The organism is Aminobacter sp. J41, assembly GCF_000526635.1.
Taxonomy (GTDB): Bacteria; Pseudomonadota; Alphaproteobacteria; order Rhizobiales; family Rhizobiaceae; genus Aerobium.
Map to the genome: position 1 here is coordinate 1 of NZ_JAGL01000005.1, position 113,612 is coordinate 113,612.

Here is a 113,612-nt window from a genome sequence, read left to right on the forward strand (position 1 = left end):
GCCGATCGCTTCGTGCCGATGGTGCTCGAACGCGCGAAGAAGCTGAAGTTCGGCGATCCGATGGACCGGGCGACCGAGCTCGGCACCGTGGTGCACGAAAGGGCCGCNGCGCTCTTCGAACAGCGCGTNTANATGGCCGCNGAAGCCGGTGCCGAGATCCTCTANCANCCCGGCCGCCAGGGTGCGCTCCTGCCGCCGATCGTCGTCGACCGCGTGCCGCATTCCTCCGAGCTCGTCATGGAGGAAACCTTCGGCCCGATCGTGCCGATCATCCGCGCGCCGGATGATGACGATGCGCTGATCGCGCTCTCCAACTCGACCGCCTTTGGCCTCTCCTCGGGTGTCTGCACCAACGACTTCCGCCGCATGCAGAAGTACATCGCCGGCCTCAAGGTCGGTACGGTCAACATCTGGGAAGTCCCAGGCTACCGCATCGAGATGAGCCCGTTCGGCGGCATCAAGGATAGCGGCAACGGCTACAAGGAGGGCGTCATCGAGGCGATGAAGTCCTACACCAACGTCAAGACATTCTCCCTGCCGTGGTGACAGCGTGACATACGACCTCGCGATCGTTGGTGCGGGCATCGTGGGCCTCGCCCACGCGCTCGCGGGACTTAAGCGGGGTCTGCGCGTCGTCGTTATCGATCGCGACGCGCAGCCCAATGGTGCCTCGATCCGCAATTTCGGCCTCGTCACGGTGACGGGGCAGGACAGCAGTTCCATCCGCAGCCGTGCGCTGGTAAGCCGCGAGATCTGGATGGATGTTGCCGGGAAAGCCAGCATCGACGTGATGCATCGCGGCGCGATCGTCGCCGCGCAGCGGCCGGAGGCGATGGCGGTGCTGGAAAGCTATGCCGCGACGGCGGACGGTGCTGAGTGCACGCTGCTGACGCCGCAGGCGGTGGCCGAGCGACAACCGCAGCTCGATGCGGCTCGTCTCGCCGGCGGCCTTTACAGCCCGTACGAACTGAGGGTCGAATCGCGCGATGCGGTGCCGCGCATCGTCAGCTATCTGGCCAGCCAGGGCGTAGAATTCTGTTTCTCGACAGCCGTTTCAGCGGTCGAACCGGGCGTCGTGCGGACGATTGATGGCGAAATCGCCGCGAAAAAGATTGTCGTCTGCTCAGGCGACGACCTGACCGGGCTGTTCGCGGACCGGATCGCTAAGCGGCGCGTGCAGCGCTGCAAGTTGCAGATGGTGCGGCTGGCCGATCCCGGCTTCCGGCTGTCGGCTGCAATCCTCTCCGACCTCAGCCTGATCCGCTATGACGGCTATGCCGCCCGTCCGGAGGCCGCGGCGCTGAAAGCGCGGCTTCAGGCCGAGCAGGCAGAGGAGCTTGCCAACGGCATCCATCTGATCGTGGCGCAAGGCCCGGACGGCTCGCTGGTCATCGGCGACTCGCACCACTACGGTCCCACGCCGGATCCATTCGGGGCGGAGGCCGTCGACCGGTTGATCATCGGCGAGTTCGAGCGGCTGTTCGGCGGGCTGCAGCTGCCGGTCGTCGCCCGCTGGGTTGGCACCTATGCGTCGGGTCTACAGGCGTTCTTTGTCGACGCGCCGCACCCGGACGTGCGTCTTGCGATGGTGACGAGCGGAGTAGGGGCCAGCATCGGCTTTGCCATCGGCGAGGAGACGGTTTCAGAACTTTTCGGGTGAGCCGCCTGGCTCGCCCACCAGCAATGACAATAAAGGGGAATGGCATGAAGGTTCACACTGAGGGGGAGTCGAACCGCTCCGACGCACGCGCGCGCTGGAACGCAGCGCAGCAGCATCCGGCAACGAAACGGCTGATCGAGCGCGACGCCGACGCCTTCCTGCACCAGAGCCTTTCATCCCCATGCATGTCGACGATCGCAAGGGCCGAGGGCATCTGGATCGAGGACATCGCCGGCAAGCGCTATATGGATTTCCATGGCAACAGTGTTCACCACATCGGCTATGCGCATCCGAAGGTGGTCGGGGCAATCAAGGCGCAGCTCGACGAGCTGAGCTTCGCGCCGCGCCGCTTCACCTGCGAGCCGGCGGTCGCGCTCGCGGAAAAGCTGGGTGAGATCGCCCCGGGCAACCTCGGCAAGGTGCTGTTCACGACCGGCGGCTCGGACGCCGTTGAAGTGGCACTGCGTATCGCCAAGATCGCGACCGGTCGGCACAAGACGCTGTCGTTCTGGGATGCCTTCCATGGTGCCGGCTTCGGCGCATCGAGCGTCGGCGGCGAAGCGACCTTCCGTGCCTCCAAGATTGCGGGAGCGCTGCTGCCCGGCGCCGAGCATGTCGCGCCCTGGGATGCGTTCCGCTGCCCCTATGGCCACAAGACGCTGGAGGCGTCGGCGGAAGCCTGCGCCAATATGATCGACTACGTTCTTGGCCGTGAAGGCGACATTGCCGCCTTCATTGCGGAGCCTATGCGCGCGACGTCGGCGCTGCCGCCCGCGCCCGGCTTCTGGAAGAAGGTGCGCGAGGCCTGCGACCGCCACGGCACGCTTCTCATCTTCGATGAGATCCCGACGGGCCTTGGCAAGACCGGCAAGTTCTTCGCCCACGAGGACGACGGCGTCGTTCCGGACATCCTGGTGCTCGGCAAGGCGCTTGGCGGTGCGATCCTGCCGATCGCGGCGGTGGTGGCGCGGCGCGACCTTGATCTTGCCGGTGATTACGCCATCGGCCACTACACACACGAGAAGAATCCGGTTACCTCACGCGCGGCGTTGACGACCATCAACGTCATCCGCGAGGAAGGACTTGCCGAGCGTGCGGCCGAGTTCGGCGCTTATGCGATCGAGCGGCTCAGCAATTTGATGGACAAGACCCCCTACATCGCCAATGTCCGCGGCCGCGGGGCGATGTTCGGCGTCGAGCTGACCGAGGACCGGGATGCGCGGCTGCCAGCGGTCGAGCGCGCCGAGCGCGTGTTCTATCGCTGCCTCGAGGAAGGCCTGTCGTTCAAGGTGTCGTCGGGCAGCGTACTGACGCTGTCGCCGCCGATGACGATCGAGCGCGAGGATCTCGACCGGGCGCTCGACATCGTCGAGCGCGCCATCATGGCCGGATAGCTTCGGCCTCCGTCATTGCGCGAGCGATCTCGAGGAAGGCGCTGACGAGCTTGCCGCCGGCGCGCTCGCGCAGGCAGATCAGCGCCTCGTCCATCAGCATTTCCGGTCCTTCGATCGGAATGCGCACCAGCCGTCCCTCCTGACCGAACTCGGCCGAGGAGACGAAGCCGATGCCGCCGCCGGACGCGACGATCTCGCGGACGGCCTCGCGGCCCTCCGCCTCGATAGCCGGCTTGAGTTCGATTCCGAGTTCGGCCGCGCGCTCCTCCAGCTTCTGCCGCGTCTTCGAGCCGCGTTCGCGCATGACGAGCGGCTCTTTTGCAAGATCCTCGAAGGTCAGCGAGGTGCGGTCGGCGAGGTGGTGGCTGGTTGCCACGAAGGCGACGATCGGCGTTGAGTTCAGGCGCACGACCTCGAAGTCGCGGCCGGATGGCAGGCCGCCCAGCACGCCGATGTCTGCTTCGTAGCTGTAGAGGCTGGAGATGACGGTCTCCGTATTGCCGGACTGCAACGAGATCGAGATGCCGGGATAAACCTCGCGAAAGCGGGCCAGGATATGCAGCATGTGGTGCGCGGCATCAGCCACGATGCGCAGCGTGCCTGAGCGCAGCGCCCTCGATTCCGACAAAAGCTCCAGCGCCTGCTGCTCGATGTCGAACATTCGCCGGGTGATCTCCAGCAGCCGCTGGCCGGTCTCGGTCAGCGTCACCTGCTTTTTGTGCCGGTTGAACAGGAGGACGTCGTATTCCTCCTCCAGCTTGCGCACCTGGTCGGACACCGCCGGCTGGGTGAGGAACATCGCCTCTGCCGCCCGGGAGAACCCTCCGCAGATGGCGACATAATGGAATGCGCGAAGCTGAACGTAACGCATGACATGGCCCCTTCCCGAACGTCAGCCTATGCATAAGTTCAGCAAATGCAACCGGTAGGGACGCCGAGAAAAGATGATAGTACGCGTTTGATCCGCGTGTCATCTAATTGTCGCGGTCAGTGGACAAAACGGCGCTGCCGATTCACCCTGATGTGCGAATCTCAAGGAAGATGGGCGCACGGAGCCTGCCGATGTTCACGACCTACCGCGCCATCTTTTCCCTGCTGAGCGGCACAGCCTTCCTGCTGGCCGCTTCCGGCCTGCATGGCCTTGTCCTGCCGCTGCGCGGCCAGGCCGAAGGCTTTTCGACCGCCTCCCTCGGCCTGCTCGGCACGGCCTGGGCCGGTGGTTTCGTTGCCGGCTGCTACTTCATTCCGCGTCTGGTGCGAAAAGTCGGGCATATCCGCTCCTTCAGCGCGCTGGCGGCGTCGGCGGCGATGATCGCGCTGATGACCGGCATCTGGATCAACGAAACGGCTTGGATCGTGCTGCGCGCGGGAACCGGCTTTGCCATGGCCGGCGCCTTCATGGTGATCGAGAGCTGGCTCAACGAGAAGGCGACCAACGAAAACCGCGGACGGGTGTTCGGCCTCTACATGATGGTCACCTACGCCTCGATCATGGGTGGCCAGATGCTGGTAGCTGTTTTTGACGTGGCAACCGCGGACCTCTTCCTCATCGTCGGCATCTTTTTCTGTGCCTCGGTGATCCCGACCGCCGTGTCCTCGGCCGCGAGCCCGCAGCCGCTCGCCGACGTCAAGCTCGACGTTCCGGGCCTCTATAAGAATTCGCCGGTCGCGGCGGTCGGCTGCCTACTGGTGGGCGTCGCCAACGGCGCGTGGGGCACGCTTGGCGCGGTTTACGGTGCGCGTGCAGGCCTTGCCTCCGGAAATGTGGCGCTGATGATGAGCCTCGTGGTTCTGTTCGGCGCGTTGGCGCAGGTTCCGGTCGGGCGCGCCTCCGACCGCACCGACCGCCGCTACGTGCTGGCCGCGGCCTCGTTTGGCGCGGCGCTGTGCGGCCTCGTGATGTTCCTCTTCATGCCGAGGGAGCTTGCTCCGATCCTGATCATCACGGGGCTTTATGGCGGCCTTGCCTACACGCTCTATTCGATCGCGGTTGCGCACGCGAACGACCACGCGAAGCCCGAGGATTTCGTGAAGGTGTCGGGCGGCCTGCTGTTCCTCTATGGCTTCGGGACGATGATCGGCCCGCTGCTCGGCGCTGCGCTGATGGGGGAGATGCGCCCCGAAGGCCTGTTCCTGGCAACCGCCGCCCCGCACCTTGCGCTTGGCGCCTACTCGCTGCTGCGTGTACGCCTGCGCGCACCGGTTCCGATCGAGGATCGCGAGGCGTTCCTCACGCTGCCCTCCGACCGGATCGGCACGCCGCAGTCCACGCTGCTCGATCCGCGCGCCGATGCGGATGCTGCAACGCCCGCGGAGGAGCAACCCAGGCCTGAGGCGGTACCTGAAGCCGAGCCGGAGGAGACGCGGCCGGCCGACGCGGAGACTTGAGTTTCCGCAAGGGAAGTCTAGGATTTCCGGCCATGGGCCAGCCCGACGCGTTCACGGCGATTGCTGACACGAACAGGCGTTACCTGCTTGAGGAGCTCAGGCGGGGACCGAAGACCGTCAACCAGCTCGCGAACGGGCTTCCCGTTTCTCGGCCGGCCGTGTCGCAGCACCTGAAGATCCTGCTCGACAGCGGGCTCGTTTCCGTGCGCTCGCAAGGCACCAGACGCGTCTACGAGATCAGTGAACCCGGCTTCGTGAAGCTCAATCTTTGGCTGGACCAGTTCTGGCAGGAGTAAAAAACGAAACCGACGGCGCGGGCGCCGTCGGCAGAGCACAAATCGATTTTCGGAATTCTGCCCAGCGCCTCAGTGCTGCGTCGGAGCCTGGAGTTTCCTGATCTCGTCCTTGAGTGCCAGCTTGCGGCGCTTGAGCTTGGTGAGCTCGATGGTATCGAACGAGGGCTGATTCAGCGCCTCATCGATTTGACGTTCGAGGTCGCCGTGCTTTCGTTCCAGCTCAGCAAGGTGGGATGCAAGAGACATATTAGGCTCTCCCTTCTGGTTCCTCGTACGTGCCATCAGGGCCATCAGTGGCCGTTGTGTTTCATGACGGCACAAAGACAGTCTGCCACCTAAAATGTGTCCTGTCGAATGCCTCTTGGTGTCATTTCGCCGCGTCCTGACTTGTGCTATGCTTAGCCATGGTCGATGCAAGGATGCGTCGAATCTTCCTCCCTTTATGGGCGTCGCAGTCTAAGCAGCACTCGGATTGGTATGTCGGATCAGGAACAGGCCTCTCTTCGTCTCGAGTTCGCCAAGCTCAAACAGGAACACTCCGACTTCGACGCTGCGATCAACGCGATGATGGCCGTTGGCTGTGATGCGCTGCAGATCCAGCGTATGAAGAAGAAGAAGCTGGCCCTGAAGGACCGGCTGCAGGAACTCGAAGATCGTATCATCCCGGACATCATAGCCTGACGCGCCCGCAGCTTGCGGCAGGGGCCCGATTGCGTTAATCGGCGGCGGTCCCGAATGGAGTACCGACCATGGCCAGCAGCCCCGCAGACGTCGCAATCATCATGGGGAGCCAGTCCGACTGGGCGACGATGCGCCACGCGTCGGAAATGCTCACCGCCCTCGGGATCTCGCATGAAAGCCGCATAGTTTCGGCGCACCGCACGCCGCAGCGGCTGTATGATTTCGCCACCACCGCCAAGGCAAAGGGCTTCAAAGTCATCATCGCCGGCGCCGGCGGTGCTGCCCATCTGCCCGGCATGACCGCTGCCATGACGCCGCTGCCGGTATTCGGCGTGCCGGTCGAATCCAAGGCGCTTTCGGGCCAGGACTCGCTGCTCTCGATCGTGCAGATGCCGGGCGGTATCCCAGTCGGCACGCTGGCGATCGGCAAGGCCGGCGCCATCAACGCGGCGCTGCTCGCGGCTGCCGTTCTTGCCCTTCATGACGAGGCGCTGGCCGAACGGCTAGATGCCTGGCGTGCTGCCCAGACCGACAAGGTCGCAGAATTTCCGACGGACGAAGCATGACCTCTCCTCTTCCCCTCGGCTCGACGATCGGCATCGTCGGCGGCGGCCAGCTTGGCCGGATGCTCTCGATCGCCGCGGCGCGCCTCGGCTATCGCACGATCGTTCTCGAGCCGCAGGAAGACTGCCCGGCCGCGCAGACCGCGAACGAGCAGCTCGTCGCTCCTTACGATGACGCTGACGCGCTCGAAGCTCTTGCCAAGGACTGCGCCGTCGTTACCTACGAATTTGAGAACGTCCCGGTCGAAGCCGCGATCGCTCTGAACGCGAAGGTGCCGGTGTTCCCGCCGCCCGCCGCGCTTGAGGCCGCGCAGGACCGCGTTACCGAAAAGACCACGCTCAATGCGATGGGCATCGCGACGGCAAAGTTCGTCAAGGTCGACAGCGACGAGGATCTCATCGCCGGACTTGAAGCTTTTGGCGGCAACGGCATCCTCAAGACCCGCCGCCTCGGTTATGACGGCAAGGGTCAGCGCCTATTCCGCAACGCGACCGCCGAGGACGCGAAGGACGCCTATGTGGCGATGGGATCGGTGCCACTGATCCTCGAATCGCTGGTGCCGTTCGAGCGCGAGATTTCGGTCATCGCCGCCCGGAGCAAGGATGGACACGTCGAGGCCTACGATCCGGCCGAGAACGTCCATCGCAACGGCATCCTGCACACCTCGACCGTTCCCGCGTCGATCAGCGATGCAACCGCCGAGGCTGCGCGCGAGGTGGCGAGGAAGATCCTCGCAGGGCTCGACTATGTCGGCGTCATCGGCGTCGAACTGTTCGTGCTGCCTGACGGCTCGGTGCTCGCCAACGAAATCGCGCCGCGCGTGCACAATTCCGGCCACTGGACGGAGGCGGCCTGCGCGATCTCGCAGTTCGAGCAGCATATCCGTGCCGTCGCGGGCTTGCCGCTCGGCGATCCGCGTCGCCACAGCGACTGCGTGATGGAGAACCTGATCGGCGACGATATCCTGCGCACGCCGCAGCTGCTCGCCGAGCCCGAACTGGTGCTGCACCTCTACGGCAAGGCCGAGGCGCGACCGGGCCGCAAGATGGGCCACTTCACCCGCATCAACCGGGGCTGACAGGCGCGGTCCTTGCACGGCCCCACCATTCGTGGCTTGCTGCAGCTCCTGTTTCTCCCAGGAGGTGCAGATGTCGTTTGAAACCTGGGCTGCATTTGCGGTGGCGTCGGCGATCATGCTGGCCATACCGGGCCCGACCATCCTTCTCGTTGTCTCCTATGCGCTGAGCCATGGCCGGCGCGTGGCTTCCGCGACCGTTGCCGGCGTCGCACTCGGTGATTTCACCGCCATGACCGCCTCGATGCTCGGCGTCGGCGCGCTGCTTGCCACATCGGCGACGCTGTTCACGGTGCTGAAGTGGATCGGCGCCGCCTATCTCGTCTATCTCGGCATCAAGCTCTGGCGCGCGCCGGTGGGCGACGGAGCAATCCCGCAGGCCGAGAAGGAGACCAACGCGCGGCGCATCTTCCTGCACGCTTATGTCGTCACCGCGCTCAACCCGAAGAGCATCATCTTCTTTGTCGCTTTCCTGCCCCAGTTTCTCGATCCGGCCGCACCTGCGCTGACCCAGATGGTCGTGTTCGAGACCACATTCGTGATCCTTGCGACCCTCAACGCGGCGGCCTACGCACTGCTTGGCTCGATGGCGCGCGGGGCGTTTCGTAAGACCAGCGTGCAGCGTATCGTCAACCGGACCGGCGGCTCGTTGCTGATTGGCGCGGGCATGCTGGCGGTGGGTTTCAGAAAGGCTTCCGCGTAGGGCCGTAACGCGCGGAACTGGTTGACAGGCAAGCACCTGCCAGCTATGAGCAACCCGATTTCGCGGCGTGCCTTGCGGCACGCTTTCAATTTGGCCCGTATGGGCACATCAGAACACGGGCTAGACCGATGAAGATCAAGAACTCGCTCAAGGCGCTCAAGGGCCGTCACCGCGACAATCGTTTGGTTCGCCGCAAGGGCCGCGTCTACATCATCAACAAGACCGACCCGCGCTACAAGGCTCGTCAGGGCTAATCCCCTAACGCACCTCACGCGATATTCGATTGACGTTCCGCACGCTGCAGGTAGATTCCTGCGCATGCGGAACGTTTTTATTTTGGCCCTTGGCCTGGTGCTGGGCGCGCTGCCGGCTGGCGGTGCGCTGGCCCAGCAGTCTGGCCGGCATGCGGCAAGCCTGACGGCTGAGCAGCCGAAGGCACGGCTCGATGCGCTGTTCGCCGAGCTGAAGCGCGCCCGTGACGAGGGCACCGCCCGCAGGGTCTCCACCCGCATTCTCCAGCAGTGGTCGCAGTCGGGCAGCGCCAGCATCGATCTCCTGATGCTCTGGGCGCAGGAAGCGATGGACAGCGAGCAGAACGACGTCGCGCTCGACCTGCTCGACCAGGTGATATTGCTGGCGCCCAACTATGCTGAGGGCTGGAACCGGCGCGCGACCGTCCACTTCATGAATGGCGACTACCCGAAGGCGATGGCCGACATCGGCCGCGTGCTCGAGCTTGAGCCGCGCCATTTCGGGGCGCTTTCCGGCATGGCAACGATTCTTCGCGAGGACGACCGCAAGGAGGCAGCTATGCGCGCCTACCAGCGGCTGCTTGAGATCTATCCGATGATGCGCGAGGCGCAAACCGAACTCGGCAAGCTCGCGGACGAGCTTGCCGGGCAGGGGATCTGACTTTCAGACCGTTTGCAGGAAGAGTTGCGCCGGTGTCAGTTGACGAGTGTCAGTTGACGATGGCGATGCGCAGCATGTTGGTGGCGCCCGGCGTGCGGAGCGGCACGCCTGCCATGATGATGATGCGGTCGCCGGCCTTGGCGAAGCCTTCTTCCTTGGCGATGCGGCACGCGCGGTCGACCATGTCGTCGAGGTTGTACGCATCTTCCGTCACCACGCAGTGGATGCCCCACACCAGCGACAGCCGGCGGGTGGTCTCGGTGACGGGCGAAAGGGCGATGATCGGCAGCTGCGGGCGCTCACGCGCGGCGCGCAGGCCCGTCGCGCCCGAGGCGGTATAGGAGACGATGGCCGAGAGCTTCAGCGTCTCGCCGATCTCGCGGGCGGCAAGCGAAATCGCATCGGCGCCCGTCGGCTCCGGCTCGGAACGCTGCGCGTTGATGATGCCGGGATAGAGCGGATCGCGCTCCACCTGCTCGGCAATGGCGTTCATCGTCGCCACGGCTTCGACCGGATAATCGCCAGCAGCAGATTCGGCCGACAGCATGATGGCGTCGGCGCCCTCGAACACGGCGATCGAGACGTCCGACACCTCGGCGCGGGTCGGCACCGGTGCGGAGATCATCGATTCCAGCATCTGGGTGGCGACCACAACCGGCTTGCCGGCCTTGCGGGCCGCGCGGGTGATCTGCTTCTGGATGCCGGGGACAGCCTCGAGCGGCATTTCCACGCCGAGATCGCCACGGGCGACCATCAGCGCGTCGGAAAGCTCGATGATTTCAGCCAAGCGGGTAACAGCCTGCGGCTTCTCGATCTTCGAGAGCAGCAGCGCGCGACCGCGGGCGATCTTGCGGGCCTCGGCGAGGTCCTCGGGGCGCTGGATGAAGGACAGCGCGATCCAGTCGACGCCGGCATCGAGCGCCGCATCGAGGTCCTTGCGGTCCTTTGCCGTCAGTGCGCCGACCGGAAGGTCGGTATCCGGCAGGCTGACGCCCTTGCGGTCCGATATCTTGGTGCCGGAAACGACGGTGCAGACGATCTTCTTGCCATCGGCCTCCACCGCGCGCAGGCGCAGGCGCCCGTCATCGATCAGCAGATGATGGCCCGGCTGCACGGCCTTCAGGATTTCCGGATGGGGCAGGTAGACGCGGGTGGAATCGCCCGGCTTCGGGTCGTCATCCAGCGTGAAAGTCTGGCCCACGGTGAGCGTTTCCGCGCCATTGGCAAACTTGCCGACACGCAGCTTCGGGCCCTGCAGGTCCGCAAGGATGCCGATCGGCCGGCCAACCTCCCGCTCCACGTTGCGGATGCGTCCGACCAGCGTGCGCATCAGGTCGTGGTCGGCATGGCTCATGTTGATCCGGAACACGTCGGCGCCGGCTTCAAAGAGCCGCTTGATCATGTGTTCTTCAGAGGAAGCCGGGCCGAGTGTGGCGAGTATCTTGACCTTACGGCTACGTCTCATTGAGTACCTGCTCCGGTGACGGCGGGCCCGTCGTTGACGGGACCATCCGTCAGCTGGACCATCCAGCTGGACTGCTCCCGGGTGTCATATTCCTGGAAACCGGCGCGTTGGAAGCCGCGGGCAAAGCAGTCACCCGCGCCGGCAATCTTGAACTCGCGTTCGGCGACGCACATGTTGACCGGGCCGTCCCAGCGACCGCCGCGATCCGCATCCTCTGCGTAGAGGTAGTAATAGCGCGACGAGAGCGGACCCTCGATCAGCGTCTTGCAGCTCGAAGCCTCGATGTGCCACCAGCCTTCCGTCACCCAGCCGGTGCTTGCGCGGTAGCCGATCGCGACGCCGACGAGACTCTGCGTCGCGTTGCAAACGCGAAAATCGGCGAAAGCGGCGTTGGGCGCGGCGAGGAGTGCTCCTGCAGCGACCGTCAAGCCAAGAGTGCAAGCCGCCAGCCGCGAGCTTGCTGCGGTTGCCAAAGCCGTCCTCATCTTGTCCGCCAAAGGAATCGCCATGCTGAGCCTCTTTTCGAAGAACTGCCGCGACATGTCAACGCGTGGGCGCGGCTAATCGAAACGATTAGACTTACCGGATCTGACGCATTTGTGGCCTGATACTGCCTGACCTCAACAGACCTCCTCCGTGCGCCATTGCATGCTGGCCTGCTTCGTGGAACACAGTTGCGCCATTCGCCTATGGAACGACTGATTTCTCATGACGCGCGACTCACTTTTCGCCCCCTTTGAGCTGATCGACGGGGACAGGACCAGGGGGCTGGTTCTCGTGGCCGACCACGCCGGGCGAGAGCTTCCCGAACAGTACGGTGATCTCGGCCTGCCGGCCAGCGAGTTCGACCGGCACATCGCCTATGACATCGGCGTCGAGGGCGTTACACGCGCGCTGGCGAAGCTTTTGGGCGTTCCCGCGGTGATGGCGCGTTTCTCTCGCCTGCTGATCGATCCGAACCGTGGGGAGGACGACCCGACGCTGATCCGCCAGCTCTATGACGGCACCATCATCCCGGCGAACTACCCGCTGAACGAGGAAGAGCGCCAGCGGCGGATCGAAAACTACTACCGGCCCTATCAACAGGCGGTGGGCTCAGTGATCGCCTCGGTGGCCGAGGCAACGGGAGCTGCGCCCTTCGTCTTCTCCGTCCACTCCTTCACGCCGTTCATGCAGGGCCGGGCGCGGCCGTGGCACGCGGGCGTGCTTTGGGATTCCGATCCGCGCGCGGTGCAGCCGCTGATCGAGCTGCTATCGGCTTGGCCGGGGCTCATTGTCGGTGACAATGAGCCCTATGACGGGGCGCTGCGCGGCGACACCATGTACCGCCACTGCATCGTCAACGGCTATGCGCACGCGCTGCTGGAGATCCGCCAGGACCTGATTGCCGACGAGAACGGCCAGCTCGAATGGGCAGAGCGGCTTGCCCCTATGCTTGAATCGATCAACGCCATGGCCGATATCCATGAGGTACGCCAGTACGGCTCGCGCACCGGGCCGCTGACGAGGGAGATGAACCGATGACCGAGCTGACTGAAGAGCAGAAGCGGGATCTTGAGGCGGCAGCATTCCGCCGGCTGGTGGCGCATCTTCGCGAGCGCACCGACGTGCAGAACATCGACCTGATGAACCTTGCGGGCTTCTGCCGCAACTGCCTCTCCAACTGGTACCGCGAGGCAGCCGAGGCCTCCGGCATCGCGCTCGACAAGGAGACGTCGCGGGAAATCATCTACGGCATGCCCTACGACGAGTGGCGCGCGCGCTACCAGACCGAGGCTTCGCCGGACAAGCAGGCGGCGTTCGAGAAGAGCCGGCCAAAAGACCATTGATTCTTCGCGCCGCGTGGGGCAACGAAACCGCATCCCTCTAAGCGGCGCGACTCTGTTGCGCCCATGTCCCCCCTGAACGAACATCACTGCTGGAGTTACGATGTCAGACGAAATCACCGGAAGCAGCCAGACCGTTGCCGCAGGCCAGCTGCGTGCCTTCATCGAGCGCATCGAACGCCTCGAGGAAGAGAAGAAGACGATCTCCGACGACATCAAGGACGTCTATGCCGAGGCTAAAGGCACGGGCTTCGACACCAAGGCGATGCGCACCATCATCCGACTGCGCAAGAAGGACCAAGCCGAGCGTGAGGAAGAAGAGGCAATGCTCGATCTCTACCTCTCGGCACTGGGCATGATCTAATCTTATCCGATATTACCACTGCAAAAGGAGCGCGCGGGAAACCGGCGCTCCTTTTTCGTTGGTTGCGGATTTGTGGACTGCGCGATGGCCTTCTCCTGACTTCTGTTGCCTGTCTTGGACTTCCAGCTAGGATCAGCCGCGAGCCAGGACTATCGGGAGGAGTTATATGGCACGGCTACGGATCGCCATCGCAGGATTTGGGCTGATGGGGCGCGAGCATGCGCGGCTCATTCGCCGGCATCCGGATACGGAACTCGTGGGCGTTGCGGATCCCGCTCCCGATGCGGCCGCGGCAGTCGCGGCATTCGATGTGCCGCACTTTGCCGATTACCGCGAGATGATGGACGCGACGAAGCCCGACGGCGTCGTCGTCGCCCTGCCGAACCATCTCCACCTCGAGGCCGGGCTCGAGGTAGTGAAGCGGAAGATCCCGCTCTTCATGGAAAAGCCGGTCACTGCCACGATCGCCGAGGGGCTGAAGCTGGTCGAGGCGGCGGAGGCAACCGGCGTTCCCATGATGGTGGGGCATCATCGGCGCCACGCTTCCGACATCCGCCAGGCGCGGCAGATCATCGAGAGCGGCCGGCTGGGTCGCATCCTTGCCGTCAACGGTCTGTGGCTCACCAAGAAGCCGCTCGATTATTTCGATACTGCGTGGCGCCGCGAGCCCGGCGGCGGGCCGTTGCTGATCAACCTCATCCACGACATCGACGTGCTGCGTTATCTCTGCGGTGATATCGAAAGCGTGCAGGCGGTCTCCAACAATTCCGCGCGCGGCTTTGCCGTCGAGGACACGGCCGCCGTGATCCTCAAGTTCGAGAGCGGAGCGCTCGGCAGCTTTCTGCTCAGCGACGCGGTGCCGTCCCCTTACGTCTGGGACATGGCGGCCAAACAGGCGCTCTACCTCGCGCACCAGCCGGGCGACTGCTACGTGATTGGCGGCGAGCGTGGCACGCTCGCGGTGCCGACCCTGCATGTGTGGACTCACGAGAACGATGGGGACTGGCGCCACCCGCTACAGCGGACCCATCTCGGCGGCCTGCAGCACGATTGCTACCTCGCGCAAGTCGATGATCTGGTCTCTGTCATCCGCAGCGGTACCAAGCCTGTCGTCGATGGCATGGACGGACTGCGCACACTAGCAACCGTTGCCGCGGTGGCAAAGGCGGCAGAGGGAGGGGCAGCGGTCACGGTGGCGGAGATGCTGACGCCGGAGGCTGACAGCTGAGGCAAGCAAATGAGCGAGAAGAGCGATCAGGAACGGGACGTTCGCGTTCGCGCTAGGCGAGTATGGATCGGGAGGAGCGTCGGGTGACCGGCGCTCCTCCTGCTTTGACCCCGCGTGCGATCAGGCTGCTGCGACGGTACCTGCTTCGCGGACGAAGGCGCCCTGCTTGCGCAAGGTGGCCTGGAGTTCCGTGATGTCGACGTTGCGGGGCTGAACGCCGCGATTGGCCGCAATGCCTGCCGCGACGCCCGCCGCATGTCCCGTCAGCCAGCACTGCGGAATCTCGCGCATGAAGCCATGGCTGTTGGCGTCGCAGGAAACGTGCCGGCCGGCAGCAAGCAGGCCGTCGAGGCGGGCGGGTACGAGTGCGCCATAGGGCACCGAGATCACCGGGAACTTTGGCGAGACGGACGGGCTGACGCCGACCTCGTCGGGAAGCGCGACGCCCGAACTCCACTGGCCACGCTCGATGCGGCCGGCACCGGCAAGCCGGCGGGTGTGGCGCACGCCGAGCTGCGGCGCGCTGAGCAGCATGTAGGCGTTCTGGAAGCCAGGCGCGTTCTTGCGGAAGAACTCGCAGTGCGACTGCATGAAGCGGTGCGAGCGGATCTCGACCTCGGTGATGTCGTCGACGTTGAGCGCCGACAGCCCCGACTGGCGCGGCCCGAGGAACAGGGCGATGTCGTTGCGCCAGGAGACGTACGGCGTCTGGAAGAAGCCGAGCGCCTCGCGACCCATGCGGTTGAACTCGGCGAATGCCTCCTCCTGCTCGCCGCGGAATTTCAGCCAGGTCTCCATGTCGACGCCGCCCAGCATGAAGCCGGTGTTCATCGAGTGGTGCACGTCGCCTTCTTCGATGTCGGTGTCGAAGCCGGCGCCGGCGCGGGCGAAGATGTCGCCGTCGCCGGTGCAGTCGACCACAACCTTCGCCATAAGCGCCTGCCGGCCTTCCTTGCTCTCGAAGATGACGCCCTTGACCGCGCCTTCCTCGACGATCGGCACTGCCGCCCAAGAGTGGAAGACAATGCGGCAGCCGGCCTCGATCAACAGTTCCTGCGAGGTGAGCTTCAGCCGCTCGGGGTCGATGGTCGGCGCCCAGGTGACGATGCCATGGAAGGCGGAGGTGCGCAGGCGCCAGTATTTTGCCAGAGCTTCATCCTTCACGCCCCACAGCGAACGGTCGGGGCCGGCCTTGCCCTCAGGCGGCAGGCGGTCGAGCACCTCCTCGGCAAAGCCGCGGATGACGAGGTTGCCTTGCCAGTCGGTCATCCGGTCGATCCAGATGACGACGCCGCCGGTCGAAAGGCCGCCGAGGTGATTGTAGCGTTCCATGACGACGACGTCGGCACCGGTTCGGGCAGCCGCCAGAGCTGCCGCCGTGCCGGCCGGACCGCCGCCGACGACGAGCACGTCGCACTTGTGGTAGACCGGCACTTCCCGGGCGGGCTCGGCGACCGTGCCTTCACCATTGCGGCGCGGGAAGATGTAGCGGTGCGACTCAAAGATGTCCGAGGAAAGGAAACGGTCCTCGTTCTGGCGGATCTCCCGCACGACTGGCGTATCGTTCATGAATGTCTCCCTCCCGTCTGGCCCGCCTGGGCCGTCCTCGAGGGGGAACTTATTCAGGAACACTCCCCTGCGGAACGGGGAATTTCAGGCGCAGAGTTTTCGCGGAACGCGAAAGGCGGAGCAATGGGAGTAGGTGGGTAGGGGGCCAAGGGGACGGGGGCTTAGGGGGTTAGGGGATTAAGAGAAGGCGGAAGTGGTTCCGGCGAGTTGTCATCAACACAGCCACGCTAACCGGAACGCTCCACTTGGGTTCAAAGGTATTGGGCTTCCTGTTGTAGGCTGAGTTCCGTCACGCCCCCTCCACCATGCTTCGCATGGTCCCCCTCCCCCACTTCGTAGGGGAGGATCCTGCGGCGTGCCGGTGGATGCGCTGAGAACAATCGAAATGGTCGATGAAGAAGCGCAGCATCTCTGAGTGGGCTTGCGTTCGTGATTGGGCTCAACGTTTCTGAGGGCTGCGGCCTCGGATCCTCCCCCATTTATGGGGGAGGGGAACCGCCGAAGGCGGTGGAGGGGGCTGCTGGGTGCGGGCGTTTCCGGATGCTGGGCGACGGAAACCAGCGGGGGGGGGGGGGGGGCTTTCCTCACGCGAGTGGCCATGCCCGGAAAAGCAAATGGGGCGCCGAGGCGCCCCGCGTATCCGTGAGAAGATGGTCTGTTTAGGAGTTGCTGACGGCGCCGGTCGGGCTATGTTTCCCCGCCGATTGGCGTTCAGTCCTTGAGGGTCAGGCGCACGATGCGGTCGCTGGCCTCGTCCTCGCCGCGCCCCTTGTTGACCACGAACACGTTGCCCTTGCCGTCCTCGTGCAGGTGGTTTGGCATCGGGCCGTTCTCGAGGTTGGCGACAATGTTGCCGTCGGTGTCGAGCACGGTGACGGTGCCGGCACCGCGGTTGGCGACGTAGGCGAGGCGCTTCACCGGCTCGAAGGCGACGTTGAGCGAACCAGCGCCGACGAGAACGTTCTTGATTGTTTCGCCCGAAGCGGCGTCAACGATCGCGACGCTGTCGCTGCCCTGGCCGGCAACGAAGATGCGGTTGGTCTCCGCGTCATAGGCAATGCCGATCGTGCCCTTCGCGCCCGCGACCGGGATGACCTTCTCGACCTTGCCTGCAGCAACGTCGATGATCGCAATTTCAGCGGTAGAAAGGCTGACGGCGAAAAGCTTGTTGTTCTTCGCGTCATATTCGAGGCTTGCGGGCGAGAACTCCTCGCCGCGCTTGCCGGACCTGATCTTGATCGGGTCGGCTGGTTCAAGGGTCTTGGCGTCGAAGACGATGACAACCGGCGTGCCGATGGTCGAGACGAACGCCTTGCCGCCGGCGACGACGATGTCACGCGAATGGGGCGTTGCGCCCGGCTCGAACTGCTTTACGAGCGAAAGATCGTCCTGCTTGTAGACGGCGACGGTGTCCTGGCGGGTGTTGCCGACCCAGACATTGCCGTTCTCGTCATCGACGGCCACGCCGTAGACTGCATAGACGCCACCCCCTCGCTCGCCTTGGGTCGGGGCCTCTCCCGGCGTCGCCCTGGCGACGATCTCAAGCGTGTTCGGGTCGACCTTCAGGAGCGCCGATTCCTTGACCGGCGGACGGCCGACGGCGGAAGTGACGAACAGGACGTCGTTCCTGGCGCTGTAGGCGGTCTGGTACAGGCCCGGGACCAGCTTAGCGCTCTGGCTGTCGAACTTTTCGGTGCCCGAAATCGCGATGTCCGGCGAGACCTTCAGTTCAACGATCGCGGCGTTGTAAGGAGCCTGGCTCGACAGGACCAGCGGGTGAGTGCCGACGGCGGCGTCGGCCGGCAGATCAAACGTCGCCTCGAACTTGCCCTCGCCGTCAGCCTTGAGCGGATCGACCAGCGGGACGATGCCGCGCGACAGGGTGATTTCCTGGCCCGGCTTGAACTTGTCGCCAACGATCTTCACCTTGCTCCCCGGCAGGATCGGCGCACCAGGACGAGCCGCCTGAGCGCGCACCTGCCCAGCATAGGCGGTGTCCGGGGCATCGAAGGCAACCTGCGCCAGCGCCGCGCTCATGCCGGCGGCGATGGTGCCAGCGAGGATGGCCGCGCGGGCCGCGATCCGGAAGCCGTTCAGCGAGCGATGCGTTGCGAAGTGTTTCATGGGCAAGTTCCCGAGCTGTTGAATCGGTGCGCGCTCAGGGGCGTTCCAAAGCGCGACGTCACGAATTGCTACGAAATATGAGCTAAAAGCTCAAATTAAATTTCCGCCGTCAGGCGCGCATGGTTGCGCCGCCGTCGACATAGATGTCGGCCATGGTGATGTGGCTGGCCCGGTCCGACAAAAGGAACAGGACCGCGTCGGCGATGTCGTCGGGCGTTGCCAGCTTGCCGAGCGGAATGCCCGCCTTGAAGGTCTCCAGCGAGCCGGCGATCACCTTCGCCGCGCCGTTTTCGTCAGCCCACATGCCGGTCTGCATCGGCGTCAGCGTCGAGCCCGGCGCGACGATGTTGCAGCGGATGCCGTGCGGCGCGAGTTCGATGCCGAGGCAGCGGGTGAACATCGTCGCGGCTGCCTTTGAGGCCGCATAGGCGGCCATGGCATGGCGCGGGATGCCCGCAGCATTGGACGAGACGGTGACCATCGCGCCCCTCTTGCGCGGCTGCATGACGCGGGCGAGTGCGCGGCAGACGTGGAAGACGCCGTCGGTGTTGACGGCAAAAACGTTGCGCCAGGTGGCGTCGTCGGTCTCGGTGACAAGGGTGGTGGACAGAATGCCGGCGACGTTTACGCCGTAGTCGACCGGCCCGAGCGTGCTCTCGACCTCGGCAATCACGGTATCGACCGCGGCACTGTCGCGCACGTCGAGCGCGCGGGTCTCGCAGCCGAGATCGGCGATGGCAGAGATGTCGAGGTCTGTCGCGACGACGCGGGCGCCTTCCTCAAGCAGCTGCCGGACCACAGCGCGCCCGATGCCGCCGGAAGCGCCGGTGACGAAGGCGAGCTTTCCCGCAATTCCCGATGGTTTCATCAGCGTCTCTCCGTTTCGAGCAGGTTCTTCAGCGCCGGGACGATCATCGCCGTCGCTTCTGGCGAAGTGAGTTGCGAGTGCTTGAACGGCACCTCGATCACGCGAAGCGCTGCCGCGTGTTCGTTCCACAATTCAGAGACGAGATTGGTGCCCTGATGATCGTTGCCGGCGCGGATGTGGGTGAGCACGCCGTCGAAGCGGCCGTGATAATGGCCGCGCACGAGGCGGTTGGTGTCGAGCACTGAGCGGACGACGCCGTCGAGGGCGGCTGCCGGTAGGTTGCCAATTGGGCTGTCGCCTTCGCGCAGGAAGGTAAGGATGTCCTCGCGCGTCTCGAGTTCCGGGTAGCCTTCCGGGTCGTAACCGGCGATGGCGAGCAGGGCGCGCAGCGCAGCCTTCTCGTCGGGCTCTGGCTCGGCGCGCCAGCACTCGGCCGGATAGGCGTCGAGGAGGGCAAGCAGGTCGACTTTGTCGCCAGCTTCGCGCAGCTTCGTCGCCATTGCATGGGCGATAATGCCACCCACCGACCAGCCGAGCAAGTTGTAAGGACCTTCAGCCTGAACCGCGCGGATCGCCTCCACATAAGAGGCTGCAAGCGCATCTAGACTTTCGGGAAGTGATTTTGCCGGGTCCAGCGCAGGCGACTGCAGGCCGTAGACCGGGCGGCCGATCGCGCGGGCAAGGCCGCGATAGCACCAGGATATGCCGCCAGCCGGATGGATGACGAACAGCGGTGTCTTGTCCGGGGTCTCGTTCGAGAGGCGGATCAGGTTGCCGAGGCCGTCGTCCGACTGCGCGTCGGCGTCGAGCAGAGCGGCGAGCGACGACAGCGTAGGATGCTCGAAGATTGCCCCGAGGCCCGGGTCGCGGCCAAAGGCTTCCTGGATGCGCAGCGTCAGGTTCACCGCAAGCAGCGAGTCGCCGCCCAGCGCGAAGAAGTCGGCATCGGCGCTGGCTGGCTCCGGCAGGCCGAGCACTTCCGCGAACAGCCTTGCCAGCAGCGTCTCGGTCGGGCCAGTGGCCTGACGCACGCCGGTGTCGGCGAAGCTCGGGGCGGGCAGGGCCGCGCGATTGAGCTTGCCGTTTGAAGTGACGGGAAGTTCGTCGAGCGTCACGAAGGCGGCCGGGATCATGTAATCCGGTACGGTCGCGGCGAGGTGGCGCTGCATCGCGTCTTCCGAGTAGGTCTCGGTGGGCACAATGTAGGCGACTATGCGCTTGTCGCCCGGGCGATCCTCGCGGGCGATGACGCCCGTCTGGCGGGCAAGGCCAGAGGACATGATCGCCGCTTCGATTTCGCCGAGCTCGATGCGCAGGCCGCGGATCTTCACCTGATGGTCGGAGCGGCCGAGGAAGACGACGGCACCGTCCTGGCGGAAGCGGGCGACGTCGCCGGTGCGGTAGATGCGCTCGCCGGGGCGGAACGGGTCGGGGAGGAAGCGGTCTTCGGTGAGATCCGGGCGGCCGAGGTAGCCGCGCGCGAGCTGCACGCCGCCGAGCCAGAGATCGCCGACCACATCGGCCGGGACCGGCTTCATGTTGGCGTCGAGCACGTAGAGGCGCGTGTTCCAGACAGGCAAGCCGATCGGCACCGGCATCGAGCGGTCGTCCTTCGAGGCCGGCCAGTAGCTGACGTCGACGGCTGCCTCGGTCGGCCCGTAGAGATTATGCAGCTCGCCGTCGATCGCCTTGTGGAAGCGGTCGCGATGGTCGGCAGTTAATTCCTCGCCGGAGCAGAACACTCGCGCCACCTTGAGCCCGGCAACGCCCGGCCAGGCGAGGAAGGCGGACAGCATTGACGGGACGAAGTGCAGCGTCGTGATCGCCTCGTCGCGGATGAGCTTTGCGATCGCCGCCGGGTCGCGGTGAGCGCCGGGCGCGGCGACGACGAGCGCTGCGCCGCACATCAGCGGCAGGAAGAACTCCCACACCGATACGTCGAAAGTTGCCGGCGTCTTCTGCAGGATGCGGTCGTGCGATCCAAAGCCGTAGTGGGTGCGCATCCACTCCAGCCGATTGACGATGGCGCGGTGTTCGATGACCACGCCCTTCGGCTCGCCGGTCGAGCCGGAAGTGTAGATGACATAGGCCATGTCGCCGGGAGCGGGCATGGCAAGGTCTGCACCGGAGGGGATCTTCGGCCAGTCGCACGTGAGCAGTACGGGGTCGCCCTCGAAGAGTTCAGACGTTTCCGCGGTGGCAAGCACACAGATCGGCTTTGCCGACTGCATGATGCGGGCGATGCGGTCGCGCGGATGCTCTGTGTCGAGCGGAAGGTAGGCCGCGCCCGCGCGCAGCGTCGCCACCAGCGCGATGACCAGCTCGAACGAGCGGGGGAGGGCCACGGCGACGATCTTGTCTGTCCCCGCACCCATTTCCTTGAGTTTTTCGGCAAGCGCTGCGGTGCGAGCATCGAGTTCGCGGTAGCTCATCGTCTCGCCCTCGAAGCGCAGGGCCGGCGCGTCGGGCGCCCACCGCATGCCCTCCACGATAAGCTGCGTCAGGGTGACGTCGCGCACCGGGTGTTCGGTGGTGTTGAGGTCGAACAGGAAGCGCTGCGCCTCTGCAGCGGAAGCGGTGGCGACTTCAGACAGTGTCGCCGCATCCAGCGCATGCAGAAGAAACTCTTCCAGCCGCTCGCCATGGGCGCGGGTCGCCTCTTCCGAATAGAGGTTCGGATTGGTGTCGGTTTCGAACAGCAACTCGTGGTTGGCGTCGCCGCGGAAGGTGAAGGTGATGTCGTCGACAGCACCGGCACCAAGAATGTGTAGGGTGACATCGAGGCCGGCCATCTTGGGCGCAACGTCGAAAGGCTGGACGTTGACCATGGCGCCGAACAGGCGGCGCGCGCCGCCGATGAGGCCGAAGTCGCGGCGCATCTGCTCGGAGCGGTAGCGGCCGTGGCGGCGGGCCTTGATGAGGTCCTTGGCAACCGCTCCTAGGAATTCCGGCATTGGCTGCCTGTCATCGATCTTCACGCGCAGCGGCAGCACGTTCATAAGCGTGCAGGGCACGCGGGCGGCCTTGCTGCCGAGGCGGCCCATGTGCGGCACGCCGACCACCACCTCGCTGGTGCCGGTAAAACGCTGGCAGTAGGCGGATACGAGCGCGGTGAGCACGTCCGGCCAGGTGACCTTGGCGGTCTGCGCCACTGCGCGCAGCTTGTCGAGGATCGGCCCGCGCAGGAAGCGGGAATGGCGGCGGAAAGAGTGACCGGAGACCGGGCGGCCTGCCGACATCGAGCCAGGCTCCGGCAGGTTGGCCAGGTAGTCGTGCCAGTAGGCACGGTCGGCCGCGCGGCGCTCGGAGGAAAGATACTCGGCGTTCTCGCTGACCGCCTGCTCAAAGGGCGGGAAGGCCGGCGCCGGATTGGTGCCGTTAATCGCGGCCGAATAGAGTTCGGCGACGCGGTTGGTGATCAGCACCCAGCCATAGCCGTCGATGGCAAGGTGATGAACGCGCTCGTACCAGAAGTAGCGCTCGTCGCTCAGCCGAAACAGGGTGAAGGCGGCAACCGGATCCCGCGTCAGGTCGAGTGGCGTGTCGGTGTCGCGGCGCATCGCGGCAATCGCAGCGGCTTCCGGAGTTGCCTCGCTGCGCAGGTCGGCGTAGCCGAGGGTCGGGCGCATGGCCGGGTCGAGATACTGGACCGGGCCGCCTGCCTCTTCAGCAAAGCGCAGCGTCAGCGCCTCGGTCTCCTCGACCATACGGTCGAAGGCCGCGCGGAAGACGTCGACGTCGAGCGGGCCGACGATCTCCAGAAACTGGCCGGTGTTGAGGATCGGATTTTCCGGCTCCATCTTCTGGAAGTACCAGAGGCCGGACTGTGCTTCTGTCAGAGGAAACCGCGTCATATCAGTGCCCTGGATGGCGGGCCGCCGGGTGCGGCCGTCCGGAGCAGCCAGTTCGCGATCGCGGAGTGCTCCGGAGATGTTCTTGCGCAAGTCGGAGTGCGGGACCGCCGGCGCGGTTCCGCGAAGGTGAGTTATTTCGAAGCCTGGCGCTTCTGCACCGCGTCCCACCAGGCGCCCAGCGTGAAGTGTTCGGCGAATTCGCCGAACTCGAGATCAACGCCCGCTTCCTGCCACATCAGGATCAGGTTCATCAGCCGCATCGAATCGAGGCCGAGATCCATCAGATTGTCGTCGATGCCGATCGCTTCGGGTTCCTCGCCGATCATCTCGGCGATATCTGCACGCATCTTTTCGAGCGTCACTGCCATGGAAGGCTCCTATCAGTCGAGCGCGGCGATCAGCTGCGCCGTTGTCATCGGGACGCCGCAACGGCCGGCAACCCAGTCGAGAGCAAGGTCATGCTTCTCGCGCGAAAAATCCGCCAGGGCGTCGGCGGCAAAGAAGGGCTCGATGTCGAGCTGGAACGCCTCTGCCGCCGTCATCATGCAGCCGATATGGGCATAGATGCCGGTGACGATCAGCTGGTCGCGCTTGCGCGCGCGCATCAGCGTCTCGAGGTTCGAGCGCTGGAAGGCGCTGTAGCGGTGCTTGACCAGCACGAAGTCGGTCGGCTCCGGCTTTAGCTCGTCAATGATCGACTGGTGCTCCGGCTTGTCCGACATGCCAGGGCCCCAGAGGTCTGCCTGCAGGCCGCGGTCGCGGCGGTCCTGGTTGCCGTTCTGGGCGGTGTAGAACACCGGAATGCCCTTCGAGCGGCAGTGCGTGGCAAGGCGGGCAATGTTCGCCGCTGCCGGCGCGATGGGGGAAGAGCCGCGCTCGAACGCGCCGACGAAGTAGTTCTGCATATCGTGGATCAGGAGCGCGGCGCGCTCCGTCTCCACCTTCCACGGCGCGCGTGCGGCCGGAATTTCATCCGCGCGCGGCAGCTCATAGCTGGCGATCTTGGGCAGTCCGGCCATGTCTCAGCCCTGCTTCTTTTCGAGGAAATCGGCGCGCAGCTTGGCGCGCAGCTCCTTGCGGCTGATCTTGCCCACGGCCGTCGTCTGAAATTCCGAGACGAATACGATCTGGTCCGGCACCTTGAAGTCGGCGACCTTGCGGGCGCGCATGAAGGCCTTCAGCTCCGACGCCTTGGGCAGTTCGCCCTGCGGGATCACGAAGGCGCAGCTCTTCTCGCCAAGGAACGGATCGGGCAGCGACACCACCGCCGCATCAAACACGTTCGGGTGGGCGAGCAGATGATCCTCGATCTCCTCCGCCGAGATCTTCTCGCCGGCGCGGTTGATGTGGTCGGTCGCGCGGCCCTGGACGATCAGGTAGCCTTCGGGCGTGCGCTTCACCACGTCGCCGGTGCGGTAGTAGCCGTCTTCGGTGAACGAGCGGGCGTTGGCGCCGGGATCGTTGTGGTAGGCGCGGATCGTATAGGGCCCGCGCGTGAGCAGGTTGCCCGGCTCGCCCTCCGGCACCGGATTGCCCTGATCGTCGACGATCAGCACTTCGTCATCCGAGCTGATCGGACGGCCCTGCGTCTCCACGATGATCTCGTATGGGTCGTCGAGGCGGGTGTAGTTGACGAGGCCCTCGGCCATGCCGAACACCTGCTGCAGCTTGCAGCCGAGCGTGTCGCGTACGCGGCGCGCCGCCTCCGGCATGAACTTCGCGCCGCCGACCTGCAGCACCTGCAGGCTGGAGAGGTCGTAGCTCGTCTTCGGCGCCGCCTGCATCCATAGGAGCGCCAGCGGCGGGACGAGGCCGGTGATCGTCACCTTCTCGCGCTCGATCAGTGCAAATGCCGTCTCCGGGCTCGGCGACGGGCACATGACGACGCGCGAGCCGGCATAGAGCGCGCCGAACACGCCGGGCGACGACATCGGGAAATTGTGCGCGACGGGCAGCGCCGCCATATAGACGCTGTTCTCGTCAAGGCCGCAGATCTCGGCGCTGGCGCGGAACGAATAGATGTAGTCGTCGTGGGTGCGCGGGATGAGCTTGGAAAGGCCCGTGCTGCCGCCGGATATCTGCAGGAACGCCACCGACGACGGCGACGGGTCGGCCGGGAGCAGCGAACGGTTTGCCTTGAAGCTGTCGAGCGGGATGAACTCCTCGGCATCGCCGACCACGACAACGTGCTTCACCGTCGGTGCGGCGGCGATCACCTCGCGGGCGAGCGAGCGGTAGTCGAAGCCGTCATAACGCTCCGCAATTACATAGGCGGCGGCTTCCGCCTTTTGCGCGAAGTGGACGATCTCGGTCAGGCGATGCGCCGGCAGGGCGTAGACTGGGATGAGGCCGGCAACGAACAGGCCGCAGACGACCGAAAGGAATTCTGGAATGTTGCCGAGCTGGACGACGACGCGGTCGCCGGGCTTGAGGCCGAGGGCAAGGAAGCCGGCGGCGTTCACTTCCGCGCGCGCGAACAGCTCCCCATAGGTCCAGCTGGTGCCGTCGCCACCGGTGACGGCGACGCGGTCCGGGAACTGCTGAGCGCGCTCGCGCAGGAACCCGGGAAAGGTTTCGCCCCGCCAGTAGCCGCGCTCGCGATAGCGCTGCGCGAATTCCTCAGGCCAAATCTGCTGCAGCGGAATCATGCTGCGATCTCCCTCAGCGGACGTCCGCTCTCGTCGATGCCCAGCGCCGTCAGCATGGCGAGGAACTTGGCGGAAGTCTCGTCAATCTCCGCTTCCGGCTCGGAGCCGGGAACGATGCCGGCACCCGAATACAGGCGCACGTTGCAGCCGTCCACCTCGGCGCAGCGCAGCGCGACGTACCATTCGCCGTCGCCCTTGCGATCGACCCAGCCGACGGCACCGGCATAGAAGCCGCGATCGTACTCCTCGAGTTCGGTGATTGCCTTCGCCGAGGCAAGGCGCGGCATGCCGCAGACGGCCGGGGTCGGGTGCAGCACGGCGGCGAGCTCGGCCGCGCTGATGTCCTCGTCCTTGAGGGTCGCAGTGATGCGGGTGCCGAGGTGCCACATCGTGGCGGTGGTGCGCAGCGTCGTGCCGTCCGGGATCGCGATGTCGGTACAGTAGGGCGAGAGCAGGTCGGTGATCGCCTCGATCACCTCACGGTGCTCGCGGCGGTTCTTGTCGGAATGTTCCAGCCACTTCGCCGACTCGCGGTCGCGTACCGGATCGGCATAGCGACGAGCGGATCCTGCGAGCGGATGCGAGACGACCTGGCGGCCCTTGCGTGAGACGAGCAGTTCCGGCGTGGCACCGACCAGCGCGGCGGAACCGCCCGGCAGCGGCGTTTGGAAGGCGTTGATCGAGCGGTCGTGCGCGAGGTGCTGCATCAGCGCGTCGAGGTCGACGGGCTGTGGGGCGCGGACGGCAAGGCTGCGCGAAAGCACGACCTTGCGCAGCGGCTCGGCCAAGGCCTTCGAGGTCTCCATCATCTCCAGCGCGCGGCTGACGGCACGGCCATAATTTTCAGCCGGAGGCTCGGCCGAGACGGCCCACTGCTGTGAGCAGACGTCGCCGGCGCGGGCCGCGCGGGGCGGAAGGGTGGCGCCATGCGCAATCGTCTCGGGCTGGTAGAGATAGTCGTGGCGGGCGCGGTCGAACGGCATGGCGCCGACGAGGCGGTCGGCGCCGTCCCGCGTCGAGGCGAAGAAGGAAGCGACGCGCGCCCCAAGCGTGGTGGCATCGCCGCGTTCAAGCTCGCTGCGGATGCCCGCGGCGGTGAAGCTGTCGGAGGGTGTGAGCAGACGGAACACATCCCGCGCCTTGCGATCAAAGTCAGAAGTCATCATGCCTCGCGTTTCCTGACGGTCCGAGCAATCCCCCGGTCCGGACCGACCACGTTACGCAGAACGTTCCCTGTCTCCTCCTCGGATAGGTACGTTCGTCCCGCCGTTCACAGCGCGCCATGCGCTACTGGCGCGAGCAATATAAACGAGACTCAAAAAGTCAACTTACAATCTCGCAATGTCGAGCATGTTGGGGTAGGTCACTGCTGAGATTAGATCGCAGGTTCGGGTCGCCCATGAAGACAGATAGCTACGACAGGGTGTCAATCTGGCTGCACTGGCTGGTGGCCCTTGCAGTCCTCATCCAGTTCACCACCGGCTGGGTATGGGGCAATTTCGAGCGCGGCAGCGACCCGCGCACGGTGCTGTTCCGGATTCACATCATCGTCGGCACGATCGTGCTGGGTCTTGCGCTAATCCGTGTCGTCTGGCGCTTCACGCACGTTGCGCCGCCGTTGCCGCGCAGCATGTCGCGGGCGACGGTGATTGCGTCGAAGGTCGTGCACGGCCTCCTCTACCTGGCGATCCTCATCCAGCCGGCGCTCGGGCTGCTCACCATCACCGCCTTCGGGAAGAGCCTTGGCCGCTGGCCGCACGGGCTGCACATGGCGCTGGTCAACGTGATCGCGGCGATCATCGTGCTGCATGTTGCGGCAGCGGTCTGGCACCAGTTCATCCGCCGCGACGGACTGATCCGGCGCATGATCCCGGCGCGCACATAAGGAATGAAAGTGATGTCCATCTTCTCCCTCAGTCGCAGCATCGGTGCCGTTGCGCTGATGATCGCGGGGCTTTTTGCGGCCCCGGCCTTCGCGGAGATTGCTGTCAACGATGTTGCTGGTCGCGAGGTGCGGCTTGAAGAGCCTGCCAAACGCATCCTGATCGATGACGGCCGCTACCTGATCGCGCTGTCGCTGATCCATCCTGATCCGGTGAGCGTCCTGTCTGCATGGCCGAAGGACATCCACCGCATCGGCCCGGACACCTACAAGCGCTATGTCGAGAAGTTCCCAGCGATCGAGAATCTGAAACAGACGTCGAGCTCGGCCGGCAATTTCTCGGTCGAGCAGGTGCTCGCCGCAGAGCCCGATCTCGCGATCTTCTCGCTGCAGTCGCAGCCTTCGGAGGTCGAGATCGACCAGATCGAGCGGGCCGGCATTCCGGTCGCGATCATCGACTTCTTCAACCACCCGCTCGAGAATTCGGAGAATAGCTTCCGGCTGCTCGGCGCCGTGACCGGCCGCGAGGAGCAGGCCGAGGCCTTCATCAAGCTGCGCAGCGACCGGATCGAAATGATCAAGGAAAGGCTGGCGGCTGACAGCGCCGCGCGCCCGAAAGTGATGCTGGAGCCGCATGCCGCTCGCACCGAAGAGTGCTGCGCCTCTCCGGGCAAGGGCAATATCGGCGACTACATCGCGCTCGCGGGCGGCGAAAATATCGGCGCCGACGTGATCCAGGGCATTACCGGCGTTCTCAACCTCGAATATGTCATTGAATCGGACCCCGACGTCTACATCGCGACGGGCGGGCCGCACATGGAAGGCACGCAGGGCCTGCTGATCGGACCCGGCTATGACGAGGCGACCGTACGCTCGACGCTGGAGCGCGTCGTGGCGCGTCCGGGCATTTCAGGCCTGAAGGCGGTGCGGGAAGGCCGGGCTTACGGCCTCGCGCACCAGCTGCTCAACTCGCCGCTCGACATCCTGACGATCGAGACGCTGGCGTCCTGGATCCGTCCCGACCTCTTTTCCGATATCAAGCCGGAAGAGACGATGAAGCTCCTCAACGAGCAGTTCCTCGCGGTGCCACTCGTGGACATCAACTGGATTGCGCTAAAGCCGTAAGGCTTAATCGTCCACGTGGTCGTGACCGCCGACGCGGTCCGGTCGCCAATAGCCTTCGGAAGAGACCTGTTCGCGGGGCATACCGCGGGCAATCAGCGCGTGGCGCTGGCGGCGCACATTGCTGGTCTCGCCGATGATGAGCGCACGGCCGTTACCTGCCGGCAGCTCGAATGCCTCGACAGCGTTGAACATCAGGTCGCTCGGGCCAGCAGCGGCACCGTTGCGGTGCAACCAGCGGATCTCGGCATTCGCCTTTGTCTCGATGGCTATCTCGCCCTCCGGACCGGATGTCTCGAGGAAGACGAAGGCGCGCGCGTCCTCGGGCATCGCCTCGAGAATGTGCGCGAAGGCCGGGATACAGGTTTCGTCGCCGGTCATCAGGTGCCAGTCGGCGGCGGGGTCAAAGGTCGTCTTGCCGCGCGGGCCCCGAGCGACGACCGTGTCGCCGGGCTGCGCGGATCGCGCCCAATCGGTTGCGGGCGACGAGCCATGCTTGAAGAAATCGACATCGAAGGTGCCGGCGGTGCGGTCGAACGAGCGGATCGTGTAGTGGCGCCGGCCCGTCTCGCCGTTCGGCAGCGTAAGGAAAAAGACGATGGCCTGCCCGGGCTGGTAGCTGAACTCCGTGATGTCGTCGCAGGTGAAGGTCACCCGGCGCATGTTGGGCTCGACGTCGCGGCCGGCGACGACGCGAAGGGTCCAGTCGCGCAGGTTGGCCATACCACCGCGGGCGGGCTCGATGCTGTTCATGGACATTCCTTTCAGGTTCAGATGCCGCGGTCGCAGACGATGCCGTCGACCATGACCTGTACGAAGCCGCGGCTGCAGTGTTCGACGCGGGCCTGGACGCCATAGACGCTGGCAAGCGTGTCCGGCGTGATCGCGATCTTGGGCTCGGCGTCGGCAGCAAGGCCGCGCGGCGACAGGACGAGGATGCGCTCGCACCAGCGGGCGGCGAGAGCAATGTCGTGCAGGACGACGATGGTGATGGTGCCGCGCTCGCGGCCAAGCTCCTGCACGGCGCTCATCACGCGGTGCTGGTGGGCAAGGTCGAGCGCGCTCGTCGGCTCATCGAGGAGCAGCACGGAGGGGCGGCGGGCGATTGCCTGCGCGAGGCTGGCAAGCTGGCGCTGGCCGCCGGACAATTCATCGAGGCCGCGCATGGCAAGATCGGCAATGCCAAGACGTTCCAGCGTCGCCAGGGCGATCTGGCGAGCATCGGCCGAGGAGGAGCTGCCGTGCGAGGTGCGCAGCGCGCTCAGCATTGCCTCGTAGACAGTCAGCGCGACGCGCTGCGGCAGTGACTGCGGCATGTAGCCGACATGCCTGGAATATTCAGGTAGCTGCAGGCGCAGGAGATCGAGGTCGCCGAGGTGGATGGCGCCGGTCGCGCGCTGCAGGCCGGCAAGGCCGCGCAGCAGCGTCGACTTGCCGGCCGCGTTCGGGCCGACAAGAGCGGTCAGCGTGCCGGGCTGGAACGGGGCGAGCGTGAGGTTGTCGATCACCTTCCGTTTGGCATAGCCAACGGAGAGGTTTGAGACCTTGAGAAGCTGCGTCGTCTGGGTCACGTGCGCTCCCTCCGGAAGAAGATGAGCGCAACGAAGAAGGGCACGCCGATCAGCGCGGTGACGATGCCGACGGGCAGAATCGCGCCCGGCACGATGGACTTGGCGACCACCGACGACAGTGACATGACGAGCGCGCCAGAGAGCATTGCCGTCGGCAGGAAGAAGCGATGGTCCTCGCCGACGAGCAGGCGGGCGATGTGCGGACCAACGAGGCCGATGAAGCCGATGGTGCCGACGAAGGCGACAGAGACGCCGGCGAAGATGGCAACGCGCAGCAGCGCCATGAAGCGCAGGCGCGGCACGTTGATGCCGAAGCTGCGGGCGCGGTCCTCGCCGAGGCGTAGCGCCGTCATCGGCCAGGAGGCGCTTAGCGAGAACGGGCCGACGAGGACGATGATCGGCGCAAGGATCGCGATCTTGTCCCATGAGGCCCGCGACAGGCTGCCCATGCTCCAGAAAACAAGCTGCTGCAGCGCTTCCTGCGAGGCGATGAACTGGATGACGGCAACCAGCGCGTTGAAGGTGAACACCATCGCGATGCCGAACAGGACCAGTGTTTCGGGGCTGGTGCCGCGCAGCCGCGACAATGCCTGCAGGAGGAGCACCGAGCCGAAGGCGAAGATGAAGGCATTGGCCGAGATCAGCCAGGTGATGTCGATGCCCGGCCAGCCGATCCCGAGAACGATGGCGAGCGCCGCACCCAGCGAGGCCGCCGAGGAAACGCCCAGCGTAAAGGGGCTGGCAAGCGGGTTGTTGAGGATGGTCTGCATCTCGGCGCCGGCAAGCGAGAGGGCCGCGCCGACAAGCAATGCCATCACCGCCTGCGGCAGGCGCACATCCCAAACGATGATCTGCCTGGGGCCGGAGAGTTCGGAAGGAAAGAGAACGCCGCGCACGGCTTCCATGGCCGTCAGGCTCGAAGGGCCAATCGCAATGTCGGCGAGAAACGCGAGCACCGCCCCGATCGCGAGCACGGCCATGATGGCAATGCGTCGGCGTACCAGCCGGTCATACTCCGCAAGATGCGGAAACTGTGCACTTCTGTCTGCCACGCGGGTTTCCCGATTGCCGGCCTTCAGCGCCGTCGCGCCCCTGGCCGCGTATGGACCGGGCGCCCGCTTATGAGATACATGAAATTCCCCGTCAAGTTTGAGCAGTCTCGATGAATACGCCTTCCGCACCCGTTTCGCCCGCCGCCAAGCTGCCGCCGGAAGAGGCAAGGCTCGCGATCTTCGAGGGGGGCGTGCCGACGCATGCACTGTCGCGGAAGCTCATCGATTGCCGCGACGGGCGACGCTACCAGCTTTTCTTGGCGGTTCCGCGCGATCAGAACGCGGCTGCACAAGCCCACGTCCTCTACATGCTGGACGGCAACGCGGCCTTCGACGCGCTGACGCCGGAACTGCTTGCGCTCGTGCCGGGCCTCGCGCTCGTCGGCATCGGCTACGACACGCCGCTGCGCTTTGACCGTTCCGCGCGTTCGCTCGATTACACGCCGCCGCGCAATGAGAACGACCCGCAGCCCGATCCGCAGCGCCCGGAGCGCATGGTCGGCGGTGCTTCGCTGTTCGTGGGGCGGCTGATCTCGGAGCTTATGCCGCAGGCGGAAGCGGAGCTGCCGTTCGCGGTTGCCTGCCGCGCGATCTGGGGACACTCCCTTGCCGGCATGTGCGTGCTGCACACGCTGTTTACCCGGCCGGGCCATTTCGATCGCTACGTTCCTGTCAGCCCCTCGCTGTGGTGGGAGGACAAGCTGCTTTTGAAGCGTGAAGCGGATATTGCCCCTGACGCGCTAGGAAAAGCGGAGATTCTTGTCATGCTTGGCGACAGCGAACGTCGCTCAAGCCCCGAAGGCCCTCACTGGGATGGGCCTGCTCCGCACACGCTCGAAATGATCCGCCGCCTTGGCGAGCGTCCTGGCATCAGCATCACGCACAAGATCTTTGCCGGCGCCGGCCATGCCGCAACGCTGCCTGCTTCGCTGAAGCCCGCGCTGGAATTCGCGGCAAAGTAGGCTTCTCGGACACGCAAGATCCTTCACCTGGCTGCGTCCCTGCCGCCGGGCTTCAGCCGCTCGCGCGACTGTCGGTGAAAGCGGCAGAAAAAAGGTTGACTCAATTACTCATGTTTTAGTACGTCGCATCTGACGGCTCTGGCAGCGTCTTCCAGACCTGCCTGGCATCCAGAATTTTACGGTCGCGCGACGCGGCCGGACGACATGAGGGAGTCTCCACGTGAGCGTGAATTTCAAGGACGAGAGAACTGACGCATCGCCCGCAGTCAGGACAACTTTGGGGCTGCTGCCAGTCATTGCGGTGTCGGCGGCGCTCACCGGTCCTTCCTTTGCACAGGAGCAGGGCGCGCAGGGTGTCACCGAGCTTGGCACGATCACGGTCGAGGGCGGAGCGGGTCCGGCGAACGCCAACGAGCAGGAAACCAATCTCGGCCGCATCCAGGGTACCGTCAAGGACACCCCGCAGGTCGTCAACGTGATCTCCAAGGAGACGCTCGAGCAGCAGCGGGTCCAGACGCTGGAGCAGGCGCTCAAGAACGTCCCAGGCATCACCATGGGTGCGGGCGAAGGCAATGGCGGCCTCAACGGCGACCAGTTCCGCATCCGCGGCTTCGAGGCCAAGGGCGACATCTACAACGACGGCCTGCGCGACTTCGGCGTCTATGTCCGTGACAGCTTCGCCTTTGAATCAGTCCAGGTGTTCAAGGGCCCCTCGTCGGAAAACTTCGGCATGGGCACCACCGGCGGCGCGATCAACACCACCACGAAGCGCGCACATCTTGGCGACGAGTACAGCATCGAGGGCCAGGCGGGTAACGGCCCGTTCGGCCGCGTCGTCGTCGACGTGAACAAGGAAATCAACGAGACGACTGCGGTCCGCGCGGTGGCGACCGGCCGCTGGCAGGATCTCGCCGGCCGCGACCACGTCTATTCGAATTCGGCGGGCTTCCTCGGGGCGGCTGCCTTCGGCATCGGCGAGGACCTGACCTGGGACCTCAGCTACATGTACCAGCGCGGCGAACGCAAGCCAGACGCAGGCGTTCCGATGGTCCCGTTCTCGGGCACGGCTTCGAAGGACAACCCGTCCCGTCCGGTCACCGAGTTCGGCGTGCCGCGCTCGGTTTTCTACGGCAAGGAGCAGGATCACGACGTGTTCAACACGCACGTGCTGACCTCGAAGCTGAAGTGGGACGCCAACGAGAACCTGACGCTCTACAACGACACGCGCCTGTCGGTATACGATCGCGACTTCGCGACGAGCATTCCGGGCACCACCGCGACGGGAAGCGAGATCCAGGCAGGCCTGCCGGCCTTCCTGTCGAACTACGGCGGCGGCAACCCGACCTTCAAGCAGAACTCGTGGGGAATCCAGAACATCACCACCGGCGTGGCGAAGTTCGAGACCGGGGCGCTGCGTCATGAGCTCGTCTTCGGCCTCGACGTGTTCTACCAGGACAACGAACGCAAGGCGTATTCCGTCAGTGGCAAGGACGCGACGCTGGTCAACCTCTACAACCCCGGCGCGACGTATTACCTGCCGTACACGGTGACCCGCAATCCTGCCAACGACCGCAAGTCGACCGGCACCAGTGTCGGCCTCTTCGCGAGCGACCGCGTCTGGTTCACGCCGGAAGTCTCGGTGCTCGGCGGCGTGCGCTGGGATCACTACAAGGCGAGCTACGACACAGCGACCGCCTCGCTCGAGGAGACGACGAGCACGCTGTCGCCGAAGCTCGCCTTCATCTGGGAGCCGACGCCCGACCAGACCTACTACGTCTCCTGGGCGCGTTCCTTTACGCCTCCCGGACAGTTCGTCGCCAACGCTGCGAACCCGCTCGGCAACCAGCCGAGCCTCGAGCCGGAAACCAGCGACCTCTATGAAGTCGGCGGCAAGATCAACCTGTTCGACGGCATGCTCGGCATCAATGGCGCGCTGTTCCAGGTGACCAAGAGCAATGCCTACTACACCGACCCGACCACCGGCGACCTCGTCGAGACGGGCGAGAAGCAGCGGGTGCGCGGCTTCGAAATTGGGGTATCGGGACGTCCGACGGATGCGTGGACGGTTGGGGTCTCCTACTCGCGCCTCGACAGCGAGATCCTGACCTCGACCACGGCTGAAAATGTCGGCAACCGGGTCGCGAACTCGCCGGAAAACGCGGTGTCGCTGTGGACCAGCTATGAGCTGACCAAGCACCTCGACATCGAGGGCAAGCTCGATATCGGTGGCGGCATCACCTACCGCGACGAGTACTATACGAACTCCGCCAACTCGGCGATCGTGCCGGAGAGCTTCTCGCTCGATGCGTTTGTCTCGTACGAGTACAAGAACTTCAACGTCGCGCTGAATGCCTACAACCTCACCAACCGCGTGAACTACAACGGCAGCCACAACAACCGCGCGATCGTCGAGCCCGCCAGGACCTTCGTGCTGACGGTCGGCGCCAAGTTCTGACCCGCTGAACCTGATCAAGGAATTGCCGGGCCATTCCCGGCAATTCTGCTTTATATACGCCGCGACAGCTTTGGAGACTGGTCATGCTTGTCACTATTCCCGATGTCCTGACGCCGGCGGAACTCGCCTATGTCCGCCAGGTTCTCGAGGGGACCGACTGGGTTGACGGACGCACCACCGCGGGCGACCAGGCGGCGCTGGTGAAGAAGAACCTGCAGGTGCCGGTCGATTCGGAGGCTGCGCGCGAGCTGAGCCAGATCGTTCTGCGAGCGCTGAGCCGCAACCCGACCTTCTCCTCGGCGGCGCTGCCGCTGCATGTGCTGCCGCCGATGTTCAACCGCTACGACGAGGGCATGACCTTCGGCGCGCATGTCGACGGCTCGATCCGCATCATTCCGGGCACGGGAAAGCGCATCCGCACTGACGTCTCCTCGACGCTGTTTCTCACCCCCCCGGAAGACTATGACGGCGGCGAGCTCGTCGTGCACGACACCTACGGCATTCATACCGTCAAGCTGCCGGCCGGCCACATGGTCGTCTACCCCGCGACAAGCCTGCACTCGGTCAATCCGGTCACCCGCGGCAGCCGCTGGGCCTCGTTCTTCTGGACACAGTCGCTCGTCAAGGACGACTGGCGCCGCCACATGCTCTATGATCTCGACATGTCGATCATCAGCATCCGCCAGAAGCTGCCGGACGACGATCCGGCTGTGGTGAGCCTTGCGGCGCATTACCACAACCTGATCCGCCACTGGTCGGAGACCTGATGGCCTCGCAAGCCGGCAGTCCGATCCCGCCCGATGTCGTCTCGGCCTTCGACTACGAGCGGCATGCCAGAGCGCGGCTGCCCGCCGACGTGTGGGCCTACATCTCCGGCGCCGGCGCCGACGGCATCACGAAGCGCTGGAACCGCGAGGCTTTCGACCGCCTTGCGCTGTCTGGCCGTGTACTTGCCGACATGAGCGGCGCCACCACGGCGACGGAACTGTTCGGCATGCCGCTCGACATGCCGCTCATCGTGGCCCCGGCGGCGTTTCAGATGCTGGTGCATCCGGACGGCGAGCGCGCAACGGTCATCGGCGCGAGCGCGGCAAAGACATGGATGACCGTCAGCTGCCAGGCGAGCGTCAGCCTCGAGGAGATCGCGGCGGCGTCGCAGACGACGCTCCTCTTCCAGCTCTACATGCAGCAGAGTCGCGACGACACGCTGCGGCTGGTGCGCCGCGCCGAGGCTGCCGGCTACAAGGCGCTGATGGTCACGGTCGATGCCCCGGTCAACGGCGTGCGCAACGACGAGCAGCGCGCGGGATTTCGCCTGCCGCCGCATGTGCGGGCGGTAAATCTGGACGGCATGGCGGGGCCGGTCTCGCATGCGGGACTCGGCGAGAGCCCGGTATTCAAGGGGCTGCTCGACCGCGCGCCGAGCTGGGCCGACATTGAATGGCTGCGCTCAGAAACCTCGCTACCGCTGCTGCTCAAGGGAATTCCGCACCCGGACGATGCCGAGCGGGCAATTGCCTGCGGTGTCGACGGGATTGTGGTCTCGAACCATGGCGGGCGCACGCTGGACACGCTGCCTGCAAGCCTCGACATGTTGGAGCGGGTTGCGACGCAGGTTCAGCGCCGTGTGCCAGTGATCGTCGACGGCGGCATTCGCCGCGGCACCGATATGCTCAAGGCTTTGGCCCTTGGCGCTTATGCCGTCATGATCGGGGCGCCGATCCTCCATGCGCTCGCCGTCGGCGGCGCCGTCGGCGTTCTTCACCTCCTCACGCTCCTCCGCGCCGAGTTCGAGGTCGCGATGGCGCTGACCGGGTGCCGGAGGGTGGGGGAGATTACAGCCGAAGTTGTCTGGCGGCGCTGACAGTCATCAACCGGCAGCAGCGGAAACTCGGCGCTCAGCACTCCGTCTGTGCGCTGGCGACGTCGCCCGGATTCGCCTCATCCAGCGGTGGGGGAGGGGACTGGGGGCCTTCCACAGCTGTCTCGCCCGTGATGGGGTCAAGGCCCGTGGCGACGGCGGGATGTTCCTGCTGCGGCGAGGTTTCGATCGGCTCCGTCTGATTGGTGCCAATGAAGGAGCCGCCGGTTCCTCCTGTCCAGCCGCTGGAGCCCGAACCGCCGGGCGCGGTCCCCGAATCAGCTCCCTGAACCGGCTGGGTCTCGGAAGCGGAGGGGCCGTTGGCCGCGGCGACTTCGCCAGATTCCTCGCTGCTGTCCGTGCCGGAGCTGGCGGTGGAGGTGTCTGAAGCTGATCCCGCAGTGCTTGTTTCTGCTTCGGCTGACGCGACATTGCTGTCTGGTGCCGTCGCATCGGCACTCGCGCTGGTGCTTGCAGATGTTGTGGCATCCAGCGAGCTGGCGAGATCGTCAGTGCTGCCGGAAGGGGCTGCGCCGGTGTCGACGCAGTCGGTGCGCCTGGACTGGGTTTCCGGAGCCACATCCTTGGCCGCCGGCGCCTCGGAGCCAGCGGGCTGCTGCGCTGGTGCGGCTGCCGGGGCATCCTGCTGCACCGGAGCTGTGGTGGTCTGCGCCCAGGCAATCGGCGCGGTCATCATGGCTCCTGCCAGCGGCAGGGCGAAGAGCATGCGCTTCATCATTACCTCCATCATGGTTGAGGCAAGAACAGATGAAGCGCGATTTCGTTGCGTAGGACGGTCCGGCCGGAGCTAAGGCTACTCGACCACCACCTGCGCGGGCCCATGTTCTATGCGGCCGACGATGGAGGCGCGCGGATAGCCGTTGTCGCGGATATGACGAACAAGGTTCTCCGCCTCATTCGCCGCGACCGCCACCAGCAGGCCGCCGGAGGTCTGCGGGTCGGTCAGGATGTGGCGGCGCCAGTCCTCAAGGCCCTCCGGCAGGACGACGCTTTCGCCATAGCTCTTCCAGTTGCGGTGCGAGGCGCCCGTCACGCAGCCATTTTGCGCGAGTGCCTCCGCCTCGCTGAGAAGCGGAAGCGAGGCGAGGTCGAGCTTCACGGTCAGGCCTGCGCCCCGCGCCATTTCGAGCGAGTGGCCCAGGATGCCGAAGCCGGTGACATCGGTCATGGCGCTGACAGCCGGGTGTGCCGCAAGCTCGGCGCCGATCTTGTTGAGCAGCGTGGTCGAGGCGACCATTTCCTCATAGGCCGAGTAGGAAATTTGGTCCTTCTTGATCGCTGAGGAATAGATGCCGATGCCGAGCCCCTTGGTGAGGATGAGGGCATCGCCTGCGCGCGCATGCGAGTTGCGCTTCACCTGCGCGGTCGGGCAGGAGCCGATGACCGCAAGACCGTAGACGGGCTCCGGGCAGTCGATCGAGTGGCCGCCAGCGACGGGGATGCCGGCTTCGGCGCAGATGGAAGCGCCGCCGGCCAGGATCTGGCGGATGTCGGCCGGGTCCATCTTGTCGATCGGCATGCCGACAATGGCGAGTGCGAAGATCGGCTTGCCGCCCATGGCGTAGACGTCGGAGATCGCGTTGGTCGCGGCGATGCGGCCGAAGGTGTGCGGATCGTCGACCATCGGCATGAAGAAGTCGGTGGTGGCGATGATCGAGGTGGTTCCGTCGAGGTCCCAGACGGCGGCGTCGTCGGCGGTCTCCGTGCCGACAAGAAGGTTCGCAAACGGCCCCGCCTGCGGCATCTCGCTAAGCAGATCCTGCAGCACCGCAGGCGCCAGCTTGCATCCGCAGCCTCCGCCGTGTGCAAGACTTGTGAGGCGCGGCTTTTCCGTCGGTTTGTCCATCTGTCGACCTCGAAGTTTTTCACTAATGCCGGAACACTATACTGAGAAATGTCGGTAACAGGAGTCCGCATCAGGTAACATGAGTAATAAGATCATGTTTTATGACTTGACAGGTCTTTTGACAGACCCGGATTGCGCAGGTAGCATCCTCCCAGAGTCTGGTGAATTCCAGTCTGAAACCCTTTTGCAGGGAGGTTCTGATGAATATGGAAATCTCTCGGCGAAGTTTTCTGAAAGGCGCGGGCGCGGGCGTTGCAGCAACAACGATCGGCGCTTTCGGTTTTGGGGAAGCGGAAGCCGCATTTGTTGAAGGCCTGAGGCCCTACAAGCTTGCAGGGACGACGGAAACCCGCAACACCTGCCCGTACTGCTCGGTGGCTTGCGGCGTCATCATCTATTCGAAGGGTGACATCACCCAGGGCACCGCTGAGGCGGTCCACCTCGAGGGCGACGTAGACCATCCGACCAACCGCGGTACGCTCTGCCCGAAGGGCGCGGCGCTGCTGGACTTCATCAAGTCGGAAACACGCCTGACCAAGCCAAAGGTCCGTCGTCCGGGCTCCAACAAGTTCGAGGAGATTTCCTGGGAGCAGGCCCTCGACGAGATCGCGCGGCACATGAAGGAAGACCGCGACGCGAACCTCATCGAACGCAACATGGATGGCGTTCCGGTGAATCGCTGGACTTCGACCGGGTTCCTCGCCGCATCGGCGACGACCAACGAGACAGCCTGGCTCACGTACAAGGTTGTCCGTTCAACCGGTATGGTGGCTTTCGACAACCAAGCGAGAGTCTGACACGGCCCCACGGTGTCCAGTCTGGGCCCAACTTTTGGTCGTGGTGCAATGACGAATTCGTGGACGGATATCCGTAACACGGATTTGGTGATCATCATGGGCGGCAATGCCGCCGAAGCACATCCCTGTGGTTTCAAGTGGGTCACGGAGGCCAAGGCCAACCGTGGCGCAAAGCTCATCGTCGTCGATCCGCGCTTCACGCGCTCGGCGTCGGTTGCCGACTACTACGCGCCGATCCGTCAGGGCACGGACATCGCGTTCCTGCTCGGCGTCATCAAGTACTGCATCGACAACGACAAGGTGCAGTGGGACTACGTCCGCGCGTTCACCAACGCCGCCTACATCGTCAAGGAAGGGTTCGACTACAAGGACGGCCTCTTCACCGGCTATGACTCGGAAAAGCGGGACTACGACCGCTCGACGTGGGACTACGAGATCGGCGAGGACGGCTATGTCGTCACCGACGAGACGCTGCAGAATCCCCGCTGCGTGTGGAACCTGCTGAAGAAGCACGTTTCCGTCTACACGCCGGAGATGGTGGAGCGCATCTGCGGCACGCCTAAGGACAAGTTCCTGAAGGTGGCCGAGATGATCTCGGAGTGCTCGACGCCTGACAAGACCATGACGTCGATGTACGCGCTGGGCTGGACGCAGCATTCCAAGGGTTCGCAGAACATCCGCTCGATGGCGATGCTGCAGCTGATTCTTGGCAATATCGGCGTCCGTGGCGGCGGCATGAACGCGCTGCGCGGTCACTCCAACATCCAGGGCCTCACCGACATCGGCCTGATGTCGAACCTGATCCCGGGATACCTCAACATCCCGACCGAACGGGAAGTCGCCTACGCGACCTACATCGGCTCGCGCGGGTTCAAGCCGCTTCGGCCGAACCAGATGAGCTACTGGCAGAACTATCCGAAGTTCTTCGTCTCCTTCATGAAGGCGATGTGGGGCTCGGCAGCGACGCCGGAAAACGACTTCGCGTATCACTTCCTGCCGAAGCTCGACGTGGCGTCCTACGACGTCCTGCGGGCCTTCGAGATGATGGATCAGGGGCAGATGTTCGGCTACTTCTGCCAGGGCTTCAATCCGCTCCTTGCCTTCCCGAACCGCGGGAAGCTGACCCGGTCGCTGTCGAAGCTGAAGTACCTGGTCATCATGGATCCGCTGGAGACGGAGACGGCCCGGTTCTGGGAAAACCACGGCACCCACAACGACGTCGACACGGCGTCGATCCAGACCGAGGTCTACCAGCTTCCGTCCACCTGCTTCGCCGAGGACGAGGGCGCGCTGGTCAACTCCGGCCGCTGGCTGCAGTGGCACTGGGCTGCACAGAACCCGCCGGGCGACGCGAAGGCCGACACCTGGATCATGGCGCAGCTGCACCTGCGGCTGAAGAAGATGTACCAGGAAGAAGGCGGCAAGTTCCCCGATCCGATCCTCAACCTGACCTGGCCATACGCCAATCCGGACGAGCCTTCACCGGATGAGCTCGCCCGCGAGCTCAACGGCTATGCGGTGGCCGATTTGCGCGACCCGAACGATCCGACCAAGGTGGTGCTGGAGGCGGGCAAGCAGGTTCCGAACTTCGGCACGCTGCGCGCCGACGGTTCGACCGCCTGCGGCTGCTGGATCTATTCCGGCTGCTACACCGAGGACGGCAACATGATGGCCCGCCGGGACAATAATGACCCGGATGCCACCGGCGCCTATTCCAACTGGGCGTTCTCGTGGCCGGCGAACCGGCGCATCCTGTACAACCGCGCTTCCTGCGACCTTGACGGCAAGCCCTGGGATCCGTCCCGCAAGCTGATCGAGTGGAACGGAGAGAAGTGGGTCGGCTATGACGTGCCGGATATCGCCGTGACGGCGAATCCACGCGAAGTCGGGCCGTTCATCATGAACCCGGAGGGACAGTCGCGACTGTTCACCCGCGGCATGATGCGTGACGGACCGTTCCCGGCGCACTACGAGCCGTTCGAGTCGCCCGTCGCCAACGTCGTCGCCCCGGCGATCCGCGGCAACCCGGTTGCCCGCGTCTTTGCCAGCGACCGCGAGGAGTTCGGCGATGCGGCGGAGTTCCCGTACGCGGCGACCTCCTACCGTCTCACTGAGCACTTCCACTACTGGACGAAGCACGTCTGGGTGAACGCCGTTCTCCAGCCGGAATTCTTCGTCGAGATCTCGGAAGAGCTTGCGGCGGAGAAGGGCATCGAGAAGGGCGGCTGGTGCCGGGTCTGGAACAAGCGTGGTTCCGTCCACGCCAAGGCGGTCGTCACCAAGCGCATCCAGCCCCTCGTTTGCGACGGAAAGCCGGTGCACATCGTCGGCATTCCGCTGCACTGGGGCTTCACCGGCGCGGCCAAGAATGGCTGGGGCCCGAACACGCTGACCCCGTTCGTGGGCGACGCGAACATCGAGACCCCGGAGTTCAAGGCGTTCCTTGTCAACATCGAGCGGTCCGACGGACCGGCGACAGCGTAGGGGAGGATTGAGCCATGACCATCAACGTCAATCCGCCTGTCGCTCCCGACACCCAGCAGACGATGGGACCGCAGGACTACATCCGGCGGTCGGCATCGAAGGTGCCGGAGCCGGAACGCAAGCTCGAGCCGGTCGCCAAGCTCATCGATGTGTCGAAATGCATTGGTTGCAAGGCCTGTCAGTCGGCATGCCTGGAGTGGAACGACCTGCGCGAGGAAGTCGGGGTCAATGTGGGCGTCTACGACAACCCGCACGACCTGACCCCGAACACCTTCACGCTGATGCGCTTCACCGAGTGGGTGAACGACGAGACCGGCAATCTCGAGTGGCTCATCCGCAAGGATGGCTGCATGCACTGTGCGGATCCGGGCTGCCTTAAGGCTTGCCCGGCGCCGGGCGCTATTGTGCAGTACTCGAACGGCGTCGTCGACTTCGTCCACGAGAACTGCATTGGCTGCGGCTACTGCGTGCAGGGTTGCCCGTTCAACATCCCGCGCATCTCCAAGGCTGACAACCGCGCCTATAAGTGCACACTGTGCTCCGACCGCATCGCGGTGGGCCAGGGCCCGGCCTGCGCCAAGGCATGCCCGACAAAGGCGATCGTGTTCGGCACCAAGGAGGAGATGAAGGCCCATGCGGAAAAGCGCATCGAGGACCTGAAGTCTCGCGGCTACGACAATGCCGGCCTCTACGATCCGCCGGGCGTTGGCGGTACGCACGTCATGTACGTGCTGCACCACGCCGACCGGCCATCGCTCTATGCGGGCCTGCCGGACAATCCGCGCATCTCGCCGGTGGTCGAGGCCTGGAAGGGCGTGACCAAATATGCGGGTCTTGCGCTGATGGGCTTTGCCGCGGCAGCAGGCGTCGTTCACATGGCGCTGTCCGGCCGCAACCGCGTCAGCCGCGAGGATGACGAGGAAGCTAGGCGCCTGGCTGCGCAGGCACCGGCCGCCGAGCCTCAGGATGGGGAGCCGCGCGCATGACGGATACCATGATGCATGGCGCTCCGCGTCCCGCACCGCAGGTCAGCAAGAAGGAAATCGACCGCGGGGATAAGCTGATCGTCGGGCCGGAGGTCCAGGTCAACCGCTACACGCGATGGGCGCGCATCAACCACTGGATCACGGCGATCAGCCTGATCCTGCTCGCACTCAGCGGCCTCGCGCTGTTCCACCCGTCGCTCTACTGGCTGACCGGCCTGTTCGGCGGCGGGCAGATGACACGCTGGATCCATCCGTGGATCGGCGTCGTGCTGTTCGTCTCGTTTGCGGGGCTGTTCATCCGCTTCTTCCGGCTGAACCTGCCCTCGCGCGAGGACGCGCAGTGGACGGCGCGGATCGGCGACGTGCTCAAGGGCAACGAGGAAAAGCTGCCCGAAGTCGGTAAGTACAATGCCGGCCAGAAGTTCGTCTTCTGGGCGATGTCGATCCTGATCATCACGCTGATCGTTTCAGGCCTCGGCGTCTGGGAGGAATATTTCTCCGGCATGCTGACGATCCCGCAGCGCCGTATCGCCGTCCTCATCCACTCGATGGCCGCTGTGGCGATCATCTGCGTGTGGATCGTCCACGTCTATGCAGCCTTCTGGGTTCAGGGTACGCTCGGCGCCATGACCCGCGGCAAGGTGAGTGGCGGCTGGGCCTGGCGCCATCACCGCAAGTGGTTCCGCGCCCTTGCGGCCTATGGCCAGCGCGAGAAGATCAGCAGCGCCGACAAGCGCTGAACATGCAAGCATCCGGTCCGGCGAAATCCTTCGCCGGATCTTCATCCGAGAATGCCGCGTGGCCCGTGCGGCTCGTGGAGGACCGAATGCCCCGCAGAATTCCCGTCCAGGGAGATGTCACCCAGATCGGCGAAGTCAGGACCCCGCCCATTGCGCGGGTGCCGGACCCTGTCCGCCTGTTCGAGCGGCGCGCGAAGCGCTTCGAGGTCCTGTCGGGACCGGACGGCATCGGGCCGTATCTCGGCTTCCTCGCCGGCATCGCCCGCGCGCAGCACGAGCTCGCGCAGGAGCTGCCCGAGCCCGAGGCACCGGCTGAGGCGAGCCTCGACCGCGCGCTCGAATACGGCATGCCGCCGCTCGACCGCAACGCCTTCACGCCCGACGAAGAGTTCCTGTCGCTGAGCGAGAAGCTGTTTGGAAAGCTGGAGACGCTCCAGAAGCCGAAGGCCGCAAAGGCCGCGCTCGAGAGCGTGCGCAAGGCCACCCAGGCCGAACTGACGGCGATCGTTACCGACCTGATGGCCGATTCCGTCCCTGTCGAGCGCATGGCGGAATACGGCTATGTCGCCGCCGCCCTGCAGCTGCGCTTCGTGCGCCTTGCCTCGACGCTGCCGGAGCGGGAGCTGAAGCCGGTCGGCGATGGCGCCTGCCCGGCCTGCGGTGGCCCGCCGGTCAGTTCCCTGATCGTCAACTGGCCGCACGCGAGCGGTTCGCGCTTTTGTTCCTGCGCGCTGTGCGGGACGCTCTGGCATCATGTGCGCATCAAGTGCGCGATCTGCTCGTCAACTAAGGGTATCCGCTACCAGGAGATCGAGGACGGCCCCGGCACGATCAAGGCCGAGACCTGCGACGAGTGCGGCTGCTACGTAAAGATCTTCAACCAGCAGAAGGACGTGTCGCTCGACCCGTTCGCCGACGACGTCGGCAGTCTCGGCCTCGACCTTCTGATGAAGGAGACGAAATTCCGTCGCGGCTCGTTCAACCCGTTCCTCCTGGGCTACTAGGAGGCGCGGCGATGCGGGAGGCGCGCCGGGCTGGCGACGAGCTGCCACTGACGTGGGGGAAGGAGCTGCTGTTTGTACCCCCACCCCTAACCCCTCCCCNCAAGGGGGAGGGGGATGTTGGTGCGCCTGAAACGCTGGAGCGACGGGGCCGAGACGGCTTCAGACGGTCGAAAGAGCAGGTTTCACTTCCTCGCGTCGTGTTCACTCTTGCCGATGGTGGCCTCAGCTTCTCCCGCGAGTTCGAGTTGCGCGGACTTCTCCGTTCCCCCTCCCCCTTGTGGGGCGGAATGAGGGGTGGGGGTAGGCCCGGGTCGAGCACCGGTACGGGGGCTTGCGCATGAACACGGCGTTCCGCTCCATTCCGTCCGTCGATGCGGTGCTTCGCTCCGGAACCGGTGCCGTGCTGGTCGAACGCTTCGGGCGCGTCGAGGCGACTGCGGCGATCCGCCGGCAGCTGGATGCCCAGCGTGAGGCGGCGCGAAAGGGCGAAGCGCTTGCGGATGCCGACGGCGTTGCAGCTGCCGCGATGGCGGATCTCGGAGCAAGCGCCATGAGCTCGCTGCGCCCGGTCTTCAACCTGACCGGCACGGTGCTGCACACCAACCTTGGCCGCGCGCTGCTGGCAGAAGCCGCGATCGAGGCTGCCGCCGGGGCGATGCGCAATGCGGTGGCGCTCGAATTCAACCTCGACAGCGGCAAGCGCGGCGAGCGCGACGATCATCTGCGCCGCCTCATCTGCGAACTGACCGGGGCGGAGGATGCAACCCTCGTCAACAACAATGCGGCGGCGGTGCTGCTCGTCCTCAATACGCTCGCTGGAAATGGTGGCGGCGCAATCGTCTCGCGCGGCGAGCTGATCGAAATCGGCGGCGCGTTCCGCATGCCCGACATCATGGCGCGCGCCGGTGCACGGCTGATCGAGGTCGGCACCACCAACCGCACCCATGAGAAGGATTATCGCGGCGCCCTTGCCGAGGAAGGCGTCTCGCTCGTCCTCAAGGTGCACACCTCCAACTACCGCATCGAGGGCTTTACCAAGGAAGTTCACGCGCCGGAGCTGTCGCAAATCGCGCATGAAGCGGGCGTGCCGCTCGTCAACGATCTCGGCTCCGGCACGCTGGTCGATCTGGCAAAGTGGGGGCTGCGGCGCGAGCCGACCGTGCGCGAGGCGGTCGCGGAAGGCGCCGACATCGTCACCTTCTCGGGCGACAAGCTGCTCGGGGGACTGCAGGCCGGCTTCATCGTCGGCCGCAAGGAGCTGATCGCAAGGATCAACAAGAACCCGATGAAGCGCGCACTGCGTGTAGACAAGCTGCGGCTTGCCGCGCTCGAGGCGACGCTGAAGCTCTATCGCGACCCCGACCGGCTCGCTGAAAAGCTGCCGACGCTGCGGCTGCTGTCACGCCAGCGCGAGGACATCACTGCGCAGGCTCTGGCGCTCTCGCCGAAGGTGCAGTCGGCGGTGGGCAGCGATTTCGCGGTGCAGGTCATCGACTGCGCCAGCCAGATCGGCTCCGGCGCCCTGCCGCTCGACACGCTGCCCTCGGCCGGGCTTGGCTTCCGCCCGGTTTCGGGCAGCGGCAGCACGCTCGACAGGCTGGCGGCGGCGCTGCGCGCCCTGCCGGTGCCGGTGATAGGCCGCATCGCCGACGGGATGCTCGTCCTCGACCTTCGCTGTCTTGAGGACGCCGAAGCCTTCCTCGCCAATCTAAGCAGGTTGAGACATGGGCTGGCTTGATCGGCTGCTGCCGAAGCGCAAGCGCGAGGATGACGACATGGCGGTGGCGCTCGCGGCGGCAAAGGCCGGCGACTACGCGACCGCACTTGCGATCTGGGAGCCGCTGGCTCGCGCCGGCAATGCCCGGGCGCAAAACAACATCGCCGCCTGCTTCTCCGGCGGCTACGGCGTTAAGCCGGACCCGGAACTCGCCGCCAAGTGGCTGAAGCTGTCGGCTGCGTCGGGCGATCCGGTCGGCCAGCGTAACCTTGCGACGCTCCATTTCCGCGGCGAGGGCGTGCCGCAGGACGACGCCGAGGCGATGCGTCTCTACCGGCTGGCCGCCGAGCAGGGCGATGCGGTGGCGCATGACATGCTGTCCTGGATGTATGCCGAGCAGGGCGACTATGCCGAGGCGCGGAGCTTTGCTGAAAAGGCTGCCTCGCAGGGCGTTGCCGCCTCGATGACGCGGCTCGGCAATCTCTATCACGACGCTCTGGGCGTACCGCGCGATCCGGCCACCGCCGTGAGCTGGTGGCAAAAGGCCGCCGAACGCGACGATGCCGACGCGCAGGCGATGCTGGGGGCGGCGTACCTCACCGGGTCAGGCATTGCGCGCGATCCGCGCGAGGCTCTCATCTGGCTGCTGCGTGGACGCGATGGCGGCTCCAAGCTCGCCGGCAATTTCATCCCCGCCGCCAATGAGGCGCTGACGCCCGACCAGCGCGCCGAGGTCGCACGCCGCGCAGCAGAGCCGCTTGCCGGAACGGGTGAGCCATGATCGTTGGCACCGCCGGCCATATTGACCACGGCAAGAGTGCGCTGGTGCGCGCGCTCACCGGCGTCGAGACGGACCGCCTCAACGAAGAAAAGGCGCGCGGCATTTCGATCGACCTCGGCTTTGCCTACCGGACTTTCCCGAATGGCGAGCGCATCGGCTTCATCGACGTGCCGGGCCATGAGCGCTTCATCCATACGATGCTCGCGGGCGCCGGCGGCATCGACTATGCGCTGCTGGTGGTTGCCGCCGACGACGGCGTGATGCCGCAGACGCGCGAGCACCTGGCGATTCTCGACCTTCTTGGGGTTAAGCGCGGCATCGTCGCCATCACCAAGGCCGATCTCGTCAATGAGGACCGGCTGCTCGCCGTCGAAATCGAGATCGAGGGGCTGCTTGCCGGGACCGGACTCGAGGGCGCTGAAGTTCTGCCCGTTTCCAGCGTCACCGGCCTTGGCGTCGACACGCTCGAAGAGCGGCTCGCGACCGCTTCCGCCGAGATCGGCCGGAGGAGCGCGGGCGGGCGGTTTCGCCTTGCCGTCGACCGTTCGTTTGCGCTGCAGGGGGCGGGCACTGTCGTCACCGGCACGGTGCTCAGCGGCGAGGTGCGAGTGGGCGACGCTGTCGTCATCAGCCCGTCGGGGCTGCCCGCCCGCGTACGCTCGATCCATGCCCAGAACCAGAAGGCGGACATCGGCCGCGCCGGCGACCGCTGCGCGCTCAACCTTGCCGGCGAGCGCATCGGCCGCGACGCGATCTCGCGCGGCGATATGGTGGTCGACGAGGCGCTGCATGCGCCGACCGCGCGCATCGATGCGGAGCTCTACGTCCTTCCTTCGGAGCCGCGGCCGCTCGGCCAGTGGTTTCCGGTCCACCTGCACCATGCGGCGGTGGAAGTGCCGGCCCGCATCGTCCTGCTCGACGACGACCAGCTCACACCTGGCGGGAAGGCGATCGTCCAGCTTGTGCTCGACCGCCCGATTGCGGCGGCCGCCAGCGACCGGTTCGTCATCCGCGACACCTCGGCTCAGCGCACCATAGGCGGCGGCAGGTTCCTGGACCTGCGCGCGCCGGCGCGAAAGCGCCGCTCGCCCGAGCGCCGCGCGCAGCTCGATGCGCTCATGCGCGACAAGCCAGCTGCCATCGTGGCGGCGTTGCTCGACGCACCGCCCTACTTCATCGACCTCGACCGCTTCGCGCTCGACCAGGCGCTGGGTGAGGCTGAGACGGCGCAGCTTATTGCCGACGTCATCCGTATTCCGCCCGAGACCGGCACCATCGTCATGGCCCCGGCGCGCTGGCTGCGGCTGCGCCAGAAGATGCTCGCCGACCTCGAAGCGTTCCACGCCGAGAACCCCGACCAGCCGGGCATCGGCATGGAGCGGCTGCGGATGATGGGCGAGATCCGCCCGCCCGCGCCCATCTACCGCACCATCCTGCAGGGCCTGCAGCGCCAGAACGTCATCTCGCTCGACGGCGCGTGGGTCAGGCTTGCCTCGCATGTCGTGCGTTTCTCGCCCGAGGACGAGGCGCTGTGGCGGCAGATCGAGCCGCATCTTACGGGCGCCGAACGGTTCCGCCCGCCGCGCACCCGCGACTTCGCCCACATGTTCGGCGTCGACGAGCAGCACATGCGTGCGCTGCTCAAGCGCGCCGGCCGCATGGGGCTTGTCCACGAGGTCGCGCACGACAGCTTTTTCGCCCGCTCCGTCATTGCGGCCATCGTCGAGATCCTGCAGGATATCGCGGCGGGGAAGGAGAAGGGCGAGTTCGTCGCCGCCGACCTTCGCGACCGTCTCGAAAACGGCCGCAAGGTGTCCATCGAGATCCTCGAATTTCTGGATCGCCACGGTGTCACCATCCGCCGCGGCGACCTGCGCCGCCTGAATCCGCACAGGCTCGACCTGTTCGGCTCGTCAGGCACGGGAGGAGGAGAAGCGTCCCCGGTGGGGCGTCCGGACTTCAAATCCGGGTGGGGCCGTGAGACGGTCCCAGGTGGGTTCGACCCCCACTCTCCTCCGCCAGCTTCCGGGAGGGGCGAATGAGCGAGATCCATCCCTTTATCGCCGCCCTTGAAAGCGAGGCGAAAGCCCGCGAGGCGGCCGAGGCCGAATTCCGCCGCGAGATGAACAGGAAGGTCGCCGAGCTCGCCGAGGCGCGCGCCTTCGCCTTCCGGCGCATGAACGTCATGCGCGCGCTGTTCGACATGGTGTCAGGCGCGGAGGACCGGGAAGCGGCTATTGCCAAGGCGGTCCGGGCGCTGCGCGACCGGCTCGGCTGGGTGGAAGACAGCGAGGCGCGCACCGAGGTGCTGGAGCGCTATGCCGAAGTCGCGGGCGCGGCCTTCGACGCCACCCACCCGCGCGAGGAGGACGAGGCGCCGGACCCCGCGAAGGCGCTGGCCGAATTCGAAGAATGGTACGCCTCGACGCGCGAAAAGCCGTTCTGGGTACTGTTCGAGCACTACATGCCGGAGACGCAGCTTGTCGATTTTTGAGACGCGACCTGCGCTGTTCGACAAGTGGCTTCCGGCCGAATACCGCCGGCGCGGCGATTTTTTCGTGCTCGTCGTGCTGGTCGACATCCGCGGCACGTCGATCGACCTGCTGCGCTCGACCTTCATCAACGTGATCGGCGACGAGACGCGCTGGCGCGAGATGCGCGACCTGCTTGACGGCTCGGGCGTGAAGTGGAACGGCGTGGCCTTCTTTCCCGTCGACAGCATCGCGGGGCCGGTCACCAACGATCTGGCGCGCTCAAAGCTGCGCGACCTCGAAACCACGCTGCGCGAAGACCGCCGCCACCTCAACAAGGGTCACTTCTTCGACCGCAACGGGCGGAGGATGAAGGTCGAAGAGGTGATGCATTAGGGGGGGCGTAGCGTTGACGCACCAACAACTGAGATCCATAAAGAAGACCATTGCGTCAAATTCGCTTTGCTAGGTCACCTACCGTTGGTTTGTTAAACGGCTTCGGTTTATCTGGGCTTTCTACTATCTCTTCAATCTCAGGGGAGAAGCGACCCATAGCAACTCTGAAAGTGGAACTTCTTCTTATTACCTTTTTATTCCCGCTCTCATAATCTATTGAGCGAAGAGTGCTTATCCGTTCTTGAACATGGATGATTTCTCCACGTCCAACCACTTGCTCTAAATAGCCAAGAGATTCGTTTGTGTCCGGGTCAAATATCTCGTCGGCAAATCTATATATTACATACTCGTTTCCAATTCTTTCGCCATCGAGCGAGCCGACATTGAGTATAACCTCGAATGCGTTTAATACCTCGGCTACCTTTACAATCTTTTCTTTCGGCGAGTCATCCATTCGACGGCACTCCCGGTTTCAGGACGATCTTGTCAAAATAGTCTCGCGATCCTGAATCTAAATTTTCCCATACGTGTTTTGCACTCTCCAATTTTTGCGTAACTACTACCTGGATTCTTTTGTCATCTTGGATCACGTAAACTTGGCCAAGGCCAATGAATCTCTCGAATGAATTCTCCTCCTTTACAAATATCGCATATACAGAACGATATGATAACCAGTCTGCCGGAGAGAAGAGCAATATACTTTCTGCGTTATCCGCATTTATATATAGTATGACGCGCGGCCTAACTAGATCCGAGCTGGGTCGAGCCAATAATAAGTGTATAACTGTTCCTAGAAAAAAGAACAGAGACGTCGCCACTAGTATTGATGTAGCTGGTCCGTCCATGAAGGGGTCGGTCGGTAGCGTTGTAGCTAGAATCCAACCTAGAAAGGCGGCAGCCGCGAAAGCGAACCCCCAACAAGAAATTGGTGAGGAAAAGCCTCTTGAGACGCGTATCAGAAAGCGCTGAATATTCTTCAGCGTTGCTTTTAGTGAGTCCCGCAAGAAAATGGCGGGTGTGTTCGTCTGGACGATGACCCCCGGTACAGAGTAAAATGGTATTACATGGGACTGCAATTGAACGCGAACCGCTTGGGTCCAGTTGCTGCGACCGACCCATGTCTCCACCGTTCCGGCATGGATGCCCGGGTCATGGCCGGGGCATGACTAAGTGGAGGCGCTTCGAGCAACTGCGGGATCTCGTCACGAGACTGGCACGCCGCAATTGCCATTGGCTTATCCCCCACTCTTGACCCGTCCTCGCCGCAACGTGATAACCGCTGAGGAGGAATTTTCAGCGCGGGGCCGCCAGTAACAGCTGGCAGATGCATTCGCGCTGACGCTCAGGGGGAGGGGCAATCGCGTGACCGTTTCCGTATCATCCGCGCGCGTGGAGTGCGTTGTTCCCACACGGGACCAGCTTGGCGAAACGCCCCTTTGGGACGAAAGCAGTCAGCTGCTGTGGTGGCTCGATATCGAGCGGCCGAAGCTGCAGTGGTACAACCCCGCCACCGGCGCGCATCGCTGGATCGGCATGCCCGGCACCTATGCCGGCTCGCAGGCGCTCGGAAAGGACGGGCGGCGGCTGGTCGCGATTGATCTTGAGCTAAAGTGGCTGGAGGTCGAGGAGGGCCGGTTCACGCACTTCGCTACGGTCGAGACGGGCCTCGACAACCGGCTGAATGACGGCCGGGTGGACCCCAAGGGGCGCCTGTGGATCGGCACGATGGACAACGGCCTCGCGACGCCGAATGGCAGCCTCTACCGTGTCGATCCGGACGGGGCCGTGACGCGCGTTACCGGCGATATCATCGTCAGCAACGGCATCGCCTTCTCGCCCGACGGCAAGGTGCTCTACTTCACCGACACGCGCCGCTACCAGACCTGGGCGTTCGACGTTGATCCCGACGACGGCACGGTGACCAACCGGCGGCTGTTTGCCGACTATTCCGACGTCCGCGACCGGCCGGACGGCGCCTGCGTCGACGTTGACGGCTGCATCTGGCAGGCGTTTTTCGCGGGCGGCCGCGTCGTGCGCTACCGGCCCGACGGGCAGATCGACATGCGCATCGAGCTGCCGGTCAAGAACCCGACCTGCGTGTGCTTTGGCGGCAGCGACCTGAAGACGCTCTACGTCACCACCGCCACCAAATTCCTGACGCCGGAGGAACGGGAGGCGCAGCCGCTGTCTGGCGCACTGCTCGCCATCCATGGCGTCGGACAAGGAATGCCGGAGCATCGCTTCGGCTAGACGTTCTCGGAGGAACAACTGGAATGAACATGACCCGCAGGATCATGCTGGCTGTGGGAGCCAGCCTGCTTTTCACATGCGCAGCCGCGGCAGAGACGATCAAGCTGCGCTTTGCCGATTCGACCACGGCTGACGCGCCGCGCTCGCGCGCGCTGGTCGAGATCTTCGCCAAGCGCCTCGGCGATGAGTTCGTGTTCGAGCCCTATTTCGCCTCGACCCTCTACAAGCAGGGCACCGAGATCGTCGCCGTCCAGCGCGGCAATCTCGAACTGGCGCTGATGCCGCCGTCGGATTTCGCCAAGCAGGTGCCGGCCTTCTCGATCCTGACCGCGGCCTATCTCGTGCGCGACGCGGCGCACCTCAAGGCGATCTTCAACAGCGAGATCGGCGATGAGTTCAAGAAGATGGCGCGCGACGAGATGGGCATCGTCGTGCTCGCGCCTGCCTATTACGGAACGCGCCACGTCAACCTCAAGGGCGACAAGAAGATCGAGAAGCCCGAGGACCTTGCCGGCATCAAGCTGCGCATGCCGGGCGGCGAGGCCTGGCAGTTCCTCGGCGAGTCGATCGGCGCCAATCCGGTCGCGCTTGACTATGCGGAGGTCTACACCGGCTTGCAGACCGGCGCGATCGACGCACAGGACAACCCGCTGCCCAACAACAAGCTGATGAAGTTCCACGAGGTGACCGACCAGATCGTGCTGACCGGCCACAATGTCGGCTTCGGCCTGCTGCTCATCAGCGCAAAGCTGTTCGATTCGCTGACGCCCGAGCAGCAGAAGCGGATGCAGGAGGCGGCGGACGAGGCCTTTGCCTGGAGCGACGCCGAGTACATCAAGCAGGAAGAGGAACTGATCGAGTACTTCAAGGGTGAGGGGCTCGAGGTCTACACACCTGACGTGGAGGCCTTCCGCGCCTACGCCAACAAGAAGTACCTCGAATCCCCGCTGTCGAAGGACTGGCCGGAAGGGATGCTCGAGAAGATCAATGCGCTCTGATGCAAATGGGCCGGATGGCGGCATGCTCGCCGTTCGGCCTCACCGAAGCTCGCCAGAGGAATAGTCCGGCCTGCCGTCATACCGGCGCCGCGCCTTACTCGTCAGGCTGGCTAGCCATCGAATCAATTTCCCGCATCCAGTCCAGCACGGAGGCAGGCAGGAAGCCTGCAAACTTCCTGGCCAGGACGTCGCGCAGCGCCTTCAGGTCGCGAGGTGCGAACTGCTCGAGGTTTTGAATGCAGCCGAACAGGTAGCGCTCGAGCCGGATGTCGTCGAGCTTTGCGGGGCTCAGATTGTCCGCCTTGAGATAGGCGTCCGCCGGCGGCCGGACCTCGATCGTGCCTTGCCTGAGATGGAAGTGGTGCGACACTCCGGCCGGCAGGAACTGGTCGGCCGTCCGGAATCGCGGCGCGAGCTGTTGCGCCAGCTTGTCGGGATGCTCTTCGAATAAGTCCCGGAACACGCTCTTCGTGAGGGTCTGCGGGCTGTGGCCCACCTCCACGAACTGCTGCAGGCCGAAGAGGGTGGATGATCTGATCTGCGCGGAGCGGAAGCCGGGATAGACATTTCGGCCGAGCGCCGAAAGCAGCACCTTTTTCAGATACAGTCTCGCCACGTGATGGAAGTTCGGCAGCACCCGCCCGTAAACGACCACCTTTCCGTCTTCGCCGACGAAGTCGGACGGTGACAAAGGCGCATTGATGAAGAAATCGTCGTTCAGGTAGACGAAGTTTTCCGACAGGCCGGGTATCCGCCACAGCATCGCTTCGATGGTCAGCGAATTGAAGGTCGGCAGGTACTGCTCGTAACCGCGGAAGATCTCCTTGTGGTCGACGACCACGATTCGATCCGCTTCACAGATGCCGGCGCGGGCGAAGTCGGCCAGATGGCGGGGCGACTGGTCGGCAGTCACCACGTAGATGCGACGGATGAAGCCCGCATGTTTGAGGATCGACGCGATGCAGTAGTAAATCTCGCCGCGATCGGAAAAGCGGGAGGCCGCGGAGGCGCTGGTTGATACGGCCTTGCCATTGCCCTCGAGATAAAGGCCTCGCTTCGCGGCATGAGCCGGATCGTCGCCGTCGACCCAGGCGATGACCGCGTCGATCGGCTTGGTAGTCATCATTGCTCCGCAAACAGTCTCCGCGCCCGCCGGGGGTCATCCGTGGCACGTTTAGTTCATCCGGGACTTGTAGCACAACCGTCAAAGGCCACCGAACGGCGCGGGCACCCCTATCTGGTAGTTGAAGCGCGAACTGCCTTCAGCAGGAATGAGACGGGCGCGGAACGATCAGATAAAGGGAAAAGAAGCGCTGGCGGAGAGGGAGGGATTCGAACCCCCGATGGGCTTGCACCCATGCCGCATTTCGAGTGCGGTGCATTCAACCACTCTGCCACCTCTCCGCGGTGCGTGGTCGGCCATCTCTGGCGCGGGCGCACACATAGCGAACGGCGAGCGGTCCGACAAGGGGAAAACTTCGCCAAATGCATGCGTCCTTCATTCTTTCTGCCCCGGCCGCGCAAACGCCGCGGCAAGCAACGTCCCCGGCGTTGCCGAAAACCGTGCGCATCAACTAGGTTCAGCCGGTAGCCGCGATGCGCGGGGAAGGATGCAGAGAATCACCGGGCCAAATTGCCGGGACAGAAGCCGGCGGAGCAGAAGCGCATGCGCGCGCCTTGCGGCCGCGCTGGCCGCGGTATGCGTGGTGCTCGGCGAGGCGCTGGCCCATGCCACGGACCGAGGCCATGTGCTGCTTCTGCCGACAAACTATTATCTTGCTGGCGGCGCAGTCGCTGTGGCGCTGACCTTCGCGGTGCTGGCGGTCGGCTCGCTCACCGTCCTCGACCGATTTGCCGATGTCCGCATCAGGCTTTTCGCGGTACCCGACAAGCTGCTGCTGGCGGGAAGCTTCATCTGCCTGGCATTCTTGGCAGCACTCGTCGTGATCGGCTTTATCGGCAGCCGCGATCCGCTGTCCAATCCGCTGCCGCTGATGGTCTGGACGGTAGTCTGGGTCGGACTGACGCTCCTGCAGGGCATCGCGGGCGACCTCTGGCGCTGGATCAATCCCTGGTACGCGCCGGCGCGGCTTCTTTCTCGTTTGCTCGGGCGCGGCACGGGCGATCGCATGCCAGCGTGGCTAGGCTACTGGCCGGCCATCGTCCAGTTTTTTGCCTTCGCCTGGTTCGAGCTCGTCTACCCGGCGCCGGATGATCCGGCACGGCTAGCGGTGGCGGTCTCAGTCTACTTTACCGTGAACCTCGTGGCTGCAGTCGCCTTCGGCTATGAGGCGTGGATGCAGCGGGGCGAATGCCTTTCCGTGTTCCTGCGGATGATTTCGCGGCTCGCGATCCTCGACAGCAAGGATGATGGAGAAGGGCGCAGGTGCCTTGCCCTGTGCCTTCCGGGCGCGAAGCTCGTGGGGGCAAAGCCGCTGCCGCTGTCGGGCACATTGTTTCTGTTGCTCGCGCTCTCCACCGTCTCGTTCGACGGGCTGATGCGCACCTTCTTCTGGTTCGGCCTGTTCGGCATCAACCCGCTCGAATTCACCGGCCGAAGCTCCGTCATCGGCATCTCAACCTTTGGCCTGATAGCGATGTTCGTGCTGCTGGCGGCCGCGTTCCTGCTGGCCGTCTGGCTCGGCGAGCGGCTGACGCGCGCTCCGGCGGGCTTTGGCCGCGCGGCGGGCACGCTAGTGTGGTCGATCATCCCGATCTCGATGGCCTATCACTTCTCGCACTATCTCGTCGTGCTGGTGATCAATGGCCAGTATGCGCTCTCGGCGTTGTCCGATCCGCTGATGAACGGTCTCGACCTGTTCGGTACGGCCGGCATGCATGTGCAGGCGGGGCTGCTGATGGGGGCCCAGTCCGCGTGGCTTGTGTGGAACCTGCAATCGGCTGCGATTATCGGCGGGCACGTGCTTGCGGTGCTCGTCGCACATGTTATTGCCGCACGGCTTTACGGGAGCGCGAGAGACGCAGCGTCAAGCCAGCTGCCGCTGGCGGCGCTGATGGCCGGTTATACCGTGTTCGGCCTGTGGCTGCTCTCCTCCCCGACGGCCGGGTGACAAAACCGTTCCTGCAAATTGCCTTGTTGCGGAACGGTGGCCTAACCCTGTACCAATTGACGTAGCGTTGGGCAGGCTGTGCGGGGATGCGCAGCGTTCGGCGCGGGTTTGTGAAGGGGATCAATGATGACCGACATCGTGCATTCTTCCAGCATCCTGACAAGTTCGATATCCCGACGCAGCGCCCTGAAGGGGCTTGGCGCCGCGGCCGCGCTCGGCACCACACCGGGCTTCGTGCGCTATGCGCAGGCGCAGTCTTCCGCACCGATCAAGATCGGTTTCCAGGCACACCGCACAGGCATCGGCGCCGCCTATGGGCGCTGGTACGAGCGCACCACCGCCGCCGCCGTGAAGGCGATCAACGAGGCCGGCGGCATCAACGGCCGCCCGATCGAGATCGTCATCGAGGATGATGGCACCGACGCCGCACGCGGCGCCGAAGTGGTCGAGAAATTCGCCAACCAGCACAAGGTTGACCTGATCTACGGCACGCTGTTCAGCCATGTCGTCGTCGGGTCCTCGCCGGCGGCGGGCGAGCTCAAGATCCCGTATTATGTTGTCTCCGAGGGCTATCACGTCGCCTCCGGCAAGATGAACCGCTGGGTCGTGCAGCCAGGCATCACCGACGTGCGCCAGCAGTGCCGCTCGGTCGCACCGTGGATCATGAACAATGTCGGCAAGAAGGTCACGATGATCTATCCGGACTATGCGTTCGGCCACGACCACCGCGACTTCTTCGCGCCGGCCGTCGAGGAGCAGGGCGGCCAGGTGGTGGCGAAGATCGCCATCCCGCCCACCGAGACCTCCTTCACCCGCTATTTCCCGCAGATCCCGTCGGACATCGACGTGATCTACCACGTCATGGTCGGCCCGGCCGTGCTCACCTTCGTCAAGGAACTCGGCGAGTTCTACGGCGGCAGCGGCCCGAAACTGTTCGGCTTCATCGACTCACTCGAGGCGGTCGACATCAACAGCCCCGGCCTCGAATTCCTCGAGGGCTCGCACTTCTGGGAAGGCTCGCCGCGCTACCTGCAGGCGAATGCCAGCGAACATGAGAAGGCCTATCGCGCAGCCGTCGGTCTCGACGACAATGGCGCCAGTGTCAACGACCCGAAGGACGTGTCGACCGCGGCGCACATGTTTGGCTGCTGGGAGACGCTCTACATCATCAAGCAGGCGATGGAAGCGGCTGACTACAAGGGGCCGGAAGATCGCGCCAAGCTGATCGAGGCGACCGAAGCCATCACCGACATTCCGGAAGGCGCGGAGCATCCGCAGGGCGCAAAGGTGTTCAACGGCAAGCTCCACCAGGTGTTCGGTACGCAGAACATCTCGGTGGTAGAGAACGGCCGCCTCAACGTGGTGCACCGCACCTCGATCGAGGACGGCCTGTACGAACCCGAAGCCGACTACACCACCCAGCCGCTTTGAGGCGCAAGCTGATCCGGCTCCGCTGGCACAAGTCCGCCCTGGCTGAAGCCTCTCCCCGCGTGCGGGGAGGGGAAAGGTCGGTGCGGCGATGTGAGGGGAGCGGACAAGGGCAGCAGGGGAGTTCCTGCGACCAGCTCTCCTTGGTGCCCGAACGCGCGGCCGCGACGGGATTTGCACCCCAACCCCTTACCCCTCCCCACAAGGGGGAGGGGGATTTCAGCGTTATCCCTCAGCTAGAGCCGCGTGGTTTTGCTGCGGTGGTTTTTCAGAAATCGATCGGTGCAAACCTCTCCCGATCCCCCTTCCCCTTGTGGGGAGGGGTTAGGGGTGGGGGTAAATTGCGCCGACAGTTTACGCATGCAGGGAGAAGCTGATGTCGTTCGGCCCGATGTTCCTGCTGGCGACGATGGAGGGCCTCGTCATGGCGGCGGTGCTGGCGCTGACGGCGCTCGGCCTGTCGCTGGTATTCGGCGTCATGCGCATCGTTAATGTCGCCCATGGCGAGATGTTCATGCTGGGCGCCGTGCTGGCCTGGGCGATCTCGACTGCATTCGCCGGCCATCCGTCCATCGGTTTCGTCGCCGCGCTCCTCGTCGCGCCACTCGTGGTTGGCGGTGTGGCGATGCTATCCGAGCGGCTGGTGCTACGCCAGCTGAACTATGATCCCGAGGCGACGATCGTCGCCACCATCGGCCTTCTCTACATCATCCAGCAACTGGCCTTGACCTTCTATGGCGCGGATGCACGGCCGGTGCAGGCGCCGTTCAACGTGCGCGTCCAGCTGCCCTGGTTCGGCTATTCCGGCTACAAGCTGTTCGTGATCTTCGCCGCCATCGTGCTGATGCTGGCGACCTGGTTCGTGCTGACGCGCACGAAGATCGGTCTCATCATGCGGGCCACCCAGTATGATCGCGAAACCGCGCTCGCCTTCGGCATCCCGGTCGACCGCGTCTATGCCGGCGTGTTTGCGCTCGGCGCGATGCTGGCGGCAACGGCGGCGGTGCTGGTCGTGCCGATCCAGCAGGCGCACTACCTGATGGGGCGCGACCCGCTGCTCCTCTCCTTCATCGTCGTCATCATCGGTGGCCTCGGCTCGCTGCGCGGCACGATCATCGCCGCGCTGCTGATCGGCCTTTCCGACGGCATCATCTCGACGCTCTATTTCTCGCCGACGCTGGCAAAAATGCTGGCGACGCTGCTGGTGGCGATGGTGCTGGTGTTCCGCCCGCAGGGCCTGTTCGGGACGGTGGCGAAATGACTATGCCCCGCTCGACCCGCAAGGACATTTTTCTGCACCTCGCCGTCATCGCGGTGCTGCTTGCCGCCAATTACGTGCTGCCCGAATACCATCGGAGCGTGTTCTCGCGCGTGCTGGTGCTGGCCGTCTTCGCGATGGGCTACAATCTGCTGTTCGGCTACACCGGGCTGCTCAGCCTTGGCCACGCGATGTTCTTCGCCGCCGGCATGTATGGCGCGGGGTTACCGATCTACCATCTCGGCTGGAACGTGCCGGTTTCCTTTGCCAGCGGCATCGTTTCGGGCGCGCTGCTGGCACTGGTGATCGGACTGCTTGCGCTGCGCACGACTGGCGTCGCCTTCATGATCGTGACGATGATGTTCGCGCAGGTGGGCTATCTCACCTCGCTGTTCTTCACGACCTGGACGCGTGGCGAAGAAGGGTTGGTGCTGACGCCCGCCATGCGCACGCTTGACCTTGGCGGCACGGCGATCAGCCTGTCGGAGCCATCGCTGCGCTACCTGATCGGCTGGGCGCTGTTCTCGATCGTGCTGCTCCTTTCGCTCTGGCTGGTGCGCTCGCCGTTCGGGCGCACGCTGGTCGCGATCCGTGAGAACGAGGAGCGGATGCGCATGCTGGGCTACGATACTTTTCGGGCAAAGCTGTCGGCGGTGGTGCTTTCCGGCACCTTCTGCGCGGGGGCCGGTGCTGCCTACGGCATCCTGTTCGGTTATGTCGGCTCGGGCTTTGCCTCGATCCAGTACTCTATCCTGCCGCTCCTCTGGGTGCTGGCGGGTGGCGCCGCGACCACGCTGGGGCCGCTGATCGGCACGTTCTTCATGTTTTACATCATCGACTACACGTCGGGTCTGACGTCCGCTTATCTGCTGCTGGTCGGTGTGGCGTTGATCCTGCTGATCCTGTTCTTCCCCAAGGGGCTGCTCGGGACCATTCGCGAGAGGTGGGCGAAATGGCTGCCATGACGCCGCTCATCGAGACGAGGGGGCTGACGAAGCACTTTGGCGGACTGAAGGCTGTTGACGGGGTCGACTTCCGGCTTGACAAGGGCGAGATCCGTGCGGTGATCGGCCCGAATGGTGCCGGCAAAACCACCTTCGTCAGCCTGATCTGCGGCCGCATCCAGCCGTCGGAAGGCACCATCCTGCTAGACGGTGCGGACATCACGAGCATGCCGGCGCACAAGCGGGTGCTGGCGGGCATTGCCTACACCTTCCAGATCACCAGCATCTTTCCAAAGCTCACCGTCTACGACAACGTCGCGCTATCGGTGCAGCGCAGGCTGCTGGCAAAAGGGCGCGTCACGCATGGGGCGCTGGCGAGCGGCGTTGAGGAGGCACTCGAGCGCGTCGGGCTCGCGGGGCGCGCGGAAACGCTTGCCGGCAACCTTTCCTACGGCCACCAGCGCCTGCTTGAAGTTGCGATGGGCCTTGCGCTGCAGCCGCGCCTCCTCATCCTCGACGAGCCGACTCAGGGGCTTTCGGACGGCGAGATCGAGACCTTCATTGCGCTGGTGCGCGAGGTCGCGCGCGATGCGACCGTCATGCTGATCGAGCACAACATGCAGGTGGTGATGGAACTCGCGCAGAAGATCACGGTGCTGAGCTTCGGCAAGATCCTCGCCGAGGGCTCGCCGGAGGAAATCCGTGCCAACGTCGCCGTGCAGGACGCCTATCTCGGAGGCAGCCATGGCTGACGCGCTGACGATCTCCGGGCTCGACGCCTATTACGGCGAGGTGCAGGTGCTGCGCGGCTTCGAGCTGACGCTGAAGAAAGGCGAGGTGCTGTGCCTGCTCGGCCGCAACGGTGCCGGCAAGACAACGGCGCTGAAGTCGATCATGGGTCTTGTCAGCGTGCGCGCCGGCCATATCATCAAGGACGGCAAGGATCTGACGAAACTGCCGGCGCACGAGGTGCCTAAGACCGGCGTTGCATACGTGCCGCAGGGCAGGCGGCTGTTTGCCGAGCTCACGGTCGCCGAAAACCTCGAGATCGGCCTGATGACCCGCGGCAAGGGCGACGTTACACGTGAATCGGTGCTGGGGCTGTTTCCGGTGCTGCGCGAGCGCCTGTCGCAGCGCTCCGGCACGCTATCGGGCGGTGAGCAGCAGATGCTGGCAATGGCCCGAGCGCTTTGCATCGAACCCGATGTGCTGCTCCTCGACGAGCCGACCGAGGGCCTGATGCCCTCGATGATTGCCCGCATCCGCGAGGCGGTGGCGGAACTGCGCCAGCGCGGCGTCTCGACGATTCTCGTGGAACAGCGCGTCGACGCGGTGCTGTCACTCGCCGACCGCGTGGCATTTATCGAGAATGGTCAGAACCGCGAGACGGTGCCGGTCGAAGATGTGCGGGCGGATCCGGATTATGTGCGGCGGTATGTGGGGGTGAGCTAGGGGGAGCGAGATGCTCCCTTGCATCATCGGTTCCGGCTGCCCTCTGCCTCACCCTTCGTACCTGCGCTAGACGCCCCCTCCGGCGCTTCGTGCCACCTCCCCCGCTCGCAGGGGAGGATCCTCTGGCTCTGGGCTTCATCAGTGGTGTGCTTACCCCACAACGAAGCCTGCTCGGCTATCCTTTCAACCTGCACGGCATCCGGATCCTCCCCCATTTATGGGGGAGGGGGACCATGCGAAGCATGGTGGGGGGCTGCCGGGGCGAACCGTCTCACAGGAATGTCCTGAGACGAAGCATCCCCGGACGCTCCCCAAAACCTGCTACTTCTTCTCGACGTCGAAGAGCGAGCGCAGGCGATGCGGCTGGCAGCGCAGATACTGGTTGGGCGCCGACACGGTTGCGCCGAGATGCGCTGCCGCATGCCAGGGCCAGCGCGGGTCGTAGAGGATGGTGCGGGCAAGGCCGACCATGTCCGCATCGCCGGTGCTGACGATTGCCTCGGCCTGCTCGTAATCGGTAATCAGGCCCACGGTGATGACCGGCATGTTGACCGCCTGTTTCACCGCGCGCGCCAGCGGCACCTGATAGCTCGGACCGAGCGGGATCTTCTGGTCCGGGTGGAGGCCGCCGCTCGACACATGGATGGCGTCGCAACCTCGCGCTTCCAGAGCCTTGGCAAACTCAATCGTCTGCTCAATGTCCCAGCCGCCTTCGACCCAGTCGGTGCCCGACACGCGGATCGATACGGGCCGGTCGGCCGTAAAGGCCTGACGGACCGCGTCAAAGACTTCCAGCGGGAAGCGCATGCGGCTCTCGGGGCTGCCGCCATACTCGTCGTCGCGCTGATTGGACAGAGGTGACAGGAACTGGTGCAGCAGGTAGCCATGCGCGCCGTGGATCTGGATGCCGTCGATCCCAAGCCGGGCAGCGCGCTTCGCTGCGGCGGCGAAACCTTCGCGGACGCGCTTGAGCCCGTCACGGTCGAGGCTGAGCGGCGCATTGTCGGTGCTCTGGAATGGCACCGCGGATGGCGCGACCGTCTGCCAGCCGTTCGGATGATCGGGCGAGACCTGCTTTCCGCCCAGCCACGGCTTCTCGGTGGACGCCTTGCGGCCCGCATGTGCCAGTTGCACGGCGATCGGCATATCCGACCACCGGCGGACGGAGTCGAGGACGCGGCCCATCGCCGCTTCGGTCCTGTCGTCCCACAGGCCAACATCGCCATAGGTGATGCGGCCTTCCGGCACGACCGCCGTGGCCTCGATGGTCAGGAGCGCGGCTCCCGAGAGAGCCAGGTTGCCGTAGTGGATCTGGTGCCAGTCGGTCATGCAGCCATCTTCGGCCGAATACATGCACATCGGCGCGATGACGATGCGGTTGGCGAGCTTCAGCTTGCCGACCTCGATCGGAGTGAACAGTCGTGATGCCATTGAAATTCTCTCAAGGTGCGGATCTGGGAATCAGGATGAGGTGATGAAAACATAAGACTGACCCGCGGGAAGATGGACAGCCGGTAACGTCATTATGAGAGCTCGTCGCGAAAGGCGGACGGGCAAGGTGTTGTTGGCGAAGTAGCGCAGCGTCCGTCAATTGTGTGCCCATCAGGCCAGCAATCCCCGGTGGGTTAGGGGATCCGACTGCAAGACTGGCTCTGAATGAGCCCCTCCGTCGCCTTCGTGCCACGTCCCCCGCATTGCAAGGGAGGATCCCAAATCGTGCGGGTCGAGACGATGGTTGTCAGCTGTCAACGTGGCCGCTGATGGGGACGGAAGATGTCATCCAGATGTACTTCAGGGTTGGCGCTCTAACAGCCCCCTCCGTCGCCTTCGGCGACACCTCCCCCGCTTCGCAGGGGAGGATCCCAGGGCGTGCAGGTGGAAATAATGCGGAAACGAGTGCCAATGCGTCGCGTAGAAACTCCACCGCGCTGTTGGGCACCCGCCCCTCGGACCGACTGCTGCGACGAAGGGTAGGGACCACAACTCGGGCGAAGGGGCCGCCCCCGGATCCTCCCCCATTTCTGGGGGAGGGGGACCATGCGCAGAATGGTGGAGGGGGCTGCTGGGCACCGGCGTTCCGTCTTCAATCGTCCGACACGCGCGCGGCTTCCACATCATGCAGCGATCTGCCTCTGAGAGCTGCCGGGGCGCGGCCGCTTGCGAAGCAACGCGCGGCAGGCTGCCTCGTAGCCCTTCTACTCCACCACCACGCCTTCCTGGACCATTTGCTGCTTCATCGTATCCAGCGAGCCGCCGAGGTCGATGGCGCGGCACCCGTCGAGCAGGACCTTCGCGTTGAAGCCCAGCCGCCGCGCGTCGATCGCCGAATAGGCGACGCAGAAGTCGGTGGCGAGGCCAACCAGCGTCAGGTCGGTGATGCCGCGCTCGCGCAGATAGCCGGCAAGGCCCGTCGGCGTCTTGTGGTCGTTCTCGAAGAAGGTCGAGTAGGAGTCGATCGCGGTGCGAAAGCCCTTGCGGATGACAAGCTCGGCCTTGGTCCATTCGAGGCCCGGATGAAATTCTGCGCCCCTGGTGCCCTGCACGCAATGGTCCGGCCACAGCGTCTGCGGGCCATAGGGCATCTCGACGGTGCTGAAGGGCTCCTTGCCAGGATGCGAGGAGGCGAAGCTGGAGTGGCCGGCCGGGTGCCAGTCCTGCGTCAGGATGACGTGCTCGAACTCGCCGATCAGTCGGTTCACCAGCGGCACGATCTCGTCGCCGCCGGAAACGGCGAGCGCGCCTCCCGGGCAGAAGTCGTTCTGCAAGTCGACGACGATCAGGGCGGTGGCACTCATCAATTTCTCCTTCCAAAGAGTTGCGGCAAGGCTTCAACTATACCGGACGAGGGCCAGGTTAACCTTGCGGAATATTGTTTGCATACGAACGAATTTCGGCGCATGATTTTGCTTACGGAGCATATCAGATGCGCTACGCGAAACCGAAGTCACTGGACGAGGCAATCGCGCTTCTCGGAGACGGGAGCTGGCGGCTCATCGCCGGCGGAACCGACTTCTACCCCGCGCAGGGCACACGCCCCATACGCGATGACGTGCTCGATCTCAACGCGCTGGATGAGCTGCGCGGCATAAGCGAAACCCACACTCATTACGTCTTTGGAGCGCGCACCAGCTGGAGCGAGATCGCTGCGGCGCGCCATCTTTCACCGGCCTTCGAGGCGCTGCGCATGGCTGCGCGCGAGGTGGGCTCGATTCAGGTGCAGAATACCGGGACCATCGCCGGCAATCTCTGCAACGCGTCGCCCGCCGCCGACGGCGTGCCGCCGCTATTGGTGCTCGACGCGGAGGTCGAGCTGCGTTCGGCAAGCGGCGTGCGGCATCTGCCCGTCGGCGGATTCATTCTCGGCAATCGCGTCACTGCAAGGCGGCAGGACGAACTGGTGACAGCAATCCGCGTGCCGAAAGCGGCCGTGAAGGGGCGCTCGCATTTCGTGAAGCTTGGCGCGCGGCGCTATCTCGTCATCTCGATCGCGATGGCGGCGGTGAGGGTCGTCGGTGATGCGTCCGGACGTATCGAGGAGGCGGCGATTGCCGTTGGTGCCTGCTCGCCGGTCGCCAAGCGGATCGCAGGTCTGGAAGCCGCCATGAAAGGGGCTGCGCCCGGCGAACTGGAAGCGCTGATCGCGCAATATCCCTTCGACGAACTTCAACCCATCGACGACGTGCGCGCCACCGCTGATTACCGGCGGCAGGCAGCGCGGGAGATCGTCGGCCGCGCCGTGCTGGCGAGCCTCCGTGAAGACACAGGCAGGGCAGCGGCATGAGCGGGATGCGCCTTTCCATCGAGGTCAACGGAAAGGCGCACGCGCTCGACGTTTCGCCGCTCGCCCGGCTCTCGGCAGTTCTTCGCGATGAACTCAAGCTGATCGGAACCAAGGTTGGCTGCGACGCGGGCGACTGCGGCGCCTGCACCGTACTGGTCGATGGCGAGCCGGTCTGCGCCTGTCTGATGCCAGTCGCAAGCGCCGCCGGCGCAAAGGTGCGGACGGTCGAGGGGCTGGCGAATGGCAGCCTGTCGGCGCTGCAGGAATCGTTCCTGCGCCACGGTGCTGCCCAGTGCGGCATCTGCACGCCGGCCTTCCTGGTCGCGGGCACCGCATTGCTGGAAAAGAACCCACACCCGACGGAGCAAGAGGTCGAGGATGCGCTGGGCGGGATCCTGTGCCGCTGCACAGGCTATCGCAAGATTATCCGGGCGGTGATGGAGGCAGGCCTGCTATCGCCATGGCCGTCGAACGACTGGGGCGTGGGCGCCGCCATTCCGCGTCTCGATGGCGAGCCGAAAGTGCGCGGGACGGAAATGTTCGGCGCGGACGGGGTGCCGGACGACGCGCTGGCGGTGGTGGCGATCCGTTCGCCCTATTGGGACGCGAAGTTCTCGTTCGGCGACCTCGATGCGTTCGTGGCAAGAAACCCGGGCATCGTCGGCGTTTTCACCGCAAAGGACATCGACGGGCGCAATGCCTTTGGCGTCATCCCTGCCTTTGCCGACCAGCCGGCGCTGGCAGACGGCAAGGTGCGGTTCCGTGGAGAAGCAGTGGCGGTTGTGGCCGGCGAGCGCGAGGCCATTGCTGCGCTCGACCTGTCGACCTTCCCGGTCGAGTGGGAGGAACTGCCGCATGCGCTGACGCCGGACGTGGCGAAAAACGGCTTCATCCAGCTGCATGAAGGCCGCGAGAACAACGTGATGCTTGAGGGCCGCGTTGTGCGCGGCGATGTGGAGGAGGCGCTCGCGAGCGCGGCCGTCGTGGTCAGCGGCTCGCTCGAGACCTCCTATGTCGAGCACGCCTATATCGAGCCCGAAGCAGGCTACGCGTACATGGACGGCGACGTGCTGGTCATCAAGGCCTGCACCCAGTCGCCGGTGATGGACCGTGACGACACGGCAATGGTGCTAGGCCTGCCGCGCGAGAAGGTGCGGGTGATTCCGACCGCGACCGGCGGCGGGTTTGGCTCCAAGCTCGATCTGTCGGTGCAGCCGCTGATCGGTCTCGTCGCGCTGAAGACGGGGCGACCGGCGGCGATGGTCTACACGCGCCAGGAGTCGATGGCTTCGACCACCAAGCGGCATCCGGCTTCGATGACGGCGACGATCGGTGCGGACGCGGCAGGCCGCATCGTCGGCATGAGCTTCGAAGGCGAGTTCAACACCGGCGCCTATGCAAGCTGGGGCCCAACGGTTGCGGTGCGCGTGCCGGTGCATGCATCGGGGCCTTACTACACCCCGAATTATCGCGCGATCGGCCGCGGCGTGCACACCAACGGTCCGATCTCCGGCGCCTTCCGTGGATTTGGCGTGCCGCAGGCGGCGCTGATGCAGGAAACGCTCTATGATGAGCTTGCGGACAAGCTCGGCATCGACCGTCTGGAGCTGCGGCTGAAGAATGCGCTGTGCAACGGCCTGCCCACGGTGAGCGGCCATGTAATGGACACGGGCGTCGGCATTGTTGCCTGCCTCGCCGCCTTGCAGCGGCACTGGCAGCGGGCGCTGGCCGATGCGGCTGCGTTCAACGCGACGCACGATGGGGTCAAGCGCGGCGTGGGCATTGCCTCTTGCTGGTACGGCTGCGGCAATACCGGCATTCCCAACCCGTCGACGATGAAGATGGGCGTGACGGCCGACGGTCGTGTCGTGCTGCACCAGGGTGCGGTCGACATCGGCCAGGGTTCCAACACGGTCATCGCCCAAATCGCCGCCGAGGCGCTCGGCATGCCGCTCGAAAAATTCAGGTTCGTCTATGGCGACACGGCACTGACGCCGGACGCCGGCAAGACCTCCGGCTCGCGCCAGACCTACGTTTCGGGCAAGGCGGCCGAGTTGTCGGCGCGCTCGTTGCGTGAAAAGATCCTGCGCTTCGCCAATGTGTCGGGGGAGGCGCGGCTGTCGCTGGAGGGCGGCAAGCTCACGGTGGGCGAGGGTGAAGCGAGCCGAACGATCGACCTGTCGCAGTTGCCGGTGGACGAGAACGGTTTCGTGTTCCGCGCCTTCGAGAGCTATGATCCGCCGACCGTTCCGCTCGACGCCAACGGCCAGGGCAAGCCGTACGCCGTCTATGGCTGGGGCGCGCAGATGGCGGAGCTTGAGGTCGATCTGGCGCTGGGGACCGTCAGGCTCATCAAAATCACCGCCGCGCATGATGTGGGCCGCGCGATCAACCCCTTGCTCGCGGAAGGCCAAGTCGAAGGCGGCATCGCGCAGGGTATAGGGCTTGCGCTGATGGAGGAATACGTTCCGGGCCGCACCGAGAACCTGCACGACTATCTCATCCCCACCATTGGCGACGTACCGCCGATCGAGACAATCCTGATCGAGGTTCCCGACGCCGAAGGGCCCTATGGCGCGAAGGGGCTCGGGGAGCATGTGCTGATCCCGACGGCACCGGCGATCGTCAACGCCATCCGCCATGCCTGCGGGGCGAAGATCACCAAGGTCCCCGCCACGCCCGACCGGGTGCTGGCAGCCTTTCGGCAGGCGAGGGGCGGGTGATGGGTATGATGCCTGAGATGTTGGGGACAGGGAATTTACCCCCACCCCTAACCCCTCCCCACAAGGGGGAGGGGAATGTTGGTAGTCGCAAATGCCTGCCGGTTTTCAGGTGCGGAGTTACCCCGACCGTTCGAGAGAAAGCCATCGCACCTGAGCATCTTCAGCAAGCAAGGCCGCGGCGGACATCGGGACTGCGAGAGCTGATCTGCGCCACGAAGTGCGACCTTACCGACCAACGGCTTCCAAAATCCCCCTCCCCCTTGTGGGGAGGGGTTAGGGGTGGGGGTATTTCCTCCAGCATGATTACTGCCGCGGCCCGGGCGGCGGCGCCTCAAAAAATCGCATCCACCCAGCCCTCTCCACAGGAGCGCCGGCGATGAATGAGATCACTGAAAGCGTCGCGATGAATGCGTCTCCCGCGCCGGAAAAGCTGCGGTGCGATGCCTGCCCGGTAATGTGCTACATCGCGGAGGGGCGGACGGGGGCTTGCGACCGCTACGGCAATTTCGGCAACAAGATCGTGCGCTGCGACCCGGTTACGATCCTTGAACATCGCGCGGAGGCGGGCGGCGAGGTGGTGCCGTTTGCAGACGGCAGCGCGTGGGACGGCAATCCCGTCAATCGGGGACAACGCTTCGTCAGCGGCATCGGGGCGGGCACGACCTATCCCGACTTCAAGCCAGCGCCGTTCATCGTTAGCCAGGAAGTTGAGGGCGTCGACCTCGTCACCGTCGTCACCGAGGCGATCTTTTCCTATTGCGGCGTCAAGGTGAAGATCGACACCGACCGCCACATTGGCCCAGAAGCGGCGACGGTTCGGGTGCTGGGCGAGCCAGTCGGCCATGTGACCACCGCCGAGTACGGCTCGCAAATGCTGTCGCTCGGTGGCGTGCGGCACCTGACCGGCGGCTCGAAGTCGGAAGGGCGGATGACCTGCGACACGATGCTGGCCCTGTGCAACCGGCAGCCCGTTGAGCTCACCATTGATGGCGGATCAACGGTCGTCGTGCAGGCGGGAAAGCCACCCATCATTGATGGGCGGCTAGAACAACGGATGCGCGTCGGCTGCGGCTCGGCGACGATCGGCATGTTTGCAACCCAGTGGAAGGGGCTGGTGGACGAGGTCGTCGTGGTCGATGACCACATCACCGGCGTCGTCTCCGAGCATCAGGCCGGCAAGGTGATTGGCTGGCAAGACACCGGCATCAAGATCCTCGGGCGGCGCTCGACGCCAGGGCGCTACTTCAAGGTTTCCGAACCGGGCCTCGGCTGGGGCGGGACGATGCTGAGCAATCCGCTCGAAATCCTCGGCGACTGGAATCCGAAGAAGGGCGCGCGGCCGTGCCTGTCGCTGCTGATGGTGTCGACCACCGGCGAACAGTTCGCTTATTTCGAGCTCGACGAGAATTTGAAGCCAGTCGAAAAGCCGTTCCCGGAGCGGCTACGCAAGTCGGTCGATCTCATAGAGGACAATTGCGAACCGGCGCTTTGCTCGGTGCTGTTCATGGGCGGTGCGGGCGGGTCGCTGCGCGCGGGCGTGACCGAGAACCCGGTGAACCTGACCCGTTCGGTGCACCGGCTGCAGACCTATGTCACCGTCGGCGGCGCGCCGGTCTATGTCTGGCCGGGTGGCGGCATCACGCTTATGGTGGACGTGACGCGCCTGCCGGAAAACTCGTTCGGCTATGTGCCGACGCCGGCGCTGGTGGCGCCGCTGGAGTTCACCATGCGGCGCGATCACTACGAGGCGCTGGGTGGTTACGTCTCGGAAATCCGCACCGTTGATGACGTGCTGGCGAAGGGCGGCGAGTATTACAACGAGCGCCGGGTCGCGGCAGCACCCGCGGGCAATGCCTGGCCGCCGCTGGTGCAACTGCGGCGAGAGCGACAGGCATGATGGGTCCGCAGGCCTCGATGCTGCCAGACGGCAAGCGATTGCATCTCAATCACGGGCCGATCGACCTGATCATTGAGGCGTTTGGCGAAGCGGAGGAAGTCGCTGCCGCCTACAGCCAGGCCAAAGATCGTTTCGATACCGTACTGGAAGAGCTCGTGGCCGAGCTGCCTGAACTGCGACGCCCTTCAACGTCAGCGCCGCGTAGCTTAATGGGGCCGACGGCACGGCGCATGGAGCGTGCGGTGACGCGATTTGCCGACCGATTCTTCATCACGCCGATGGCCGCCGTTGCCGGCAGTGTGGCCGACGAGATGCTGGAGGCAATGACGCGCGGGCGAAAACTGCGGCGCGCCTATGTCAATGACGGCGGCGATATTGCGATCTTCCTTTCGCCCGGCGAGGAGATGAAAGTTGCGATTGCTGGCACCGGCCATGGCTTTGCTGATCGGATCACCATTCGCTTCGAAGATGCGGTGCGGGGCATCGCCACCAGCGGCTGGCGCGGGCGCAGCCATTCGCTCGGCATTGCCGATGCCGTGACCGTGCTGGCGGCTGACGCGGCAACAGCGGATGCGGCGGCGACGCTGATCGCCAATGCCATCGACCTGCCCGGCCATCCGGCAATCGAACGCGCGCCCGCACGTCAGCTTGCTCCCGAGAGCGATCTTGGCGATCGTCTGGTGACGACGAATGTCGGGGAACTCAGCGGGGCGGAGGTGGCGGATGCGCTGGAGCGCGGCAAGGCTGTTGCCGACGATTTCGTCTTGCGCGGGCTGATCGTTTCGGCTGCGCTGTTCTTGAATGACCAGAGCCGTCTTGCCGGCGCGCTCGCAGAAAATTCCGGGAGGATGCTCGTTCATGCCTGAATTCAGGGTTCGCAAGGTTGCGGTTTTCACCGAGGAGATCTTTCACGACGGCGGGCCTGTCGCGGAGAAGCCGCGGCGGCTCGGGGCGGTGATGGCGCTGGTGGCGAACCCGTTCGCGGGAACATACTCGGCGGAGCTGCAGGCGGCGATGGAGGACCTGAAGCCGCTCGGGCTGATGATGACCGACAAGCTGATCGCCGCGCTTGGCGGCGACATCGAGACGATTGACGGCTACGGCAAGGGCGCGATCGTCGGCACCGCCGGCGAGATCGAGCACGGCGCGCTATGGCACGTTCCGGGCGGCTATGCGATGCGCGAGCGTCTGGGTGCTACCAAGGCGATCGTCCCGTCGGCGATGAAGGTCGGCGCGTTCGGCTCCAGCCTCGACGTGCCGCTCGGCCACACCAACGCCGCCTATGTGCGCAGCCACTTCGACGCGATCACTGTGACGGCGCCGGATGGTCCACGGCCGGACGAGATCCTGTTCGTGCTGGCGATGGCCTGCGGCGGGCGCATCCATTCGCGCATGGGCGGCCTTGAGGCCTGGCAGGTGAAGGGTGAGGACGGGCTGCGGTGAGCAGGCCGGGGAACTACGTTCTCGAAGACCAGATCGGCTTTGTCCTGCGCAAGGCCAACCAGCGGCATATCGCAATTTTCGCGAAGCACATCGGCGATCTGACCCCGCCGCAGTTCGCGGCGCTCGCCAAGCTCGACGAGGTGGGCGAGACCTCGCAGAACCAGCTTGGCGTGCTGGTGGCGATGGACGCGGCCACCATCAAGGGCGTGATCGACCGGCTGAGTGTGCGCGGACTGGTGGCGCTCGGCCGCGACGGCGACGACCGGCGTCGCGTGATGCTGACCCTGACGCCCGAGGGGCGTGAGACGGTCGACCGGCTGAAGAAGCTGGCAAAGCACGTGACTGCGGAGACGATTGCCCCGCTCACCGAGCGCGAGGCCGAGACGCTGATGCGGCTGCTTTCGAAGATTACGTGACGAGGGCAGCGCGACGGCGCGCGGTTTCCTCCGCATCCACCTCACCATCGCGGATCACGACGCCGAACAGTTCTGCGGCCTGCTCCGGCGTATAGTAGCCGAGGCGCACGTCCTTCAGCACCTTTTCCGGCGCTCGCTTGAATGGGTTGCCGTAACCGCCGCCGCCCGGCGTGCCGACGCGGACGCGGTCGCCTGCCTGCATCGGAATATCCTGTTCCTTCGACAGGTGCGGCGGCACATGCGCCTCGCCGTTGCGGAAGACGGTGACGGTGTTCACCGCGCCGTCCTTGCCGCCGAGCGCGCCCTGCGGGCCGAAGCGGCCATGATCCATCACGAAGGAGGCGCGGGCCTCGCCGCGCAGCAACTCGATCTCATAGTCGAGACCCATGCCGCCGCGCTGCTTGCCGGCGCCGCCCGAGCCTTCGCGCAGGCGATAGTGGTTGTAGAGGAGCGGGTAGCCCTGCTCCATGATCTCGACTGGTGGCGACTTGGAGATGCCGATTGTCGAGCAACCGTTCGAGAGGCCGTCATGGTCGGCATTGCCGCCATAGCCGCCGCCCGAAAGCTGGTAGAGCACAAAGGCGCGGTTGCGCTCGGGGTCGAAGCCACCGAGGCTGAAATTGCCACTCGAGCCGGCGGGCGCCGCCGTGACCTGGTCGGGAAGGGCCTTCACGATCGCCGCGAACACCGCCTCGGCGATGCGCTGCGAGACTTCTGCCGCGCAGCCGGAAACGGGACGGGGATAGGACGCGTCGAGGAAGGTGCCGACCGGTCGCTTGATCACCAGCGGCTCGAAGGCGCCGGCGCTGATCGGCACGTCGGGGAAGATGTGACGCATGGCGAGGTAGACCGACGACTGGGTCGTCGCCAGCACCGAGTTCATCGGCCCGACGCAGGGCGGGCTGGAGCCGGCGAAGTCGAAGGTCAGCGTGTAGCCCTTCTTCTCGACCGCGAGGCTGATCTCGAGCGGCTGATCGACGACGCCGTCCGAGTCGACATAGGCGATGCCGTGATAGGTCCCGTCGGGGATGGTCGCGATCTTGGCGCGCATGCGGGTGGCGGCACGGCGGCGCAATTCCGCAATCGAGGCGAGCACCGTTTCGTCACCGTAACGATCCAGCAGCTCGAACAGTCGCGCGCGGCCAACGTCGAGCGCTGCCGCCTGCGCCTTGATGTCGCCGATGCGCTGCTCGGCAATGCGGATGTTCGAGGTGATGATACCGAGGATTTCCGTATCGAGCCGGCCCTTCTTGAACAGCTTTACTGGCGGCAGCCGCAGGCCCTCCTGCTCGACGGCCGTGGCAGAGGCCGAGAAGCCGCCGGGTACGGCGCCGCCAATGTCTGGCCAGTGGCCGGTGTTCGACAGCCAGCAGAAGACTTTTCCGTTTCGCCAGACTGGCATGGCAAAGCGCACGTCCATCAGGTGCGTGCCGCCGAGATAGGGGTCGTTGACGATGTAGACGTCGCCTTCCTCCGGCGGGACGCAGCGGCCTTCCGCGATCATCTCGATGATCGTGCGGGTCGAATACTGCATGACGCCGACGAAGACCGGCAGCCCGCCTGCGCCCTGGGCGATCAGCGAGCCGTCCTCCGCCGAATAGATGCCGTCGGACCGGTCATTCGCCTCGGCGATGATCGGCGAGAAGGCCGAACGCGAGAAGGCAAGGTCCATCTCGTCGCAGACCTGCTGCAAGCCAGCCTCGATGACGGAAAGGGTGATGGCGTCGATGGTGGTCATGGGCGAGCACCGGACGAAGGGGAGTTGGTAGCGGCTGCCGCAGCGAGGGTTTTGGCTAAGATTGCAGAGGCCGCAACGGCAGGCGACTCGATCGGCTCCGGCGTGGCAACTGCGTAGGTGTTCCTACCCCCACCCCTTACCCCTCCCCACAAGGGGGAGGGGGATCTTGAGAGGCTTGGCGACAATGGGGAGGTTGCCGAAGAGCGCCCGTTTCCCAAATTCCCCTCCCCCTTGTGGGGAGGGGTAAGGGGTGGGGGTACCATCGGTTCCCGTCCGCCAAGGCGACTATGTAGGCCGGGTGACGCCAAAGACGTGGGAGCCCGCCACCTCATCCCATCACCTCGATGATGATGTTGCCGTCGCGGTCGGTGGTGGCGCGGGTGTGGGGTTCGATGACGGTGGTGGCATCGAACTGCTCAAGGATGGCGGGGCCGTCGAAGGCCGCATCAAGCGGCAGCTTTTCGCGTGCGTAGACCGGCGTGTCGATCCACTCGCCGTCGAACCAGACCGGTCGGCGTTGGATCAGGGCCGCGTCGAGCGTCTTCTCGCGCCCGGCGGGATCGATGAGCGTGGAAAGGTCGATGTCCGGCCGCTCGCCGATCACCGACGTGTTGAGGTTCACGAGGTTGGCGCGGATTTCCGGCAACTCCACCCGGAAGCGGGCGAAATAGGCTTTTTCGAACAGCTCCTGCAGCTGCCCGCGAGTGATGTCGCGGCCTGGAAGCGGCACGTTGATGAGGTGCGTCTGGCCGACGAACTGCATATCGGCGGAATGGATGAAGCGCTGCGCCTTCGGCCTGATCGCCTCCTTGGCGATCAGCTTTTCGCCCTCGGTGGCCTGTTCCGCGAGAATGTCTGAGAGAAGCTGCTCGTCGATCTCGCCAACCGGGCGGTTAACGGTGCGAACGAAGTCGTGGCGAAGGTCGGCGACGACGCAGCCGAGCGCGTTGGTAATGCCGGGTCGGGCAGGGATGATCACCTTGGGGATCGAGAGCTCGCGCGCGATGGCGCAGGCGTGCAGCGGCCCCGCGCCGCCAAAGGCAAACAGGGCAAAGTCACGCGGGTCGCGGCCCTTGGCAACCGAGACCATGCGCACGGCGCCCGCCATCTTCAGATTGCCGAGACGCAGCACGGCACCCGCCGCCTCAACGCCATCGACGTCGATGCCCCGGCCGATCTTCTCCTCGAAGATCTGCTCGACCCTCTCGACGGGGACGGGATTATCGACTGCCAGTAGCTTCTTGCGGTTCAACCTTCCGAGAACGAGGTTGGCGTCGGACAGCGTCGGCTCGGTACCGCCGCGGCCGTAGCAGATCGGGCCGGGCGTTGCTCCTGCGCTTTCCGGGCCGACCTTGATGAGGCCACCCTCGTCCAGCCGCGCGATCGAACCGCCGCCGGCACCGACGGTGTGGACGTCCACCATCGGCACGTGGATCGGCATTGCGTACTCGATCTCGATCTCGTTGGAGACCGACGGCTGGCCGTCGCGAATGAGCGCAACGTCGGTCGACGTGCCGCCCATGTCGTAGGTGACGATGTTGGCAAAGCCGGCGCGGCGCGCGGTGTAGGCCGCCGCCATGACGCCGGAGGCCGGCCCCGACATCACGGTCTTTGCCGCCTCGTTGGCGACAAAGCGGGCGGAGATCATGCCGCCATTGCCGTTCATCACCAGGAACTCGCGGGCGTAGCCGCGTGCCGAGAGCTCGTCTGCGAGGCGAGCGACATAGCGCTTGAGGATCGGCTGGACCGAGGCGTTGACCGCAGCAGTGACGCCGCGCTCGAACTCGCGCGCTTCCGACAACAGCGAGTGGCCGGTGGTGACGTGCTCGTTCGGCCAGATTTCGCGGACGATCTCGGCCGCCCGCTTTTCGTGGGCCGGGTTGGCGTAGGCATGCAGGAAGTGGATAACGACCGACTCGCAGCCCTTGTCGAGCAGCTCCCGTGCCGCTGTGCGCACGGCATCTTCGTCGAGTGGCACGCGCACCCGGCCGCTTGCCTCCATGCGCTCCGGCACCTCGAGCCGCAAGTCGCGCGGGATGACGGGAACAAAGATGCCGGTCATCCCGTAAGGCTGCGGGCGTGTACGCCGGCCAAGCTCGATGATGTCGCGGAAGCCCTGAGTGGTGATCATGCCCGTGCGGGCGAGCCTGCGCTCCAGCACCGCATTGGTCGTGGTTGTCGTCCCGTGTACGATGAGATCAATGCGATCGATCGGAACGCCCGTCGAATCCAGCGCGGCCATGACGCCGAACGCCTGATTCTCGACCGTTGTAGGGACTTTGGCGAGGCGAACCTGGCCGTTGCTGCTGCCGTCAATGAGGAGAAGATCAGTGAATGTGCCACCCACGTCGATGCCGGCAACGATATCCCCGGACGACGGTGCGACATTCTCATTCATGCCGGTCTCCCGGTACGCTGCATCTACCCTCGACGTCCAATTTGGAATGGCGGTTCAGGCGCTGATCTTGACGCAATAATCATTTGTATACTAATAATTTTGGCTGGCAAGCATCGAGCGAGCCGCGGCAAGTTCCCGCGCAGCCAGGCCAATCAGAAGACAGGACTAACGGAATGAATACAGCTGCGCGCCAGGAAATCGGCAACGCACGTCCAGTGGAATTTCCGATTCCGGCGAATGTGCATGCCGAAAAGGTCGTCTCTGTTCGTCACTATACCGACCGGTTGTTTTCCTTCCGGATCACGCGGCCGCAGACCTTCCGCTTCCGCTCGGGCGAATTCGTGATGATCGGCCTGCCGAACGCCGAGAAGCCGGTGTTCCGCGCCTATTCGGTCGCAAGCCCCGCGTGGGACGAAGAGCTGGAATTCTATTCGATCAAGGTGCCGGACGGTCCGCTGACCCAGCACCTGCAGAAGATCCAGCCGGGCGACACAGTGCTCATGCGCCCCAAGCCAACCGGGACGCTGGTGCTCGATGCGCTCACCCCCGGAAAGCGCCTCTGGATGATCTCGACCGGCACGGGCATCGCCCCGTTCGCGAGCCTGATCCGTGACCCGGAAACCTACGAGAAGTTCGAGCAGGTCATTCTCACCCACACCTGCCGCGATGTCGGGGAGCTGACCTATGGCCAGGAGCTGGCCAAGGCGCTGGTTGAGGATCCGCTGATCGGCGAGCTGGTCGACGGCCGCTTTCATCACTACGCCACGACGACCCGCGAAGAGTCGCCGCGCATGGGCCGCATCACGACGCTGATCGAGAACGGCAAGCTGTTCGAGGATCTCGGCGTTGCGCCTTTTGATCCGGCAACCGACCGCGTAATGATCTGCGGTTCGATGGACATGCTCCGCGACGTCAAGGCGCTGGTGGAAAAGTTCGGCCTCACCGAGGGCGCGAACAACAAGCCGGCCGAGTTCGTCGTCGAGCGCGCGTTCGTCGGCTGATCAGCCTTCAATTTCGGCGATAGTTACGCGACCGCCTGGGTGCCGGTTTCTTGCGAGCTGGCTTCGGTCACCACGCGGTCGCGGCCATTGTCCTTGGCGCGGTAGAGCGACTCGTCTGCCCGCAGCAGCACGTTGTCGAAGCTCTCGTTTGCGCGGGTGGCGAAGGCGACGCCTGCGCTCGCGGTAGCCGAAATCTTGCCGGATGGCGTGAAGATCGGGTTGAGCGCAAACAGCGCGCGGATGCGGTCGGCGGTACCGGTGGCGAGCTGGCCGGCAGCATTGTGCAGGACGAGGACGAACTCCTCACCGCCGGTGCGGGCCGCGATGTCGCCCTCGCGCAGGTTGGACCGGACTACGGCGGAGAAGCTTCGGAGCACCTCGTCGCCGGCCGCGTGGCCGTAGCGGTCGTTAATCGCCTTGAAGCGATCGAGGTCGAAGATGATCACCGCGCTGCCGGGCTGCAGCGGCTGCTGCCCCATCATCGCAAACAGGGCGCGCCGGTTGAGAAGGCCGGTCAGGGGATCCGTGCGGGCTTCCTCGCGATGCCGGCGGGCGGCGCGCAGATTGTTGAGGCCAAGCGAAAGCGCGCCGATGCCGGTGATGCCGGCGATGCAGGCGATCGCGTTGATGTGCTCTGCCCAGTTTTCCGGCGGGGCATGCAGCACCCATTGTTCCTGCTGGAGCAATACTGCGCCGCAGAGCACGAACGAGAAGGCCGCGAACATGTAGATCGCCGTCATGGCCGCGATGGCCGACGGCGCCTCCGCGCGGGCGCGCCAGTAGTGAGCGCCGGTCGCCCCCAGCATTCCCGCAGCGATGAAGTTGTAGATGGCGATGCCGACACCGTCGTAGCCGGCAAGCACAGGCACGACGACCGGCAAACAAAGCGCCGACAGCCCGACGATCAGCCGCCGCGGCGTCTTGTGACCGGTAAAATTGCGGCCGGCGACGTAGACGATCACGTAGCCGAAGACCTGAATGCCAAAGGCAAAGGCGACGACGGCCATGTTGTCGGGCGGCAGCAATTCATAGGTGAGGACACCGGTCGCCAGCATCAGCATGCCGGCGGTCCAGCCGACGAGGAAGACGTCGGAGCGGTTGGAGAACCAAGCACTCAGGATGGTCAGGGCCAGCGCCACAGCACAGATTCCTGCGGCGATGAACAACGATGCCTGATCCATGAATGGCGCGCTCCCCAGACGCAAGACGACGAGCGAAGCTAACGCCGGCGGCCTAACGCAGCGTAAACTTCACCCGTCGCTCATGTTATTTGCGCTTGTTGGCGATGAGATCGAGCAGTGCCACGACGGCGCTACGATAGCCGTTGGGGCCGAGGCCGGCGATGACGGCGGTGGCGACCTTCGACACCAGCGAATTGTGATAGATGGCCTCGCGGCGATGGATGTTGGAGATGTGCAGCTCGATGATCGGGCCGCGGAACATCTTTAGCGCGTCCATGATCGGCACCGAGGTGAAGGTGAGGCCGGCCGGATTGATGATGATGCCTCCGGCCTCCGCGTCAATGGCCTCGTGGATCCAGTCGACCAGCTCGTACTCGCGATTGGACTGGTGGAAGACGACCGGCGTTTCGCCGGCTGCATCGCGGCACATGGCCTCCACTTCGGCAAGCGTGGTGTAGCCGTAGATCTCCGGCTCGCGCTTGCCAAGGCGGTTCAGGTTCGGTCCGTTGAGGACGTAGATGGGATTTGTCATCGAAAGTCTCTGATTTTAGGCGCCGTAGCCGGCGAGGCGGGGCAACCACAGCACCACTTCCGGAACGAAGGTGATGAGCAGAAGGCAGACCACCATCCAGAACAGGAAGGGCATGCAGTCGCGGATGATATCCTTGATGGGTGCGCCCGAGATGTTGGTCATGATGAACAACAGCAGCCCGTATGGCGGCGTTACCAGCCCCAGCATGATGTTGACCACCACGACGACGCCGAAATGCACAAGATCGATGCCGAGCGCCTGCGCAGTCGGGATGAACACCGGCACGATGATCAGCAGGATTGCGGTGCCTTCCAGCACGCAGCCGAGCAGCAGCAGGATCACGTTGACCAGGATGAGGAACTGGACCGGGGTAAGCTCCCAGCCGGTCAGGAGTACGCGCAGCGTGTTCGGGATGTTCTCGATTGTCACCACGTAGTTGAACACGAGCGAACCAGCTATCAGCATGCCGATCGAGGCGCTGGTCTTGGTCGAGATCAGCAGCGCTTTGTAGGCCTCCTTCGCCGATAGGCTACGGTAGAAAACGACTGAGATGACGAGTGCGTAGAAGGCGGCGAGCGCGGCGGCTTCGGTCGGCGTGGTGACACCTGTATAGATGCAGCCGAGCAGAATGACCGGCATCAGGATCACCGGGAAGGCGCGCCAGGTGATCATCGGGATCTCGCGCAGCGGCACCGCTTCCTCGACCGGGAAGTTGTTGCGCCGCCCGGTCCAAGCCACCTGCACCATCTGCATGACAGACATCAAGAGGCCTGGCACCAAACCGGCAAGGAAGAGATAGCCGATCGAAGCGTCGGAGACGAGCGCGTAGATCACCAGCGGGATCGACGGCGGGATGATCGGGCCGACGACCGAAGTGACTGCGGTGAGCGCAGCGGCATAGCTCGGCGTGTAGCGGCCATCGCGCGTCATCATGGCCTGCATCATGCGGCCACTACCTGCCGCATCCGCGATGGCCGAGCCGGACATGCCGGCAAAGATGATCGACTGGACGATGTTGACCTGCGCGAGGCCGCCGCGGAAGCGGCCGACGAGCACATTGCAGAAGCGCAGCAGGCGCTCGGTCATCGAGCCGCTGTTCATGACCTCCGCCGCGAGAATGAAGAGCGGCACGGCGAGGATCACGTAGTTTGAGTACATGCCGTTCAGGAACTGCTCGGCGACCGTGCCGAGGTCGAGGCCGGCCATGAACAGGTAGAGGATGGAACCGCACATCATCGCCAGGCCGATCGGCAGGCCGAGGAACGCGAGGACGGTTATGACGACGAGCGAGATTGAGAAGGGACTAGCAAGGTTCATACGCCGGAACTCGCCTTGGTCGGGTCGTATGCCTCGGGAGCCTGTCCGCGGACCGCAAGCCAGGCGATCCAGATGTAGCGGACAATCATCGCGACGGCGAAGACGACATAGATCGAATAGAGATAGTCGAAGCGGATCTTGAGGTAGGCGGACCGCTCGACCTTCATGAAGGTGACGTAGTCGATGACTGCCGGCAGCGAGATGCCGAACAGGACGATCAGCGCGATGGCGGTGATCAGGCCCATGATGCGTCGGGTACGGTCGGCGACAGCGCCGTAGACCAGATCGAAACGGATCTCTTCGCTCTCGCGCACCACGAAGGCGCTGCCGAACAGCACGAGCCAGATCCAGAGCACCACGCTCAACTCATGCGTCCAGCCGATTGGCAGGTTGAGCAGATAGCGGAAGATGATCTGGAGCATGAAGGCAACGAACATCGCTGCCAGCATGGCGCAGGCGATGTTTTCTGCGCGTGCGCGCAGCCATTCAAAAATGCGATGTGCAGGGGCACCACCCATCCTTACCTCCTGTCAGAAAGGCCGTCGCCCCGGGGCCACGGGGCGACGGCGAAATGCCGGTCGGATGCGGGAGTGCGCCTCAGAGCGCGTTGATCTTGTCGAGCAATCCTTCCGGCCAGCTCTTGGCAAGGTCGGACTCGAGGTACTTCTGCTGCGCGTAGGCGCGGAAGGCGTCGATGTCCGGCGTGTAGATCTCGAGCCCCTTCTCCTTGAAGGATGCGACGAGCTCTTCTTCCTGCTTGAGGTGCTGCTGGGTGCTCCAGGCGATGGCCTCGTCGGCCGCCTTCTGGACCTTCTGCTGCTGTTCCGGCGACAGCTTGTTCCAGGTGTCGGCGGAGATCGTCAGCAGGTCGAAGCCGACGAGGTGCGAGGTCAGGACGATCTGCGACATCACCTCGTAGAACTTCATGTTCTGGACGTTCGGCAGCGGGTTGTCCTGACCGTCGATCGCGCCGGTCTGCAGGCCGGTGTAGACTTCAGCATAAGCCATCGGCGTCGGGTTCGCGCCGAGCGCCTGGCCCAGGAACTGCCACGCATCGCCGCCCGGCATGCGCAGCTTGATGCCGGCCATGTCTGCGGGCGTGTTGATCTTCTTGTTCGGCTTGAGGCCAACCTGACGGGTGCCGAAGAAGGTCGGGCCAAGGACGCGGATGCCGAGCTTTTCCTCGGCCAGCTTCTTCATGTCTTCGCCCAGGTCGCTGCTGAAGAACTTCAGCAGGTGGTCGGCGTCACGGAACAGATAGGCCGAGGTCAGGATTGACCATTCCGGAACCTGGTTGGAGATGTCCTGCGGGGCGATGTTGCCCATCTCGAGGTTGCCGCGCTGAAGCGCGACCAGCTCGGTGCCCTGCTTGAACAGCATGCCACCGTAGAAGCCTTCGAATTCGAACTCGTCGCCAATGCCATCGGCGAACTTCTTCATCATCTCGGCGCGGATGTCCTGCTCGGAGAACACTGCCGAGAAGCGCAGTTTGGTCTTGTCCTGAGCAAGTGCAGGGGTGAACGCCGTCGCAGCCAAAAGCATGGCGCCAGCGGCCGCGAGCGCGGTCCTTCGCGTGATCGAAGCAATCATGGGTATCCCTCCCGTTAGTCTTCCCCGCCCAAGGCCTCCACCCCGGCGGTTGCCGTATTCATGACACTCGACAAAATCAAATTCAATAGGCGACGGAAAGTTCATATGAGATTTGTCGTTTTATCATTTTGTGGGAGATGCTTATGATATAAGCATGTCGCCTTGCGGAGTGCGCGGACGCGTGCAAACCTTCGCGTACCACTCGGGAGGAAAATCTTGGCAGCAGACGTGTCGCCTGAAACGGCGAGCGACAACACCTATCGGCGCATCCGCTCCGACATCATCTTCGGCCGACTTGACCCGGGGAAAAAGCTGCGCCTGGAAAAGTTGCGCGCGCTCTACAACACCTCCGTGAGCACCCTGCGCGAAGTGCTTTACCGGCTGGTATCCGAAGGGCTCGTCACCGCTGAGGGCCAGCGCGGCTTCGAGGTGGTCGGCATCTCGGTGGCGAACCTGCGCGAGGTGGCGGCAATGCGAAACCTGCTCGAAGGTCACGCGATGCGCCAGTCGTTTGCGTCCGGCGACATCGAGTGGGAGGGCAGAGTGGTCGCCGCCTACCACAAGCTGTCGCGGCTGGAGGCGATGATGCTCAAGGGTGAGCACGACCAGACGATGCGGTGGAAGAACTACGACCGCGAGTTCCACGGTGCGCTGATCTCGGCTTGTGGTTCGACGGCTTTGCTCGAAACGCACGCAATCATCTTCGACCAGTTCCTGCGCTACCAGATACTGGCCGTGATGTTCCGCGGCGACGTGGCAGCAAAGGAACACAAGGAACTGCTCGACTGCGCGCTGGAACGCGACGCCGACCGGGCGCTGAAGATCCTCGAGCGGCACATAGCCGCCTGCGTCGAATACACCGTGGCGCGTGGCACGCTGCCGGAACGATAGAGGCGCAAGCAGGCCCATGCCCACGACATCACCGCAAGAGACGCCCAGATGACGGCTGACCATCCCGAGACCATTGGCGAGAACGCTTACCGCCGTATCCGTGCCGACATCATTTTCGGCCGCATCGCGCCGGGGCAGAAGCTCAAGCTCGACTGGCTCAAGGACACCTACGGCGCCAGCATCTCGACGCTGCGCGAGATCCTGAGCCGCCTGACCTCGGAAGGGCTGGTCACCGCGGAAGGCCAGCGTGGTTTCGAAGCCTCGCCGGTCTCTGTCGAGAACCTGCGCGATATAGCGGCGTTGCGGCTCCTGCTCGAAGGATTTGCGCTGGAGCAGTCATTCGCCGCCGGCGACATGGAGTGGGAAGCGCGGATCGTCGCCGCCCACCACAAGCTTGCGGCGCTGGAGACACGCATGCGTGACGGTGACTTAAGCCAGACCGAGATGTGGAAGCGCTACGACTGGGAGTTCCATCAGGCGCTCATCTCCGCCTGCGGCTCGAAGGTGCTGATGGAGACGCACGCGGCGGTCTTCGACAAGTACCTGCGCTACCAGATGATCGCGCTGTCGTTCCGCGGTGACATTGCCGCCAACGAACACCAGATCCTGCTGGACGCGGCGCTGAAGCGCGACGCGGCGACCGCCAAGACGGTACTGGAGCAGCATGTCCAGGGCGGGGTCGAGCACGCGCTCGCAACCGGAACGATCGGAGAATAGCTCCGGCAGGCTACCTCAGCTTTGCGGCGGTGGACATCGGGCTTTCTGAGAAATATAGGATGATGTCAAATATATCGGTTGCGAATTGCAGCCGATCCTTGCCGCGGTGGGAGGAGTGTCCACCCGGCCACCAGACAGTGAGGATCAGGAACATGGTTCGGCTCGGGCTGATTGGCGACAACATCAAGCGGTCGAAGTCCCCTTTGCTGCATCGCCTTGCGGGCGGGCTGTGCGGACTTGAAGTCACCTACGAGCCGCTGATCCCGGCCGACATGGGAATGGACTTCGAAGCGGTCTTTGCATTCTGCCAGAACGAAGGATTCGCCGGCATCAACATCACCTATCCCTATAAGGAGACCGTGTTTTCGCGGCTGGTGATCGAAGACCCGCGCGTGCGCGCCATTGGCGCCTGCAACACGGTGCTGTTTCGCGAGGGCGGGCCGTTCGGCCTCAACACCGACTACACCGGCTTCATGACGGCGATCCGCACGGCGCTCGACGGCGACAAGCCGGGCGTGGTCGCAATGGCGGGCGCGGGCGGTGTCGGCAAGGCAGCGGCCTTCGGAATCGCCGAGCTCGGCGCGAGCGAGCTGCGCATCTTCGACATGGATACAGGCAAGGCCAATGCGCTCGCCGATGCACTGCGCGCCAGCGGCACGGCGATGAAGGTCACGGTCGCCGCGAGCGTCGATGAGGCGGTCGAGGGCACCGACGGGCTTGTCAACTGCACGCCGCTCGGCATGGATGGCATTCCCGGCACCGCCATTCCGCGCCGGCTGATCCCCGGCCGCCGCTGGGCCTTCGACGCGGTCTATACGCCGGTCGACACCCACTTCCTGATGGATGCGCGGGCCGAGGGCGTCACGCCGATCAGCGGCTACGAGCTGTTCTTCAACCAGGGCGTCGACGCCTTCCGGGCCTTCACGGGCCGCGAGGTCGATGCGGTGGCGCTGCGCGCCGCGCTCAAGGCAGAGGAAGCCAAAGCCGCCGCCTGACGTCGCGCTGGCCAAAGGGCAGGGCGCGGTTGGACTGTTTTTTTCAGCCGGTTTCCCGCTAGTGTGGCGCCAGGGCCTCCCACGTCCTATGTGGGGGGCAACGACGCGACACGAATGGAGAAGTGCATGACTCAGGCTGTGGACGTGAAACAGGAGGCCGCCGCTATCCTCGACGGGCTCGGGGTGCCGCGCGAGGCCTGGACCGGCGGCGACATGGCGTCGTTCACGCCGGTTACCGGCGAGGAAATCGCCCGGCTGAAGACGACCGCAGATCCTGCGAAGGCAATCGAGGCCGCGCATGCGGCGTTCCTGGAGTGGCGCATGGTGCCGGCCCCGAAGCGCGGCGAGCTGGTACGCCTGCTCGGCGAGGAACTGCGTGCCGCCAAGGCCGATCTCGGCCGGCTGGTGTCGATCGAGGCAGGGAAGATACCGTCGGAAGGTCTCGGCGAAGTGCAGGAGATGATCGACATCTGCGACTTCGCGGTCGGTCTGTCGCGCCAGCTCTATGGCCTGACCATCGCAACCGAACGTCCGGGCCATCGCATGATGGAAACTTGGCACCCGCTCGGCGTCGTCGGCATCATCTCAGCCTTTAACTTCCCGGTCGCCGTCTGGTCGTGGAACGCAGCGCTCGCGCTCGTCTGCGGCAACTCGATCGTCTGGAAGCCGTCGGAAAAGACGCCGCTCACCGCGCTCGCCAGCCAGACGATCCTTGAGCGCGCCATCGCGCGCTTCGGCGAGGCGCCGAAGAACCTCAGCACCGTGCTGATCGGCGGCCGCGACACCGGCGAGGCACTGGTCGACCATCCGAAGGTCGCGCTGGTCTCTGCCACCGGCTCGACCCGCATGGGGCGCGAGGTTGGCCCGCGCCTTGCGCGCCGGTTCGCCCGCTCGATCCTCGAGCTCGGCGGCAACAATGGCGGCATCGTCTGCCCGTCCGCAGATCTCGACATGGCCCTGCGCGCCATCGCCTTCGGCGCGATGGGAACCGCTGGCCAGCGCTGCACCACGCTGCGTCGCCTGTTCGTGCATGAGAGCGTCTACGACCAGATCGTTCCACGCCTGAAGAAGGCCTATGAAAGCGTCTCCGTCAGCAATCCGCTCGAAACTTCGGCGCTGGTCGGTCCGCTGATCGACAAGGCGGCGTTCGACAATATGCAGAAGGCGCTGGAAGCCGCTAAGGCTGCCGGCGGCAGCATCACCGGCGGCAGCCGCGTCCTCGAAGCTGGCAAGGAGACCGCCTACTATGTCCGTCCGGCGCTGGTCGAAATGCCGGAGCAGGTGGGGCCGGTGCTGGAAGAGACCTTCGCGCCGATCCTCTACGTGATGAAGTATTCCGACTTTGACGAGGCGCTTCGCCTGCACAATGCGGTGGCAGCGGGCCTGTCGTCCTCGATCTTCACGCTCAACATGCAGGAGGCCGAGCGCTTCCTTGCAGCCGATGGCTCCGACTGCGGCATCGCCAACGTCAATATCGGCACGTCGGGTGCGGAAATCGGTGGCGCGTTCGGCGGCGAGAAGGAGACCGGCGGCGGTCGCGAGAGCGGCTCGGATGCCTGGAAGGCCTACATGCGGCGCGCGACCAACACAATCAACTACTCGAAGGCGCTGCCGCTCGCCCAAGGCGTTTCCTTCGACATCGACTAAGGAAGTCCTTTCTTCCACGGCCCTTCCCCTGCAGGGGAGGGGCTGCTTCCAGAGGTGACGGAACGAAGGGCTTCGACGTCACGTTCATGATGTCCAACGGAGAGACATCATGAAAGAGCAACAGCACGACAACCCGGCCACCCCCGAAGAAGTCGCAGACCGCGTCTGGGAGCTCGCCGAGCAGATCGACATCTGCATGCTGACCACGTGGACGGGCGAAGAACAGCACAGCCGGCCGATGTCGGCGCGCCCGCGTCGCGATGAAAACGCGTTCTACTTCCTGACGGACATTTCGGGCGAGAAGAAGGGCGAGATCGAGCGCTTCCCGACAGTGTCGATGGCCTGGGCGGACAATAGCAACTACCGCTATGTCCTTGTCTCAGGCCGGGCAGAAGTCTCCAACGACCGCGCCAAAATCGCGGAGCTCTGGTCGAAGATGGATGAGATCTGGTGGGAGGATAAGGACGATCCGACCATCCGGCTGCTCAAGGTAACGCCCGAGCGGGCCGAAATCTGGGACAGCCCGAACAAGGTGATCACTGGCGCGAAGATGCTGATGTCCTTCGTCACCGGCGCGGCACCCAAGCTCGGCGACAACGCCGAGGTTCGTCTCTGAATTACCTGATCCTGACCCGGTCAGCCGTAGCGGCTGACCGAGAGGTCGCTGGTGTCGATGTCCGGCTTCTTGCCGCTGACGAGATCGCTGATGACGCGGGCCGAGCCCGTGCTCATCGTCCAGCCAAGCGTGCCGTGGCCGGTGTTGAGGAACAGGCCCTTGATGTGGGTCGCGCCGATCACCGGCGTGCCATCCGGCGTCATCGGGCGCAGGCCAGACCAGTAGATCGCCTTGGAAATGTCGCCACCGGGGAAGAGGTCGGTCACCGAGTGGTCGAGCGTGCTGCGGCGCCGCGCACTGAGGTCGTTGGTGTAGCCGGAGATCTCGGCCATGCCGCCGACGCGGATGCGATCGCCAAGGCGGGTGATCGCGATCTTGTAGGTCTCGTCCATGACGGTCGAGACCGGCGCGCGGGCGAGATTCACAACCGGCATGGTCAGCGAGTAGCCCTTCACCGGGTAGACCGGCAGGTGGATGCCGAGCGGCTTGACGAGCAGCGGCGAGTAGCTGCCGAGCGCGACGACGACCGCGTCGGCGGTGAGCTTGCCGGTCTTGGTGTTGACGCCGCGCACCACGCCTGCCTCGACGTCGAGCCCGGTGATGTGGGTGTCATAGAGGAATTTTACCCCGATTTCCTGCGCCTTGGCGGCGAGGGCATTGGCAAACTTGAAACAGTCGCCAGTCTCGTCCTGCGGGGTGAGCAGGCCGCCGACGATCTTTTCGCGCACATGCGCAAGCGCCGGCTCGGCACGGATACAGCCGTCGCGATCGAGCACCTCGTAAGGAATGCCATCGGCAGCGAGCGCCTTTACGTCCTTTGCGGACGCGTCTAGCTGCGCTTGGGTGCGGAAGAGCTGCAGCGTGCCCTTCATGCCCTCATCATAGGAGATGCCGGTCTCCTCGCGCAGGGCTGCGAGCGAGATGCGGCTGTAGTCGGAAAGGCGCAGCATGCGGCTCTTGTTGATCGCGTAGCGCTCGGCCGTGCAGTTCATCAGCATGCGAACCAGCCAGGACAGCATCGCCTGATCGACCTTCGGACGCAGGATCAGCGGCGCATGCTTCATGAACAGCCACTTGATGGCTTTCACCGGAATGCCGGGAGCTGCCCAAGGCGAGCAGTAGCCAAAGGAGACCTCGCCTGCATTGGCGTAGCTGGTCTCAAGGGCCGGACCCTGCTGGCGGTCGACGACCGTCACCTCATGTCCTGCCTTGGCCAGCTGATAGGCGGATGTTACGCCTATGATGCCCGCGCCGAGAACAATAACCTTCATGATGCCCCTCTGTATGCTTCTGCTCTTATTGCCGGTCAGACGTAGCGCCGCCGGTATCTGCTGCCGAGACTGGTGAGAATTTCGTAGGAGATGGTGCCGGCGGCCGTTGCGACATCGTCGAGCGTCTGGTTCGGGCCGATCACCTCGACGAAGGTCCCAAGGTCGAGCGCGCCTTCCGGCAGCGCTGAGACGTCGATGATGATTGAATCCATCGAGACGCGGCCGACGATCGGCAGGCGCGTGCCCTCGAAATAGACCGCGCCGCGGTTGCTGAGCGTGCGCGGAAGCCCGTCCGCGTAGCCGGCGGCGATGGTGGCGAGGCGCATTTCGCTCGTCGCAACGAAGCTCGCGCCGTAGCCGATGGCGGCACCTGCCGGCACCTTGCGCGTCTGGACGACGGCGACGTCGAGGCGGACGACCGGCTCCATCGGATTGGCAACGCCGAAGGTGGGCGCGCCGCCATAGAGTGCGATGCCCGGGCGCACCAGCGAGCCGTGGTAGTCGGCGCCGAGGAAGACGCCGCCGGAATTGGCGAAGCAGAGCTTGCAACCGGCGAATTCGCTTGCGGCGCGATGCATTTCGGCAAGCTGGCGCGCGTTCTGCGGATGGTCGGCCTCATCGGCGCAGGCGAGGTGGCTCATGATGAAGCGGACTTCAAGATCGCCGCCTGCCAGAATTTCGCTGACGCTTCCCCGCTCTTCCGGAGCGATGCCGAGGCGCGACATGCCGGTGTCGAATTGCAGAACGACGGGAAGCTTGCGGCGGAGCTCGATCGCCGTGTCGCGCCAGCGCTTCAGCTGCTGCAGGGAATTGGCGACTGGAGTGGCGTTGATACGAGCGCAAAGCCCTTCATTGCCTGGCTGGAGGCCATTCAGCACGTAGAGGCGTGCGTCATCCGGAAGTGCGGGGCGCAGCTCAACCGCTTCGACGAATTCGGCGACGAAGAAGTCGCGGCAGCCTTCTTCGAGAAGGGCGGCCGTCACCTCGCGGGCGCCAAGGCCGTAGGCGTTTGCCTTGACCACGCCGGCGGCGCGAGCAGGCGCCACCTGACGCGAGATCAGCGCATAGTTCCGGCGCAGCGCCTTAAGGTCGATCGTCAGATGGCCCGAAGGCACGACCTCATCAATCAGACCAGCATTGAGCGTCATGTAAGTCACATCGCACTCCCATTATCCGGTCAGCGTATCGAATGATCGACGGAATTTCCCGCCGATTTCTTGCATGAAATTCGACGCGTGCGTGCTAGGGTGCAGGAAATTCGAAGCTTTGGAATAAAATGCGATGCTGGAATATGACCGGATCGATCGCGAGATCCTCCGCCTGCTGAGGCTCGACGGGCGCATGTCTAACGCTAAGCTTGCCGAGGAAGTGGGCCTGTCGCCGTCGGCGTGCCTGCGCCGCGTGAAGATGATGGAGCAGTCGGGCCTGATCCGCGGCTACACGGCCATTGTCGACCCTGCCCGCACCGAGGCGACCATCGCCGTCATCATCAACATCACGCTCGAGCGCCAGACCGAGGAGTATCTCGACCGGTTCGAGGCAGCCGTGCGCAAGTACCCCGAGATCAAGGAGTGCTTCCTGATGACGGGTGGTGCCGACTACCTGCTGCGCGTCGAGGTGAGCAATGCGGGTGAGTTCGAGCGGATCCACAAGGAGATCCTGTCGAAAATGCCGGGCGTGCTGCGCATCCATTCGAGCTTCGCGATCCGCAACGTGCTGGCAACGAGGACGCGGGCGCGCAGCTGAGCGGCAGTAATGACGCGGAGCGTGTCGGTCAGGACATGGCGAAAAAAATGGACCGATGCTGTCGGCGGGACGCATAGTGCTTCGTCTTGCAATCAGACGACAGGAACGCGCCATGCTCTATGCTATTTTGTGCTACAACAACGAGGCAGCCGTCTGCGGCCTTTCACCGGAAGAAGATGCGAAGATGATGGCCGGCGTGCGCCGCGCCGAGGAGAAGATTCTCGAGCGCGGCAAGTTCGGCCCGCGCCTGCGGCTGATGCCGACGACCGCGGCGACATTCGTCAAGGCGGGCAAGGATCCCCTCGTCATCGATGGCCCCTTCGCGGAAACCAAGGAACAGCTCCTCGGCTTCTGGATCATCGAATGCGACTCCCTTGAAGATGCCATCGAGGCGGGCAAGCACCTCGCACGAGAGCGTGAATATGGCGGCATCGAGGTGCGGCCGATCTCGGCCTACAATCCCCCGGGAGTTCAGGATTGAACGACGCATCCTGGATAGGCCGCACGCTGGCAGCTGCGCGACCGCAGGCAGTCGGTGCCCTGCTGCGCTATTTCCGCGACCTCGACGCGGCTGAGGAAGCGTTCCAGGAGGCAAGCCTCAAGGCGCTGCAGAACTGGACGAAGAATGGACCGCCACGCGATCCTGTCGCCTGGCTGATCTTCGTCGGCCGCAATGCTGGCATCGATGAAGTACGCAAACGGGCTCGCGAAACGGTTTTGCCAGATGAGAACGTGCTGTCTGACCTCGGCGATGCCGAGCCGCGAATGGTCGAGCGGATCGACAACGCCGATTATCAGGACGACGTGCTGCGACTGCTATTTGTGTGCTGTCATCCGGAGCTGCCGGCAACCCAGCAAATTGCGCTCGCACTTAGGATCGTCTCTGGCCTGACGGTGCCGGAGATAGCGCGGGCTTTTTTGGTTTCTGAAGCGGCGATGGAGCAGCGTATCACCCGCGCCAAGCGCAAGGTCGCAGCCGCTGGCATCGGTTTCGAGACGCCATCCGCAGTCGAGCGGGTCGAGCGCCTCGCGACGGTTTCGGCGATGATCTACCTCCTCTTCAATGAGGGGTATTCGGCGAGCGGTGGCGATGCGCATATTCGTGAGCCGCTGTGCGAGGAGGCAATCCGGCTCGGCTACTTGCTGCTGCGGATGTTTCCAGGCGAGCCGGAACTGATGGGGCTTGTTGCGTTGATGCTGTTCCAGCATGCACGCGCGCCAGCACGGTTGGATGAGAATGGCGAAATCGTCCTGCTTGAGGATCAGGATCGCTCGCTCTGGCGCAGCGGACCGATAGAAGAAGCCAAAGTTTTGATCGAAAAGGCCGAGCGCCACCAGCGACCGGGAAGCTACCAGCTTCAGGCGGCGATCGCTTATGAGCATGCGGTCGCGAAAAACGCCGCGGAAACCGACTGGCAAGCGATCGCCGGCTATTATCAAGTACTGGAATCCATTCATCCAAATCCGGTCATTAGGCTGAACCGCGCGGTGGCGGTCGAGAAGGTGGAAGGGGCCGAGGCGGCGCTGCAGCTGGTCGAAACGGTGGCCGAGCCGCTGTCGGGTTATTTCTACCTGCACGGCGTGCGCGGCGCTCTTCTTTCAAAACTGGGCAAGGAGCGTGATGCGCGGCGGGCCTTCGAGAAGGCTATCTCGCTTGCCTCTACTCCCGCGGAAGCTGCGCATATTAGAAAGCAGCTGGATCGTTTGCAGCTTATCTGAGCTTCCCCTAAGGCGCTAAAGTATCAATGACTTAATTACCTTGCGGCAATCTCGCAGTTAGGAAGGCGTTAACCGTTGCGAGCCATCAACTACCCGCGGGAACCTGCCTGATTTGCAGGCGCTGGGGAATATCCGGACCGTGACCGGATCTTCGATTTGCCGGGGGCTGTTGTGCTGATCACGAACTTGAAAATATCGCGCAAGCTTGCGCTTGGATTCTTTTTGGTGGTGGCGACCATCATGGCGATGAGCGCCGCAGTTTACTGGAACATCGCCAACTCGCGAGTTGCGCAACAGGAGCGCGCGCTCGTCAATGACGTCATGGCCGTCATCCAGAATGCGAAGGCGCTCGCTGGACGACAGGAGAACAGCTATCGCGGCTACCTCCTGTCGAACGATCCTTACTATCTGGAGCGTCTCGACGCGCACCGGACCAATTTCAACGCTCAGATCAACCGCCTGACGGAACTGGCCGAAGGCTTCCCGGAAATGGCTCAGCACATCAACGCGGCCACGGATGGACTCGCCGAGTGGTGGAAGAACGTCGTTGAAGTCGGGAAGAGGCTTGCGTCGGATTCCGAGCTTCGCAAGAGTGCTGTCGAGATGGTCGGCCGCTCGGGCATCGCCGACACCTACATGGGCAAGCTCGAGGACGCACTCGATGCCCTGGCTGAGGCTGCGGACGTCCGTATCCATGCCGCACGGATCGCTGCTGACGAAGCTCTCGACTTCAATGAGCGCGTGCTGACCATCGGCCAGATCCTGGCAACGATCATCGCAATTGCGCTCGGCTACCTGCTTACCCGCATGATCGCGACGCCGATCCACAACCTGACCAGCGTGATGGGCCGCCTTGCTTCTGGCGACAACTCGGTCGAGGTCCCGGGGCTCAAGCGTCGCGACGAGATCGGCGAGATGGCTCGCGCCGTCCAGGTCTTCAAGGATGCCGCGATCGAGAAGCTGCGCATCGAGGGCGAAGCCGATCGCATCCGCTCGATGACCGACAGCGAGCGCCAGCGCCACGAGGCGGAGGCCGCGCGGGTTGCCGAAGAGGACCGCGTCGCCATCGAGGCTCTCGGTCGCGGCCTTGCCGCGCTCGCCTCAGGTGACCTGACCTTCCGCATCAACGTGCCATTCGCCCCGAAGGCGCAGTCGCTGAAGGACGACTTCAATCGCACCGCCGAGCAGCTCGAAGAGGCGATGGCGACGATCTACCACGCCATTGAGGGCATGCGCTCCGGCACCAGCGAGATCAGCCAGGCAGCCGACGACCTGTCGCGCCGCACCGAGCAGCAGGCCGCAAGCCTCGAGGAGACGGCTGCTGCGCTTGACCAGATCACTGCGACGGTCAGGACCACGGCCGACGGTGCGATGCGCGCCTCGGAGCTGACCACGCAGGCGCGCCAGGGTGCCGAGCGCTCGGGCGTCGTCGTCCGCGACGCGGTTGCGGCGATGGCTCAGATCGAGCGTTCCTCGGCACAGATCAGCCAGATCATCGGCGTGATCGACGAGATCGCCTTCCAGACCAACCTGCTGGCGCTCAACGCCGGCGTCGAGGCAGCCCGCGCTGGCGAGGCAGGCCGCGGCTTCGCGGTGGTCGCTTCGGAAGTGCGTGCACTGGCCCAGCGTTCGGCGGAAGCTGCGAAGGAGATCAAGGAGCTTATCTCCACCTCGACGCAGCAGGTCGACCAGGGCGTCGATCTTGTCGGCCAGACCGGTTCCGCGCTGGAAAAGATCGTCGCTCAGGTTGCCCAGATCACGACGCTGGTCACCGAGATCGCGGCATCTGCCCGCGAGCAGTCGACCGGCCTTGCCGAGGTTAACACGGCCGTCAACCAGATGGACCAGGTCACCCAGCAGAACGCGGCGATGGTCGAAGAGACGACGGCGGCAAGCCACAACCTCGCTCAGGAGGCCGAAGAGCTGGCCCGTCTCGTCGCCAAGTTCCAGCTCAGCGACCGCGGCCAGAAGCCTGCAAGGATCTCGGGCGCGGCTCCGGCCCTGTCTGCTCCGGCCAAGCAGGCTGCAATCCCGCAGCTCAAGACCGTCAGCTCCGCAGGCGGTGCAAGGTCCGCCGCGCTGCTCGCGCAGCGTGACGATGACGAGAACTGGGACGAGTTCTGATGAATGCGCGGGGGCTTCGGATAACCGAGGCCCCCGGCTTCGCACTGAGGTCAGGAGTGTATGGAGAGGTTACATCTCCCGACCCGGCTGAGGCGCTGAATTTCTGTTAGCGGACAATTCACGCCTCGCACCAGCCACATGCGCTAAACCGCAAATTAACGATGGAGGCACAGACTGGTCTCCAGCGGGGGCGTCTGCAACTCACGGTTTGCGAGGCTTTTGGGGAAACCATGAACCAGGTTCTGAACATGAAGGCATCCGATCAGCGGCGTGAGCTGATTGCGTTCCGGATCGGTGCTCAGGAATACTGCGTGGACATCATGATGGTCCGCGAGATCCGCGGCTGGACGCCCGCGACGCCGCTTCCGCACGCGCAGAGCTACATGCGCGGCGTCATCAACCTGCGCGGCACCGTGCTGCCGATCATCGACCTTTCCGAGCGTCTCGGTCTTGGAACCACCGTCGCAGAGGCGCGGCATGTCATCATCGTCGTTCGCTGCGAGAACCGCGAGGTTGGTCTGCTGGTCGATGCCGTCTGCGACATCCTGAGCGTCACCGATGAAGAGATCCAGCCGACGCCGAGCGTCGCGAACGAGACGGTCCGCTCCTTCGTCCGCGGCATCCTTGCCGTCGACGGCCGCATGATCGGCGTCGTCGCGCTCGACCGAATTCTGCCGGATGAATTCGAGGCAGAAGCTGCATGACAACTGCAATGCGGACGGGAGCTCCCGGTCGCAAGGAACCGCTGGTCGAAGGTGAATTTCTTTTCACCAACGAGGATTTCCTGTCGATCGCGCGCATGCTCTACGACGATGCCGGCATTGCCCTGTCGGAGAGTAAGGCTTCGCTGGTCTATTCGCGCCTTGCCAAACGGCTGCGCGCGCTGGGGCTGGAGAGTTTTCGCGAATACTGCAGCTTCGTTGCGGGTTCGGAAGGTGCGAGCGAACGCCAGAACATGCTGGCGGCGCTGACGACCAACGTCACCCGCTTCTTCCGCGAGCCGCACCACTTCGAGCACCTGAAGACCAAGGTCCTGCCGGCCCTGATCCAGCGTGCACGGGCCGGCGGGCGCGTCCGGTTCTGGTCGGCGGGCTGCTCGACCGGGCAGGAACCGTACTCGATCGCGCTTACCGTCCTCGACGCGATGCCGGAAGCGGCCAACTACGACGTGCGGATTCTCGCGACTGACATCGATCCCAATGTGGTCGCGACGGGTCGTGCGGGCGTCTATTCCGACGAGGCGGTGCAGCCGGTTCCGCTGGCATTGCGGGACCGTTGGATGGCCCGGGTCAAGGATCGCGGGCAAGACGCGTGGGGCGTGGGCGACGAGATGCGCCAGCTGGTCGCGTTCCGCGAACTCAATCTGATGGCCCAGTGGCCGATGAAGGGCAAATTCGACGCCATCTTCTGCCGCAACGTCGTCATCTATTTTGACGAACCCACCCAGGCTCGCATCTGGTCAAGGTTCGCGCCGCTGCTCAATTCGGGCGGCAGGCTCTATGTGGGTCACTCCGAACGCGTGACCGACATGAGCAGATTCGAAAATGACGGTCTCACGACCTACAGGCTCAAGGACGGTTTCTAAAATGAGCGGGGTAAAGGTCCTCGTGGTGGACGACAGCGCCACCATGCGCAGCCTTATTTCGGCTGTGCTTCGGCGCGATCCGGAGATTCAGGTTATCGGTCAGGCGGGCGATCCCTACGAGGCTCGCGAGGCGATCAAGCGCCTCAATCCGGACGTGATCACGCTGGACGTGGAAATGCCCAACATGAACGGGCTGAGCTTCCTCGAGAAGATCATGCGGCTGCGGCCGATGCCGGTGGTGATGGTGTCGACGCTGACCCAGGCGGGTGCGGACGTCACGCTCGCCGCGCTCGAGCTGGGCGCGGTCGACTGCGTCGCCAAGCCCTCCGCCGGCCACACGGTCGAGGAAGCATTTGGAGACCTTGCCGCGCGCGTAAAGTCGGCAGCCCGGGCGCGCGTGCGCGCCGGTACGGACCGCACGCCGGCCCATTCAACCAAGGGCGAATTTCGTTCGGACGGCCGCATCGTCGCGATCGGCTCGTCGACCGGTGGCGTCGAGGCGCTGATGAATGTGCTTTCAGCCTTTCCGGCGAACTGCCCGCCGACGGTGGTCACCCAGCACATGCCGGCCACCTTCACCAAGAGCTTTGCTGATCGTCTAAACCGCGTTTGCGCTGCGGCTGTCAGCGAGGCGGTCGAGGGCGCGCCTCTCGTTCCTGGCCATATTTACATCGCGCCGGGCGGCGAACAGCACCTGCAGGTCGCCGGCGTTGGCCAGCTGCGCTGCCGCCTGACCGCCAGCGAGCCGGTCAACGGTCACCGTCCCTCGGTCGACGTCCTGTTCGAGTCGGTTGCGCGCCATGCCGGGCGCTCGGCTGTCGGGGTCATCCTGACCGGTATGGGACGCGATGGCGCACGCGGTCTCCACATGATGCGCGGGGCAGGTGCCTTGACGATCGGTCAGAATGAATCGACATGCGTCGTCTACGGCATGCCGAAGGTCGCCTTCGAGATCGGCGCGGTGGAACGCCAGCTGCCGCTCGAGCGGATCGGTGCCGAAATCATCAACCGCTGCAACGCAGCCAGAGAAACCGTCTAGTGGTCAACTGTATGGTCGAAACCCTTGTCTTTGGCGCGAGACACGTCACGATGGGCACTGAGCGATGACAGGTGCTTCCGCGACCGCTTTTGCCGCTCCGCAGCAGCCCAGCATTGTGAGAGCAAAGCGCGTCCACATCGTGCAAGGGGACCATTATGTCACCGACGATCCGGAGATGGTTCTGACGACACTGCTGGGAAGCTGCGTCGCCGCCTGCATCCGTGATCCGATCGCCGGCGTTGGCGGCATGAATCACTTCCTGCTGCCGGGCGGCACACTTGGCGGCAACGACCGCGCGGTGCAGCGCCATGGCGTTCATGCGATGGAGCTGCTGGTCAACGATCTTCTGAAGCATGGCGCGCGCCGCGACCGGCTGGAAGCCAAGCTGTTCGGCGGGGCAAGGATGATCGACGGCCTGACTGATGTCGGGCGCCAGAATGCCGAATTCGCGGTGAAGTTCCTGGAGAACGAGGGCATCCGCCATGTCGGCGGCAGCCTGCTCGGCGAGCATGGCCGCAAGATCCAGTACTGGCCGGTTTCGGGCCGCGCGCGCCAGTCACTGATGGAGCGCGATGCGAAGGTGTTCGAGGCGGAGCGGAAGACGCGCCCCGCTCCTGTTCCGGACACGAGCGGGGCAGTCGAGCTGTTCTAGGGCGTTCAGCCGGCGTCGGGTTCGAACTCGAGCGCCACGCCATTGATGCAGTAGCGCAGGAAGGTCGGCGGCGGACCGTCAGGGAAGACGTGGCCGAGATGGCTGCCGCAGGTCGCGCAATGCACTTCCGTGCGAACCATGCCGTAGGAACGGTCCTCGGAGGTTTCGACCGAGCCCGGGATCGGGTCATTGAAGCTCGGCCAGCCGGTGCCGCTTTCGAACTTCAGCGTCGAGGCAAACAGCGGCGTGCCACAACCGACGCACTTGAAGGTGCCCGGCCGCTTTTCATGCAGAAGCGCGCAGCTGCCGGGGCGCTCCGTGCCGTGCTGGCGCATCACCTGATACTGCTCCGGCGTCAGGAGAGCGCGCCACTCCGCATCGGTGCGGGTGACGGGAAAATGCTTGTCGGTCATCGGGAAGCTCCGGTTTGTCGGTGCCGTAAATGTAGTGTCTTCGCGCGCCTGCCTCAATGGCAGGCGTCAGTGGCGGCGCGACAGCTCGCGGGTCGCGGCTTCAAGGCCCGCGAGCGTCAGCGGATACATGCGCTGCGAGAAGATTTCCTGGATCAGCTTGATCGAGTGCGTGTACTGCCAGTGCTGCTCACGCACCGGGTTGAGCCACACCGCATTCGGCCACTGGTTGAGCACGCGCGACAGCCAGACGTGGCCAGCTTCCTGATTCCAGTGTTCCACTGAGCTGCCTGGCGAGGTGATCTCGTAAGGGCTCATCGAGGCGTCGCCGACGAAGACTACCTTGTAGTCGGGGCCGTATTTCTGGATCACCTCGTAGGTGGGGATCACCTCCGAATGCCGACGCCGATTGTCCTTCCACACGCCCTCGTAGAGGCAATTGTGAAAGTAGAAGTACTCCATGTGCTTGAACTCGGCGCGCGCGGCCGAGAACAGCTCCTCGACGATGCGGATGTGGTCGTCCATCGAGCCGCCGACGTCGAAGAACATGAGCAGCTTGACTGCGTTGCGCCGCTCCGGCCGTGTCTTGACGTCGAGATAGCCGTGCTCCGCGGTAGCGGTAATGGTGCCGGGGAGGTCGAGCTCTTCGTCAGCGCCCTCACGCACCCAGCGGCGCAGGCGCTTCAGCGCGACCTTGATGTTGCGGGTGCCGAGCTCGACCGTGTCGTCAAAATTGCGGAACTCGCGCTTGTCCCAAACCTTCACCGCGCGGCGGTGGCGGCTTTCCGCCTGCCCGATGCGCACGCCTTCCGGATTGTAGCCATAGGCGCCGAAGGGCGAGGTGCCGGCGGTGCCGATCCACTTCGAGCCGCCCTGATGGCGGCCCTTCTGCTCCTCCAGCCGCTGCCGCAGCGTCTCCATCAGCTTCTCGAAGCCGCCGAGGGCTTCAACCAGCTTCTTCTCCTCTTCGGTGAGGTGCTTTTCGGCGAGCTTGCGCAGCCATTCCTCGGGCAGGTTGGCGGGGTCGATGCCGCCTTCGCCGGAAAGCGCATCGAGCCCCTTGAAGACATGCGAGAAGACCTGATCGAAGCGGTCGATGTAGCGCTCGTCCTTCACCAGCGCCGATCGCGCCAGGTAGTAAAAGCCTTCGACGTCATAGTCGACCAGCCCCGCCTTCATGCCCTCGAGCAGCGACAGGTATTCGCGGAGCGACACCGGAACCTTGGCTGCCTTGAGCTCGAGGAAGAAGGGGAGGAACATGGTCAGGACAGGTCGTATTCGATGAATCCGGAGCGGCGAGCAACGCGGTCGTAGAGCCGGCGGGCCGTGGCGTTGGTTTCGTGCGTCATCCAGTAGACGTTGGTCACGCCGCGCTCTGCTGCCGCCTTGCGCACGGCCTCGATGAGTGCCGCGCCCACGCCTTTGCCACGAGCCTCCCCGTCGGTGAACAGGTCCTGCAGGTAGCAGTTGCCTTCCATCGACCAGCTGGAGCGATGGAAGAGGTAGTGGACGAGGCCGACTGCCTTGCCATCGACCAGGGCAATGAAGCCGCAGGGCTCGAATTCGCCATCAGTGAACAGCCGCTGCCAGGTGGTCTCGTAGACCGTCTCGCTCACCTCGCTCTGGTAGAAGGTGAGATAGGCTGTCCAGAGCCGCCTCCACTCCGAATGATCGGTCTTTTCCAGCGGACGGATGACGACTTCGGCCATCGGTTATCTCCGCGACATGAACGCCAGGCGTTCGAAGAGATGAACGTCCTGCTCGTTCTTGAGCAGCGCGCCGTGCAGGCGCGGCAGTGCGTTCCTGGCATCGCCGCGCAGGTCTTCCGGCGAAATGTCGTCGGCGACCAGCAGGCGGATCCAGTCGAGCGCCTCGGAAGTCGAGGGTTTCTTCTTCAGGCCCGGCACCTCGCGGATCTCGTAGAACTGGGTAAGGGCGGCGCGCACCAGCTCCTGCTTAATGCCTGGATAGTGGACGTCGACGATCTTCTGCAGCGTCTCCATGTCCGGGAAGCGGATGTAGTGGAAGAAGCAGCGGCGAAGGAAGGCGTCGGGCAGCTCCTTCTCGTTGTTCGAGGTGATGATGACGATGGGCCGGTTGACCGCACGGATCGTTTCTCCGGTCTCGTAGACGTGGAACTCCATGCGGTCGAGTTCCTGCAGAAGGTCGTTCGGGAACTCGATGTCGGCCTTGTCGATCTCGTCGATCAGCAGCACCACCTTCTTCTCGGAAGTGAAGGCTTCCCACAGCTTGCCGCGGCGAATGTAGTTGCGAATGTCGTTGAAGCGCTCGTCGCCCAGCTGGCTGTCGCGCAGCCGGGAGACAGCGTCGTACTCGTACAAACCCTGCTGCGCGCGAGTGGTGGACTTCACGTTCCACTCGATCAGTTCCAGGCCGAGCGCGGCTGCGATCTGGCGCGCAAGCTCGGTCTTGCCGGTGCCTGGCTCGCCCTTGACCAGCAGCGGGCGTTCGAGGGCAATCGCGGCGTTGACCGCAACCATCAGGTCCTTGTCGGCGACGTAGGAAGCCGTTCCTTCAAAGCGCATGCGATGTCGTTCCTCAGAATGTCGTTGCCCGAACCTAGGGGCCATGCCCCGCCGAGGCAAGGAGGCTGTACTCAGGTAGCGGGTTGCAGATGGGTCGCCGCGATGTTCGGTCAATTTTCGGTTCTGTCACTGGCGCGGCAGGGCGGGCGCGACTATATAGGCAACGGCGGTCTGCGCTTCTCGACAGGAGCAGCATTTCCCCGGGGCCTTATTGATCCTTAGGGAGCTGTCCCTGTCCGGGCCCGTGGGCTCGGATATATGGCGCCCACCTACTTTGTAGGCCACCGGGATCAACCGCGCCATCGGTCGTCGTGGATCGCCACTTTCCCTGACAGACTGATTGAAGCGCCGCGCGCGGCTCAGCCTTCCTGCATGGCATAGCCCGCGCCGCGGATGGTGCGGATGATGTCGGTCTCGCCGTCGCGGTTCACCGCCTTGCGCAGCCGCCCGACATGAACGTCGACGGTGCGCTCATCGATGTAGATCGTCTCCCCCCAGACATTGTCGAGTAACTGGCTGCGCGAGAAGACGCGGCCGGGATGACGCATCATGAATTCGAGCAGGCGGAATTCGGTCGGCCCGAGCCTGATTTCGGTGTCGCCGCGGTGGACGCGGTGCGTCTCGCGGTCGAGTACGATGTCGCCAACCTTGAGCACGGACGACAGGACTTCGGGCTTTGCCCGGCGCAGCAGCGCGCGCACGCGGGCGATGAATTCAGGCGTAGAGAACGGCTTGACGAGATAGTCGTCGGCGCCGGTTGAAAGGCCGCGTACGCGGTCGCTCTCCTCGCCGCGGGCCGTCAGCATGATGACCGGCAGCCGCTCGGTTTCGGGCCGCAGGCGCAGGCGACGGCAGAGCTCGATGCCGGAGACGGCCGGCACCATCCAGTCGAGCACCAGCAGATCCGGCACATGCTCGCGCAGCCGCATCTCCGCCTCGTCACCGCGCGTGACGACCTCGACCTGATAGCCCTCGGCCTCAAGGTTGTAGCGCAGCAGGATGCCGAGCGCCTCCTCGTCTTCGACCACCATGATCTTCGGTGCAATCATCAGCCGGCTCTCCTTCTCAGGCAGGGTCTGGCGCAATTGTGGTCTCGTCGGTCTTCGGCCGGTTCAGCGGCAGCTGGCGGCCTGTGGCGATATAGTAGGCGTTTTCGGCGATGTTGGTGACGTGATCGCCGATGCGTTCGAGGTTCTTCGCGCAGAAGAGCAGATGCGTGCAAGCCGTGATGTTGCGCGGGTCTTCCATCATATAGGTCAAGAGCTCGCGGAAGACGGCGGTGTACTGGATGTCGATCTGTTCATCGTCGATACGCAGCGCCTCCAGCCGGCCGGCATTGCGCGCCGCATAGGCCGCGACGACCTCGTCGATCTGTTCCATCACCAGCTTCGCCATGACGTCGATCGAATGCGACAGGCTCTTTGGCGTGACGCCTTCGCTGACGGCGCTGACCCGCTTGGCAATGTTCTTGGCGAGGTCGCCGATGCGCTCGAAGTCGGCCGCCATGCGGAGTGCGCCGACGACGACGCGCAGATCCTGAGCCATCGGCTGGCGTTTGGCGATGATGGTGATCGCGCGTTCGTCGAGCGCGCGCTGGTGGGCATCCATCACGGCGTCTGCGGAAACCACGCGTAGGGCGAGCACCGAATCGCTGTCGAACAGCGCGCGGGTGGCATCCGTGACCATCGTGTGCGCAAGGTCGCCCATCTCGCGGATCAGGCGGTCGATGTTGCCGAGTTCTTCGTCGAAGGAGGTAACGATATGGGCTGCCATGAATTGGCTCCTCAGCCGAACCTGCCGGTGATGTAGTCCTGCGTCCGCTTCTCGCCGGGGCTGGTGAAGATCAGGTCAGTCGGACCTTCTTCGACCAGGTTGCCGAGATGGAAGAAAGCGGTGCGTTGCGACACGCGCGCGGCCTGCTGCATCGAGTGGGTGACGATGACGATCGTAAAATTCTGCTTCAGCTCGTCGATCAGTTCCTCGATGCGGGCAGTGGCGATGGGGTCGAGAGCCGAGCAGGGCTCGTCCATCAGGATCACTTCCGGCGAGACCGCAATGGCGCGGGCGATGCAGAGGCGCTGCTGCTGGCCGCCCGAAAGGCCGGTGCCGGGCTCGTGGAGCCGGTCCTTCACCTCGTTCCAGAGGCTCGCCTTCTGTAGGCTTGATGCGACGATCTCATCGAGGTCGGCCTTCGAGCGGGCCAGACCGTGGATGCGCGGGCCGTAGGCGACGTTTTCGTAGATGGACTTCGGGAACGGGTTCGGCTTCTGGAACACCATGCCGACGCGAGCGCGCAGCTCGACGACATCGAGCGAGGGGGCGAAGATGTCGCTGCCGTCGAGTGCGATCTGTCCGCTCACGCGGCAGCCGTCGATCGTGTCGTTCATGCGGTTGAGGCAGCGCAGGAAGGTCGACTTGCCGCAGCCCGACGGGCCGATGAAGGCGGTGACGGACTTTTCCGGAATGTCAATCGACACGTCGAACAGCGCCTGCTTCGGACCGTAGAAGACGCTGACGTTGCGCGCGATAACCTTTGCGGAGCGCGGTTCGGCATCGGGCGTGCGGACCGTCGTTGACGGCATGTGGTAGAGGTCCGAGCGGGCGAGGATGGTTGCGGCAGGCATGTTCATTTCGGTCGCCTCCAAGCGAGTGTTCTCTGTCATGTGCGTTTCTCCAGCCGCGAGCGCAGGAAGATCGCGATGGCGTTGAGCGTCAGCATCAGCCCGAGCAGGACGATGATGGCGGCTGATGTGCGCGCTTCGAAGAAGTTGCGGTTCTCGTTGCCCTGCCAGAGGAAGATCTGCACGGGCAGGGCTGACGATTGGTCGAGAGGGGTAGCCGGTACCTGCGCGACGAAGGCGTTCATGCCGATCAGCAGCAGCGGTGCCGTTTCGCCAAGCGCCTGTGCGACACCGATGATGGTGGCGGTGAGCATGCCGGGATAGGTGACGGGCAGGACGTGGTGAAACACGGTCTGCGTCTTCGACGCGCCGAGGCCGAGGGCTGCCTGGCGCAGCGACGGCGGCACGGCGCGCAACGCCGAGCGCGTGGCGATGATGATGGTGGGAAGTGTCATCAGCGACAGCACCAGTCCGCCGACGAGCGGTGCCGACAGCGGCAGACGGAAATAGTTGATGAAGACGGCAGCGCCCAGCAGGCCGAAGACGATCGACGGCACGGCGGCGAGGTTGTTGATGTTGACCTCAATGAGGTCGGTGAACCGGTTCTTCGGCGCGAACTCTTCCAGATAGACTGCGCTCATGACGCCGATCGGCACGGCAAGCACGATCACCACCAGCATCATGTAGAGCGAGCCGACGAAGGCTCCGGCAAGGCCGGCGGAAGCCGGAGCCGACCGCGAGTCGACATTGGTGAAGATGTGCCAGGCAAAGGCGTTGCGGATTTTCCCCTCGGCCTTGAGCTGGTCGGCAAGCGCGCGTGCCGGCTCGCGCAGCTGTTGCTGCGCATCGGGCAGTGCGCGGTCGATGTTGCCCTTCAGCCAGTTGTCGGCATTGGCCGAGGCTAGCAGGCTGACCTGAACCGTCTTGCCGATCAGCGTCGGGTCAGCGACCAGCATGTCGCGCAGCTCGAAGCGGGCGTTGGTCTCGACAATCGACAGGATTTCACGCGAATTCGCCTTCGTGTCGGGGGCAGCCTCCCGCACCGCCGCCTCGATGAGGCGGTTCCAGTTGACCATCGTCATCTTGCGCTCCCAGTCGCTGACCGCCTTCGCATATTCGGCGTGCGACTGGTTTCCGGTTCGCGTTGGCCGTTCGCCAACTTTGATGACCGCCGCATCGAAATGAACGTCGAGTGTCAGCGTCGCCTGCGTAAAGGCGGGAAGTCCGCGGGACAGGATCATGCCGAACAGGATCGCGACAAAGCTGAGGGCGGCCAGGATTGCGAGGATGCCATAGAAGCGAAAGCGCCATTCGCGGGCATGACGGGCAGCAAGCCCCGCGCGGACGAGACCGAGGCGTTCGTCGGACGTCATTCGTACTGCTCCCGGTAGCGGCGGACGATGTAGAGGGCGGCGACGTTGAGGATGAGGGTCATCGCAAACAGCGTCAGGCCCAGCGCGAAGGCGACCAGTGACTGCGGCGACGCGAAGTCGGTGTCGCCGGTCAGCTGGTTGACGATAGTGACGGTCACGGTGGAGACCGGTTCGCCCGGATTGAGGCGCAGGTACGGGCTATTGCCGGCAGCGAGGACTACGATCATCGTCTCGCCGATGGCGCGGCTGACGGCGAGCAGGAACGCGCCGACGATGCCGGGAAGCGCGGCCGGCAGGATGATGCGCTTGATGGTCTCGGACTGCGTGGCACCAAGGCCCAGGGAGCCGTCGCGCATGGCACGCGGCACCTGGCGGATGATGTCGTCAGAGAGCGAGGAGATGAAGGGGATGATCATGATCCCCATGACGATGCCGGCCGTCAGCGCGCTGGTGGCGCGGATGTCTAGGCCGAGCAAATTACCCAGCCCGGCCAGGAAGGGGCCGACTGTCACCAGCGCAAAGAAACCGTAGACGATGGTCGGGATGCCGGCGAGGATCTCGATGATCGGCTTGACGAAGCCGCGCAGGCGCGGCGAGGCATATTGCGTCAGGTAGATCGCCGTCAACAGGCCGATCGGCAGGGCGACGAGGATGGCGATGGTCGCGACCATCAGCGTGCCCCACAGGAGCGGCAGGAGGCCGTATTCGCCAGCAGAGCCGTGGCCCGTCGTTGAGAAACCGGGGTTCCAGACAGTGCCGAAAAAGAAGTCGATTGGGCTGACGAAAGTGAAGAAGCGAATGGCTTCGACCAGCAGCGAGGCGACGATGCCGGCGGTGGTCAGGATCGCGACGATCGAGCAGCCGATCATCGCCCAGGAGACCATGCGCTCGACCTCGTTGCGCGCGCGAAGGCGCAGCGAAATTCGGCTGCGCGCGAACCAGAGCGCCAGCGCGCCCGTGCCGGCGGCAGCGGCGATGATGGCTGCCGAGGTCAGGATGCGGAACTCACGCAGCGCCTCGGCAGCCTGATTTTCCCAAGGTTGGGCATCGCCGATGATACCAAAGCCGCTCTCGATCTGCCGGATGCGCCGGATGGCGCCATCAAGATCGGCAGGGGCGAGCGAAGACGTCTCGGGCGGAAGCTGGGCGAGAAGGTAGGCGCGGCTTGCCGTGTCGCCGAACAGCGCCCAGAGCGCCAGGATCAGCAGTGCCGGGGTGAGCGACCAGATGGCAACGAGGGCGCCGTGGTAGACCGGGCGCGAGTGAAGCCGTGCTTCGCCCCCGAGCGTGAGGCTGCGGCTGCGCGAGCAGCCGGTCTGGTAAGCAATACCCAGCAGGATCAGCAGCAGGGCGGCGATGATGGCTGTGTTCATGAACCGGCCTTCCGGATCTCATGAAGGATGAGCATCAGGCCGCATGAGCGGCCTGATGCCCGCGTGACGCGCTACTTCACGTCCTCTACTGTGATTGTCCTGCCTTCCTGGAAGCTCGCCAGAACCTCGGCGAGTTCTTCCGCAGGCGCGGGGATCAGGCCGGCGGTCTCAAGCGTCCCGCCAAGGCCCGCCATCTGGTCGGACAGGAAGAACTCGACATATTCGGCAATACCCGGAACGACGCCGATGTGCTCGCCCTTGACGTAGAAGAAGAGCGGGCGGGAGACTGGGTATTCGCCGGCGGCGACCGCTTCGAGCGACGGGGTGATGCCGGAAACAGTCGCGACCTTTAGCGTGTCTCGGTTCTGCTCGTAGAACGAGAGGCCGAAGACGCCAATCGTATCCGGGTTGGCCTGCAGGCGGGCGAGGGTTTCGGTATAGTCGCCGGCGATCTCGACCACCACGTCCTGGCGGAAGGTAGTTGTGACCTTCTCGAGCTCTTCCTTCGACAGCTCGGGCAGCCCGGCTGCCTTGGCGCCTTCCGCGATCACGCGCTCCTGAAAGACTTCCCGGGTGCCGTGATTAGAGGCCGGAATGGCGAGGGCAATTGGCTGGTCGGGCAGCGACGGATCGATCTCGTTCCATTTTGTGTAGGGATTGTCGACGAGCTTGCCGTCGACCGGAACCTGAGCGGCGACTGCCTTGAAGACGTGGACCGGTTCAAGCGCGAAGTCGGCGCCCTGTGCACTCGACGCGAAGACGATGCCGTCATAGCCGATCATCACCTCGTGGATCTTGCTGACGCCGGCGGCATTGCAGGCTTCTACCTCGGCGGCGCGGATCCGGCGCGAGGCATTGGCGATATCGATGGTGTTCTCGCCGACGCCGGCACAGAATTGGCGCAGGCCACCGCCAGTGCCGCCCGAGCCGACGACGGGCGTCTTGTAGTCGGGGAACGCCTGACCGAACTCCTCGGCGACGATGCTTGCAAACGGCAGCACGGTCGAGGAACCTGCGATCTGGATGATGTCGCGCGACTGTGCGCTGGCTGCGCCGAGCGAGGCGGCGAGGGCTGCGGAGGCGACGGTCGCTACGAGGAAATGCCTGGTCATGGTGCCTACTCCCGAAGGTCGGATGCGACGCTCCTTGCGTCGGGAGTGGCAATAGCCGCGTTATGTAACAGCTGGATGACAGTCCGGTGTCACGCCGGTGACGGTGTCATGCGAAGCTGAAGTCGACCTCCGTACCGGCACCAAGCCACAGCGAAATCTTTTCCGTCAGTGCCTTCGGGCTGATTGGCTTGGACAGATAGTCGTCCATGCCGGCTTCAATGCAGCGTTCCCGGTCGCCCTTGAGCGCATGGGCGGTGACGCCGACGATCGGCGTGTGCCGGTCGGTGCCTTCCTCCATCTCGCGAATCCGGCCGGTTGCCTCGAGGCCGTTCATCTCAGGCATGGAGACGTCCATCAGCATCATGCGAGGCATGAGCCGCGACCAGGCTTCGACCGCGAGCCGGCCATTGCCGACGATCTCGTACCGCAGGCCCGTTTCGCCAAGGATCTGGCTGAATACGAGCTGGTTCACTTCATTGTCCTCGGCAACGAGAATGTCGACCCGGTGGTCGTCGCCGGAGGCAGGTCGCAGCGGCACGATGTTGGGCTCCGGCAGTGCCGGCGCTGCAGGCTGCACGCGGATGACATCGGCATCTTCGGCCGCTGGAGCTGGCGCAATGCGGTCGTGCTTCTGCTGAAGACCGTGGCGGTGATTCTGGATGGCGGCGACGAGCGCTTCAAGCAGCGCCGAAGAGCGCGCGGGCTTGATGAGATGAGCGTCGATGTTGAGCGCGCGGTAGCTCGGCTGGCCGAGGGTCTGATCGACAGAGGTCAGCATGACGATCGGCGTCGCGGCAATTTCCGGTGTCGCGCGAACGACGCGCGCGACGTCACTGCCGGTCATCTCCGGCATCTGGTAGTCGAGAATCATGCAGTCGACGCTGAGGCCGCGCGCAACAACTGCCTTGAGGACGGCGATGCCTTCGTCGCCGCTCTCGACGGCGCAGGCGTCGAAGCCCCAGCTCGCCATCTGCTCCATCAGGATGGCGCGGTTCACGGCGTTGTCGTCGACGATGAGCACCCGCGCCCCCGAAACGTCGAGCGGCGTTGGGCGAAGTACGCGATGGTCGCCCGCGCGTGGCATCGTCAGCGTGAACCAGAAGGTGGAACCTTGGCCCTCGACACTCTCGGCCCCGATCTCGCCGCCCATCAGGGCAACCAGCCGCGAGGTGATCGCAAGGCCGAGGCCGGTGCCTTCATGACGTCGAGTGGATGACGCATCGACCTGGCTGAACTTCTCGAAGACCTGGTCGAGCTTGCCGGCCGGAATGCCGATGCCGGTGTCTTTCACCGACACGCGCAGGGCGACCTCGTCGCCGACGTCATGGCCAGACACGTCGACGAGGACGTGCCCCTTCTCGGTGAATTTGACCGCGTTGCCAACGAGGTTAGTGACGATCTGCCGGAAGCGGCCGACGTCACCAACGACTACCGTCGGCAGGCCCGGCTGCACCCGGACGATGAGCTCAAGATCCTTTTCCTTGGCTCTTGTCGAGACCAGCGTCGCCACGTCCTCGATTGCCTCGGCGAGATGGAACGGCCCCGGATCGAGAACCAGCTGGCCCGCATCGATCTTCGAGAAGTCGAGGATGTCGTTGATGATCGTCAGCAGCGCGTTACCGGACTTCACGATGATGTCGGTGAAGGTCTTCTGGCGGTCGTCGAGCCGCGAGCGAGCCAAAAGTTCCGCCATGCCGAGGACGCCGTTCATCGGCGTGCGGATTTCATGGCTCATGTTGGCGAGGAATTCGGACTTGGCGCGGTCGGCGAGCACAGCCTTGCGCTGCGCTTCCTCGAGTTCGGCCTCGCGCTGCTTCAACTCAGTGATGTCTATGCGAATGCCGATGAACGAGCCGTCGGGCGTGCGCGTGTCAATTGCCTGGTACCAGCGGCCATCGGGGTTCTGGCGCACATAGGTGCGGTGCTGTTCGCGGCGGCGTTCGAGATAGGCGTCGATCCACTGCTCACGGTCACTGTCATAGAGAGCATCGACATCCGGATCGCCGCTGGCACGGAAGTAGCCGTGCGCATGTCCAAGCCGCAGCGCCTCGCGGAACGGGCAGCCGGCATACCAGGCCGCATTCACCTCCGGCATCGTGTCCTGCAGCTTCCTGTTGGCAAGAACGAAGCGGTCCTCGGTGTCGTAGATGATGATGCCCGCCGGCAGCGATTCCAGCACGTTCTCGAGATAGGTGCGGGCCGCGCGGCTCTCCATTTCGCGACGCTTCAACTCCGTCACGTCGAAAATCGACCCGGCGACGTAGTCGGTGCCCGAGCGCGTGCGCACGCGGTTCTTCCGAAGGATGCGGAAGTGTTCCTTGCCGTCGATGACGTAGTCTTCTTCGTGCTCGTAGGGCTCCCCAGTCTTCAGGACCTCGAGTTCACGCCGCTCGAGCTCGGCCGCAATCCTCGGCGGCGCGAAGTCACGCGATCGCTTGCCGATGATGTCTTCGGGAGCCTTGCCCCACATCTGCGCGTAGGCGCGGTTGACCATGACAAAGCGCAGGTCCGCGTCCTTGACGAACATTGGATCGGGCACGTTGTCGATGACGGTCTCGGCGAGGCGGGCGCGTTCGAGCGCGATCGCAACCTGCTTCTCGCGCTCCTTCATCTCGCTAATGTCAAAATAGCTGATGAGGCGCTTGCGGCCGGAGAGGGGCGTCACGGAATAGATCATCGTGCGGCCATCGGCGCGGGAGAATTCGCGCGGCGCGACGCTTCCCTGGCGGATCTCGTCGAGCCGCGACTCGACATAGGCTTCCCACTGCTGCGGTGAAACGCCGTAGACGCCGTTGTCGCGGTTGTAGTCCATCAGTACCCGGAATGGGCTGCCTGTCGGGACGTTGGTCTCGTTGAAGCGCCAGATCTCATAGAAGGCCTTGTTGACGATCTCGATGTCCAGGTTCTCGTCAACGATGACGACGCCCATCTGCATGGCGTCGAGGCTGCGCCGAAGATCTTCGAGGAGATGCTCAGCTTCCCGCTTAGCGAGGAGAACCTCGTTTTCATGGCGCTTGAGCGCGGTCACGTCCGTGCAGACGCAGATCATGCCGCCGTCTTCCGAAGGGACCTCGCGATGGATGGCGTAGCGGCCGTCGGAGAACGAGATCAGCGCCTCGAAAGGCTCGCGCTTGTTGCGGCCGTCGATCAGGAATGTGCAAAGGGCTTCCGCATCCATTTCGTGCGGCGTCCACAAACCGCGGTCGACCGCGGCGCGGACCAGATCATGGAAGCGTGTGCCGCGGCGGATCAAATCCTCGAGCCCGGCATACATCTTGACCATAGCGTGGTTGTAGAGAACCAGCCGGTCGTCCGCGTCGTAGTAGCAGAAGGCGTCCTGCAGCGCGTCGAGCATCAGCGCCAGGCGCGTATCGCGCGAGGGCATCTGCGACGTGGCCTTGCGGAAGTAGGCGGTCACATTGCGGCAGGTGCCGCGATAGCCGAGGAAAGTGCCGTCGCTGTCGAACAGCGGCACGCCCGAGATCGCCACATAGCGGCAGTCGCGGTTGGGAACCTTGGTGTGACAGATGAAGTCGCGGAACGGCTTTCGGGCGCGCAGCGCATCGAGATGCTCAGACTTGCCGCCGAGGCTGCCGGTTTCCAGCAGGGTATCGATACGTGCGCGGCCAATGACGTCATCCGGGCTCGCGCCGGTTGCTGCGGCATAGGCCTCGGAGAGATGGCAGATTACGTGACAAGCGTCCGACTGCCACAGCCAGGCGCAGTCGTTTTCGAGAAGCTGAAGACCGGCGGCGGCAAGTTGCCCTTCCGCCGGCATGCTGTTCATCACAGAAGATAGCGTCGGCGTCTCACCGAAAGGCAAAACAGAGGTCGTAACTTCCTGCATGAACGCGCCCAGCCCCCCATTGCTTGCATGCAAGTCAGCGAGGGATTGTGGATGCGAAGGCTTAACGATCAGCTAACCATAGCGCGCACACGGCCACCGGATTCGCTCATTGACTCCAGGCAATCACGGCTGCGGCAGGCCGCAGCCCTTCAGCATCTGGCCGACAGCGCGGCTCGACCCCGACACACCGAACTGATGCTCGTGATATTGCTTGCCCTGAAGCGAGAGGGCTGCCGCCACGCGGCGCCTGGCCTTTGCTATATCGTGCGCCGTAGCTACATCGATGGCGGCACCGACCCGAAGCTGCCCCTCAGAACTTTCGACCAGCGCGTCGAGCTCGAGTACTTCGCCGTTGTCGATGCGTAGCAGCATGATCGGAGAAAGCTGCTTGAAGCGTTGTGCATCGTCGAAGGTGATCGCTTCCGGTGCCAGCAAGATCGCGGTGAGCTCGTCGCTCTGGCATCGGAGACCGAAGCCGTATGTGCCTCTGACGGTCACGGCAACGTGTTTCGCAGCACCGCCAAACGCGCTTTCCTGCTTCTGATGAACCCACTGAGCCGACGCTGGTGTTGCGACAAGCACCAACAGCCCAGCAGCGATAGCTGTTCGCATTTCCCCCTCCCACGGCTTTTGCCCGTCAGCATGCGATCATATTTCGACGCGGCTCATCAAATGAAAAATGCGAGCAGGGAAGGATCGGAGAAGCTGCGGGATCTTGCCAGCAGGTCGCGAGGCTCAACGATGTCGGTCCGCTAAGCGAAGAGAGCTGTTTTTTGTGGAGATAACTGGCACGCCCAAGGGGAATCGAACCCCTGTTTGCGCCGTGAGAGGGCGCCGTCCTGACCGCTAGACGATGGGCGCTGACCAGTGACCGGGCATATAGATTCGATTCGCGGAGAATGCAACCCGGGTCGTTGCAGGTTCTTCCCAAAAGCGTGATTTTTCTTGGGGGAAGAAGCTTTAGCCGGCTGCCTCGGCAGCCGGCGATGGGAAGGGACTACTCTTCCTTGATGTCGAAACGGGCGATCAGCCGCGCCTCGGCCATGTCATATATGTAGATCGAGCGCGTGCCGTCCGCGAGGTCGAGCGACAGGCTGAGTCGGTTGCCGGAGAGAGCGTGGCTGGTGATACGCGCGCCCTGCGGGATAGAAATCTCGCCATAGGCTGCCGTGTCGGCCGGGCCCGGAACTTCGCGAATGGGTGCTGCGGGTGTCTCGACGCGTGTTGCGCGGTAGACAAGAGCGCCGACGACAGCCATAAGGGCCAGGAACAGAATTCCCAGATTGATGGCGATAAAGCGGACGAGCTTGCGCCGGACCCGTTCCACGGCGGGGTCGAGCGGCTTTTCCTCAACCTGGTCGTCGTCATCCTGCATCATCGAGAAATCCACTCCGGTCCGGTAGATGAGCGCCCCTGATAGCGAAGCGGAAGCCGCATTGAAAGAGTTCCTTGCCGACAAGGACGCGCATGGCACGCGTATGGACCAGTGGCTAGCGGCCCAGACGGCGCCTGAACTGTCGCGCAGCCGCGTCCAGGGGCTGATCCGCGACGGGCAGGTGACGCTGAACGGCGCCGTCATTACCGAGCCGAAGAAGAAGCTCATCGAAGGCGACCGGATCACGCTCGTCATGCCCGAGCCGGAGCCGGCCGAGCCCGAAGGCGAGGACATTCCGCTGTCGATCCTCTACGAGGACGACGAGCTGATCGTGATCGACAAGCCGGCGGGTCTTGTCGTTCATCCGGGCGCCGGCAACTGGACCGGCACGCTCGTCAACGCGCTGATCCATCATTGCGGCTCCTCGCTTTCGGGCATCGGCGGTGTGCGGCGGCCGGGGATCGTGCACCGTCTCGACAAGGACACCAGCGGCGTGCTGGTGGTCGCCAAGACCGATCGCGCGCACCGCAGCCTGTCGGAAGCCTTTGCCGACCATGGCCGAACCGGCGACCTCCAGCGTGCCTATGATGCGCTGGTGTGGGGAACGCCGGCGCGCATGGGCGGCACGATCGAGACCTATCTTGGCCGCTCGACCACCGACCGCACGAAGCAGGCCGTGGTGCGTGAGGAACGTGAGGACGCGCGCTATGCGGTGACACATTTCCAGGTGCAGGAGCGGTTCGGCGAAAAGCCCGATGCGACCGCAATGGCCTCGCTGGTCGAATGCCGTCTGGAAACGGGCCGCACCCACCAGATCCGTGTCCACATGGCACATATCGGCCATCCGCTGGTCGGCGACCGCGAGTACGGCCGCGCCTTCTTCACCAAGGTGAACGTGTTGCCGGCTGAGCTCGGAGATCTGGTCCGCAATTTTCCGCGCCAGGCGCTGCATGCGCGGCTGCTTGCCTTCCGCCATCCGGTAACGGACGAGCTGATGAAGTTCGAGGCACCGCTGCCTGAAGATTTCGCGGAACTGTTGGACGGGTTCCGAGGTTTATAAGCCCAAAACGGCAGCACGCCGCCCGTTCATTTTTACGTGACGGACTGTTTCAGTGCGTCACGCTACGTGTTTTTGCCGCAAACGTACCTATATATGACCTACGGCGTGGTGCGCGCTGCGCGCGACCGCGCCCGTAAGCTCGCCGATGAACGGGGGCAAAAATAGAGGGAGGGTGCTATATGGCCCAGACACTACCTAGCATCGTTTCCGGGGAAGGCGGCCTTGCCCGCTATCTTGAGGAAATCCGGCGCTTTCCGATGCTCCAGCCGCAGGAAGAGTACATGCTCGCCAAGCGGTACATTGAGCACGGGGACACGGATGCTGCACACAAGCTCGTAACGAGCCATCTCCGCCTCGTCGCCAAGATCGCGATGGGCTATCGCGGCTACGGCCTGCCGATCGGGGAAGTAATCTCCGAGGGCAATGTCGGCCTGATGCAGGCGGTCAAGAAGTTCGAACCTGAACGCGGTTTCCGCCTCGCGACCTACGCGATGTGGTGGATCAAGGCCGCGATCCAGGAATACATCCTGCGCTCGTGGAGCCTCGTGAAGATGGGCACCACGGCGAACCAGAAGCGCCTGTTCTTCAATCTGCGCAAGGTGAAGGGCAAGATCCAGGCTCTGGACGAGGGCGACCTCAAGCCGGAGCAGATCACCGAAATCGCGACGCGCTTGAACGTTAGCGAGGAAGAGGTCGTATCGATGAACCGTCGCCTGTCGGGCGACGCTTCGCTGAACGCGCCGATTCGCGCCTCGGAAGGCGAGTCGGGCGAGTGGCAGGACTGGCTGGTCGACGATTCGGAAAGCCAGGAAGCCATGCTGATCGAGCAGGACGAGCTCGAGAACCGGCGCGCGATGCTTTCGGATGCCCTGTCCGTCCTCAATGAGCGCGAGCGCCGCATCTTCGAGGCGCGCCGCCTTGCCGACGAGCCGATGACGCTCGAGGAGCTTTCGGCTGAGTTCGACATCAGCCGCGAGCGCGTGCGCCAGATCGAGGTTCGCGCCTTCGAGAAGGTGCAGGATGCAGTCCAGGCGGCGGCTCGCCGCCAAGCACAGGCCCTGCGCACCATCGAGGCCGAGCCGGCGTAAGCCGCGTTCCTCGGGACCTACGAAAAAGCCGCCTGCGGATTCCCGCCGGCGGCTTTTCTTTTTGTCCGTGATTTCGATGTCGCGCTGTCTTAGCCGGCGTTTGCCTGTTCCCAGGCCTGCAGGGCTTCCTGGAAGACCTTGTCGCCCGGTATGCCCTTTTCCACCGACAGCAGCGCGCGGCGGCCGGTCTGGTAGACGATCGGAATGTCGATCCAGCTCTGCTGGCGCAGCAGGTTCATGTTGGTCTGGATCTCTGCCGGGGCGTCGCCCAGCGCGATCAGGAAGAAGCCGTCAGCGATCTTTGCCGGGATGCCGATCAGCGGGCTGCCCGCAGCCTGTTCCGTCTCCTTGAACGACATGCGCGAGACGTTGGATATCGCACCGCCCTCAAAACCTTCCGGCGTCAGGAAGATCATCTCGACGATGTGGCTTGCAGGCAGCGTGGCATCGCCATTGCGCCGGATGGTCATGCGCAGCTGCACGTCCTTGCCCGGAATGGTCGCCTCTGCGCGGATCGCCGGCTCAGGCGGCAGGTCGCCGCCGGGCGATTCCTGGACGATCGACCAGACGATGTTGCCAAGCTCGGCCGAGCCCTGCGCCGAGCTGGTGCGCTCTTCGTA

At 64.4% G+C, this 113,612-nt stretch carries 103 protein-coding genes, 3 tRNA genes, 1 other RNA gene and 1 pseudogene (1 of these 108 running past the window's edge); 62 read left to right on the forward strand and 46 right to left on the reverse strand.

The features are described from left to right. The 3 genes from L630_RS0105320 to L630_RS0105330 all read left to right on the forward strand — a co-directional run. Positions 1 to 546, forward strand: a 546-nt coding sequence (locus L630_RS0105320) for an aldehyde dehydrogenase family protein (protein ID WP_024847244.1), incomplete at its 5' end; no start/stop codon positions are given. Positions 547 to 550: 4 nt separating this feature from the next. Then, positions 551 to 1,660 (forward strand): TIGR03364 family FAD-dependent oxidoreductase, encoded by a 1,110-nt coding sequence (locus L630_RS0105325; RefSeq protein ID WP_024847245.1) that lies wholly within the window; start codon positions 551 to 553, stop codon positions 1,658 to 1,660. Between the two features lie 44 nt (positions 1,661 to 1,704). Next, entirely contained in the window at positions 1,705 to 3,054 is a 1,350-nt protein-coding gene (locus L630_RS0105330; RefSeq protein WP_024847246.1) for an aspartate aminotransferase family protein, read from the forward strand. Here the strand turns inward: L630_RS0105330 and L630_RS0105335 are convergent. Continuing rightward, complete coding sequence (locus tag L630_RS0105335) at positions 3,041 to 3,925, reverse strand: LysR substrate-binding domain-containing protein (RefSeq protein WP_024847247.1); 885 nt, start codon at positions 3,923 to 3,925, stop codon at positions 3,041 to 3,043. The genes L630_RS0105330 and L630_RS0105335 overlap by 14 nt on opposite strands. Positions 3,926 to 4,116: 191 nt before the next feature. Here L630_RS0105335 and L630_RS0105340 point away from each other — a divergent pair, with 191 nt between their 5' ends. Next, on the forward strand, positions 4,117 to 5,442 hold the full coding sequence (locus L630_RS0105340; RefSeq protein WP_024847248.1) for an MFS transporter: 1,326 nt from the start codon (positions 4,117 to 4,119) through the stop codon (positions 5,440 to 5,442). Between the two features lie 32 nt (positions 5,443 to 5,474). Continuing rightward, positions 5,475 to 5,738, forward strand: a complete 264-nt coding sequence (locus L630_RS0105345) for a metalloregulator ArsR/SmtB family transcription factor (protein WP_024847249.1) — start codon at positions 5,475 to 5,477, stop codon at positions 5,736 to 5,738. Between the two features lie 69 nt (positions 5,739 to 5,807). Here L630_RS0105345 and L630_RS22385 read toward each other — a convergent pair whose 3' ends face one another. Further along, positions 5,808 to 5,984 carry a DUF465 domain-containing protein gene (locus L630_RS22385; protein ID WP_084465777.1) on the reverse strand — a complete coding sequence of 59 codons (177 nt, stop codon included), beginning with the start codon at positions 5,982 to 5,984 and terminating at the stop codon, positions 5,808 to 5,810. A gap of 231 nt (positions 5,985 to 6,215) precedes the next feature. Here L630_RS22385 and L630_RS0105355 point away from each other — a divergent pair, with 231 nt between their 5' ends. From L630_RS0105355 to L630_RS0105380, 6 genes are all read left to right on the forward strand, one after another. Continuing rightward, the gene (locus L630_RS0105355) at positions 6,216 to 6,419 is read left to right on the forward strand and encodes a YdcH family protein (protein ID WP_024847250.1); all 204 of its coding nucleotides are present in this window, start codon (positions 6,216 to 6,218) and stop codon (positions 6,417 to 6,419) included. Positions 6,420 to 6,487: 68 nt separating this feature from the next. Then, positions 6,488 to 6,985 carry a 5-(carboxyamino)imidazole ribonucleotide mutase gene (gene purE, locus L630_RS0105360; protein ID WP_024847251.1) on the forward strand — a complete coding sequence of 166 codons (498 nt, stop codon included), beginning with the start codon at positions 6,488 to 6,490 and terminating at the stop codon, positions 6,983 to 6,985. After that, positions 6,982 to 8,061, forward strand: coding sequence for a 5-(carboxyamino)imidazole ribonucleotide synthase (locus L630_RS0105365; RefSeq protein ID WP_024847252.1), 1,080 nt, complete (start codon positions 6,982 to 6,984; stop codon positions 8,059 to 8,061). Before purE ends, L630_RS0105365 begins: the two co-directional genes overlap by 4 nt. A gap of 70 nt (positions 8,062 to 8,131) precedes the next feature. After that, positions 8,132 to 8,761, forward strand: coding sequence for a LysE family translocator (locus L630_RS0105370; protein WP_024847253.1), 630 nt, complete (start codon positions 8,132 to 8,134; stop codon positions 8,759 to 8,761). A 128-nt stretch (positions 8,762 to 8,889) separates the two neighbouring features. Then, the gene (gene ykgO / locus L630_RS0105375; protein ID WP_024847254.1) at positions 8,890 to 9,015 is read left to right on the forward strand and encodes a type B 50S ribosomal protein L36; all 126 of its coding nucleotides are present in this window, start codon (positions 8,890 to 8,892) and stop codon (positions 9,013 to 9,015) included. Positions 9,016 to 9,079: 64 nt separating this feature from the next. Next, entirely contained in the window at positions 9,080 to 9,673 is a 594-nt protein-coding gene (locus tag L630_RS0105380; protein WP_144708780.1) for a tetratricopeptide repeat protein, read from the forward strand. 49 nt (positions 9,674 to 9,722) lie between these two features. Here the strand turns inward: L630_RS0105380 and pyk are convergent, their stop codons facing one another. Both pyk and L630_RS0105390 read right to left on the reverse strand, forming a co-directional pair. Further along, the gene (gene pyk / locus L630_RS21035) at positions 9,723 to 11,138 is read right to left on the reverse strand and encodes a pyruvate kinase (RefSeq protein WP_034329450.1); all 1,416 of its coding nucleotides are present in this window, start codon (positions 11,136 to 11,138) and stop codon (positions 9,723 to 9,725) included. Then, positions 11,135 to 11,647, reverse strand: coding sequence for a DUF1036 domain-containing protein (locus L630_RS0105390; protein WP_348601611.1), 513 nt, complete (start codon positions 11,645 to 11,647; stop codon positions 11,135 to 11,137). Before L630_RS0105390 ends, pyk begins: the two co-directional genes overlap by 4 nt. Before the next feature lie 199 nt (positions 11,648 to 11,846). Between L630_RS0105390 and L630_RS0105400 the strand changes: the two genes are divergently transcribed. From L630_RS0105400 to L630_RS0105415, 4 genes are all read left to right on the forward strand, one after another. Further along, positions 11,847 to 12,662: an N-formylglutamate amidohydrolase gene (locus L630_RS0105400; RefSeq protein ID WP_024847257.1), complete on the forward strand. Its 816-nt coding sequence runs from the start codon at positions 11,847 to 11,849 to the stop codon at positions 12,660 to 12,662. Further along, complete coding sequence (locus L630_RS0105405) at positions 12,659 to 12,967, forward strand: DUF1244 domain-containing protein (protein ID WP_024847258.1); 309 nt, start codon at positions 12,659 to 12,661, stop codon at positions 12,965 to 12,967. The genes L630_RS0105400 and L630_RS0105405 overlap by 4 nt, the downstream gene beginning before the upstream one ends. A 100-nt stretch (positions 12,968 to 13,067) precedes the next feature. Beyond that, complete coding sequence (locus L630_RS0105410) at positions 13,068 to 13,328, forward strand: DUF2312 domain-containing protein (RefSeq protein WP_024847259.1); 261 nt, start codon at positions 13,068 to 13,070, stop codon at positions 13,326 to 13,328. Positions 13,329 to 13,494: 166 nt separating this feature from the next. Then, a complete protein-coding gene (locus tag L630_RS0105415; RefSeq protein WP_024847260.1) occupies positions 13,495 to 14,556 on the forward strand; it encodes a Gfo/Idh/MocA family oxidoreductase in 1,062 nt (353 codons plus the stop codon). 120 nt (positions 14,557 to 14,676) lie between these two features. On the opposite strand, the gene L630_RS0105420 is transcribed toward L630_RS0105415, so the two are convergent. From L630_RS0105420 to L630_RS0105455, 8 genes are all read right to left on the reverse strand, one after another. Continuing rightward, positions 14,677 to 16,125 carry an FAD-dependent oxidoreductase gene (locus L630_RS0105420; protein WP_186445283.1) on the reverse strand — a complete coding sequence of 483 codons (1,449 nt, stop codon included), beginning with the start codon at positions 16,123 to 16,125 and terminating at the stop codon, positions 14,677 to 14,679. Between the two features lie 711 nt (positions 16,126 to 16,836). Continuing rightward, the gene (locus L630_RS0105425) at positions 16,837 to 18,249 is read right to left on the reverse strand and encodes a YncE family protein (protein WP_144701810.1); all 1,413 of its coding nucleotides are present in this window, start codon (positions 18,247 to 18,249) and stop codon (positions 16,837 to 16,839) included. Between the two features lie 109 nt (positions 18,250 to 18,358). Next, complete coding sequence (locus L630_RS0105430; RefSeq protein ID WP_024847263.1) at positions 18,359 to 19,117, reverse strand: 2,3-dihydro-2,3-dihydroxybenzoate dehydrogenase; 759 nt, start codon at positions 19,115 to 19,117, stop codon at positions 18,359 to 18,361. Then, entirely contained in the window at positions 19,117 to 22,971 is a 3,855-nt protein-coding gene (locus L630_RS0105435) for a non-ribosomal peptide synthetase (protein WP_034329489.1), read from the reverse strand. The genes L630_RS0105430 and L630_RS0105435 overlap by 1 nt, the downstream gene beginning before the upstream one ends. Before the next feature lie 131 nt (positions 22,972 to 23,102). Beyond that, complete coding sequence (locus L630_RS0105440) at positions 23,103 to 23,339, reverse strand: phosphopantetheine-binding protein (protein WP_024847265.1); 237 nt, start codon at positions 23,337 to 23,339, stop codon at positions 23,103 to 23,105. Between the two features lie 12 nt (positions 23,340 to 23,351). Beyond that, positions 23,352 to 23,990 (reverse strand): isochorismatase family protein, encoded by a 639-nt coding sequence (locus L630_RS0105445; RefSeq protein ID WP_024847266.1) that lies wholly within the window; start codon positions 23,988 to 23,990, stop codon positions 23,352 to 23,354. A gap of 3 nt (positions 23,991 to 23,993) precedes the next feature. Further along, complete coding sequence (locus L630_RS0105450) at positions 23,994 to 25,619, reverse strand: (2,3-dihydroxybenzoyl)adenylate synthase (RefSeq protein WP_024847267.1); 1,626 nt, start codon at positions 25,617 to 25,619, stop codon at positions 23,994 to 23,996. Next, positions 25,616 to 26,785 (reverse strand): isochorismate synthase, encoded by a 1,170-nt coding sequence (locus L630_RS0105455; protein ID WP_024847268.1) that lies wholly within the window; start codon positions 26,783 to 26,785, stop codon positions 25,616 to 25,618. Before L630_RS0105455 ends, L630_RS0105450 begins: the two co-directional genes overlap by 4 nt. Positions 26,786 to 27,018: 233 nt before the next feature. On the opposite strand from L630_RS0105455, the gene L630_RS0105460 reads away from it, so the two are divergent. Together L630_RS0105460 and L630_RS0105465 are read left to right on the forward strand one after the other, a co-directional pair. After that, complete coding sequence (locus L630_RS0105460; protein WP_024847269.1) at positions 27,019 to 27,504, forward strand: cytochrome b; 486 nt, start codon at positions 27,019 to 27,021, stop codon at positions 27,502 to 27,504. A gap of 12 nt (positions 27,505 to 27,516) precedes the next feature. Next, the gene (locus tag L630_RS0105465; protein ID WP_034329453.1) at positions 27,517 to 28,626 is read left to right on the forward strand and encodes an ABC transporter substrate-binding protein; all 1,110 of its coding nucleotides are present in this window, start codon (positions 27,517 to 27,519) and stop codon (positions 28,624 to 28,626) included. A gap of 3 nt (positions 28,627 to 28,629) precedes the next feature. Here the strand turns inward: L630_RS0105465 and L630_RS0105470 are convergent, their stop codons facing one another. The 3 genes from L630_RS0105470 to L630_RS0105480 are packed head-to-tail and all read right to left on the reverse strand — an operon-like array spanning position 28,630 to position 31,246. Further along, positions 28,630 to 29,376: a siderophore-interacting protein gene (locus tag L630_RS0105470; RefSeq protein WP_024847271.1), complete on the reverse strand. Its 747-nt coding sequence runs from the start codon at positions 29,374 to 29,376 to the stop codon at positions 28,630 to 28,632. Between the two features lie 17 nt (positions 29,377 to 29,393). Beyond that, positions 29,394 to 30,194: an ABC transporter ATP-binding protein gene (locus L630_RS0105475; protein WP_024847272.1), complete on the reverse strand. Its 801-nt coding sequence runs from the start codon at positions 30,192 to 30,194 to the stop codon at positions 29,394 to 29,396. Further along, positions 30,191 to 31,246: an iron ABC transporter permease gene (locus L630_RS0105480; RefSeq protein WP_024847273.1), complete on the reverse strand. Its 1,056-nt coding sequence runs from the start codon at positions 31,244 to 31,246 to the stop codon at positions 30,191 to 30,193. The genes L630_RS0105475 and L630_RS0105480 overlap by 4 nt, the downstream gene beginning before the upstream one ends. Before the next feature lie 110 nt (positions 31,247 to 31,356). Here L630_RS0105480 and L630_RS0105485 point away from each other — a divergent pair, with 110 nt between their 5' ends. The 4 genes from L630_RS0105485 to L630_RS0105500 all read left to right on the forward strand — a co-directional run bounded on the left by L630_RS0105485 (position 31,357) and on the right by L630_RS0105500 (position 36,527). Then, positions 31,357 to 32,208: an alpha/beta hydrolase-fold protein gene (locus tag L630_RS0105485; protein ID WP_024847274.1), complete on the forward strand. Its 852-nt coding sequence runs from the start codon at positions 31,357 to 31,359 to the stop codon at positions 32,206 to 32,208. 220 nt (positions 32,209 to 32,428) lie between these two features. Beyond that, entirely contained in the window at positions 32,429 to 34,663 is a 2,235-nt protein-coding gene (locus L630_RS0105490; protein ID WP_084465780.1) for a TonB-dependent siderophore receptor, read from the forward strand. Between the two features lie 83 nt (positions 34,664 to 34,746). Next, positions 34,747 to 35,430, forward strand: coding sequence for a Fe2+-dependent dioxygenase (locus L630_RS0105495; protein ID WP_024847276.1), 684 nt, complete (start codon positions 34,747 to 34,749; stop codon positions 35,428 to 35,430). Beyond that, positions 35,430 to 36,527, forward strand: a complete 1,098-nt coding sequence (locus L630_RS0105500) for an alpha-hydroxy acid oxidase (RefSeq protein WP_024847277.1) — start codon at positions 35,430 to 35,432, stop codon at positions 36,525 to 36,527. Before L630_RS0105495 ends, L630_RS0105500 begins: the two co-directional genes overlap by 1 nt. 34 nt (positions 36,528 to 36,561) lie before the next feature. On the opposite strand, the gene L630_RS22115 is transcribed toward L630_RS0105500, so the two are convergent. Both L630_RS22115 and selD read right to left on the reverse strand, forming a co-directional pair. Then, a complete protein-coding gene (locus L630_RS22115; RefSeq protein WP_024847278.1) occupies positions 36,562 to 37,260 on the reverse strand; it encodes a hypothetical protein in 699 nt (232 codons plus the stop codon). Between the two features lie 78 nt (positions 37,261 to 37,338). Continuing rightward, the gene (gene selD, locus L630_RS0105510; RefSeq protein WP_024847279.1) at positions 37,339 to 38,391 is read right to left on the reverse strand and encodes a selenide, water dikinase SelD; all 1,053 of its coding nucleotides are present in this window, start codon (positions 38,389 to 38,391) and stop codon (positions 37,339 to 37,341) included. Between the two features lie 200 nt (positions 38,392 to 38,591). Between selD and fdnG the strand changes: the two genes are divergently transcribed. The 10 genes and pseudogenes from fdnG to L630_RS0105560 all read left to right on the forward strand — a co-directional run bounded on the left by fdnG (position 38,592) and on the right by L630_RS0105560 (position 49,767). Next, positions 38,592 to 41,672 carry a formate dehydrogenase-N subunit alpha gene (gene fdnG, locus L630_RS0105520; RefSeq protein WP_144708778.1) on the forward strand — a complete coding sequence of 1,027 codons (3,081 nt, stop codon included), beginning with the start codon at positions 38,592 to 38,594 and terminating at the stop codon, positions 41,670 to 41,672. Between the two features lie 14 nt (positions 41,673 to 41,686). Next, the gene (gene fdxH / locus L630_RS0105525) at positions 41,687 to 42,658 is read left to right on the forward strand and encodes a formate dehydrogenase subunit beta (RefSeq protein WP_024847282.1); all 972 of its coding nucleotides are present in this window, start codon (positions 41,687 to 41,689) and stop codon (positions 42,656 to 42,658) included. Continuing rightward, positions 42,655 to 43,398 carry a formate dehydrogenase subunit gamma gene (locus L630_RS0105530; RefSeq protein ID WP_024847283.1) on the forward strand — a complete coding sequence of 248 codons (744 nt, stop codon included), beginning with the start codon at positions 42,655 to 42,657 and terminating at the stop codon, positions 43,396 to 43,398. The genes fdxH and L630_RS0105530 overlap by 4 nt, the downstream gene beginning before the upstream one ends. A gap of 86 nt (positions 43,399 to 43,484) precedes the next feature. Beyond that, complete coding sequence (gene fdhE, locus L630_RS0105535; protein WP_024847284.1) at positions 43,485 to 44,402, forward strand: formate dehydrogenase accessory protein FdhE; 918 nt, start codon at positions 43,485 to 43,487, stop codon at positions 44,400 to 44,402. Positions 44,403 to 44,739: 337 nt separating this feature from the next. Continuing rightward, positions 44,740 to 46,140: an L-seryl-tRNA(Sec) selenium transferase gene (gene selA, locus L630_RS0105540; protein WP_034329460.1), complete on the forward strand. Its 1,401-nt coding sequence runs from the start codon at positions 44,740 to 44,742 to the stop codon at positions 46,138 to 46,140. Beyond that, a complete protein-coding gene (locus L630_RS22120) occupies positions 46,127 to 46,900 on the forward strand; it encodes a tetratricopeptide repeat protein (protein ID WP_051473102.1) in 774 nt (257 codons plus the stop codon). Before selA ends, L630_RS22120 begins: the two co-directional genes overlap by 14 nt. Then, positions 46,897 to 48,723 (forward strand): annotated as a pseudogene (gene selB, locus L630_RS22390) (selenocysteine-specific translation elongation factor); the annotation flags it as partial. The gene L630_RS22120 and the pseudogene selB, both read left to right, overlap by 4 nt. Before the next feature lie 102 nt (positions 48,724 to 48,825). Further along, positions 48,826 to 48,921 (forward strand) — tRNA-Sec (locus tag L630_RS0105550). 17 nt (positions 48,922 to 48,938) lie between these two features. Next, positions 48,939 to 49,394: a hypothetical protein gene (locus L630_RS0105555; protein WP_024847287.1), complete on the forward strand. Its 456-nt coding sequence runs from the start codon at positions 48,939 to 48,941 to the stop codon at positions 49,392 to 49,394. After that, positions 49,381 to 49,767 carry a hypothetical protein gene (locus tag L630_RS0105560; protein ID WP_024847288.1) on the forward strand — a complete coding sequence of 129 codons (387 nt, stop codon included), beginning with the start codon at positions 49,381 to 49,383 and terminating at the stop codon, positions 49,765 to 49,767. The genes L630_RS0105555 and L630_RS0105560 overlap by 14 nt, the downstream gene beginning before the upstream one ends. 55 nt (positions 49,768 to 49,822) lie before the next feature. On the opposite strand, the gene L630_RS22775 is transcribed toward L630_RS0105560, so the two are convergent. Continuing rightward, positions 49,823 to 50,221 carry a hypothetical protein gene (locus tag L630_RS22775; RefSeq protein WP_144708777.1) on the reverse strand — a complete coding sequence of 133 codons (399 nt, stop codon included), beginning with the start codon at positions 50,219 to 50,221 and terminating at the stop codon, positions 49,823 to 49,825. Between the two features lie 908 nt (positions 50,222 to 51,129). Between L630_RS22775 and L630_RS0105565 the strand changes: the two genes are divergently transcribed. Then, a complete protein-coding gene (locus L630_RS0105565) occupies positions 51,130 to 52,017 on the forward strand; it encodes an SMP-30/gluconolactonase/LRE family protein (RefSeq protein ID WP_024847289.1) in 888 nt (295 codons plus the stop codon). A 23-nt stretch (positions 52,018 to 52,040) separates the two neighbouring features. Next, positions 52,041 to 53,015 carry a sialic acid TRAP transporter substrate-binding protein SiaP gene (locus L630_RS0105570; protein ID WP_198019534.1) on the forward strand — a complete coding sequence of 325 codons (975 nt, stop codon included), beginning with the start codon at positions 52,041 to 52,043 and terminating at the stop codon, positions 53,013 to 53,015. A 94-nt stretch (positions 53,016 to 53,109) separates the two neighbouring features. Here L630_RS0105570 and L630_RS0105575 read toward each other — a convergent pair whose 3' ends face one another. Both L630_RS0105575 and L630_RS0105580 read right to left on the reverse strand, forming a co-directional pair. Beyond that, positions 53,110 to 54,138: a stealth family protein gene (locus tag L630_RS0105575; protein ID WP_024847291.1), complete on the reverse strand. Its 1,029-nt coding sequence runs from the start codon at positions 54,136 to 54,138 to the stop codon at positions 53,110 to 53,112. A 191-nt stretch (positions 54,139 to 54,329) separates the two neighbouring features. Continuing rightward, positions 54,330 to 54,419: transfer RNA gene (locus tag L630_RS0105580), tRNA-Ser, on the reverse strand. 344 nt (positions 54,420 to 54,763) lie between these two features. Here L630_RS0105580 and L630_RS0105585 point away from each other — a divergent pair. The 6 genes from L630_RS0105585 to L630_RS0105610 all read left to right on the forward strand — a co-directional run bounded on the left by L630_RS0105585 (position 54,764) and on the right by L630_RS0105610 (position 61,168). Continuing rightward, a complete protein-coding gene (locus L630_RS0105585) occupies positions 54,764 to 56,086 on the forward strand; it encodes a hypothetical protein (RefSeq protein WP_245263666.1) in 1,323 nt (440 codons plus the stop codon). Between the two features lie 126 nt (positions 56,087 to 56,212). Further along, on the forward strand, positions 56,213 to 57,517 hold the full coding sequence (locus L630_RS0105590; protein ID WP_024847293.1) for an ABC transporter substrate-binding protein: 1,305 nt from the start codon (positions 56,213 to 56,215) through the stop codon (positions 57,515 to 57,517). A 373-nt stretch (positions 57,518 to 57,890) separates the two neighbouring features. Continuing rightward, positions 57,891 to 58,775, forward strand: coding sequence for a branched-chain amino acid ABC transporter permease (locus L630_RS0105595; RefSeq protein WP_024847294.1), 885 nt, complete (start codon positions 57,891 to 57,893; stop codon positions 58,773 to 58,775). Positions 58,776 to 58,777: 2 nt separating this feature from the next. Then, complete coding sequence (locus tag L630_RS0105600; RefSeq protein ID WP_034329463.1) at positions 58,778 to 59,737, forward strand: branched-chain amino acid ABC transporter permease; 960 nt, start codon at positions 58,778 to 58,780, stop codon at positions 59,735 to 59,737. Continuing rightward, positions 59,734 to 60,468, forward strand: coding sequence for an ABC transporter ATP-binding protein (locus tag L630_RS0105605; RefSeq protein ID WP_024847296.1), 735 nt, complete (start codon positions 59,734 to 59,736; stop codon positions 60,466 to 60,468). Before L630_RS0105600 ends, L630_RS0105605 begins: the two co-directional genes overlap by 4 nt. Then, a complete protein-coding gene (locus L630_RS0105610) occupies positions 60,461 to 61,168 on the forward strand; it encodes an ABC transporter ATP-binding protein (protein WP_024847297.1) in 708 nt (235 codons plus the stop codon). The genes L630_RS0105605 and L630_RS0105610 overlap by 8 nt, the downstream gene beginning before the upstream one ends. 321 nt (positions 61,169 to 61,489) lie before the next feature. Here the strand turns inward: L630_RS0105610 and L630_RS0105620 are convergent, their stop codons facing one another. Both L630_RS0105620 and pncA read right to left on the reverse strand, forming a co-directional pair. Then, a complete protein-coding gene (locus tag L630_RS0105620; protein ID WP_024847298.1) occupies positions 61,490 to 62,599 on the reverse strand; it encodes an NADH:flavin oxidoreductase/NADH oxidase in 1,110 nt (369 codons plus the stop codon). 764 nt (positions 62,600 to 63,363) lie between these two features. After that, on the reverse strand, positions 63,364 to 63,963 hold the full coding sequence (gene pncA / locus L630_RS0105625) for a bifunctional nicotinamidase/pyrazinamidase (RefSeq protein WP_024847299.1): 600 nt from the start codon (positions 63,961 to 63,963) through the stop codon (positions 63,364 to 63,366). 128 nt (positions 63,964 to 64,091) lie between these two features. Between pncA and L630_RS0105630 the strand changes: the two genes are divergently transcribed. The 6 genes from L630_RS0105630 to L630_RS0105655 all read left to right on the forward strand — a co-directional run bounded on the left by L630_RS0105630 (position 64,092) and on the right by L630_RS0105655 (position 71,428). Then, positions 64,092 to 64,949, forward strand: coding sequence for a xanthine dehydrogenase family protein subunit M (locus L630_RS0105630; RefSeq protein WP_024847300.1), 858 nt, complete (start codon positions 64,092 to 64,094; stop codon positions 64,947 to 64,949). Beyond that, a complete protein-coding gene (locus L630_RS0105635; protein WP_024847301.1) occupies positions 64,946 to 67,672 on the forward strand; it encodes a molybdopterin-dependent oxidoreductase in 2,727 nt (908 codons plus the stop codon). Before L630_RS0105630 ends, L630_RS0105635 begins: the two co-directional genes overlap by 4 nt. A 376-nt stretch (positions 67,673 to 68,048) precedes the next feature. Then, the gene (locus tag L630_RS0105640; protein ID WP_024847302.1) at positions 68,049 to 69,569 is read left to right on the forward strand and encodes a hypothetical protein; all 1,521 of its coding nucleotides are present in this window, start codon (positions 68,049 to 68,051) and stop codon (positions 69,567 to 69,569) included. After that, positions 69,566 to 70,435, forward strand: a complete 870-nt coding sequence (locus L630_RS0105645; RefSeq protein WP_024847303.1) for a UPF0280 family protein — start codon at positions 69,566 to 69,568, stop codon at positions 70,433 to 70,435. Before L630_RS0105640 ends, L630_RS0105645 begins: the two co-directional genes overlap by 4 nt. Further along, complete coding sequence (locus L630_RS0105650; protein ID WP_024847304.1) at positions 70,428 to 71,012, forward strand: amino acid synthesis family protein; 585 nt, start codon at positions 70,428 to 70,430, stop codon at positions 71,010 to 71,012. Before L630_RS0105645 ends, L630_RS0105650 begins: the two co-directional genes overlap by 8 nt. After that, on the forward strand, positions 71,009 to 71,428 hold the full coding sequence (locus L630_RS0105655; RefSeq protein WP_024847305.1) for a MarR family transcriptional regulator: 420 nt from the start codon (positions 71,009 to 71,011) through the stop codon (positions 71,426 to 71,428). The genes L630_RS0105650 and L630_RS0105655 overlap by 4 nt, the downstream gene beginning before the upstream one ends. Here L630_RS0105655 and L630_RS0105660 read toward each other — a convergent pair. Together L630_RS0105660 and L630_RS0105665 are read right to left on the reverse strand one after the other, a co-directional pair. Beyond that, positions 71,421 to 73,166 carry a hydantoinase B/oxoprolinase family protein gene (locus tag L630_RS0105660; RefSeq protein ID WP_024847306.1) on the reverse strand — a complete coding sequence of 582 codons (1,746 nt, stop codon included), beginning with the start codon at positions 73,164 to 73,166 and terminating at the stop codon, positions 71,421 to 71,423. The two genes, L630_RS0105655 and L630_RS0105660, sit on opposite strands and share 8 nt — an antisense overlap. A gap of 328 nt (positions 73,167 to 73,494) precedes the next feature. Further along, a complete protein-coding gene (locus L630_RS0105665; RefSeq protein WP_024847307.1) occupies positions 73,495 to 75,564 on the reverse strand; it encodes a hydantoinase/oxoprolinase family protein in 2,070 nt (689 codons plus the stop codon). Between the two features lie 173 nt (positions 75,565 to 75,737). Between L630_RS0105665 and L630_RS0105670 the strand changes: the two genes are divergently transcribed. Then, positions 75,738 to 76,565 (forward strand): ferredoxin--NADP reductase, encoded by an 828-nt coding sequence (locus tag L630_RS0105670; protein WP_024847308.1) that lies wholly within the window; start codon positions 75,738 to 75,740, stop codon positions 76,563 to 76,565. Between the two features lie 23 nt (positions 76,566 to 76,588). On the opposite strand, the gene L630_RS0105675 is transcribed toward L630_RS0105670, so the two are convergent. The 5 genes from L630_RS0105675 to L630_RS0105695 form a co-directional block, all read right to left on the reverse strand. Then, positions 76,589 to 77,746, reverse strand: coding sequence for a GGDEF domain-containing protein (locus L630_RS0105675; RefSeq protein ID WP_024847309.1), 1,158 nt, complete (start codon positions 77,744 to 77,746; stop codon positions 76,589 to 76,591). Positions 77,747 to 77,831: 85 nt separating this feature from the next. Further along, positions 77,832 to 78,278 carry a type II 3-dehydroquinate dehydratase gene (locus tag L630_RS0105680; RefSeq protein WP_024847310.1) on the reverse strand — a complete coding sequence of 149 codons (447 nt, stop codon included), beginning with the start codon at positions 78,276 to 78,278 and terminating at the stop codon, positions 77,832 to 77,834. A 15-nt stretch (positions 78,279 to 78,293) separates the two neighbouring features. Continuing rightward, positions 78,294 to 79,595, reverse strand: coding sequence for a TRAP transporter large permease (locus L630_RS0105685; protein WP_024847311.1), 1,302 nt, complete (start codon positions 79,593 to 79,595; stop codon positions 78,294 to 78,296). Further along, positions 79,592 to 80,113 (reverse strand): TRAP transporter small permease, encoded by a 522-nt coding sequence (locus tag L630_RS0105690; protein ID WP_024847312.1) that lies wholly within the window; start codon positions 80,111 to 80,113, stop codon positions 79,592 to 79,594. Before L630_RS0105690 ends, L630_RS0105685 begins: the two co-directional genes overlap by 4 nt. Positions 80,114 to 80,192: 79 nt before the next feature. Continuing rightward, complete coding sequence (locus L630_RS0105695) at positions 80,193 to 81,185, reverse strand: sialic acid TRAP transporter substrate-binding protein SiaP (protein WP_024847313.1); 993 nt, start codon at positions 81,183 to 81,185, stop codon at positions 80,193 to 80,195. A 216-nt stretch (positions 81,186 to 81,401) separates the two neighbouring features. On the opposite strand from L630_RS0105695, the gene L630_RS0105700 reads away from it, so the two are divergent. From L630_RS0105700 to L630_RS0105735, 5 genes are all read left to right on the forward strand, one after another. Then, positions 81,402 to 82,076 carry a GntR family transcriptional regulator gene (locus L630_RS0105700; RefSeq protein WP_034329467.1) on the forward strand — a complete coding sequence of 225 codons (675 nt, stop codon included), beginning with the start codon at positions 81,402 to 81,404 and terminating at the stop codon, positions 82,074 to 82,076. 48 nt (positions 82,077 to 82,124) lie between these two features. Then, the gene (locus tag L630_RS0105705; RefSeq protein WP_024847315.1) at positions 82,125 to 82,793 is read left to right on the forward strand and encodes a GntR family transcriptional regulator; all 669 of its coding nucleotides are present in this window, start codon (positions 82,125 to 82,127) and stop codon (positions 82,791 to 82,793) included. 152 nt (positions 82,794 to 82,945) lie between these two features. Beyond that, on the forward strand, positions 82,946 to 83,788 hold the full coding sequence (locus L630_RS21045; RefSeq protein ID WP_034329469.1) for a shikimate dehydrogenase: 843 nt from the start codon (positions 82,946 to 82,948) through the stop codon (positions 83,786 to 83,788). A gap of 126 nt (positions 83,789 to 83,914) precedes the next feature. Then, positions 83,915 to 85,435: an aldehyde dehydrogenase family protein gene (locus tag L630_RS0105730; protein ID WP_156941750.1), complete on the forward strand. Its 1,521-nt coding sequence runs from the start codon at positions 83,915 to 83,917 to the stop codon at positions 85,433 to 85,435. 109 nt (positions 85,436 to 85,544) lie between these two features. Further along, entirely contained in the window at positions 85,545 to 86,051 is a 507-nt protein-coding gene (locus tag L630_RS0105735) for a pyridoxamine 5'-phosphate oxidase family protein (protein WP_024847318.1), read from the forward strand. Between the two features lie 20 nt (positions 86,052 to 86,071). Here L630_RS0105735 and L630_RS0105740 read toward each other — a convergent pair whose 3' ends face one another. Together L630_RS0105740 and alr are read right to left on the reverse strand one after the other, a co-directional pair. Continuing rightward, positions 86,072 to 87,322: a D-amino acid dehydrogenase gene (locus L630_RS0105740; RefSeq protein ID WP_024847319.1), complete on the reverse strand. Its 1,251-nt coding sequence runs from the start codon at positions 87,320 to 87,322 to the stop codon at positions 86,072 to 86,074. 35 nt (positions 87,323 to 87,357) lie between these two features. Next, entirely contained in the window at positions 87,358 to 88,470 is a 1,113-nt protein-coding gene (gene alr, locus L630_RS0105745) for an alanine racemase (RefSeq protein ID WP_024847320.1), read from the reverse strand. A 133-nt stretch (positions 88,471 to 88,603) separates the two neighbouring features. Here alr and L630_RS0105750 point away from each other — a divergent pair, with 133 nt between their 5' ends. The 8 genes from L630_RS0105750 (at position 88,604) to L630_RS0105785 (ending at position 96,187) form a co-directional block, all read left to right on the forward strand. Next, entirely contained in the window at positions 88,604 to 89,068 is a 465-nt protein-coding gene (locus tag L630_RS0105750; protein ID WP_024847321.1) for an Lrp/AsnC family transcriptional regulator, read from the forward strand. 112 nt (positions 89,069 to 89,180) lie between these two features. Continuing rightward, positions 89,181 to 89,549: a YciI family protein gene (locus tag L630_RS0105755; protein ID WP_024847322.1), complete on the forward strand. Its 369-nt coding sequence runs from the start codon at positions 89,181 to 89,183 to the stop codon at positions 89,547 to 89,549. Then, positions 89,546 to 90,787, forward strand: a complete 1,242-nt coding sequence (locus L630_RS0105760) for an RNA polymerase sigma factor (protein WP_024847323.1) — start codon at positions 89,546 to 89,548, stop codon at positions 90,785 to 90,787. Before L630_RS0105755 ends, L630_RS0105760 begins: the two co-directional genes overlap by 4 nt. 171 nt (positions 90,788 to 90,958) lie before the next feature. Next, positions 90,959 to 92,911, forward strand: a complete 1,953-nt coding sequence (locus L630_RS0105765; protein ID WP_024847324.1) for a methyl-accepting chemotaxis protein — start codon at positions 90,959 to 90,961, stop codon at positions 92,909 to 92,911. A gap of 230 nt (positions 92,912 to 93,141) precedes the next feature. After that, a complete protein-coding gene (locus L630_RS0105770; protein WP_024847325.1) occupies positions 93,142 to 93,615 on the forward strand; it encodes a chemotaxis protein CheW in 474 nt (157 codons plus the stop codon). Then, entirely contained in the window at positions 93,612 to 94,496 is an 885-nt protein-coding gene (locus L630_RS0105775; protein ID WP_024847326.1) for a protein-glutamate O-methyltransferase, read from the forward strand. Before L630_RS0105770 ends, L630_RS0105775 begins: the two co-directional genes overlap by 4 nt. Before the next feature lies 1 nt (position 94,497). Next, positions 94,498 to 95,535, forward strand: coding sequence for a chemotaxis response regulator protein-glutamate methylesterase (locus L630_RS0105780; RefSeq protein WP_024847327.1), 1,038 nt, complete (start codon positions 94,498 to 94,500; stop codon positions 95,533 to 95,535). A gap of 64 nt (positions 95,536 to 95,599) precedes the next feature. Continuing rightward, the gene (locus L630_RS0105785; RefSeq protein WP_051473106.1) at positions 95,600 to 96,187 is read left to right on the forward strand and encodes a chemotaxis protein CheD; all 588 of its coding nucleotides are present in this window, start codon (positions 95,600 to 95,602) and stop codon (positions 96,185 to 96,187) included. A gap of 5 nt (positions 96,188 to 96,192) precedes the next feature. On the opposite strand, the gene msrB is transcribed toward L630_RS0105785, so the two are convergent. From msrB to L630_RS0105805, 4 genes are all read right to left on the reverse strand, one after another. Next, positions 96,193 to 96,600: a peptide-methionine (R)-S-oxide reductase MsrB gene (gene msrB, locus L630_RS0105790; RefSeq protein WP_024847329.1), complete on the reverse strand. Its 408-nt coding sequence runs from the start codon at positions 96,598 to 96,600 to the stop codon at positions 96,193 to 96,195. 66 nt (positions 96,601 to 96,666) lie between these two features. Then, positions 96,667 to 97,857 (reverse strand): VWA domain-containing protein, encoded by a 1,191-nt coding sequence (locus tag L630_RS0105795; RefSeq protein WP_024847330.1) that lies wholly within the window; start codon positions 97,855 to 97,857, stop codon positions 96,667 to 96,669. 2 nt (positions 97,858 to 97,859) lie between these two features. Further along, the gene (locus L630_RS0105800) at positions 97,860 to 98,306 is read right to left on the reverse strand and encodes a GNAT family N-acetyltransferase (protein ID WP_024847331.1); all 447 of its coding nucleotides are present in this window, start codon (positions 98,304 to 98,306) and stop codon (positions 97,860 to 97,862) included. 3 nt (positions 98,307 to 98,309) lie between these two features. Beyond that, the gene (locus tag L630_RS0105805; RefSeq protein ID WP_024847332.1) at positions 98,310 to 99,143 is read right to left on the reverse strand and encodes a MoxR family ATPase; all 834 of its coding nucleotides are present in this window, start codon (positions 99,141 to 99,143) and stop codon (positions 98,310 to 98,312) included. A gap of 165 nt (positions 99,144 to 99,308) precedes the next feature. Here L630_RS0105805 and ssrS point away from each other — a divergent pair. Beyond that, a non-coding RNA gene (gene ssrS / locus L630_RS22395) (6S RNA) lies at positions 99,309 to 99,465 on the forward strand. A gap of 37 nt (positions 99,466 to 99,502) precedes the next feature. Here ssrS and phoB read toward each other — a convergent pair. From phoB to L630_RS0105855, 10 genes are all read right to left on the reverse strand, one after another. Continuing rightward, positions 99,503 to 100,192: a phosphate regulon transcriptional regulator PhoB gene (phoB, locus tag L630_RS0105810; protein WP_034329507.1), complete on the reverse strand. Its 690-nt coding sequence runs from the start codon at positions 100,190 to 100,192 to the stop codon at positions 99,503 to 99,505. 16 nt (positions 100,193 to 100,208) lie between these two features. Next, positions 100,209 to 100,916 carry a phosphate signaling complex protein PhoU gene (phoU, locus tag L630_RS0105815; protein WP_024847334.1) on the reverse strand — a complete coding sequence of 236 codons (708 nt, stop codon included), beginning with the start codon at positions 100,914 to 100,916 and terminating at the stop codon, positions 100,209 to 100,211. Positions 100,917 to 100,927: 11 nt separating this feature from the next. After that, positions 100,928 to 101,725: a phosphate ABC transporter ATP-binding protein PstB gene (gene pstB, locus L630_RS0105820; RefSeq protein ID WP_034329509.1), complete on the reverse strand. Its 798-nt coding sequence runs from the start codon at positions 101,723 to 101,725 to the stop codon at positions 100,928 to 100,930. A 77-nt stretch (positions 101,726 to 101,802) separates the two neighbouring features. Further along, on the reverse strand, positions 101,803 to 103,137 hold the full coding sequence (gene pstA / locus L630_RS0105825) for a phosphate ABC transporter permease PstA (protein WP_024847336.1): 1,335 nt from the start codon (positions 103,135 to 103,137) through the stop codon (positions 101,803 to 101,805). Continuing rightward, positions 103,134 to 104,510 carry a phosphate ABC transporter permease subunit PstC gene (gene pstC / locus L630_RS0105830; protein ID WP_024847337.1) on the reverse strand — a complete coding sequence of 459 codons (1,377 nt, stop codon included), beginning with the start codon at positions 104,508 to 104,510 and terminating at the stop codon, positions 103,134 to 103,136. Before pstC ends, pstA begins: the two co-directional genes overlap by 4 nt. 71 nt (positions 104,511 to 104,581) lie before the next feature. Next, entirely contained in the window at positions 104,582 to 105,622 is a 1,041-nt protein-coding gene (locus L630_RS0105835) for a substrate-binding domain-containing protein (RefSeq protein ID WP_024847338.1), read from the reverse strand. A gap of 106 nt (positions 105,623 to 105,728) precedes the next feature. Further along, a complete protein-coding gene (locus tag L630_RS0105840; protein ID WP_144708783.1) occupies positions 105,729 to 109,400 on the reverse strand; it encodes a PAS-domain containing protein in 3,672 nt (1,223 codons plus the stop codon). Between the two features lie 192 nt (positions 109,401 to 109,592). Further along, entirely contained in the window at positions 109,593 to 110,081 is a 489-nt protein-coding gene (locus tag L630_RS0105845; RefSeq protein WP_144708775.1) for a hypothetical protein, read from the reverse strand. A gap of 174 nt (positions 110,082 to 110,255) precedes the next feature. Beyond that, positions 110,256 to 110,330, reverse strand: a tRNA-Glu gene (locus tag L630_RS0105850). A gap of 136 nt (positions 110,331 to 110,466) precedes the next feature. Beyond that, a complete protein-coding gene (locus L630_RS0105855; RefSeq protein ID WP_024847341.1) occupies positions 110,467 to 110,847 on the reverse strand; it encodes a hypothetical protein in 381 nt (126 codons plus the stop codon). Between the two features lie 25 nt (positions 110,848 to 110,872). Between L630_RS0105855 and L630_RS0105860 the strand changes: the two genes are divergently transcribed. Together L630_RS0105860 and rpoH are read left to right on the forward strand one after the other, a co-directional pair. Then, complete coding sequence (locus L630_RS0105860; RefSeq protein WP_024847342.1) at positions 110,873 to 111,904, forward strand: RluA family pseudouridine synthase; 1,032 nt, start codon at positions 110,873 to 110,875, stop codon at positions 111,902 to 111,904. Positions 111,905 to 112,083: 179 nt separating this feature from the next. Further along, positions 112,084 to 112,992, forward strand: a complete 909-nt coding sequence (gene rpoH, locus L630_RS0105865) for an RNA polymerase sigma factor RpoH (RefSeq protein ID WP_024847343.1) — start codon at positions 112,084 to 112,086, stop codon at positions 112,990 to 112,992. An 89-nt stretch (positions 112,993 to 113,081) separates the two neighbouring features. Here rpoH and L630_RS0105870 read toward each other — a convergent pair whose 3' ends face one another. Continuing rightward, positions 113,082 to 113,612, reverse strand: partial view of a hypothetical protein gene (locus tag L630_RS0105870; RefSeq protein WP_024847344.1) — the final stretch only. Its footprint extends 1,011 nt past the window's final position; the window shows 531 of its 1,542 coding nt (coding positions 1,012-1,542); its start codon lies beyond the right edge, outside the window — the gene reads right to left on this strand; it ends in the stop codon at positions 113,082 to 113,084.

Bases quoted from the DNA above. Each gene is read 5' to 3' on its own strand.
- L630_RS0105330 (WP_024847246.1), top strand. From the start codon at position 1,705: ATGAAGGTTCACACTGAGGGGGAGTCGAACCGCTCCGACGCACGCGCG.
- L630_RS0105335 (WP_024847247.1), bottom strand. From the start codon at position 3,925: ATGCGTTACGTTCAGCTTCGCGCATTCCATTATGTCGCCATCTGCGGA.
- L630_RS0105340 (WP_024847248.1), top strand. From the start codon at position 4,117: ATGTTCACGACCTACCGCGCCATCTTTTCCCTGCTGAGCGGCACAGCC.
- L630_RS0105345 (WP_024847249.1), top strand. From the start codon at position 5,475: ATGGGCCAGCCCGACGCGTTCACGGCGATTGCTGACACGAACAGGCGT.
- L630_RS22385 (WP_084465777.1), bottom strand. From the start codon at position 5,984: ATGTCTCTTGCATCCCACCTTGCTGAGCTGGAACGAAAGCACGGCGAC.
- L630_RS0105355 (WP_024847250.1), top strand. From the start codon at position 6,216: ATGTCGGATCAGGAACAGGCCTCTCTTCGTCTCGAGTTCGCCAAGCTC.
- purE (WP_024847251.1), top strand. From the start codon at position 6,488: ATGGCCAGCAGCCCCGCAGACGTCGCAATCATCATGGGGAGCCAGTCC.
- L630_RS0105365 (WP_024847252.1), top strand. From the start codon at position 6,982: ATGACCTCTCCTCTTCCCCTCGGCTCGACGATCGGCATCGTCGGCGGC.
- L630_RS0105370 (WP_024847253.1), top strand. From the start codon at position 8,132: ATGTCGTTTGAAACCTGGGCTGCATTTGCGGTGGCGTCGGCGATCATG.
- ykgO (WP_024847254.1), top strand. From the start codon at position 8,890: ATGAAGATCAAGAACTCGCTCAAGGCGCTCAAGGGCCGTCACCGCGAC.
- L630_RS0105380 (WP_144708780.1), top strand. From the start codon at position 9,080: ATGCGGAACGTTTTTATTTTGGCCCTTGGCCTGGTGCTGGGCGCGCTG.
- pyk (WP_034329450.1), bottom strand. From the start codon at position 11,138: ATGAGACGTAGCCGTAAGGTCAAGATACTCGCCACACTCGGCCCGGCT.
- L630_RS0105390 (WP_348601611.1), bottom strand. From the start codon at position 11,647: ATGGCGATTCCTTTGGCGGACAAGATGAGGACGGCTTTGGCAACCGCA.
- L630_RS0105400 (WP_024847257.1), top strand. From the start codon at position 11,847: ATGACGCGCGACTCACTTTTCGCCCCCTTTGAGCTGATCGACGGGGAC.
- L630_RS0105405 (WP_024847258.1), top strand. From the start codon at position 12,659: ATGACCGAGCTGACTGAAGAGCAGAAGCGGGATCTTGAGGCGGCAGCA.
- L630_RS0105410 (WP_024847259.1), top strand. From the start codon at position 13,068: ATGTCAGACGAAATCACCGGAAGCAGCCAGACCGTTGCCGCAGGCCAG.
- L630_RS0105415 (WP_024847260.1), top strand. From the start codon at position 13,495: ATGGCACGGCTACGGATCGCCATCGCAGGATTTGGGCTGATGGGGCGC.
- L630_RS0105420 (WP_186445283.1), bottom strand. From the start codon at position 16,125: ATGAACGATACGCCAGTCGTGCGGGAGATCCGCCAGAACGAGGACCGT.
- L630_RS0105425 (WP_144701810.1), bottom strand. From the start codon at position 18,249: ATGAAACACTTCGCAACGCATCGCTCGCTGAACGGCTTCCGGATCGCG.
- L630_RS0105430 (WP_024847263.1), bottom strand. From the start codon at position 19,117: ATGAAACCATCGGGAATTGCGGGAAAGCTCGCCTTCGTCACCGGCGCT.
- L630_RS0105435 (WP_034329489.1), bottom strand. From the start codon at position 22,971: ATGACGCGGTTTCCTCTGACAGAAGCACAGTCCGGCCTCTGGTACTTC.
- L630_RS0105440 (WP_024847265.1), bottom strand. From the start codon at position 23,339: ATGGCAGTGACGCTCGAAAAGATGCGTGCAGATATCGCCGAGATGATC.
- L630_RS0105445 (WP_024847266.1), bottom strand. From the start codon at position 23,990: ATGGCCGGACTGCCCAAGATCGCCAGCTATGAGCTGCCGCGCGCGGAT.
- L630_RS0105450 (WP_024847267.1), bottom strand. From the start codon at position 25,619: ATGATTCCGCTGCAGCAGATTTGGCCTGAGGAATTCGCGCAGCGCTAT.
- L630_RS0105455 (WP_024847268.1), bottom strand. From the start codon at position 26,785: ATGATGACTTCTGACTTTGATCGCAAGGCGCGGGATGTGTTCCGTCTG.
- L630_RS0105460 (WP_024847269.1), top strand. From the start codon at position 27,019: ATGAAGACAGATAGCTACGACAGGGTGTCAATCTGGCTGCACTGGCTG.
- L630_RS0105465 (WP_034329453.1), top strand. From the start codon at position 27,517: ATGTCCATCTTCTCCCTCAGTCGCAGCATCGGTGCCGTTGCGCTGATG.
- L630_RS0105470 (WP_024847271.1), bottom strand. From the start codon at position 29,376: ATGAACAGCATCGAGCCCGCCCGCGGTGGTATGGCCAACCTGCGCGAC.
- L630_RS0105485 (WP_024847274.1), top strand. From the start codon at position 31,357: ATGAATACGCCTTCCGCACCCGTTTCGCCCGCCGCCAAGCTGCCGCCG.
- L630_RS0105495 (WP_024847276.1), top strand. From the start codon at position 34,747: ATGCTTGTCACTATTCCCGATGTCCTGACGCCGGCGGAACTCGCCTAT.
- L630_RS0105500 (WP_024847277.1), top strand. From the start codon at position 35,430: ATGGCCTCGCAAGCCGGCAGTCCGATCCCGCCCGATGTCGTCTCGGCC.
- L630_RS22115 (WP_024847278.1), bottom strand. From the start codon at position 37,260: ATGAAGCGCATGCTCTTCGCCCTGCCGCTGGCAGGAGCCATGATGACC.
- selD (WP_024847279.1), bottom strand. From the start codon at position 38,391: ATGGACAAACCGACGGAAAAGCCGCGCCTCACAAGTCTTGCACACGGC.
- fdxH (WP_024847282.1), top strand. From the start codon at position 41,687: ATGACCATCAACGTCAATCCGCCTGTCGCTCCCGACACCCAGCAGACG.
- L630_RS0105530 (WP_024847283.1), top strand. From the start codon at position 42,655: ATGACGGATACCATGATGCATGGCGCTCCGCGTCCCGCACCGCAGGTC.
- fdhE (WP_024847284.1), top strand. From the start codon at position 43,485: ATGCCCCGCAGAATTCCCGTCCAGGGAGATGTCACCCAGATCGGCGAA.
- selA (WP_034329460.1), top strand. From the start codon at position 44,740: ATGAACACGGCGTTCCGCTCCATTCCGTCCGTCGATGCGGTGCTTCGC.
- L630_RS22120 (WP_051473102.1), top strand. From the start codon at position 46,127: ATGGGCTGGCTTGATCGGCTGCTGCCGAAGCGCAAGCGCGAGGATGAC.
- L630_RS0105555 (WP_024847287.1), top strand. From the start codon at position 48,939: ATGAGCGAGATCCATCCCTTTATCGCCGCCCTTGAAAGCGAGGCGAAA.
- L630_RS22775 (WP_144708777.1), bottom strand. From the start codon at position 50,221: ATGGATGACTCGCCGAAAGAAAAGATTGTAAAGGTAGCCGAGGTATTA.
- L630_RS0105570 (WP_198019534.1), top strand. From the start codon at position 52,041: ATGAACATGACCCGCAGGATCATGCTGGCTGTGGGAGCCAGCCTGCTT.
- L630_RS0105575 (WP_024847291.1), bottom strand. From the start codon at position 54,138: ATGACTACCAAGCCGATCGACGCGGTCATCGCCTGGGTCGACGGCGAC.
- L630_RS0105590 (WP_024847293.1), top strand. From the start codon at position 56,213: ATGACCGACATCGTGCATTCTTCCAGCATCCTGACAAGTTCGATATCC.
- L630_RS0105595 (WP_024847294.1), top strand. From the start codon at position 57,891: ATGTCGTTCGGCCCGATGTTCCTGCTGGCGACGATGGAGGGCCTCGTC.
- L630_RS0105600 (WP_034329463.1), top strand. From the start codon at position 58,778: ATGCCCCGCTCGACCCGCAAGGACATTTTTCTGCACCTCGCCGTCATC.
- L630_RS0105605 (WP_024847296.1), top strand. From the start codon at position 59,734: ATGACGCCGCTCATCGAGACGAGGGGGCTGACGAAGCACTTTGGCGGA.
- L630_RS0105610 (WP_024847297.1), top strand. From the start codon at position 60,461: ATGGCTGACGCGCTGACGATCTCCGGGCTCGACGCCTATTACGGCGAG.
- L630_RS0105620 (WP_024847298.1), bottom strand. From the start codon at position 62,599: ATGGCATCACGACTGTTCACTCCGATCGAGGTCGGCAAGCTGAAGCTC.
- pncA (WP_024847299.1), bottom strand. From the start codon at position 63,963: ATGAGTGCCACCGCCCTGATCGTCGTCGACTTGCAGAACGACTTCTGC.
- L630_RS0105630 (WP_024847300.1), top strand. From the start codon at position 64,092: ATGCGCTACGCGAAACCGAAGTCACTGGACGAGGCAATCGCGCTTCTC.
- L630_RS0105635 (WP_024847301.1), top strand. From the start codon at position 64,946: ATGAGCGGGATGCGCCTTTCCATCGAGGTCAACGGAAAGGCGCACGCG.
- L630_RS0105640 (WP_024847302.1), top strand. From the start codon at position 68,049: ATGAATGAGATCACTGAAAGCGTCGCGATGAATGCGTCTCCCGCGCCG.
- L630_RS0105645 (WP_024847303.1), top strand. From the start codon at position 69,566: ATGATGGGTCCGCAGGCCTCGATGCTGCCAGACGGCAAGCGATTGCAT.
- L630_RS0105650 (WP_024847304.1), top strand. From the start codon at position 70,428: ATGCCTGAATTCAGGGTTCGCAAGGTTGCGGTTTTCACCGAGGAGATC.
- L630_RS0105660 (WP_024847306.1), bottom strand. From the start codon at position 73,166: ATGACCACCATCGACGCCATCACCCTTTCCGTCATCGAGGCTGGCTTG.
- L630_RS0105665 (WP_024847307.1), bottom strand. From the start codon at position 75,564: ATGAATGAGAATGTCGCACCGTCGTCCGGGGATATCGTTGCCGGCATC.
- L630_RS0105670 (WP_024847308.1), top strand. From the start codon at position 75,738: ATGAATACAGCTGCGCGCCAGGAAATCGGCAACGCACGTCCAGTGGAA.
- L630_RS0105675 (WP_024847309.1), bottom strand. From the start codon at position 77,746: ATGGATCAGGCATCGTTGTTCATCGCCGCAGGAATCTGTGCTGTGGCG.
- L630_RS0105680 (WP_024847310.1), bottom strand. From the start codon at position 78,278: ATGACAAATCCCATCTACGTCCTCAACGGACCGAACCTGAACCGCCTT.
- L630_RS0105685 (WP_024847311.1), bottom strand. From the start codon at position 79,595: ATGAACCTTGCTAGTCCCTTCTCAATCTCGCTCGTCGTCATAACCGTC.
- L630_RS0105690 (WP_024847312.1), bottom strand. From the start codon at position 80,113: ATGGGTGGTGCCCCTGCACATCGCATTTTTGAATGGCTGCGCGCACGC.
- L630_RS0105695 (WP_024847313.1), bottom strand. From the start codon at position 81,185: ATGATTGCTTCGATCACGCGAAGGACCGCGCTCGCGGCCGCTGGCGCC.
- L630_RS0105705 (WP_024847315.1), top strand. From the start codon at position 82,125: ATGACGGCTGACCATCCCGAGACCATTGGCGAGAACGCTTACCGCCGT.
- L630_RS21045 (WP_034329469.1), top strand. From the start codon at position 82,946: ATGGTTCGGCTCGGGCTGATTGGCGACAACATCAAGCGGTCGAAGTCC.
- L630_RS0105730 (WP_156941750.1), top strand. From the start codon at position 83,915: ATGACTCAGGCTGTGGACGTGAAACAGGAGGCCGCCGCTATCCTCGAC.
- L630_RS0105735 (WP_024847318.1), top strand. From the start codon at position 85,545: ATGAAAGAGCAACAGCACGACAACCCGGCCACCCCCGAAGAAGTCGCA.
- L630_RS0105740 (WP_024847319.1), bottom strand. From the start codon at position 87,322: ATGAAGGTTATTGTTCTCGGCGCGGGCATCATAGGCGTAACATCCGCC.
- alr (WP_024847320.1), bottom strand. From the start codon at position 88,470: ATGACGCTCAATGCTGGTCTGATTGATGAGGTCGTGCCTTCGGGCCAT.
- L630_RS0105750 (WP_024847321.1), top strand. From the start codon at position 88,604: ATGCTGGAATATGACCGGATCGATCGCGAGATCCTCCGCCTGCTGAGG.
- L630_RS0105755 (WP_024847322.1), top strand. From the start codon at position 89,181: ATGCTCTATGCTATTTTGTGCTACAACAACGAGGCAGCCGTCTGCGGC.
- L630_RS0105770 (WP_024847325.1), top strand. From the start codon at position 93,142: ATGAACCAGGTTCTGAACATGAAGGCATCCGATCAGCGGCGTGAGCTG.
- L630_RS0105775 (WP_024847326.1), top strand. From the start codon at position 93,612: ATGACAACTGCAATGCGGACGGGAGCTCCCGGTCGCAAGGAACCGCTG.
- L630_RS0105780 (WP_024847327.1), top strand. From the start codon at position 94,498: ATGAGCGGGGTAAAGGTCCTCGTGGTGGACGACAGCGCCACCATGCGC.
- L630_RS0105785 (WP_051473106.1), top strand. From the start codon at position 95,600: ATGACAGGTGCTTCCGCGACCGCTTTTGCCGCTCCGCAGCAGCCCAGC.
- msrB (WP_024847329.1), bottom strand. From the start codon at position 96,600: ATGACCGACAAGCATTTTCCCGTCACCCGCACCGATGCGGAGTGGCGC.
- L630_RS0105795 (WP_024847330.1), bottom strand. From the start codon at position 97,857: ATGTTCCTCCCCTTCTTCCTCGAGCTCAAGGCAGCCAAGGTTCCGGTG.
- L630_RS0105800 (WP_024847331.1), bottom strand. From the start codon at position 98,306: ATGGCCGAAGTCGTCATCCGTCCGCTGGAAAAGACCGATCATTCGGAG.
- L630_RS0105805 (WP_024847332.1), bottom strand. From the start codon at position 99,143: ATGCGCTTTGAAGGAACGGCTTCCTACGTCGCCGACAAGGACCTGATG.
- phoB (WP_034329507.1), bottom strand. From the start codon at position 100,192: ATGATTGCACCGAAGATCATGGTGGTCGAAGACGAGGAGGCGCTCGGC.
- phoU (WP_024847334.1), bottom strand. From the start codon at position 100,916: ATGGCAGCCCATATCGTTACCTCCTTCGACGAAGAACTCGGCAACATC.
- pstB (WP_034329509.1), bottom strand. From the start codon at position 101,725: ATGCCGTCAACGACGGTCCGCACGCCCGATGCCGAACCGCGCTCCGCA.
- pstA (WP_024847336.1), bottom strand. From the start codon at position 103,137: ATGACGTCCGACGAACGCCTCGGTCTCGTCCGCGCGGGGCTTGCTGCC.
- pstC (WP_024847337.1), bottom strand. From the start codon at position 104,510: ATGAACACAGCCATCATCGCCGCCCTGCTGCTGATCCTGCTGGGTATT.
- L630_RS0105835 (WP_024847338.1), bottom strand. From the start codon at position 105,622: ATGACCAGGCATTTCCTCGTAGCGACCGTCGCCTCCGCAGCCCTCGCC.
- L630_RS0105840 (WP_144708783.1), bottom strand. From the start codon at position 109,400: ATGCCGGCGGAAGGGCAACTTGCCGCCGCCGGTCTTCAGCTTCTCGAA.
- L630_RS0105845 (WP_144708775.1), bottom strand. From the start codon at position 110,081: ATGCGAACAGCTATCGCTGCTGGGCTGTTGGTGCTTGTCGCAACACCA.
- L630_RS0105855 (WP_024847341.1), bottom strand. From the start codon at position 110,847: ATGATGCAGGATGACGACGACCAGGTTGAGGAAAAGCCGCTCGACCCC.
- L630_RS0105860 (WP_024847342.1), top strand. From the start codon at position 110,873: ATGAGCGCCCCTGATAGCGAAGCGGAAGCCGCATTGAAAGAGTTCCTT.
- rpoH (WP_024847343.1), top strand. From the start codon at position 112,084: ATGGCCCAGACACTACCTAGCATCGTTTCCGGGGAAGGCGGCCTTGCC.